Origin of the sequence: Vibrio cyclitrophicus, from assembly GCA_023206055.1 — a bacterium.
GTDB classification, from domain to species: domain Bacteria; phylum Pseudomonadota; class Gammaproteobacteria; order Enterobacterales; family Vibrionaceae; genus Vibrio; species Vibrio cyclitrophicus_A.
The window spans coordinates 57,672-173,014 of sequence record CP065367.1 but is presented as its reverse complement, the minus strand read 5'-3'; the positions used below and the strand labels follow the sequence as shown (position 1 = coordinate 173,014).

98 protein-coding genes, 1 pseudogene and 1 riboswitch (1 of these 100 only partly in view) are annotated in these 115,343 nt (G+C 44.4%); of the genes and pseudogenes, 44 read left to right on the top strand and 55 right to left on the bottom strand.

Annotated features, from left to right (window positions below):
* Window positions 1-585 precede the first annotated feature (585 nt).
* The 3 genes from ITG09_16660 to ITG09_16650 all read left to right on the top strand — a co-directional run bounded on the left by ITG09_16660 (window position 586) and on the right by ITG09_16650 (window position 6,110).
* Window positions 586-1,824, top strand: coding sequence for an OFA family MFS transporter (locus ITG09_16660; GenBank protein UPR54587.1), 1,239 nt, complete (start codon window positions 586-588; stop codon window positions 1,822-1,824).
* Between the two features lie 57 nt (window positions 1,825-1,881).
* On the top strand, window positions 1,882-3,546 hold the full coding sequence (locus tag ITG09_16655) for a VRR-NUC domain-containing protein (GenBank protein UPR54586.1): 1,665 nt from the start codon (window positions 1,882-1,884) through the stop codon (window positions 3,544-3,546).
* 209 nt (window positions 3,547-3,755) lie between these two features.
* The gene (locus tag ITG09_16650; GenBank protein UPR54585.1) at window positions 3,756-6,110 is read left to right on the top strand and encodes a fatty acid cis/trans isomerase; all 2,355 of its coding nucleotides are present in this window, start codon (window positions 3,756-3,758) and stop codon (window positions 6,108-6,110) included.
* A gap of 103 nt (window positions 6,111-6,213) precedes the next feature.
* Here the strand turns inward: ITG09_16650 and ITG09_16645 are convergent, their stop codons facing one another.
* Window positions 6,214-7,152 carry a LysR family transcriptional regulator gene (locus ITG09_16645; protein UPR54584.1) on the bottom strand — a complete coding sequence of 313 codons (939 nt, stop codon included), beginning with the start codon at window positions 7,150-7,152 and terminating at the stop codon, window positions 6,214-6,216.
* Between the two features lie 93 nt (window positions 7,153-7,245).
* Here ITG09_16645 and ITG09_16640 point away from each other — a divergent pair, with 93 nt between their 5' ends.
* The 3 genes from ITG09_16640 to ITG09_16630 are packed head-to-tail and all read left to right on the top strand — an operon-like array spanning window position 7,246 to window position 11,286.
* A complete protein-coding gene (locus ITG09_16640) occupies window positions 7,246-8,571 on the top strand; it encodes a cytosine permease (GenBank protein UPR54583.1) in 1,326 nt (441 codons plus the stop codon).
* A gap of 5 nt (window positions 8,572-8,576) precedes the next feature.
* Window positions 8,577-9,701 (top strand): DUF917 domain-containing protein, encoded by a 1,125-nt coding sequence (locus tag ITG09_16635; protein ID UPR54582.1) that lies wholly within the window; start codon window positions 8,577-8,579, stop codon window positions 9,699-9,701.
* A 4-nt stretch (window positions 9,702-9,705) separates the two neighbouring features.
* Window positions 9,706-11,286 carry a hydantoinase/oxoprolinase family protein gene (locus ITG09_16630; protein ID UPR54581.1) on the top strand — a complete coding sequence of 527 codons (1,581 nt, stop codon included), beginning with the start codon at window positions 9,706-9,708 and terminating at the stop codon, window positions 11,284-11,286.
* A gap of 145 nt (window positions 11,287-11,431) precedes the next feature.
* Here ITG09_16630 and torS read toward each other — a convergent pair whose 3' ends face one another.
* Window positions 11,432-14,437 (bottom strand): TMAO reductase system sensor histidine kinase/response regulator TorS, encoded by a 3,006-nt coding sequence (torS, locus tag ITG09_16625; GenBank protein ID UPR54580.1) that lies wholly within the window; start codon window positions 14,435-14,437, stop codon window positions 11,432-11,434.
* A gap of 92 nt (window positions 14,438-14,529) precedes the next feature.
* Here torS and torT point away from each other — a divergent pair, with 92 nt between their 5' ends.
* Window positions 14,530-15,558, top strand: coding sequence for a TMAO reductase system periplasmic protein TorT (gene torT, locus ITG09_16620; protein UPR54579.1), 1,029 nt, complete (start codon window positions 14,530-14,532; stop codon window positions 15,556-15,558).
* A 60-nt stretch (window positions 15,559-15,618) separates the two neighbouring features.
* Complete coding sequence (locus tag ITG09_16615) at window positions 15,619-16,074, top strand: methylglyoxal synthase (protein UPR54578.1); 456 nt, start codon at window positions 15,619-15,621, stop codon at window positions 16,072-16,074.
* Between the two features lie 121 nt (window positions 16,075-16,195).
* Here the strand turns inward: ITG09_16615 and ITG09_16610 are convergent, their stop codons facing one another.
* Both ITG09_16610 and helD read right to left on the bottom strand, forming a co-directional pair.
* Window positions 16,196-16,546, bottom strand: a complete 351-nt coding sequence (locus tag ITG09_16610; GenBank protein UPR54577.1) for a VOC family protein — start codon at window positions 16,544-16,546, stop codon at window positions 16,196-16,198.
* Window positions 16,547-16,633: 87 nt separating this feature from the next.
* Window positions 16,634-18,709, bottom strand: coding sequence for a DNA helicase IV (gene helD / locus ITG09_16605; GenBank protein UPR54576.1), 2,076 nt, complete (start codon window positions 18,707-18,709; stop codon window positions 16,634-16,636).
* A gap of 177 nt (window positions 18,710-18,886) precedes the next feature.
* Between helD and yccS the strand changes: the two genes are divergently transcribed.
* The 5 genes from yccS to ITG09_16580 all read left to right on the top strand — a co-directional run bounded on the left by yccS (window position 18,887) and on the right by ITG09_16580 (window position 24,415).
* Window positions 18,887-21,070 (top strand): TIGR01666 family membrane protein, encoded by a 2,184-nt coding sequence (gene yccS / locus ITG09_16600; GenBank protein UPR54575.1) that lies wholly within the window; start codon window positions 18,887-18,889, stop codon window positions 21,068-21,070.
* A gap of 355 nt (window positions 21,071-21,425) precedes the next feature.
* Window positions 21,426-21,587: a hypothetical protein gene (locus tag ITG09_16595; GenBank protein UPR54574.1), complete on the top strand. Its 162-nt coding sequence runs from the start codon at window positions 21,426-21,428 to the stop codon at window positions 21,585-21,587.
* Window positions 21,588-21,708: 121 nt separating this feature from the next.
* On the top strand, window positions 21,709-22,029 hold the full coding sequence (locus ITG09_16590; protein ID UPR54573.1) for a hypothetical protein: 321 nt from the start codon (window positions 21,709-21,711) through the stop codon (window positions 22,027-22,029).
* A 161-nt stretch (window positions 22,030-22,190) separates the two neighbouring features.
* Entirely contained in the window at window positions 22,191-23,450 is a 1,260-nt protein-coding gene (locus ITG09_16585; protein ID UPR54572.1) for a hydroxymethylglutaryl-CoA reductase, read from the top strand.
* Between the two features lie 53 nt (window positions 23,451-23,503).
* Entirely contained in the window at window positions 23,504-24,415 is a 912-nt protein-coding gene (locus tag ITG09_16580; GenBank protein UPR54571.1) for a LysR family transcriptional regulator, read from the top strand.
* An 85-nt stretch (window positions 24,416-24,500) separates the two neighbouring features.
* On the opposite strand, the gene yjjW is transcribed toward ITG09_16580, so the two are convergent.
* The 3 genes from yjjW to ITG09_16565 form a co-directional block, all read right to left on the bottom strand.
* Window positions 24,501-25,415 (bottom strand): YjjW family glycine radical enzyme activase, encoded by a 915-nt coding sequence (gene yjjW / locus ITG09_16575; GenBank protein UPR54570.1) that lies wholly within the window; start codon window positions 25,413-25,415, stop codon window positions 24,501-24,503.
* 41 nt (window positions 25,416-25,456) lie between these two features.
* On the bottom strand, window positions 25,457-27,022 hold the full coding sequence (locus ITG09_16570) for a YjjI family glycine radical enzyme (GenBank protein UPR54569.1): 1,566 nt from the start codon (window positions 27,020-27,022) through the stop codon (window positions 25,457-25,459).
* Window positions 27,023-27,255: 233 nt separating this feature from the next.
* Complete coding sequence (locus ITG09_16565) at window positions 27,256-27,855, bottom strand: methyltransferase (GenBank protein UPR54568.1); 600 nt, start codon at window positions 27,853-27,855, stop codon at window positions 27,256-27,258.
* 161 nt (window positions 27,856-28,016) lie between these two features.
* Here ITG09_16565 and ITG09_16560 point away from each other — a divergent pair, with 161 nt between their 5' ends.
* Window positions 28,017-28,895, top strand: coding sequence for a LysR family transcriptional regulator (locus ITG09_16560; protein UPR54567.1), 879 nt, complete (start codon window positions 28,017-28,019; stop codon window positions 28,893-28,895).
* A gap of 50 nt (window positions 28,896-28,945) precedes the next feature.
* Here ITG09_16560 and ITG09_16555 read toward each other — a convergent pair whose 3' ends face one another.
* Entirely contained in the window at window positions 28,946-29,296 is a 351-nt protein-coding gene (locus ITG09_16555; GenBank protein ID UPR54566.1) for a hypothetical protein, read from the bottom strand.
* Between the two features lie 281 nt (window positions 29,297-29,577).
* Here ITG09_16555 and ITG09_16550 point away from each other — a divergent pair, with 281 nt between their 5' ends.
* Window positions 29,578-30,474, top strand: coding sequence for a cation diffusion facilitator family transporter (locus tag ITG09_16550; GenBank protein UPR54565.1), 897 nt, complete (start codon window positions 29,578-29,580; stop codon window positions 30,472-30,474).
* A 49-nt stretch (window positions 30,475-30,523) separates the two neighbouring features.
* On the opposite strand, the gene yddG is transcribed toward ITG09_16550, so the two are convergent.
* Both yddG and yjjG read right to left on the bottom strand, forming a co-directional pair.
* Entirely contained in the window at window positions 30,524-31,456 is a 933-nt protein-coding gene (gene yddG / locus ITG09_16545) for an aromatic amino acid DMT transporter YddG (GenBank protein UPR54564.1), read from the bottom strand.
* Between the two features lie 206 nt (window positions 31,457-31,662).
* A complete protein-coding gene (yjjG, locus tag ITG09_16540) occupies window positions 31,663-32,337 on the bottom strand; it encodes a pyrimidine 5'-nucleotidase (protein UPR54563.1) in 675 nt (224 codons plus the stop codon).
* A gap of 619 nt (window positions 32,338-32,956) precedes the next feature.
* Here yjjG and yiaY point away from each other — a divergent pair.
* The 3 genes from yiaY (at window position 32,957) to ITG09_16525 (ending at window position 37,235) form a co-directional block, all read left to right on the top strand.
* A complete protein-coding gene (gene yiaY, locus ITG09_16535) occupies window positions 32,957-34,105 on the top strand; it encodes an L-threonine dehydrogenase (GenBank protein UPR54562.1) in 1,149 nt (382 codons plus the stop codon).
* A gap of 415 nt (window positions 34,106-34,520) precedes the next feature.
* The gene (locus ITG09_16530; protein UPR54561.1) at window positions 34,521-35,963 is read left to right on the top strand and encodes a hypothetical protein; all 1,443 of its coding nucleotides are present in this window, start codon (window positions 34,521-34,523) and stop codon (window positions 35,961-35,963) included.
* Between the two features lie 39 nt (window positions 35,964-36,002).
* Window positions 36,003-37,235: a hypothetical protein gene (locus tag ITG09_16525; GenBank protein ID UPR54560.1), complete on the top strand. Its 1,233-nt coding sequence runs from the start codon at window positions 36,003-36,005 to the stop codon at window positions 37,233-37,235.
* A 72-nt stretch (window positions 37,236-37,307) separates the two neighbouring features.
* Here ITG09_16525 and ITG09_16520 read toward each other — a convergent pair whose 3' ends face one another.
* The 4 genes from ITG09_16520 to ITG09_16505 all read right to left on the bottom strand — a co-directional run bounded on the left by ITG09_16520 (window position 37,308) and on the right by ITG09_16505 (window position 40,226).
* The gene (locus ITG09_16520) at window positions 37,308-37,619 is read right to left on the bottom strand and encodes a hypothetical protein (protein UPR54559.1); all 312 of its coding nucleotides are present in this window, start codon (window positions 37,617-37,619) and stop codon (window positions 37,308-37,310) included.
* The gene (locus ITG09_16515) at window positions 37,609-37,968 is read right to left on the bottom strand and encodes a hypothetical protein (GenBank protein UPR54558.1); all 360 of its coding nucleotides are present in this window, start codon (window positions 37,966-37,968) and stop codon (window positions 37,609-37,611) included. Before ITG09_16515 ends, ITG09_16520 begins: the two co-directional genes overlap by 11 nt.
* Before the next feature lie 257 nt (window positions 37,969-38,225).
* A complete protein-coding gene (locus ITG09_16510) occupies window positions 38,226-38,660 on the bottom strand; it encodes a YccF domain-containing protein (protein UPR54557.1) in 435 nt (144 codons plus the stop codon).
* A gap of 489 nt (window positions 38,661-39,149) precedes the next feature.
* Window positions 39,150-40,226 (bottom strand): threonine aldolase, encoded by a 1,077-nt coding sequence (locus tag ITG09_16505; protein UPR54556.1) that lies wholly within the window; start codon window positions 40,224-40,226, stop codon window positions 39,150-39,152.
* A gap of 304 nt (window positions 40,227-40,530) precedes the next feature.
* Between ITG09_16505 and ITG09_16500 the strand changes: the two genes are divergently transcribed.
* The 3 genes from ITG09_16500 to ITG09_16490 all read left to right on the top strand — a co-directional run bounded on the left by ITG09_16500 (window position 40,531) and on the right by ITG09_16490 (window position 44,838).
* A complete protein-coding gene (locus tag ITG09_16500) occupies window positions 40,531-41,148 on the top strand; it encodes an NAD(P)H-dependent oxidoreductase (protein ID UPR54555.1) in 618 nt (205 codons plus the stop codon).
* Complete coding sequence (locus tag ITG09_16495; GenBank protein ID UPR54554.1) at window positions 41,148-43,073, top strand: cation:proton antiporter; 1,926 nt, start codon at window positions 41,148-41,150, stop codon at window positions 43,071-43,073. Before ITG09_16500 ends, ITG09_16495 begins: the two co-directional genes overlap by 1 nt.
* Before the next feature lie 541 nt (window positions 43,074-43,614).
* Entirely contained in the window at window positions 43,615-44,838 is a 1,224-nt protein-coding gene (locus ITG09_16490; GenBank protein UPR54553.1) for a DUF819 family protein, read from the top strand.
* 80 nt (window positions 44,839-44,918) lie between these two features.
* On the opposite strand, the gene ITG09_16485 is transcribed toward ITG09_16490, so the two are convergent.
* The 3 genes from ITG09_16485 to ITG09_16475 all read right to left on the bottom strand — a co-directional run bounded on the left by ITG09_16485 (window position 44,919) and on the right by ITG09_16475 (window position 48,307).
* On the bottom strand, window positions 44,919-45,779 hold the full coding sequence (locus ITG09_16485; GenBank protein ID UPR54552.1) for a hypothetical protein: 861 nt from the start codon (window positions 45,777-45,779) through the stop codon (window positions 44,919-44,921).
* Window positions 45,780-45,971: 192 nt separating this feature from the next.
* Window positions 45,972-47,003 carry an L-threonine 3-dehydrogenase gene (gene tdh / locus ITG09_16480; GenBank protein UPR54551.1) on the bottom strand — a complete coding sequence of 344 codons (1,032 nt, stop codon included), beginning with the start codon at window positions 47,001-47,003 and terminating at the stop codon, window positions 45,972-45,974.
* A 110-nt stretch (window positions 47,004-47,113) separates the two neighbouring features.
* Window positions 47,114-48,307 carry a glycine C-acetyltransferase gene (locus ITG09_16475; protein ID UPR54550.1) on the bottom strand — a complete coding sequence of 398 codons (1,194 nt, stop codon included), beginning with the start codon at window positions 48,305-48,307 and terminating at the stop codon, window positions 47,114-47,116.
* A gap of 368 nt (window positions 48,308-48,675) precedes the next feature.
* On the opposite strand from ITG09_16475, the gene ITG09_16470 reads away from it, so the two are divergent.
* Entirely contained in the window at window positions 48,676-49,428 is a 753-nt protein-coding gene (locus tag ITG09_16470; GenBank protein UPR54549.1) for an EAL domain-containing protein, read from the top strand.
* Between the two features lie 20 nt (window positions 49,429-49,448).
* On the opposite strand, the gene ITG09_16465 is transcribed toward ITG09_16470, so the two are convergent.
* The gene (locus ITG09_16465; protein UPR54548.1) at window positions 49,449-50,261 is read right to left on the bottom strand and encodes a helix-turn-helix transcriptional regulator; all 813 of its coding nucleotides are present in this window, start codon (window positions 50,259-50,261) and stop codon (window positions 49,449-49,451) included.
* A gap of 173 nt (window positions 50,262-50,434) precedes the next feature.
* Here ITG09_16465 and ITG09_16460 point away from each other — a divergent pair, with 173 nt between their 5' ends.
* A complete protein-coding gene (locus tag ITG09_16460; protein UPR54547.1) occupies window positions 50,435-51,367 on the top strand; it encodes a LysR family transcriptional regulator in 933 nt (310 codons plus the stop codon).
* Window positions 51,367-51,750: a VOC family protein gene (locus ITG09_16455; GenBank protein UPR54546.1), complete on the top strand. Its 384-nt coding sequence runs from the start codon at window positions 51,367-51,369 to the stop codon at window positions 51,748-51,750. The genes ITG09_16460 and ITG09_16455 overlap by 1 nt, the downstream gene beginning before the upstream one ends.
* Window positions 51,751-51,863: 113 nt before the next feature.
* On the opposite strand, the gene ITG09_16450 is transcribed toward ITG09_16455, so the two are convergent.
* From ITG09_16450 to ITG09_16435, 4 genes are all read right to left on the bottom strand, one after another.
* Window positions 51,864-53,375: a PepSY domain-containing protein gene (locus tag ITG09_16450; GenBank protein ID UPR54545.1), complete on the bottom strand. Its 1,512-nt coding sequence runs from the start codon at window positions 53,373-53,375 to the stop codon at window positions 51,864-51,866.
* Between the two features lie 106 nt (window positions 53,376-53,481).
* Complete coding sequence (locus ITG09_16445; GenBank protein ID UPR54544.1) at window positions 53,482-53,838, bottom strand: hypothetical protein; 357 nt, start codon at window positions 53,836-53,838, stop codon at window positions 53,482-53,484.
* A gap of 280 nt (window positions 53,839-54,118) precedes the next feature.
* Complete coding sequence (locus ITG09_16440; protein UPR54543.1) at window positions 54,119-54,514, bottom strand: cytochrome b562 family protein; 396 nt, start codon at window positions 54,512-54,514, stop codon at window positions 54,119-54,121.
* A gap of 144 nt (window positions 54,515-54,658) precedes the next feature.
* Complete coding sequence (locus ITG09_16435; GenBank protein UPR54542.1) at window positions 54,659-55,405, bottom strand: phosphatase; 747 nt, start codon at window positions 55,403-55,405, stop codon at window positions 54,659-54,661.
* 280 nt (window positions 55,406-55,685) lie between these two features.
* Here ITG09_16435 and ITG09_16430 point away from each other — a divergent pair.
* Window positions 55,686-58,699, top strand: a pseudogene (locus ITG09_16430) (HD domain-containing protein).
* A 47-nt stretch (window positions 58,700-58,746) separates the two neighbouring features.
* Here ITG09_16430 and ITG09_16425 read toward each other — a convergent pair.
* The gene (locus ITG09_16425) at window positions 58,747-59,757 is read right to left on the bottom strand and encodes a DMT family transporter (GenBank protein UPR54541.1); all 1,011 of its coding nucleotides are present in this window, start codon (window positions 59,755-59,757) and stop codon (window positions 58,747-58,749) included.
* Between the two features lie 91 nt (window positions 59,758-59,848).
* Between ITG09_16425 and ITG09_16420 the strand changes: the two genes are divergently transcribed.
* The gene (locus ITG09_16420) at window positions 59,849-60,796 is read left to right on the top strand and encodes a LysR family transcriptional regulator (GenBank protein ID UPR54540.1); all 948 of its coding nucleotides are present in this window, start codon (window positions 59,849-59,851) and stop codon (window positions 60,794-60,796) included.
* A 36-nt stretch (window positions 60,797-60,832) separates the two neighbouring features.
* Window positions 60,833-61,153, top strand: coding sequence for a heavy metal-binding domain-containing protein (locus tag ITG09_16415; GenBank protein UPR54539.1), 321 nt, complete (start codon window positions 60,833-60,835; stop codon window positions 61,151-61,153).
* 107 nt (window positions 61,154-61,260) lie between these two features.
* Here ITG09_16415 and ITG09_16410 read toward each other — a convergent pair whose 3' ends face one another.
* Window positions 61,261-62,517, bottom strand: coding sequence for a peptidoglycan DD-metalloendopeptidase family protein (locus ITG09_16410; GenBank protein UPR54538.1), 1,257 nt, complete (start codon window positions 62,515-62,517; stop codon window positions 61,261-61,263).
* A 163-nt stretch (window positions 62,518-62,680) separates the two neighbouring features.
* Window positions 62,681-63,520 carry a hypothetical protein gene (locus tag ITG09_16405; GenBank protein UPR54537.1) on the bottom strand — a complete coding sequence of 280 codons (840 nt, stop codon included), beginning with the start codon at window positions 63,518-63,520 and terminating at the stop codon, window positions 62,681-62,683.
* Window positions 63,521-63,795: 275 nt separating this feature from the next.
* On the opposite strand from ITG09_16405, the gene ITG09_16400 reads away from it, so the two are divergent.
* Complete coding sequence (locus ITG09_16400) at window positions 63,796-64,311, top strand: cytochrome b/b6 domain-containing protein (GenBank protein UPR54536.1); 516 nt, start codon at window positions 63,796-63,798, stop codon at window positions 64,309-64,311.
* Between the two features lie 81 nt (window positions 64,312-64,392).
* Here ITG09_16400 and ITG09_16395 read toward each other — a convergent pair whose 3' ends face one another.
* From ITG09_16395 to ITG09_16375, 5 genes are all read right to left on the bottom strand, one after another.
* Complete coding sequence (locus ITG09_16395) at window positions 64,393-64,827, bottom strand: hypothetical protein (protein UPR54535.1); 435 nt, start codon at window positions 64,825-64,827, stop codon at window positions 64,393-64,395.
* 56 nt (window positions 64,828-64,883) lie between these two features.
* Window positions 64,884-65,150: a hypothetical protein gene (locus ITG09_16390; GenBank protein ID UPR54534.1), complete on the bottom strand. Its 267-nt coding sequence runs from the start codon at window positions 65,148-65,150 to the stop codon at window positions 64,884-64,886.
* A gap of 232 nt (window positions 65,151-65,382) precedes the next feature.
* Window positions 65,383-67,167, bottom strand: coding sequence for an ABC transporter ATP-binding protein (locus ITG09_16385; GenBank protein UPR54533.1), 1,785 nt, complete (start codon window positions 67,165-67,167; stop codon window positions 65,383-65,385).
* On the bottom strand, window positions 67,161-68,924 hold the full coding sequence (locus tag ITG09_16380; GenBank protein UPR54532.1) for an ABC transporter ATP-binding protein: 1,764 nt from the start codon (window positions 68,922-68,924) through the stop codon (window positions 67,161-67,163). Before ITG09_16380 ends, ITG09_16385 begins: the two co-directional genes overlap by 7 nt.
* A 228-nt stretch (window positions 68,925-69,152) precedes the next feature.
* On the bottom strand, window positions 69,153-69,671 hold the full coding sequence (locus tag ITG09_16375; protein ID UPR54531.1) for an NUDIX domain-containing protein: 519 nt from the start codon (window positions 69,669-69,671) through the stop codon (window positions 69,153-69,155).
* A gap of 302 nt (window positions 69,672-69,973) precedes the next feature.
* Between ITG09_16375 and ITG09_16370 the strand changes: the two genes are divergently transcribed.
* Both ITG09_16370 and ITG09_16365 read left to right on the top strand, forming a co-directional pair.
* On the top strand, window positions 69,974-70,228 hold the full coding sequence (locus ITG09_16370; GenBank protein UPR54530.1) for a DUF333 domain-containing protein: 255 nt from the start codon (window positions 69,974-69,976) through the stop codon (window positions 70,226-70,228).
* Between the two features lie 211 nt (window positions 70,229-70,439).
* Entirely contained in the window at window positions 70,440-71,117 is a 678-nt protein-coding gene (locus ITG09_16365) for a hypothetical protein (protein UPR54529.1), read from the top strand.
* Window positions 71,118-71,121: 4 nt separating this feature from the next.
* On the opposite strand, the gene ITG09_16360 is transcribed toward ITG09_16365, so the two are convergent.
* Window positions 71,122-72,000, bottom strand: coding sequence for a YdcF family protein (locus tag ITG09_16360; GenBank protein ID UPR54528.1), 879 nt, complete (start codon window positions 71,998-72,000; stop codon window positions 71,122-71,124).
* A 356-nt stretch (window positions 72,001-72,356) separates the two neighbouring features.
* Between ITG09_16360 and ITG09_16355 the strand changes: the two genes are divergently transcribed.
* The 3 genes from ITG09_16355 (at window position 72,357) to ITG09_16345 (ending at window position 76,605) form a co-directional block, all read left to right on the top strand.
* Complete coding sequence (locus tag ITG09_16355; protein UPR54527.1) at window positions 72,357-73,727, top strand: L-serine ammonia-lyase; 1,371 nt, start codon at window positions 72,357-72,359, stop codon at window positions 73,725-73,727.
* 454 nt (window positions 73,728-74,181) lie between these two features.
* Window positions 74,182-75,621 carry an MFS transporter gene (locus tag ITG09_16350; GenBank protein ID UPR55195.1) on the top strand — a complete coding sequence of 480 codons (1,440 nt, stop codon included), beginning with the start codon at window positions 74,182-74,184 and terminating at the stop codon, window positions 75,619-75,621.
* Window positions 75,622-75,822: 201 nt separating this feature from the next.
* Complete coding sequence (locus ITG09_16345) at window positions 75,823-76,605, top strand: siderophore-interacting protein (protein ID UPR54526.1); 783 nt, start codon at window positions 75,823-75,825, stop codon at window positions 76,603-76,605.
* A gap of 133 nt (window positions 76,606-76,738) precedes the next feature.
* On the opposite strand, the gene ITG09_16340 is transcribed toward ITG09_16345, so the two are convergent.
* The 6 genes from ITG09_16340 to ITG09_16315 form a co-directional block, all read right to left on the bottom strand.
* Complete coding sequence (locus ITG09_16340; GenBank protein UPR54525.1) at window positions 76,739-77,641, bottom strand: multidrug transporter; 903 nt, start codon at window positions 77,639-77,641, stop codon at window positions 76,739-76,741.
* Window positions 77,642-77,832: 191 nt separating this feature from the next.
* Window positions 77,833-78,537: a phosphonate utilization transcriptional regulator PhnR gene (gene phnR / locus ITG09_16335; GenBank protein ID UPR54524.1), complete on the bottom strand. Its 705-nt coding sequence runs from the start codon at window positions 78,535-78,537 to the stop codon at window positions 77,833-77,835.
* A 73-nt stretch (window positions 78,538-78,610) separates the two neighbouring features.
* Window positions 78,611-80,335: a putative 2-aminoethylphosphonate ABC transporter permease subunit gene (locus tag ITG09_16330; protein ID UPR54523.1), complete on the bottom strand. Its 1,725-nt coding sequence runs from the start codon at window positions 80,333-80,335 to the stop codon at window positions 78,611-78,613.
* Between the two features lie 6 nt (window positions 80,336-80,341).
* A complete protein-coding gene (locus ITG09_16325) occupies window positions 80,342-81,451 on the bottom strand; it encodes a putative 2-aminoethylphosphonate ABC transporter ATP-binding protein (protein UPR54522.1) in 1,110 nt (369 codons plus the stop codon).
* Window positions 81,452-81,678: 227 nt separating this feature from the next.
* A complete protein-coding gene (locus tag ITG09_16320; GenBank protein UPR54521.1) occupies window positions 81,679-83,100 on the bottom strand; it encodes an FAD-dependent oxidoreductase in 1,422 nt (473 codons plus the stop codon).
* Between the two features lie 120 nt (window positions 83,101-83,220).
* Window positions 83,221-84,231 carry a putative 2-aminoethylphosphonate ABC transporter substrate-binding protein gene (locus tag ITG09_16315; protein UPR54520.1) on the bottom strand — a complete coding sequence of 337 codons (1,011 nt, stop codon included), beginning with the start codon at window positions 84,229-84,231 and terminating at the stop codon, window positions 83,221-83,223.
* A gap of 400 nt (window positions 84,232-84,631) precedes the next feature.
* On the opposite strand from ITG09_16315, the gene phnW reads away from it, so the two are divergent.
* The 4 genes from phnW to ITG09_16295 all read left to right on the top strand — a co-directional run bounded on the left by phnW (window position 84,632) and on the right by ITG09_16295 (window position 89,460).
* Window positions 84,632-85,735, top strand: coding sequence for a 2-aminoethylphosphonate--pyruvate transaminase (phnW, locus tag ITG09_16310; GenBank protein UPR54519.1), 1,104 nt, complete (start codon window positions 84,632-84,634; stop codon window positions 85,733-85,735).
* Window positions 85,735-87,156 (top strand): aspartate aminotransferase family protein, encoded by a 1,422-nt coding sequence (locus tag ITG09_16305; protein UPR54518.1) that lies wholly within the window; start codon window positions 85,735-85,737, stop codon window positions 87,154-87,156. The genes phnW and ITG09_16305 overlap by 1 nt, the downstream gene beginning before the upstream one ends.
* 84 nt (window positions 87,157-87,240) lie before the next feature.
* Window positions 87,241-88,059 (top strand): phosphonoacetaldehyde hydrolase, encoded by an 819-nt coding sequence (locus ITG09_16300; protein ID UPR54517.1) that lies wholly within the window; start codon window positions 87,241-87,243, stop codon window positions 88,057-88,059.
* Between the two features lie 333 nt (window positions 88,060-88,392).
* A complete protein-coding gene (locus ITG09_16295) occupies window positions 88,393-89,460 on the top strand; it encodes an OmpA family protein (protein UPR54516.1) in 1,068 nt (355 codons plus the stop codon).
* 129 nt (window positions 89,461-89,589) lie between these two features.
* Here the strand turns inward: ITG09_16295 and ITG09_16290 are convergent, their stop codons facing one another.
* Window positions 89,590-89,988, bottom strand: coding sequence for an OsmC family protein (locus ITG09_16290; protein ID UPR54515.1), 399 nt, complete (start codon window positions 89,986-89,988; stop codon window positions 89,590-89,592).
* A 199-nt stretch (window positions 89,989-90,187) separates the two neighbouring features.
* On the opposite strand from ITG09_16290, the gene msrB reads away from it, so the two are divergent.
* Complete coding sequence (gene msrB, locus ITG09_16285; GenBank protein ID UPR54514.1) at window positions 90,188-91,330, top strand: peptide-methionine (R)-S-oxide reductase MsrB; 1,143 nt, start codon at window positions 90,188-90,190, stop codon at window positions 91,328-91,330.
* A 97-nt stretch (window positions 91,331-91,427) separates the two neighbouring features.
* Here the strand turns inward: msrB and ITG09_16280 are convergent, their stop codons facing one another.
* Entirely contained in the window at window positions 91,428-92,801 is a 1,374-nt protein-coding gene (locus ITG09_16280) for a TrkH family potassium uptake protein (protein ID UPR54513.1), read from the bottom strand.
* A 19-nt stretch (window positions 92,802-92,820) separates the two neighbouring features.
* Window positions 92,821-93,477: a TrkA family potassium uptake protein gene (locus ITG09_16275; protein ID UPR54512.1), complete on the bottom strand. Its 657-nt coding sequence runs from the start codon at window positions 93,475-93,477 to the stop codon at window positions 92,821-92,823.
* A gap of 186 nt (window positions 93,478-93,663) precedes the next feature.
* Between ITG09_16275 and ITG09_16270 the strand changes: the two genes are divergently transcribed.
* From ITG09_16270 to ITG09_16260, 3 genes are all read left to right on the top strand, one after another.
* Window positions 93,664-94,779: a mechanosensitive ion channel family protein gene (locus ITG09_16270; protein UPR54511.1), complete on the top strand. Its 1,116-nt coding sequence runs from the start codon at window positions 93,664-93,666 to the stop codon at window positions 94,777-94,779.
* A gap of 80 nt (window positions 94,780-94,859) precedes the next feature.
* Window positions 94,860-96,353 (top strand): mannose-1-phosphate guanylyltransferase/mannose-6-phosphate isomerase, encoded by a 1,494-nt coding sequence (locus ITG09_16265; protein UPR55194.1) that lies wholly within the window; start codon window positions 94,860-94,862, stop codon window positions 96,351-96,353.
* 11 nt (window positions 96,354-96,364) lie between these two features.
* Window positions 96,365-97,789, top strand: coding sequence for a phosphomannomutase CpsG (locus ITG09_16260; protein UPR54510.1), 1,425 nt, complete (start codon window positions 96,365-96,367; stop codon window positions 97,787-97,789).
* Between the two features lie 109 nt (window positions 97,790-97,898).
* Here the strand turns inward: ITG09_16260 and aroG are convergent, their stop codons facing one another.
* From aroG to ITG09_16240, 4 genes are all read right to left on the bottom strand, one after another.
* Window positions 97,899-98,951, bottom strand: a complete 1,053-nt coding sequence (aroG, locus tag ITG09_16255) for a 3-deoxy-7-phosphoheptulonate synthase AroG (GenBank protein UPR54509.1) — start codon at window positions 98,949-98,951, stop codon at window positions 97,899-97,901.
* A 313-nt stretch (window positions 98,952-99,264) separates the two neighbouring features.
* The gene (locus ITG09_16250; GenBank protein ID UPR54508.1) at window positions 99,265-99,480 is read right to left on the bottom strand and encodes a DUF3820 family protein; all 216 of its coding nucleotides are present in this window, start codon (window positions 99,478-99,480) and stop codon (window positions 99,265-99,267) included.
* 12 nt (window positions 99,481-99,492) lie between these two features.
* Window positions 99,493-100,164, bottom strand: coding sequence for a DUF3313 domain-containing protein (locus ITG09_16245; GenBank protein UPR54507.1), 672 nt, complete (start codon window positions 100,162-100,164; stop codon window positions 99,493-99,495).
* 99 nt (window positions 100,165-100,263) lie between these two features.
* Window positions 100,264-100,617 (bottom strand): XRE family transcriptional regulator, encoded by a 354-nt coding sequence (locus ITG09_16240; GenBank protein UPR54506.1) that lies wholly within the window; start codon window positions 100,615-100,617, stop codon window positions 100,264-100,266.
* A gap of 322 nt (window positions 100,618-100,939) precedes the next feature.
* A riboswitch (cyclic di-GMP riboswitch) is annotated at window positions 100,940-101,029 on the top strand.
* Between the two features lie 72 nt (window positions 101,030-101,101).
* Here ITG09_16240 and gbpA point away from each other — a divergent pair.
* Complete coding sequence (gene gbpA / locus ITG09_16235) at window positions 101,102-102,568, top strand: N-acetylglucosamine-binding protein GbpA (GenBank protein UPR54505.1); 1,467 nt, start codon at window positions 101,102-101,104, stop codon at window positions 102,566-102,568.
* A gap of 110 nt (window positions 102,569-102,678) precedes the next feature.
* Here the strand turns inward: gbpA and ITG09_16230 are convergent, their stop codons facing one another.
* From ITG09_16230 to ITG09_16215, 4 genes are all read right to left on the bottom strand, one after another.
* Window positions 102,679-103,617 carry a protoheme IX farnesyltransferase gene (locus tag ITG09_16230; protein UPR54504.1) on the bottom strand — a complete coding sequence of 313 codons (939 nt, stop codon included), beginning with the start codon at window positions 103,615-103,617 and terminating at the stop codon, window positions 102,679-102,681.
* Window positions 103,607-104,662 carry a COX15/CtaA family protein gene (locus ITG09_16225; protein UPR54503.1) on the bottom strand — a complete coding sequence of 352 codons (1,056 nt, stop codon included), beginning with the start codon at window positions 104,660-104,662 and terminating at the stop codon, window positions 103,607-103,609. Before ITG09_16225 ends, ITG09_16230 begins: the two co-directional genes overlap by 11 nt.
* A gap of 74 nt (window positions 104,663-104,736) precedes the next feature.
* Window positions 104,737-105,345: a hypothetical protein gene (locus ITG09_16220; protein ID UPR54502.1), complete on the bottom strand. Its 609-nt coding sequence runs from the start codon at window positions 105,343-105,345 to the stop codon at window positions 104,737-104,739.
* A 54-nt stretch (window positions 105,346-105,399) separates the two neighbouring features.
* A complete protein-coding gene (locus tag ITG09_16215) occupies window positions 105,400-106,290 on the bottom strand; it encodes an SURF1 family protein (GenBank protein ID UPR54501.1) in 891 nt (296 codons plus the stop codon).
* Between ITG09_16215 and ITG09_16210 the strand changes: the two genes are divergently transcribed.
* Window positions 106,229-106,459, top strand: a complete 231-nt coding sequence (locus ITG09_16210; GenBank protein UPR54500.1) for a DUF2909 domain-containing protein — start codon at window positions 106,229-106,231, stop codon at window positions 106,457-106,459. The two genes, ITG09_16215 and ITG09_16210, sit on opposite strands and share 62 nt — an antisense overlap.
* Window positions 106,460-106,478: 19 nt before the next feature.
* Here ITG09_16210 and ITG09_16205 read toward each other — a convergent pair whose 3' ends face one another.
* The 4 genes from ITG09_16205 to coxB form a co-directional block, all read right to left on the bottom strand.
* Complete coding sequence (locus ITG09_16205) at window positions 106,479-107,363, bottom strand: cytochrome c oxidase subunit 3 (GenBank protein ID UPR54499.1); 885 nt, start codon at window positions 107,361-107,363, stop codon at window positions 106,479-106,481.
* Window positions 107,364-107,667: 304 nt separating this feature from the next.
* The gene (locus ITG09_16200) at window positions 107,668-108,276 is read right to left on the bottom strand and encodes a cytochrome c oxidase assembly protein (protein UPR54498.1); all 609 of its coding nucleotides are present in this window, start codon (window positions 108,274-108,276) and stop codon (window positions 107,668-107,670) included.
* Window positions 108,277-108,287: 11 nt separating this feature from the next.
* A complete protein-coding gene (gene ctaD / locus ITG09_16195) occupies window positions 108,288-109,949 on the bottom strand; it encodes a cytochrome c oxidase subunit I (protein UPR54497.1) in 1,662 nt (553 codons plus the stop codon).
* The gene (gene coxB / locus ITG09_16190; protein UPR54496.1) at window positions 109,946-111,163 is read right to left on the bottom strand and encodes a cytochrome c oxidase subunit II; all 1,218 of its coding nucleotides are present in this window, start codon (window positions 111,161-111,163) and stop codon (window positions 109,946-109,948) included. Before coxB ends, ctaD begins: the two co-directional genes overlap by 4 nt.
* Window positions 111,164-111,667: 504 nt before the next feature.
* Here coxB and ITG09_16185 point away from each other — a divergent pair.
* A complete protein-coding gene (locus ITG09_16185; protein ID UPR54495.1) occupies window positions 111,668-113,374 on the top strand; it encodes a phospho-sugar mutase in 1,707 nt (568 codons plus the stop codon).
* Between the two features lie 107 nt (window positions 113,375-113,481).
* On the opposite strand, the gene ITG09_16180 is transcribed toward ITG09_16185, so the two are convergent.
* The 3 genes from ITG09_16180 to ITG09_16170 form a co-directional block, all read right to left on the bottom strand.
* Entirely contained in the window at window positions 113,482-114,114 is a 633-nt protein-coding gene (locus ITG09_16180) for a LysE family translocator (protein UPR54494.1), read from the bottom strand.
* A 150-nt stretch (window positions 114,115-114,264) separates the two neighbouring features.
* Window positions 114,265-114,897 carry a fumarylacetoacetate hydrolase family protein gene (locus ITG09_16175; protein ID UPR54493.1) on the bottom strand — a complete coding sequence of 211 codons (633 nt, stop codon included), beginning with the start codon at window positions 114,895-114,897 and terminating at the stop codon, window positions 114,265-114,267.
* A gap of 344 nt (window positions 114,898-115,241) precedes the next feature.
* A protein-coding gene (locus tag ITG09_16170) for a porin (protein ID UPR54492.1) crosses the window boundary here: on the bottom strand, window positions 115,242-115,343 show its final stretch. The gene runs 957 nt beyond the window's last position; 102 of the gene's 1,059 nt are visible here — the last part of the coding sequence; its start codon lies off the right edge, out of view; its stop codon occupies window positions 115,242-115,244.

Genomic DNA, 115,343 nt, shown 5'->3' with positions numbered 1-115,343 from the left:
CTCACCATAAGTTGGAAACGCATCCTTTCAAATTTGGAATCTCAGTTTGCGTACTATTTTCCCACTTTTTACGGACAACACAACCCCTCCAATCGAACAAAATGTAAGCAAAGGTGCTAACAAAAAGCACCCTTAACAATTACTTAACATTCTGTTTTTAATAAAACTCCGTTACTCCTTGTCTCATATGGGTAAAGCTCCATTTTGATTTATTTTGTTACACAAAATTAACCTTAGAAAAAATTTAAAATAATTAGTAACTCTGTGATATCCGCACGGAATACGTGTCTATTCAAAAATCATCACCTCAAAATCCCTGAAATAATAAGAAAACAGAGAGAAATAGAACAAAATAGAGAAGTGTTAAAAACATTTCAAAAACCAATGAAAAACAACTTATTAACAAATTGAATTTAATTGACCAAAAATGGAAAAAGAGATTCCAATCACATTTTAATTGGTTATAATCCGCGCTCTTTTGCGCTATCTGTTGATAAACGCAAACTAATTTTGAAGAAACAATCACAATAACCCGTCTTTAGTTATGTGGCTCTCCACTAACCGATGACAAAACTGAGAATAAAAATGAGCAAGATTGATAAAGCAACACGTATCCTGCTAGCAGGCTTCTGTATCAACCTTTGTCTTGGCATCCTGTATGCTTGGAGTGTATTTAACAAAGCGCTAGTGACTGAAGCTGGTTGGAGTGCTGCTGAAGCATCTTCACCTTACGCTATTGCAACTATCACATTCTCTGTTTGTCTTCTTGTTGCGGGCATCCTACAAGACCGTATGGGTCCACGTAAGATCCTTATCCTAGGTACAGCACTTACAGGCCTAGGTATGATTGCTTCTGGTTTCGCTACAACGCCTATGATGCTGAACATCACGTTTGGTGTTATGACAGGTGCTGGTATCGGCTTCGGTTACGCATGTCTTTCTCCATCAGCAATGAAGTGGTTCCACTCTTCTAAGAAAGGTATGGTTAACGGTCTTATCGCAGCAGGCTTCGGTCTTGCAGCTATTTACCTAGCACCACTCACTTCTGCGCTAATCGACAGCATGGGTATCCAAACTAGCTTTATGATTCTTGGTGTTGGTGTACTTGCAATCGCAGTACCTCTAGCAGCAACAATCAACAACCCACCAGCGGATTACACGCCAGCTGAGCCTAAAGTAAAAGCAGGCCAAGCTCCTAAAGCGGCTAAGAAGATTGAAGACCTAACTTGGAAAGTAATGCTGAAGACTCCTCAGTTCTACTCTCTATGGATCATGTACGCATTCGCTGCATCTGTTGGTCTAATGATCATCGGTAACATCACTACGATTGCTAGCGTTCAAGCTAACCTGCCAAACGCAGTTTACCTAGCGTCTATCCTTGCAGTATTCAACTCAGGCGGCCGTGTTGCTGCGGGTATGCTTGCAGATAAAATCGGTGGTGTACGTACTCTGCTTCTAGCGTTCATCCTTCAAGGTGCGAACATGGCTCTATTCGCTACGTTCAACTCTGAATTCACGCTAATCATTGGTACGGCTATCGCAGCTGTTGGTTACGGTACGCTTCTAGCAGTATTCCCAACATTGACTGCTGAGTTCTACGGCCTGAAAAACTACGGTACTAACTACGGCGTGCTTTACACGGCATGGGGTATCGGCGGCGCTATCGGTGCAGCGGTTGTTGGCTTCTCAATGTCAAACGGCGAAGGTTACGGCCTAGCTTACACAATCTCTGCAGTTATGATGGCAGTGTGTATTGTTCTAGCAATCATCACTAAGCCAATCTCTGAAGCTAAAGTTGCTGAACTAAAAGCATCACAAGCTTAATCAACAGAAAAGATTGAATTTGTTACTGAAGAGCTTAACCTTAGGGTTAGGCTCTTTTTGTATCAAGCGACTTCTCCATTGACGACCGAAACCACTCTTCAGCTCTCCCCTACTTATTATCTCGACAACTTCAATCGACTGGTTGAACACGCTCAAACGCTCTACCCCGATCTTCTGAGTGACGATGAATGTCGTTGGTTGTCCGCATACAAACGTCTTACTATTTCAAGCCAATGCTTAATGGTTCGTTTGCTTTCTCGTAAGGGGCGGTGGTTTCGCAGCGATAAACTCAACTATGTTGAGATCCCAGAGCTAAAGACCGCACTGCGAGAGCTAAGCTACTCAGGCTTCATCGCGTTGAGTCACCCAACAGAACCCCATCACCTCCTCATTAATGAGGTCGAGCTAGGGTTGCACTTGCTCACCAAACCAGAACTGTTGAATGTATTCCCCGTCCTTAAGAGCCACAGAGCTGCCAAAAAAGATGAGCTATTGCTACTGCTTGATCAACAACCTTTCGATCAATTTCAAAGCCTAACCTTCGACTGTATTTACGTCATCGAATCTCAAGTGATTGATGTATTACTGTTGCTGTTCTTTGCCAACACTTATCAAGACTTAAGTCAGTTCGTCTTAAGTGACCTTGGGCTCAACACCTTTGAGAACTACCCATTAAGCAAGCAGCGCCGCTTCTTCACTTCCAGAGATCAACTCAATCAATTGATCCAGATGCGGGATATTCAACGCTTGTATTCAGAAGGTGACCGCAAAGATGGAGAATTTTTGGAACTGCTTTTAAACGTGATTCCTGAAGAATCAGAACACAGAAGCATTGCCAGAAAACGATCGCGTTTGATCAATGATATTGCTCGCGATCTTGAAAGACTTAACCTAAACGACCAAGCTATCTTTTGGTTCAGGCAATCTACACTTCCTCCGAGCAGAGAACGACTTGCACGCATCTACGACAAACAAGGTGAGCTAGACTTAATGTGTGACATTGTCACGCAAATGAAAACTACTCCATCGGATGTGTCAGAGTTGGAAGTCGCTATTAAGCTCGAAGACAGGCTACTACGCAAACAGGGGCACAAAGTTTTACGAACCATAAAACCGAGCTGCAAAGAGATAAAACTGGAATTAGACCTTAACAAAACGCGAGTCGAGCTTGCGGTAAAACAGCATTTTGAGAACCAAGGTTGGGATGTCTATTTTTCTGAGAACAGCTTTTTATGTGGCTTGTTTGGTTTGGCTTTCTGGGATGTCATTTTCGCAGACGTTGAAGGCGCCTTTATCAACCGGTACCAACATCGACCATTGGATCTGTACCATTCAGATTTCGTAGACAAGCGAACCCAACAGATTGAAGCCGCGTTTCAGACGATATCCAAACATGGGCTGAACCATTTGCTCGATACTTACGATGAAAAGCAAGGTATAGCGAACCCCTTTGTTCATTGGAATCATTTCCCTAAGGCACTTATCGGGCAAAGTATAAAAGCTATTCCCAACGCCTTAGTTGTCGATCTCTTCAAAGTGATATTGAGTGATTTAAAGCTATTTAGAACTGGGATGCCGGATTTGATTGCATTCAAGGGCGGTGAGTTTCATTGGATTGAAGTCAAAGGCCCTGGCGATAAACTGCAAGACAACCAGTGGCGCTGGATCAAAGAGTTTGAGCGATTGTCTGTCCCCTTCTCTGTTTGTTACGTTAATCAGTGAGTCTTAGTTCTTAGCATCTTAACTGCTAGCTTTTAGCTCTTGGTGCTTAAATCTAGCTAGGTCTAAAATCCAATTTCTGAGCACAAGCAAGTGACGCGCATCGACAAGTTACTCGTCCTATCAAGATCTTGTCTACAAAATTGTTAGAACATGAGCATTTTCAATCATTTTCGATATAATTAGAGAAAATGCCTTATATTTAAATACGTATGAATTTGAAAAAACTCTTCATTTTAGCTTTTGTTAGCGTCTTCTCGGGTTGTGCCGTCTACGCGGGTTTAAACTTCGACGAGTTGTTTGGTGAACAACAAGTACGCGATCGCCAAGCGCCTATTCTTTCGGCTCAAGCGCAGCACTTCATTGATGAAGTAAAACCCATCATTGATAACCGATGCGTGGTTTGTCACGCTTGTTATGACGCCCCTTGCCAACTCAAAATGTCTTCGGTGGAAGGCATAGACCGAGGGGCGAGCAAGGCACTCGTTTATCAAGGTACCCGCTTAACGGCATCAGCCCCTACTCGTTTGTTTGAAGATGCTCTAAACACACAAGAGTGGCGCGATGCGGGTTTTCATCCGGTCCTCAATGAGCGCATGCAAAACTCAACGGCTAACCTCGATGCTGGCCTTGTTTCACGTATGTTGATCCAGAAAGAGAATCATCCTCTGCCCGATCAAACCCAGCTTGAGGGTTTCGACTTTTCAATCGATCGCGACCAACAGTGCCCAACCATTGAAGAGTACGCCCAATACGAGAGAGATTACCCAACTTGGGGGATGCCTTATGGGATGCCGAATTTAGACAAAACAGAATACGCGACGTTAATGAGTTGGTTGGAAAATGGCGCGTTGATGAACGACCACATTCCGCTGGATGATGCAGAACAAGAGCTCGTTAATGTCTACGAAAGCTTTTTAAATAAGAATGACAATAAGAGCCAACTTTCAGCACGTTACATCTACGAGCACCTGTTTTTATCTCACGTCTACTTTTCTGATTTAGCTCAACCAACGCGTTTCTTCACTATTGTTCGTTCTGCAACACCTCCGGGTGAAGCGGTACAGCGCATCACGACTCGTCGCCCTTATGACGACCCAAAAGTAGACCGTGTTTACTACCGTCTGATTCCAGAGCAAGGCACCATCGTCGACAAAACGCACATGCCTTTCGCACTTAATAAAGAGCGTCTACAAAAGTGGAATACCTGGTTTGTCGATGCGAACTACGCAGTAAAACAACTTCCTAGTTACGACATCGATGTTTCTGCCAATCCAATGACATCATTTGAAGCGCTGCCAGTGAACTCGCGCTTCAACTTCATGTTGGATAACGCGCAAAACACCATCATGGCCTATATCAAAGGACCGGTGTGTCGTGGTCAACTTGCCTTGAACGTAATTAACGACCGTTTTTGGGTTTTCTTCATCGACCCAGAGAAAGCTGATGTTCCGGAAATTAACGCCTTCTATGCAAGCCAACAGAAAAACTTAAAGCTTCCTAGCGAACTAAAAAGTAACACCGTACCTGTAACCAACTGGGTAAGATACGCGAAGCAACAAGCGCGATACCTAAACGCGAAATCAGACTTCACTAATCAATGGTTCGAGAGTGGCGTACACCTAGACATTGGCATCATTTGGGATGGTGACGGCATCAACCCGAATGCTGCTCTCACCGTCTTTAGGCACTTCGATAGCGCCTCTGTTGTACAAGGTTTAGTGGGCACGCAACCTAAGACTGCATGGATTCTTGATTATGCTCTTCTAGAGCGTATTCATTATTTACTCGTTGCAGGCTTCGATGTTTACGGTAACTTTGGCCACCAGCTGATTACACGCATGTTCATGGACTTCTTGCGTCTTGAAGGTGAAAGTAACTTCTTAACCCTTCTTCCTAAAGACGTTCGCCACATTGAGCACTCTAGCTGGTACCAGAACCAAAGCGCACAACTGAGTGACTACTTGCAGCGAAACATTGCACCTTTTGATCAGCCGACCAGCGTCGTTTACAAAACGGCTGATCCGAAACGTGAACTGCTGAATATGATCAAAGATAAGCTCGCACCTGTTCTCGATAATCGCTTTGAGATTGTTGAAACAGGTTTTGGTAGAAAGAATGAAGCACTGCTTAACCAAGTGAATTTGATAAAGGGAGAAGGCCTGCGTCATGTGCCTCAATTAATAATGATCATGATTGAAGGCGAAAACGGCGAAGAACAACTGTTCACCATGATTCACAACAATGCGCATAGCAACATTTCTAGCTTGTTTAATGAAGAAGGTAACCGCAATTACGCCAAAGATGATCTAACCCTCGTACGAGGCGTTGTGGGAAGCTACCCTGCGGCTTACCTGTCATTAACCGAGAGCGAAATTCCCGCTCTGTTGAAAATGCTGCAAAACTTAAACACGGAAGAAGACTACGTGGCGCTGCTAGACAAGTTTGCGGTACGACGCAGTTCTAGCGAGTTCTGGCCATTCAGTGATCGCGTTCATCGTTGGTATCAACAAGACCAACCGATCGAGTTTGGCCTTTTGGACTACAACCGCTTTGAGAACCGTTAGTTCTCATTCATAGCGCATAACAACAAAAAATCCTCTGTGTTGGCAGAGGATTTTTTGTCTATGGGGAAAGTGTCTTAAGTACCATTGGAAAACGAGGAGTCCTCTAAATTGAACCCGATGTTTCCGGTTGGTGTAGCTCATCAAAAAACGCACGCGCGGCGGGAGAAAGAGAATCCACAGGCTGCTTTAGCACCACGTAAAACTGGCTCTTGAGGCTCCATTTCTCAGGCTGAAGTGGAATCAAAGCTTGGTCATAATGGCCACGGTCGATTAAATGAGACGGTAAAAAACTCAAGTGTGTGCCTGCCAAGGTTAAAATTACACCCGACTCGACATGCCAGCCATCAAAAGGCTTTACGGAATCGTACTGCTCAATATTCAGTAATCGGAACATCTCATCTTTGGCATAGCCGCCCATATTGATACGACAACCATCCAATGAGAAATTCTTGTCCATGATCTTCTCAGCCAGATCTTTACGCGCATACAGATAACTGTGCTCTTCAAACAGTGGGTATTTATGTTGAAACGCTGATTTTTGATGTGACCCTAGAACCACTATCATCATATCAATCTGGTTCTTTGCTAACTTCTCATTCAACTGGGTGAAATCGCCAACATCAACACTCACCTCAACGCTGTTACTGCGTTGGTAAAACGTCTCGATCGCTTTAGGAAGTGGGTTATAGGGCAAAGTGACGGTGTTATCCAAGCATCCAATTCGCACATGCCCAGAGAGTTCTGTCTGTACACCTCGTAACTTATAAGCGAAGTCGGTTAAGGTCGATTTCAATTGGTTCGCATATTTATACACTTGCTCACCTTCATAAGTCAGCTTAAAACCACGTCGACCACGTTGGCATAATGTTAATTCTAAGCTTTTTTCCAAAGCAATAAGCTGATTACTCAGCACAGGCTGGCTAATCCCGGTGCTTGCGACCGCCTGATTGATGCCTCCTTGCTCAACAATTTCACAAAAAAGCTCTAATCTTCGCAGGTCTCTTTTATCTAACTTATTGTTTGAATTCACTTTGCCACTCACATTTGTTTTTTGTTATGTTTACATCTGATTATATTCATTTATTAACAATAAATACATCAGTATGCTTTATTCACACTTATGGAATAACAATGCATGGATGGCACTATGGCGGCAGAAGCTTACGTGAATAAACCCGAAGCAACACACAGCCACAAAAAGATAGACGACTTCGAATTGGAACCCGTTCCCGAGAAAGCCAAACGATCTTGGTGGGTTATCAGCCTTATTTGGTTGGCTATCGGCATCGATATTTCGGGATTGTTTCTCGGCTCGATTCTAAGCAGCGGGATTGGTTTTGAAGACGCACTACTTGCCACGTTTATTGGTTCAGGCTTATTGGCGATCATCGCGATGCTGTGTGCCAACATTGGCTTTCAAGCTGGCGTGTCTACCCCGCTGGTGAGCAGCGCGGTGTTTGGTCGTAACGGCGGTAAAATTCTTGGCTTCATCAACGGCATCTCATTAGTCGGCTGGTTCGCATTCCAGGCTGATTTCTTCGCTTTCATCATGGTCGATGCACTGGCGAAATACGACATCATAATTTCACACCTCACCGCTCTTATTGGTGGCAGTGTATTAATGATGATGACGGCCATCTACGGTGTTCGTGCCCTAGGTAAACTCAGCACCTATTCAGTACCTTTAATGGTGACGCTGATTACCATCGGTTTGTTTATGGCCGCTGATTATCAAGGTGGCGCAGCGCCATCTATTGAAGATCCTTTGACGCTTGGCCAAGCTATCTCCTTTGTTATGTCTATCTGGATTCTAGCTGCGGTTGCTGCACCTGATATTGCTCGCTACGCCAAAACACGTCGTGATGCGATTCTAGGAGCGGGTATCGGTTTCCTCGTCGGCAACAGTGCCATTATTCTTATCGCGTTGATCCTGACCAAAATGACAGGCACCGACGACCTAGTAGAAGTCTTCTTCACACTTGGTTTAGGTATGGCGGCTATTATCGTACTGGTGTTCGCACAATGGACCACCAACAGTAGCAATCTGACCTCTGGCGGCTTATGCATGTCGATGGTTCTACCGAAGATTCCGCGCCCTGTTTTGGTTGTGATCATGACCATCGTCGGTATTGGCATTGCTCAACTCGGCATGGTGAACAAGTTTACTGACTTCTTAATGCTCCTCAGCGTAACCATTGCGCCTGCGGCAGGTGTCTACATCGTTCAATATTATGTTTTAGATTCGACAAAAATGAGCTTTGAGAACATCCAACAAGTTCCAGCTTGGATGTTTAAAGGCTTGGCTTCTTGGGCATTTGGTACTGCATTCAGCGCTTGTACCGCGCCAGAGTTTTTCAACCTGTTTTCGTTAACCAGCATCTCAGCGTTAGACGGCATTCTTGCCGCTGGTGTGATTTACCTCGCCCTAATGAAGCTTTCTCCTTCAAGTGATAAGGAATAGTAGTTGTGATTATTACTGAACAAATGATTGATGATATCGCGCTTGGTGCGACGGTATTAGGTACTGGCGGCGGCGGTGACCCATACAGCGGTGCATTGATGGCGAAAGTAGCCATTGCAACGGCAAAGCACCCTGTACGCATGATTCCTCTACAAGACGTACAAGACGATTGGATGACAGTGCCCTCTTCAATGATTGGCGCACCAACCGTCGCAGTAGAGAAACTCAATTCGAAAGATCAAATGTTGATTGCTTTCGAAGCGATGGAAAAAGCGCTTGGCACAGAAGTAGCGGCAACGTTTCCTATCGAAGTGGGCGGTTTTAATTCGCTGATTCCAATCCTTGTTGCAGCACAAAAGAACATCCCTGTAATTGACTGTGATGCAATGGGCCGTGCGTTCCCAGAAGCTCAGATGGTGACTTTCTTTCTTGATGGCCTCCCTTCGGCTCCGAACACATTGGCTGATGAGCGTGGTAATGTCGTCACACTTTATCCAATTGACGGTATTTGGTCTGAAAAGTTTGCGCGACCAATTACCGAGCAGATGGGCGGCTCTGCAGCAATGTGCGATTACCCAATGAACGGTAAGAACCTAAAACGCAGCGCACTGCCTGCGACACTGACCCAAGCAATGAAGATTGGTGAAGCGATTAGACTGGCGAACGACAACAATCAAAGTGGCACACAGGCCGTATTAGACATTGTTGGCGGCCATACCATCATCAGTGGCAAAATTGTTGATATACAGCGTGAAACCGATGGTGGCTTTGCAACAGGCGGTGTCGTGATTGAAAAGCTGGCTCAGTTTGAAGATACCGGCGTCGATAACGTGTTTGTGCAGTTCCAAAACGAATTGCTTCTCGCGCACAAAGGCACAAGCCGCGCAGACATGAATCAAGATAATCTTTTGGCTTCGACACCGGATCTTATTTCGATCTTGGATCATGAAACCGGTAAACCAATCACAACAGAACAACTTCGTTACGGGCAGCGCATTGACCTTATCGCCTACCCTTGCGACCCAAAATGGCGCACTGACAAAGGCATCGAAGTCGCCGGCCCGGGTTACTTTGGCTACACCGTCGAGTATCAAACCATTGAACAACTAAAGTCTGCATTGAAGAGGTAGTAGCATGACAAACATTACGCTTGATTACTGCCGCCTTGGCATTGACGTAGGTGGTACCAATACCGACGGTGTGCTGCTCGACGCAGACTTAAATGTGATTGCCAAAGTAAAAACCGCAACCACACATGATATTTCAACAGGGATCGACAACGCGATTTCTGCGCTATTAAACCAAGCAAACATTGATGGTCAGCAAGTGAAACACGCGATGCTTGGCACCACTCAATGCACCAACGCAATTGTTGAACGAAAAGGTTTAGACAGAGTCGGCATGATTCGCTTAGCGCTTCCAAGTGGTGATAGCGTCCCGCCACTTTGTGGTTGGAGTAAAGCGTGGCAAAACTTGCTTGGTGAACACTTCTACCAAGCGCACGGCGGCTATGAATACGACGGCCAGTTGATCGCCGACATTCAAGAGTCTGAGATCCGCGAGCTTTGTCAGAAAATGAAAGGCCATGTGGATTCCATTGCTATCTGCGGTGTGTTCTCTCCCGTCAACGGCGACCAAGAGCTTCGAGCAGCAGAGTGGATTCAGCAAGAACTTCCGGGCGTGAACCTATCGCTTTCCCATAAAGTAGGCAGCTTAGGGCTTCTAGAACGTGAGAACGCGACTATCCTCAACGCGGCTCTGCAAGGTACAGCAAAACGATTCGTTGACGGTTTTTGCAGTGCACTCATCAATCATGAAATCCACACCACGCCTTATTTCGGTCAGAACGATGGAACATTAATGTCGCAACAGTTCGCGTTGATGTACCCGATTCTCACCGTGGCTTGTGGCCCAACAAACTCGATTCGCGGAGCAAGCCATCTAACCAAGCTTAAAGATGCGATTGTGGTCGATGTGGGAGGCACTACATCTGATATTGGCGTGCTTACTCACGGCTACCCGAGAGAGTCGAGCCTCGCGGTAGAAATTGGTGAAGTCAGAACCAACTTCCGTATGCCTGATATTTTGGCATTAGCGATTGGTGGTGGTACCAAGGTTCGCTTTGAACAACAGCGTATAGAGCTTGGCCCAGAAAGTGTTGGCCATACCTTAACGCAGGCCGCTCGTAGCTTTGGCGGTGATGAACTTACGCTAACCGATATTGCACTCAAAACAGGTCAAATGCAGTGGCAGGCAGAGCATCAATTGAGTGATGAGATTGGTATATCGAACGAACAAGCCAGTCAGGCATATCAACAAATGGTCACGGATGTTGAAGAAGGCATCGATAAAATGAAGACGTCAGCTGCGAGCGTACCCGTGATCATGGTTGGCGGTGGCAGTGCCCTATTCCCAGATCATTTTGAAGGTGTAAGCCAAGTGGTTCGCCCAGAGCACTTTGAAGTAGCGAATGCCATTGGTGTTGCGCTGGGTGAAATATCTGGTCAGTTCGATAAGATCGTTCCGATTGATCCCGCTTCTCGAGAGGAAACCTTAAAAGGCTTGGAAGAACAATCAAAGCAACTGGCGATTGAAGCCGGCGCATGTAGCGATAATGTCGCGATCATTGAACGCAGCGAGATTCCATTAAGCTACCTACAAGGCAATATGGTTCACGTTAAGATCAAAGCAGCTGGGCATATCAAGATGGCTTAGAGCCGTTCCTAGAACGCCTTAGTTAGCGTCTTATTCGAGAATAAAAAAAGCAGGCTACTTCTTCATATTAAAACGGAGAAATAGCCTGCTTTTTTGCATTTTAGCTTTTTGTTTTTATTTTGGGGCTTTCAGTCCAATAGCCACTTTATAATTGTTCTCGTAGCGCCGCTAGCGAGTCTTTCACCAGTTTAGGTAGTGAGTCAGCATTGTCGCGATATTGAAGCAATGGATCCTCGCTAGCTTCAATGCTCTGGCATAAAGCAAACAGTGCAGATAATCCTAGGCTGCCGGCAGACCCTTTCAGTTTATGAGCTAAAGACTTAATTTCACGAGCGTTGTCAGCGGCACTTGCCACAACCAACTCATCGAGAGTGACTTGGCTGCTTTGGTCAAACAACCCGACAATCTGCACTATTTTTTCTCGACCGAGAATGGCCAAGTCGTCTTTTATAATCTTAGGGTTAATCATCTGCACCATCGGTTCTCCTTGATTATGTTCCGCGCCTTGGTTTGCTCGTTGTACCGAGCTTGCAAATGCCAATGCTGATAATTCTAGCTCGGTCTCCTGAGGTTTAGAGTTTAGCTCACAACAAACAACATCTGACGGATCCGGCTGAGGCAATAACAGCGTGTGACCGTCCAACTGTTCAACAATCAATTCCGACAAGGCTTCCTTCTCTAACGGCTTAGGTAAGAAACCATCGAAGCCAGACGACAAGTAACTTTCAACTTCTTCGTTAAACACATGAGCCGATACTGCGATCATTGGGGGTACTTTTCGAATTACGTCTTCATCATTTTCATGCTGGAGAGTATCGTCTTTGAGTTGTTGAATTAACTCTACGCCATCGCAGTCCGGTAAGTTAATGTCCACCAGCGCAATATCGAACTCTTGCTCACTGAATATAGCTCTCGCTTCTTTTCCGGTTGTCGCAATCACGACCTCGTGGCCTAGGTTATGTAAAAAGCCTTCAGCAACAATGCAGTTTACGGGGTTGTCTTCTATCAAAAGTACCTTAGCTCGAATACACGCTTCAATGACTGGTACTTTCGTTTCTATCTTCTCACCGGCTTCAAGTGGCAATGAGAACCAGAACTGGCTACCCTCGCCTTCTTCAGAATGAACGCCAATATCCCCATTCATTGCCAACATGATGCTTTTACTGATCGCTAATCCAAGCCCTGTGCCACCGGTTTTATTACGACCGCTATCGGTTTGGCTAAACGCATCGAACAGACACTTCTGTTCAGCTTCATGGATACCAACGCCGGTATCTGACACCTCAAACATGACGCGATTCTCATCTTCGATATCTAAGCTGATAAAGATATCGACCGATCCACTTTCCGTAAACTTAATCGCGTTACCGACCAAGTTATTCAATATTTGACTGATTCGAGTTACGTCACCACGCCAATAGCGTTGCACATCACTTTCAATGTGAAAATCAAAATTAAGCTTCTTCTCAGCGGCGCGCCCTTCCATTAACTGATAGGTATCTTGAACCATCTGATGGAGATCAAACGAAGCAATGCGGATTTCCAAATGCCCCGCTTCAATCTTTGAGTAATCCAACACGTCATTCAAAATCGCAAGTAGATTCTTACCGCTGCGGTTAATGATGTCTGCATAGCCTGATTGCAACGGGTCCAATCCGGTATCTTTGAGCAATCTTGCTGTACCTAATACACCGTTCATCGGCGTTCGTATTTCATGACTCATCGTCGCAAGAAAAGCGGATTTGGCACGGCTTGCTTGTTCTGCGGCGTTGCGAGCTTGAGCGTGGTTCCCCACCTCGATATTCAGCTTTTCATTGGTCTTTTGCAGTTGATAGGTTCGGTCTGTGACCAACTCTTCTAAGTGCTCTTTGTGCTCTTCAAGTTCACGTTTCGCCTTTGCTTCACCCACCGCGACCACTTGCAATGCCTGTGCGGTATTTCTGGCGGTAATGATCGCCTCGCCCATATGAGCCAACTCGTCATTACCCTTAACTGAGATATCAATATTCAGGCGACCTTGTGCGATAGACATCAAGGCCGATGAGTATTCAGTAAGACGTTTAACAACCGAGATATACACCACTCGCCACACGATAAATGCGACGATAACCAAACCAATAACCGAAATCACAGACAACGACCATTGCGCCAAATTCAACGTGCTGGTCAGCTCATCAACCGCTTTTTTGGTGCTTCGGTTTGAATCATCAACCAGTTGGTTAACTGTTGTATTCAATTGAGAGAACAGCTCCAACGTATTTTGCATCAGAAACTCTGACTTTTTGGTGTTCTCATATTGTTCTAATGAAATATCGAACACAACTTGTCGTTTTCTTAGCTCTTCAAGAAGCTGAGACATCTGCGCAGAACGAGTAGGATCTTCGACCGCTTTAACGCGGCGTGCCATGATTCTTAGGTTGGATTCAAATTCAGATTGGATTTGATGAATACGCTCTACGTTGGTAACGGTTTGCGTTTCTTCAATTTGGTTAAGCATCTTGAACGCCAGCAAATGCAATTCGTGTAGGCGCTCAGACAAATCAAGGTCAACCTCAACAAGCGCATCTAGGGCTTGGTAGACTTTATCCGTTTCTTTGGTTTCTAGCAGGTCGTAGATATGCGTGACGTTAGCAACCGCAATAGTAGCCGTGTTCAAAACTTGGGTTCGCGTCAACTGTTCTAGCTCTTCAGCCAATAGGCGCATCTCTTCGACACGAGACGACAACTCTTTGTTTAACCAAAGCTTACGCTCAACCGACACACCAAGCTCAGCCAGTGTGTTAATAACGCTTTGAACATTGTTTTCGAGTTTATCGAGGAGCTGGGAATCGAAACTGTCGACACCAAGATCTTTGATATGCTGAAGAAGCGACTCAAGTTGGTCAAACAGTACAGTGCCAGCCTCTTTTCGTTCGGCCTCGTTTCTCGCATTGGAAAGCGTTTGTACTGACGAAATAATACGGTTACTCAACTCAGAAACCTGACGAGCTTCGATCATGGCAGGAAGCGCCGAATCAACGACGTTTCTTTCCGTTTTTGCGACAAAGCTAAAACCAGAAACACCAATCAATGCAGACAATAGAACCAACAGTGCCATCACTAAGAATGAGGCCAGCAGCTTGCGTCCAATACTCGCTGAAGCTAACAACATAAACTCTAAACCTTAAAACGTTCTTCTTTACCCATGCAGAATACGCTATATTTTGCAGTGTTTCTTATCTAAAACCAATAAAACGGCAATTCATGCTATCTAGACCTTTCGCTTCAATAACTCTTCTCTCACTACTGGCCTCAGTGACCTCTGTCGCAAGTGCTAGCGAGCCTTTGAGCCCAATAAAACCAGCAGCTGCCACATCGCAAAAAGAGAAAATCTGTGCCATTTATCCGCACCTAAAAGACTCATACTGGTTGTCTGTGAACTACGGAATGGTCTCAGAAGCAGAAAAGCAGCAAGTTGAACTAAGAGTATTGGAAGCTGGCGGTTACCCCAACGTTGGCAAACAAGCCTCACAGCTGGTGCTTTGCACACAATGGGGAGCCGATGCCATTATTTTAGGCACCGTTTCACCCGATGCGTACCATGAAAATCTCAGTGACTGGGTTGGTTCTACCCCTGTATTTGCTACGGTGAATGAGTTAACCGTCAATGAAGAACAACAGAAGGTATTGAAAGGCACAGTCGGTGTCGACTGGTATCAAATGGGGTACCAAGTCGGAGAGTTTTTGTCGAAACGACACCCGAAAGGATCAGGCGAAACACCTATCGCCTTGTTACTTGGCCCACAAGCGAGTGGTGGCACTAAGCCTGTAGCACTTGGGTTTTATGATGCGATCAAGTCGAGTGATATCAAAATTGCGATCAGCTATTGGGCAGATAACGATAAAGAACTGCAAAGAAATCTAGTACAACAGGTGATAGAAGAACCTGATATCCAATATATAGTCGGAAGTGCCGTCGCGATTGAAGCAGCGATCAGTGAGCTACGAGCGGCCGGTAAAACCAAAGAAATAGGATTAATTTCAAGTTACCTAAGTCACGGGACCTACCGCGGCTTGCTTCGTAATAAGGTGCTTTTTGCACCAACAGATAAAATGGTTGAGCAAGGTCGTTTGTCGGTAAAACAAGCCACGAGTTACTTACGCGGTCAACCTTACGAGCAACACAGCGCACCAATTATCGAAGCGCTGACACCAGCAACTCTCAAAGATCAAATTATCGCCGACTCATTGTCACCTTCTGAGTTTCGTCCGGTATTCAGTGTGAATCCTTAGTGCTATATTGGCTGAAGAACTCAAAACAATAAAAACGAAACAACAATTTAGGGAACATTCATGCAAAAAACGACGCGCACTATGCCAACACACAAGCATATCGCTTTGGTCGCTCATGACCACTTCAAACCTGAGCTACTAAGATGGGTCAAAGAGAACAAAGAAAAACTACAAAAGCACTTCCTTTACGCAACGGGCACAACAGGTTCTCTACTGAGTAAAGAGACAGGCTTAGCAATCAAAAGCATGATCAGTGGCCCTATGGGCGGTGACCAACAACTTGGCGCGCTTATATCTGAAGGCAAAATCGATATGCTAATTTTCTTCTGGGACCCACTTAATGCCGTACCGCATGATCCAGATGTAAAAGCACTGCTTCGTATCGCAAGTGTATGGAACATTCCTGTAGCAACTAACCGCGCTACCGCGAATTTCCTGTTTAACTCTTCACTGCTTGAAGAAGAAGTGATCATCGAGATCCCTGACTACGAAGCGTACCTAGCTGAGCGCACGTAATCGCACATTAAATGTGCTATCTACTGAACAGACTAAAAAGCCTGCATTTTATCGCAGGCTTTTTCATATCTCGTTTTCAGACATTAAACAGTTCAATCATAAAACAGAGCAGCGAGTCTCTCTACTTGTCACTCCACACCGCCATTTCGTTGCCACTTGGCTCTCTAAAATGGAAACGTCGACCGCCGGGAAAGCTAAAGATCTTACGATTTACCTGTCCACCAGCTTCAATCACATCGCGCTCTGTTTGCTCAAGATCTTGGCTATAGAAAACCATCAGTGCTGCACCCTTGTCCGCATTGGAGGCCAGATCCGCCAGGTAGAACCCGCCCATTAAGCCTTTACCTTCAAAAGCAGAATACTCAGGCCCGTAATCTTCAAATTTCCAAGCAAACACTTGGCTGAAAAACGCCTTGGTTGCGGCGATGTCTTTCGCAGCAAACTCAATATAGTTAATAGAGCCATGTTCCATAGCGGATTCCTTCTACTTTATGATTCTGCCTTATGGTGTTACGGCAGGGATTGAAGATCTAATCTTAGACAATCACGTCAAGTAACATCACTTTTTACGAACTACGGGGTAATCAGAACCATGCAGCTCCTGCACAAAGCCAGAGCCGTCGCCACTGTGCGTAATCCATACTTTCTCTTTTGCTCGCGTCATTGCTACATAGAACAAACGACGCTCTTCTGCATAAGGGAACGCGTCTGATGATTCGGTCAATGCGCCATCAATATGCAGCTGTTTCTTCTTAGTCGGGAACTGTCCTTCGTCAACACAAAGAATAATGACAAAGTCCGCCTCTTTACCTTTACTGCCGTGGCATGTCATGAACTTGATATCAATGGAGGTGAAGATCTTCTTCCAGTCTTCCAACAACTCTGGCTTGTGGTAATGATTACGTCCAAGTAGCAGCACCGATTTATTGGTTTTGCCTTTAGATTGGCGGTTCAATTGGTCGAGGATCTTCTCAACTTCTTTGCTTGGCGCACTGTACACCGCCTTCTGTTTCTGTTGCTTGAAGCTGTTCAGTTCTTTCGGAATCTGAATTGGGTTTTCTTGTACAAAGCGATTAGCGACCGCACCTAACTGATTGTTAAAGCGATAAGTGGTATCGAGGTGATGAATCGTCGAGCTTTCAAAACGATCCTTAAAGCCCGTAGTCAAATCCACATCCGCACCGGCAAACTGGTAAATCGACTGCCAGTCATCGCCTACTGCAAAAATAGAGGCTTGGTGCTCGGCTTTCGACTGATTACAAAGTGCTTCTACTAAGGCAAGACGATCTGGCGAGATGTCTTGATACTCATCGATCATGATGAACTTCCAAGGCGAGATAAACTTACCCTTCTCGACATACTGGGTCGCACGACTGATCATGGTCGAGAAGTCGATATGGTTCTCTTCTTTCAGTGCTTTCTGCCATGCCGTCACACATGGCCAACACAGGGATAATTCACTGTTAAGGCGCGTGTAATCTCGGTGATCAATCAGCTGTTGCTGTACTTCTTTTTTCGTTAAACCCGATGCATTCAACTGTTCAAGCTGCTTTTCAAGCCAGCCAATCAATTTGAGGTTTGAAACATGGCTACCAAGCTCATCATCACCTGTTAAATAAGCGATTGGCCATTTAGACAAGTGCTTTTGCCAGCGTTTGAAGTTGGTTGGCGTCATCCAATGTTTTTTCAGCCAATCAATGCACCACGCTTGGCGTTGATTGTCATCTAAGGCCATTGGAGAAATAACAACACGTTCGGTTTCAACTTGATTTAAGATCTTCAAGCCTAACTGGTGGAAAGTATTAACTTGCACCTTCTCTGCTGACAAACCAATTTTACTGTCGAGACGCTGTTTCATCTCTTGTGCCGCTTCACGACCAAAGGCGAGCAACAATAACTCTTCAGCTTGTGCTTGATGGCTTTGCAGTAAATACGCGACGCGAGCCGTCAAAACACTGGTTTTACCCGAGCCTGCACCCGCAAGAATCAAGTTGTGATCATCGTTCATCAAAACCGCATATTGCTGCGACAAGTTCAACGGAGACGACTCACATTGAGCAAACAGCACTTCCCAATTCTTTCTTTCAGTCTCTAACCATTGTTGGTTTCTGTCGGCTTGCTTAATCTCGGTTTCAGATAACCATGGCTGCATTCTCGCGATGCGATTTGGCATGCGTTGTGCAGCCTCTTCTAGCGTCATCGTCATACTCTCTAGGCCAGAGTTGACCATATCAACCCAAGTATTGACCTTAGAATGCGGTAGAAAAGCAGGGAGTTGCTCTAAACGAGTTAATTCAGCCTCCCATTGAGGAACGTGTTCAGCTAATTGCTCACATTGGGTGTCATGCCACTTCTGATAAGCAGCAACTGACGCGCGTGCAAATTGACGGCATTGATCCCAAGGTAAGCCTTGTACTAACCAACTGCGCTGTGTTCCATCTTGTTGATTAGCAAAAAATTGTAGCGATCCCCAGAACAATCCGCGCTTTATCGCGATCTTGCCACTCCAAATAGTAAACGGGATACGCTCTTCACTGCCTACTGAAGATAACAGCAAGCGTGGACCATCAAGTTCAACCTGATGATATTCATTTTGAATAAAAAACTGTGCAGTCTTGTTAGCGCTTAGCTGCATTGGAGTGTGCTCTTAATTGGGAATATTGAATTTATATCATGATGCAATGAGAATTAATAATATCTCATATCTTATCGACGCTTTCATGACCACCTACGGGCAATTATGGATAAGTATCAAATTCTTGTGCTTGATTTCTGTTAGGATTATGGTTTTTAGTGTGTCAAGTGAGCGACTGTGGACTTCTCAGCCAAATTGCGCCTCTATTGGGCGAATAAAACCATAAATTACAGCGTATTAATTCTCATCACTCTGCTCGGTGTGGTGGTGCCTGCTTGGTATTATGGACAAAACACACTGATCACGCCTTTGATCTTAGGCGTTATTGCTGCGGCTCTTGCGGAAAGCGATGACAGCTTTACCGGGCGCTTGAAAGCACTCACGCTGACCTTTATCTGTTTCGCCGTTGCGGCTTTCTCTATTGAGATTCTCTTCGATACGCCTTGGCTGTTCGCGATAGGGCTTTTTGTTTCAACTTTCTCATTTATTATTCTCGGCGCAATTGGTCCTAAATACGCGAGTATCGCGTTTGGTTCTCTCTTAGTTGCCATCTATACCATGCTTGGTGCCCACGAGAGCACCAACCTTTGGTTTCAACCGCTTCTACTGTTAACTGGCGCCGCTTGGTACTACTTCATGTCGATGATTTGGCAGATAGTGTGGCCAATGCAACCTGTGCAACAAAACCTAGCCACGGTATTCGATCAAATCGGTAATTACATCGATTCAAAAGCGGAGCTCTTCTACCCAGTTTCAGACTTAATTCCTCAACCACACCGAATCATTGAAGCCAAACTTAATGCGAGTACCGTTAACGCGCTCAACATGTGCAAAGCGACCCTACTCAACCGCTCTAAGCGCGGACACATTGACGGGCCAAGTGACCGATTTCTTAACACCTACTTCATCGCACAAGATATTCATGAACGCGTCAGCTCTAGCCATTATCGTTATCAAGAGCTAGCAAAACACTTTGAACGCTCTGACGTGTTGTTCCGTTTTAAATACCTGCTCGAAGCCCAAGCCACTGCGTGTAAAGAAGTGGCAAGCTCATTGAAGGTTGGAGCTGAATACCAGCATGGTGATAAATCTATACTGGCACTCGATGAGCTAATGTCTTCACTCAACCATCTACACCAACAGAACAACCCTGAGTGGAAATCACTGCTGAACCAGTTGGATTACTTATTCAATAACCTAGCAACCGTTGAAAAGCAGCTCTCAAATATCAGCAACCCAGATGCAGAGAAGATCGAAGAAGGCGTATTAGACGATACCAATCCTCATACTTTGACGGCAATGTGGCACAAGATCAAAGCCAACCTGCACACCGATTCAATGCTATTCCGCCACGCGATTCGTATGGCGATCACGTTGACGCTTGGTTATGGAATTATCCAAGGCTTTAATATTGAAAGAGGTTACTGGATCTTGCTAACAACACTGTTTGTTTGCCAGCCAAACTACAGTGCAACCCGTCAAAAACTGACAGCACGTGTTATTGGCACGGTCGCGGGCTTGTTAATTGGAGTGCCGTTATTGACCTTCTTCCCGTCTCAAGAGAGCCAACTGGTGTTCATTGTTATCAGTGGCGTGATGTTCTTTGCGTTTCGAATCAATAACTACGGATTTGCGACCAGCTTTATCACTCTGCTTGTGCTCTTCTGCTTTAACCAGTTAGGTGAAGGCTACGCAGTGGTTTTGCCAAGACTAGCGGATACCTTTATTGGTTGTGCTCTCGCCGTACTTGCTGTCATTTATGTTTTGCCTGATTGGCAATCGAAACGGTTGCACAAAGTAATGGCGGATGCGCTCGATTCCAATAAGAACTATCTTGCTCAGATCATAGGCCAATACCGTGTTGGTAAAAAAGACACCCTTAACTATCGTATCGCTCGTCGTAGTGCGCATAATAATGATGCAAACCTGACAGCCGCTATCAGTAGCATGTTGGTTGAACCGGGTAAGTACCGCACCTCTGAAGATGAGAGCTTCCGATTCCTAACACTTAATCATGCTCTACTCAGCTACATCTCGGCTTTAGGTGCACACAGAACGCGTATCGATGATGAGGCGACACACAAACTGGTGTTAGATGCGCACAGAGTAATCCACGAGCATCTCGACGCTCTAAATGATCAACTCTATTCTCATCAAGAAGAGTGTGAAGTGAAAAACGCTTATGACCCAGAATTAGATAAGCGATTGAGTGAATGGCGAGAAGAAGATGAGAGTTCTGTCAGAATGGTCCTACAGCAGCTCCATTTGATCTATCGAATGCTTCCAGAACTGCATACCTTAGCGACCAAGTTTGCAGTTAAGGTTAAGATCGACAAGCCGTTTGAAACAGAAGCTTCTTGAGCAACAAACAAAATACTGTAAAAACAAAAAGATAACGCAAATTGATCATCTTTTGATCACCATGAGTATTTATACATTGCTTTACCCATACCCCAAATTGGGTAGAGCAATTACTTTCCTACCCTTGTTCCACAAGGGTTTGAGGATTTTTACATTGTAGGAATTTTCTGACTTTGATTGACCAAGCCTTAACTTTGCCTAACATTTCTCGGACAAAAAACGACCACAGGAATTTATAGTTGTCTTAGTTTTAGGAAACTTCAAACATCATTTAATATTCACTTAATCTTGTTTGATTTCCTGCGTCAGTAGACTATGCTCTATAGAGCATATGGATTTGGACTAAGGTCACACTATGAATACACAGCAATTTGAAGCATTTAAGCAGCAAATACAGCTTCTTAACCCCCAACAATTAAAAGCACTTCAGGGTGAAATAGACGGCAACCTTGAAAATGAGAAGTCTTCTTTGCTTACTGATGAAGAGTTAAACGCGCTAAATGACCTGTTCAGTTAATAGACAGACTTCACTATTTTAACTTAAGTTCACATTTTCACCGTAAATTTCATCTGTTCACCATTGCGCTCCAAATATCGTCCGCCTAGACTCACTCCATACGTCAATATAAGGTTCTGTTATGTCGATATCTGGTATTCAATCTGGTTACGCCATTATTCAGCAGTCCACTAACATGGCTGAAGAAGCCGCAATCGAGCTCAACCAAGCCTCCAAACACGCTCTAGAATCCGACGACACTTTCCAAACTAGCGATCTCAGCTTTAATCAAATAGAGCCTGAACAATCCATTTCCTTTAAAGACAAAGAACCTGAACCCGCTTCATCCTCAACCGATTCCTTGATTAAACTGACACAAAGCGCAAGTTATAACCGTGTTGGTGCGAGTGTGGTTGATCGTCAAAACGAAGCCATTGGTAGTCTTCTCGACATTCATATCTAAATTTTGCTCAAGTACCGCCTATATTTCGCGAAACTTCGCTGCTTTTTGCTTCAACAACCACACAAACTGTAACTCATTATATCAGGCGCTTGTTTCTGGTTTATTACTCGGTAGAATCAGCGCAAACCAATTTGCTGCACAAACTTTACTTCATACTATTTATGCCAAAACTAAATCTGCATCGCCGTGACTATGTTTCTATTTTAGGAGGCGACATCTCCGCAGACGAATTAGAAAAAAAGCTTCAGCCTCATTTTGAAAAGCCAGTAAATAAGCTGACCCCTAGCCCCTACCTGACAGAAAAGAATCTTACACGTCGTTGGACAGCCCTCGATAACGCAGATTCACAGCAAGAGCTGCTCGACCCTCATACACAAAGCCAGATCCAAGCGTATGAGAAAAATATCGAACACTTTGTTGGCACAGTTAAAGTCCCTGTCGGTGTGTCAGGCCCACTAAGAGTTAATGGCCTATTTGCTACGGGCGATTACCTCGTGCCACTGGCAACCACAGAAGCTGCGCTTGTCGCCTCTTACAATCGTGGTTCTAAGCTGATTACGGCTTGTGGTGGCGCAAGTGCTATGTTGCTCAATGAAGGTGTAACACGTACGCCTGGTTTTGCCTTCCAAGGATTAGTTGAAGCCGGACAGTTTGTGGCTTGGGCTGTGACTCAGTATGACCAGTTCAAGATCTTGGCAGAATCAACAACATCACACGGCAAGCTGACCGACATCAATATCAACATCGAAGGTAACCATGTTTACTTGGTGTTTGAATTTCTAACCGGAGACGCTTCTGGTCAGAATATGGTGACCATCGCGACCAACGCCGTGTTTGAGTACATTATTGAGAATACGCCAGTTAAGCCTGACCACGCTTTCCTTGATGGCAACTTGTCAGGCGACAAGAAAGCCAATACCCAAACCTTACGCAGTGTTCGTGGTAAAAAGGTCACTGCCGAAGTAAACATTCCTGCTGAGCTTGTTGCTAAGTACTTGCACACCACTCCAGAGAAGATGGTTCAGTTTGGTCAAATGACCACGGTAGGTGGCGCGTTAAGTGGTACTATCGGTATCAATGCCCATTATGCGAATGCACTGGCGGCGCTTTACATTGCTTGCGGACAAGACGCAGCGTGTGTCGCTGAGTCTGCGATTGGTATGACTCGCATGGAACTGAACAAAGAAGGCGGTTTATACGCGAGCGTGACACTACCTAACTTAATGATAGGGACTGTCGGCGGCGGTACCGGCTTACCAAGTCAGAAAGCCTGTTTAGATTTACTTGGACTGCATGGTAACGGTAAATCACAAGCCTTAGCCGAAGTATGTGCTGCACTGTGTTTGGCTGGCGAGCTATCGATTGTCGGTGCATTTTGTGCAGGTCACTTTTCGCGAGCTCATCACAAGTTAGCGCGCTAGTTTCTGTTTTAAAACCTTAAATCGACCGTTGTCACGCATTGAGTGAGTTGTGTATGGATTACTTACATTTATCGCGAGTGAGCCTTAAACACCTCACTGCGCTTCATATTATGCTGAACACCCACAGCGTCACTCAGACCTCAGAGCAACTCTTTGTCAGCCCTTCGAGTGTGAGTAAGACATTATCTCAGCTGCGTGACATCCTTAACGATGAGCTGTTCTATCGAGACGGTACTAAGCTAATCCCAACACCTTTTGCCCTAAAGATAGCTCCAACCGTCCATGCCATTCTTTCTAGTATGAACGGATTGCTTCATCAGAAGAGTTTTACTCCAGAGGAGTACCAAGGCAGCTTTTCGCTCTCGATGCGTGAAAGCACCTTTGAAGTGTTCGCCTCTAAGATCAGCAAAATCACCACAGAACTTGCGCCTAAAGCTAAACTCAATATCTATTCGAAGCAGCAACTTGGCTTCGATGCTTTGCTTAGCGGCAAGGTAAATTTAATCTTATTGCCTCACGATATATCCCAACCACCGACAGATAATAAAGAGTTAGTGTGGGAAACGATTCTGCCCGATGAGATGGTTTGTTTGATGGGTGCCCACCACCCTCTTGCTCAGCAAGAACTGACGGTGGAAGGCTACTTAGATTATAAGCACATTGGGATTTTAGATAACGAACTGTCTCAGCCTTATTTTGAACAAAACTTGGTTCAATGCCACCAGCCGAGAGATATGGCGATATCGGTAGCAGACTTTGGTGCTGCGGCTGTGTTGTGTCACCACACGCCTTTCCTGTTCACTTGCTCTAAACAGTGGGTTGAGCGTGCTAAGCAAGCTCAGGGCTTAGTGAGCAAGCCCTTGCCTTTTGATTACGGTAAGGTGGCATATAGCTTAGTGTGGAACAAACCCAACATGAATGATCAAGCCATCAAATGGCTGTGTGACTTGTTCTTAGAAGCTTAGGTTTTACAAGAAAGTGGCTCTTTATAGACTGCCAGATTTTTTAGAAGCCTAAATTCTTTTAAAAAGGCTCGATTTTGATAATAGACTAAGTATAAACCTCTGGCGTTTGCATTGGTCTTCGAACTATCGCGTAGAGCTTATCGTAAAAGCTCTGCATCTGTTGTTCGGTGCATTTCGGCCAATCTAACGCCTCGCCAATCACGCCATGATGTTGAAACGCATTAAGTCGAATCCGAACATCACTTGGCAATCCATTTAAGTAATAGCCAACTTGCTTTATCTCGTCCTCAAGATCACTTTTGTTCGGAATATGCAGTAACCGAACTTCATGTAACTTACCCTTTTCTGATAAATAATTGATGGTTTCAAACACACGATGGTTTCCTCTGCCGACCAACCATTGGTGTGTTTCTGATTGCCAGGATTTTAGGTCAATCATCGCGCCATCAAGATAAGGCAATACTCGCTCCCAGCCTTGTTTAGACAACGAACCATTGCTGTCAATAAAACAGGTTAAGTGTGCCAACTGCGCGTCGCTTTTTATCGCTTTAAACAGATCAATGATAAACGGCAGTTGCATGGTTGCTTCACCACCCGAAATGGTAATACCGCTCAGAAAGAATTGGTTATGCCTAACGAGTTCAAGTACCTCCGAAACCGTCATCGATGTTATTTTCGGGCTTGATTTATGGTTACAGATGTCAATGCACTGATCGCAATTAGTGCAAGCCACCGGATCCCACTTCACTTTGCCATCATCGGTGCTCAACGCACCGCTTGGACATCCGCTGACGCAGTCGCCGCAATGGTTACAGTGATTGATGGTGTGTGGGTTATGGCAGGTTACACAATCGAAATTACACCCCTGTAGGAACAACACTAGGCGATTTCCCGGTCCATCAACACAAGAAAAGGTCAGCACACGGCTGACCTTCGCTTGTTTTTCTGTCTTATTGTTATTAACCCTAGCCATTTGAGTTGTTAGATCAGAAACTTTCATAATTTGTATTGTTTGGTAATGGGTATAGTTAGATTAAGGCGCTATTCGTACGTCGGCGACATCTCTAAACTCGCCACGCGTGGTTTACGCTCTAATATGCCCGTGTTCTTCGCAGCTTCAGCACCTAAGAAGGTGGTATTGGTGCGTGAGCCTTGTTCGTCATATTTGGCAATATCAGACAACTTAACCATGTAACCCGTCACACGAACCAAATCGTTTGATGCCACGTTAGCCGTAAACTCACGGTAACCCGCTTGAATCGCGCCTTTACACAGGTTAAACATCGCTTCAGGGTTAGATTTCACTGTTTCGTCGATGGTCAGAATGTCACTGATACCCGAGGTATAGAACTTATGGTGACCCGCAGTTGCACGAACGTATGAGACAGGATCTGGTTCTGTTCCGTAAGGAATACGAACACCTGGTGTCACATCTTCATCTAGGCTAATACCGCCTTGAGCATGCAGCAGAGCCTTACCTTCTAATCCATATTTCACTTCTGATTTTTCAACGATCTCAGCCAGCTTTTCAGAGATACGATGACCAAGTTGATTAGCCTGTTCATCGTGACCATAACGCCCTGCTTGACCTTCTTTCTCCATCAAAATGTTGACTGTTTCCGCCATGCCATAAATACCAAACATTGGCGCAAAGCGATCTTCTTCGATAAGGCCTTCTTTGGTCAGGAAGCCTTCGAAGAAGTTAGACTCTTCATGCAAGAAGCGGCTGCGTGCGTTCATCAATTCAACCATGATGCCACTGTAGTTCGGCAATACTTGTTGTAAGAAATCAGCACTGTCCTCAGACTTCAACGCCACTTGCTTCAGGTTCATACGTACTAGCGTATTTGAGCCACCCGCTAACGGCAGAGAGTTGTAGCAGCTCACAATACCAAAACGCTTGTCGCCGTATGCCTCGGCATGCGCGGGATAGTTAGCAATATGTGGTTTACTGCATTCGCAGATGTTGCTCGCCGCATGACGAAGTAGATCATCAGGTGTCACGGTTGGGTCGTACATAAAGGTTAAGTTTGGCGCGATCTGCTTCAATTCAGCGTCTACACGTAAAATCGTACGGCAGATAATGTTGTCTGTCGGGCCGATATTCACATGCATAAACGCATCTGGCAGTGTGCGATCCAACATGATCCAGAACAGCTTAAGCTTTTGGTATACCTGATATTCCGTTAAGTCGCCAACGAAAGGCATCAACACATCGTCCAACTGCCCTAGGTAAACCGGGATTGAAGTGACAGAAGGAACATGGTGGTAAAGGATGGTGAGCATGTTTAATGCTTCATCGAAATTAGTTGCCGCGCTAAGCTCTAAATACTCTGATCCTTGATGTAAGTATTTAGAATAATCTGGAAGTACATAGCGCGGCTTAAATGGGGCGTGCCCTTCAAACATGTCACACAGCACACCTTGTTGTAAGGCTTGCTCTACTTCTTTGCTTACCGGCATATACGGTAAGCTGGCTTCAGCTTCTAAGGCAAGATAGCTCGACTTCTGTTTTGGCGACAGGTTGGTATCTGAAATGATATTGCTAAAGCGTTGTTGTTGCTCTGAAAGTGGTGAAGAAGTAGATGACGCAGATTGGTGGCTCATGATTAAACCCTTAATGTTATTATGGGCTTATTTTATATCTCACGATTACATTTCCACTAATGAAATGTATGCAAGACTATATTTCCAAAATGGAAATAAGAAAGCGCTAACTCGTTCTGTTTAAAACGATGTCGCCAAAAAGAGAAAACCCACATAACTGACGTTTGAGTCGTTAATGTGGGTTTAGTATTTTAAATGAGCATTCTGAATGCTAGCTCAAGGCATACACACGATTACAGATCAGGGAGGGCTTGTTTACGTCCAACACCCATCAATACCTTTAACTCTCCTTGTGGAGTGTCAATCGAGAACGGTGTGGAGACTTCAACCACTGCAAAGCCCGCTGCACTCAATACGTTTTCTGAGCGCTGTTGGCTTACACCGTAATCTTCACTGTCGCTTTCCAAGTACCAATCCCAGTGTACAAACGTGCCGTCGTTTTCAAGCAGCGTGTAAATCAGACTGACTGTGTCTTGTAGGTTTGGGATAAAACCACACACCGAAGAGGCTACCACTAGGTCAAACTGGTTTCTGAATGCTGGATGCTGCGCTGCAAGTCCGCGCGATAAAATATCAACTACCGGTTCAACGTTAGGTAACTCTTTCTTATCTAACTCTTCAATCATCCCTTCAGAGATATCAAGTGCGATGATCTCTTTTGCTAAAGGAGATATTTTCTGGCTGAGTAGTCCTGTACCACAACCAAAATCAAGGACACGGGTTCCGTTTAAATCAACGAGCTGTGTTAACTGGTCAAATACGGACTGTGCGAATACTGCGGTCGCGGGATCTTTATCCCAATCAACGGCGTATTCGTCCCATTGTTTCGCCATCATGGCCTCCATCTTTACTTCTTGTAGGTTCGGAACTTCCCCAGAGTAAACCAAATTAGTCAATTCGTCATAGAGTTATCATGCAAAGATGGACTATTTCTAAGATAGTCAGCACAATATTCAGATAATATGCACCGACCCCCGCTCAATATGGAAATGAAATGAACCTTTCTCAAGTCCAAGCCTTTTGTTCCGTTGCTGATTTAGGATCAGTTTCTGAAGCCGCACGCCAGTTAGAATGCAACCGAACCAAACTCAGCATGTCGATTAAAGCCTTGGAAAAAGAGTTAGATGTCGAACTGTTCGTCCGCAGCGGAAACCACGTTGAGCTTTCAGAAGCGGGTAAAGCGATTTACAAGGATTGCGAAGGCATGTTGGTGACAGCCGCGCGTATTAAACAAACCTGCTTACATGTCTCGGGCGAATTCAACGCAGAGATTTGGATAGCCCGAGATGATTCCCTACCCGATGAAATGTGGCAGGACTTATCCCACGCCTTAAATAACAAGTACCCTTCTACCTCATTTAACTTCGTTCTCGCGTCGAGCGGTGACTTAGCTAACCTAGTTGAAACTCAGCAAGTCGACTTCGCATTTGGTGTCGATTACGAACGCGTCGATGACCCAAGAATTATCTACAACCCGCTTGGTAAAATTCGAATGATGTCTGTATGTAAGAAAGGGCATGATTTGAGTGCGATGCGACGAGTGTCTGATGAGGTACTAAGGAATTCGATGCAAGCGACCATGGTTTATCTTAATGAAAAGGATAATCCTGAGCTTGAGCCCTTCTCGCGTCGTTACATTGGTTTCTCTAGCTTTGACTTTATGTTGGATACGATTTTACGTGAAGAGGCATGGGGTGTAATGCCAGAGCCATTGATTCGCCATTTACTGCGTGAACAAGAGCTCGCAGTGATCAAGCACACCTACGGCTTAACGCAAGAAGACTACTGTATGTTTACCGCAGCTGGTATGGCAGAGCACCCAGGAATGAATTGGTTAGCCGACCAGCTTAGTGATTACTTGTTTGATTTCTAGCTCACGCTTATCGTCCATAGCAAAGGGCAAAATCACAAACAACACAGCTCCTAAAAAACCATCACGTGATCCACTAAGTAGCGTCCTTCTTCTTCAACCAATACCATTTCGGCGACAAACTCACCTTTGGCGATGGTATACGCTTGTTTCCACACAAAGGCGATGGAGTCTGAACGTCTAAACAGCGCAACTTGCTCACGCTCAGCAAAAAAGCCATTACTGTGCTGATAATGGTGGCATACCTTTTCTAAATATTCTGGCGTAACAATGTCTTTCATCCTTTGAGTGAAGTCTCGACAGTGCTGTTCATGATCAACCTTGGTTGAACCATCCATCAGATTATCCATGATAGGGTTAGCAATCACCCACAACTCGTTATCACTGATATCGTCAAACTTCATATTGATTCACTCCTTGTCCATCGCAGTTAAATCTAGAAACCAATAAGACCTTAGCGACTGATGTGTTTTATTAATCATAAACGATCCCATTTCAGTTGCACACCATCCCCAAAAAACACTCATCGCCAACTTTATTGACACCAGGGATTAATCTTAAGATACTGAATTTTATTGATTTATATGTATTACTTAAATAAGACATATAAACGTCATCAGATAAAGTTTGTAAAGTTAGCTCAATATTAGAACAATGAAGTTATCAAAAACATCTGGAAAATATTATGTGTGACAGGAAAAGCCAAAACGAAAATCGAGTACTATTGTTCTCAGCCCTTTTAGCATCAGGCTTCGCAATTGGCGGGTTGGTGTTGGGTCTTCTCGTTGGCTCTCTAGTCATAGTATTTGACGGTGTCTATTCTCTTATCAGCTTACTGTTAACTTTATTGTCACTAGCTGCTTCAAAATACATTAATCGCCCTTCAGATAGAGAGTTCCCGTTTGGTCGAGCTATCATCGAACCGATTGTGATTGCGATTAAAGCCGTTGTGATTCTACTTGTGGTTGGTTATTCGCTTTACTCTGCGATCGGTGCCTTGATGACAGGCGGCCGTGAGGTCGATGCTTCTATCGCAACTCTGTTTGGTATTTTCAACGTGTTGGGCTGTGGTTATGCTTGGTGGTACATCGCGAACAAGAGCAAACGTATCTCTTCAGGTCTGATTCAAGCGGAATCTAAACAGTGGCAGATGGATACGCTACTGAGTGTAGCGGTAACAGCGGGTTTCGTCGTAGCGTGGGCAATGACATTCTCACCTCTTGCGTCATACGCTGTATATGCCGACCCAATGATGATGTTACTAATGTCTTTCTACTTCATCAAAGTACCTTTCGACATGTTACGTGAAGCCATGCGCGAACTGCTGATGATGTCGGCAACCAAAGACATTTGTGATGCGGTAGATAAAAACGTGGTCGCTGTAGACAAAGAAGCGGATCAAGATTTGGAGCTAATGGGTGTGACTAAGGTTGGTCCAGAGCTAAGAATCAACGTTGATATTCATACCAATGACCAAGATGCGATTGCGGTTGATGATATTGAACGTACGCGCAGCCAGCTTAAGCGACGCTTATCGAAGATGCCTTATGAGCTTCAATTGAATCTCAATATCGCGAGTTAAGAATTGAGAGTAAAAAAACCAAGAGTTAACCCATCAATCTCCCGCTAACTTAAGACTCTGATTGAACCTTTTTAGAAGCCGACGCCGTAACCGTCGGCTTTCTGTCTCTGGTTACCCACCAGCAAGCTAAAGAGCCAATCGTTACCATACAAACACCCTGCCAAAACGTCATGCTCAATGACAAGCCCAAAATCATAGAAGACAATAAGGTCGCAAAAATAGGCGTGAAATACGACATGGTCGCCAGGAAGACCATATTGCCACCTAGAATCGCTGTATTCCAAAGCGCGTAGCCTGCGCCCATACACACACCAGCCAGCACTAAGTCAATTGCTGCACTGGTTGTCATTACCATACTGGTTTCGTTGCTCAATGCGTATTTGATCCACAGAGTGATCGCCGTAGCGATAAAGAAAAGCACAATCGCATTCTGCCCTTTTGCCACTTTCTGAGTGTAACTACAGTAAACCGCCCAAATAATCGCGCCGAAAAACGCCATTGAATAGGTTTTAGGATTCGTCGCAATATTAGCCGCGATTTGATCGACAGAAAGCCCCTGCTCGCCGCTGATACTCCAAGCCACCCCGAAGAATGCCAAAAAGATACTTGGATAAACCAACCAATTAATCTTCTTGTCGCTCAGCAGCACCGCAAACAACACCGTCAGTGCTGGCCATAGATAGTTAATCACAGCCATCTCTATCGCTTGATGTCGGCTGTTCGCCATTCCCAACGCCAGCGCCAAGAAGATCTCATAACAAACGAACAAAGCGCCGCCAATCAATAGATACGACTTAGAAAAGCGCGACAGCTTAGGTAACCCCATAACACAGACCAACAACAGTGAGCTCACCGTATAAAGACTGGCGGCGCCACCAATTGGACCTAGCTGTTCTGAGACACTACGAGAGAGAGCAATCAAGCAGCTCCATAGTAAAATGGCGATAATACCGTAGCAGCTATAACGATGAGATTTCAGCACGCCTCTTCCTTTATCTGTTTTTGATGGTCACCCTATGGTTAAACCAAGTTCAAAATAATTGGCGAGTACATTTTTGTACTCGCCATAAGTATTTGATTTACCAGTATCAATCGATTTACGAATCATAAATCAATTTGCAAAGAACTGGTCAATTAACGAAATCAACCGATTGTGATTGCGTATTCGCTAGTGGCAGTCGTTATTGCCTAAGCCAGTAGAAGCGCTTGCAAATCAGCCAGTGACTTAACTTGATAATGAGGGTTGATACCCGCTGGCGTTGCTTTTTCTTGACTGTTTAACCAACAAGTTTCGATACCAAAATCGAGTCCGCCTAAAATATCGGAATGTGGGTTATCGCCAACCATCAATACTCTTTGCTTCGATGGGAATCCAACCAACTTATGTGCATATTCAAAAATCTGGGCATCCGGTTTAGCTACCCCAACCTCTTCAGAAATAATGACGTGATCAAAGTAATCCGTCATTCCTGTGCGCTCTAAACGGATAGACTGCAGCTCTGTAAAACCATTCGTGATGATGCCCATGTTCACTTTGCCTTTTAAAGACTTCACCAACTCTTGTGCGCCCGGTAATAAAGAACAGATATCCGCCATCGCCGTTAAAAATGCACTGTTTAAAGCAGCCGTTGTTGTCTCTAGTTTCTCAGCCCAACTTTCGAAGCGCGTGTGTTTCAGTTGGTCTGCGGTAATACGACCATCTTGGTAATCGACCCAAAGTGGCAAATTAACCTTTTGGTAAGCCGAATAATCTTGCTCGCTGAAATCTACCCCAAAACGGGAAAACATCAGCTTCATTCCTTGGTAAGCATCAAAATGGAATAAGGTTTCGTCTGCATCAAAGAATATCCAATCGTACTTCATTATCTGTCCTATTATTCACGCTATCTAGCCGTGTTATTTTTGTTTTTTCTTAACCTCAAAAGCTAAGTGTGCATTCTACTACCATTTTTGTGAGCCTGAATATAGTTCTAATAATTTATAGAAAACAAGCAACAAGTCATGATGTATCGCAAATTTTGCCACATATTAAACCAATACCATACAAGAAACACACGTACTGTACCGGGAGGTACTATGAAGCACTTCTTACCCTCATCCGTCATGCTTACTCCGTTTCTTGTCAAATATTATGATGAAGAGCCACAAGCTTCTTCTGACGAATGCGAAATGGAGGAATTATCTACGGACAACCCAGAAAGCAAGTCGAAAGAACTAACAAATGAACCAACAATCAGTGAGTAGCCCCATTAAATCATCATGATGGAGTGGCATACAGGTTTATAATTAATCAGTCCCTTAAGATCTATAAATGACAACGATCACATCAAAAAACTATAAAAACGATTGCTATCTGCGCCCTGTCACACCCCATAACCACAAAGTGGTACCTTGGAGCCAACGTTGACTCAGATCAATGGTCGACCAGTTGTTTGCCGACACCATATAGGAAATTAAAAATCATAATTAATGGAGTTTTCCAATGTCTAGTGCTTTTTACATCCCTACAATCAACTTCATGGGAACAGGCTGCTTAAAGGATGCTGTTGATAGCATTCAGTCTCAAGGCTTTAAAAAAGGTCTTATCGTTACCGACAAAATCCTAAACCAAATAGGTATGGTTAAGCAGGTTCAAGACCTTCTAAATCAACGTGATGTTGATGCTGTTGTATTCGATGGTACTCAACCAAACCCAACCATCACCAACGTGAACGACGGCCTTGAGCTTCTGACTGACAACGACTGTGACTTTGTTATCTCTCTTGGTGGTGGTTCTCCGCACGATTGTGCAAAAGGTATTGCTCTGGTTGCTTCTAACGGCGGCAAGATTGCAGATTACGAAGGCGTCGATCAGTCTGAGAAGCCAATGATGCCTCTTATTGCTATTAATACCACGGCCGGCACGGCATCTGAAATCACCCGTTTCTGCATCATTACTGACGAAGCTCGTCACATTAAGATGGCTATCGTTGATAAACACACAACACCACTTATTTCAGTAAACGATCCTGAGTTAATGCTTGCTAAACCGGCATCATTAACTGCTGCAACAGGCATGGACGCGTTAACGCACGCAATCGAAGCTTACGTTTCTATCGCAGCAACGCCAATTACAGACGCTGTAGCAATTAAAGCAATCGAGCTTGTGCAAGCACACCTAAGAACAGCGGTAGCGCACGGCGAAGACATTGAAGCGCGTGAGCAAATGGCTTACGCGCAGTTCATGGCGGGTATGGCTTTCAACAACGCTTCTCTTGGCTATGTTCACGCAATGGCGCATCAACTGGGTGGTTTCTACGACCTTCCACACGGCGTATGTAACGCTATCTTGCTTCCGCACGTTCAACGCTACAACGCGCAAGTTTGCCCAGAACGCCTACGTGATGTAGCAAAAGCAATGGGTGTGAATATTGGAGGCATGACAGCAGAACAAGGCGCAGAAGCGGCGATCAACGCGATTGTCCAACTTGCAAACGACGTGAACATCCCAACAGGTATCGCTCAACTTGGTGCTAAACTAGAGGACATCCCAACCTTGTCTGACAACGCGCTGAAAGATGCTTGTGGTTTCACTAACCCTAAACAAGCAACTCATGAAGAGATCTCGGCAATCTTTGAAGCGGCAATGTAACTCTCAGTCGTGACATCCTCTTGAGGAGCTTCTGTATAGAAGCGTTATAAGAGAGCAACTTTATATTCTAGTTTTAGGGCGGGCTTACCATTGGTGAGCCCGCTTTTTTATCGAGTGACATCATACTTAAAGAGTGAAACAGATCACATATCCAAACAATAGTACTCGTTATTTTAGAAGACCCTACTAGTCCCCGCACAATCAACATCTTTCTTGTTGCTAAAAACACGCTGATCAATTGATCTTATTTATCTTGGTGTTATATAACCAACAAAGCATCACCCAGACAAATACATACCAAGCGTTAATATTCTTCTAAAAAAAATGGCCACTTTGCGCACCTTGCACAACTGAAATTCGTTTCCTAGCTTTCTTATGCAACAAACTCCAAACAACGTCAGTTTAGGATGAACTAATGAAAAAGAACCCACTCACTATTGTGCTAGGGCTAAGCGCTAGTGTGAGTCTGGTCGGGTGTTTTGACGACCCCGATTCAGACTCATCTAGTAATACCAGTTCTTATAGTGTGACAGCCATTGACGGTTATTTGCGTGACGCCAGCGTGTGGCTTGATCTAAATAGTAACTACGTTTTAGATAACGGAGAGCCTACCGCAACATCGGGAGAAGGTGGTGTCGCTGAATTAAATGTCAGCGGAATCGATAACCCTTCCCAATACCCTGTTGTAGTTCAAGCTATCGCAGGACAAACCATTGATGAAGACCAAGGCCAAGTCACAAAGAGCTACGTGATGTCCGCGCCTGCAGGAGAAACAGCCGTCACACCACTGTCAACTCTTGTACATAACACCCTAGAGCAAAACCCAAACCTATCCAAGGAAGATGCAACCCAACAAGTCGCCACTCAATTGGCTATCGACGTCGATGATGTTCTTGGTGACTTTTTAGAAGGTAATGGTGCACCTAAAGCCGCGTATGCAGCCGAAAAAATCGTTGAGTTAGGGGCGCTGCCAGAAGATCCCGAAGATCTGCAAAAAGCGACAGAAGAAGGCTCCTCTGAAGCGGGCAAGTTCACCATTATTGTGGCTGGTGTAAACGAAGAAATTAAAGCCATTCTCGATACCATCGATGACGAGCAAACCCCAGAGCAAATCAAGAATGACTTGGACCAAGCCGCAGAGATCGTCATTGCCGATGAAGATGGAGACGGCGTAAAAGATAGCGTCGATGAGTTCTTGGGTAACCCTAATGAATGGATTGACGCCGACGAAGACGATCTAGGTGACAACTTAGCTGACCCCTACCCTAATGACAGCGATAACGACAGTTACAACAATGATGTCGACCTATTTCCTAACGACGCTACCAAAGCTGGGGATCTAGACTCTGATGGCACCGATGAAATCGACGATCCGTACCCCAACGATACTGACAACGATGGTTATAGCAACAACGTCGATGAATTCCCGGATGATGACACACGTTCTGGCGATGACGACAACGATAGCTATGACAACCTCGATGATGAATACCCAACAGATCCAACACGAGCTGGAGATTCTGACGGAGACGACATCGACAACATAGATGATCAGTACCCTAATGACACCGACAACGACGGCTACGACAATGACGTCGACATGTATCCAGGTGACAACACCCGCGCTGGTGATGACGACGACGATGGTTACGACAACTTAGATGATGACTATCCAAACGATGATACACGCTCAGGTGACTTAGATAACGATGGCATCGACAACCTTAATGATAACTGCATAAACACAGCGAATGCTGACCAAGCCGACTCGGACAACGATGGCATTGGCGACACGTGTGCAACCAGCACTGCGTTAACTTGGGATAGCACCAATTGGGATGATAGCAACTGGCAGTAAGCGCCTGTTCACAGAATACGGATATATAAGGAATTTAACATGAACACCACCATGAAACTTGTGTTGGCAACAGCAGTAAGCAGCGCGTTTACGTCGAGTGCACTCGCTGAGGTGCCAAATACCTTTACCGCCAATACTCCGGCTAAAGCGAGCGAAGTAAATGCAAATTTCACAGCACTTGACCAAGATATTTCATCCTTAGGCACTGAGGTTGATGATTTGACGGATGAGGTTGACTCTATCGAGGCGAGAGTGAGCAGCTTGGAAGACTCTGGCGTTTCGACAGATGCCTATTCGACCGTCGATCTTAACTGTAATGACGACGCTGATTCTCTGAAGGATGCACTTGAAGACTCTCGTAATACCACCACCAGAACGACTTATAACGTTACAGGTGCGTGCAATTCGGTATTTATTGTTCGCAATGACGTAAAAATTGTTGGCGTAGACAGTGCCAGTATCCTTGCAGGTGCCAGTCAAGACGAACCCGAAGCCGTTTTCATTGATGGTCAATCCAGTGTGAGGCTTCAAGATATCACCCTTGGCGGCATGCTTTTCGCCAGAAACAGTTCATCTGTGCGCTTTGACAACGTTACCCTACCTACTGCGGTAGAAGATGGCGACGCATATCAAACCAACGTAACAATTCGAACCGCTTATCTACGAGTCAATTCTGGTTCAGTCAACAATCTTGCGCTGCACCTTAATCGCAACGCCAGTGTCGATATTCGCAGCAGTATTACCGGTAGTGCTCCTCAAGCTATCGCCGATGCAAACTCTAGCCTTGTTGTCGACAGCGGTGACGTCTCCTTCACCAACCTAGAGGCTATCGGTAGTTCGTTTGTTTACGTTTCGAACCTCGTCGCAGAGAATGTCGTTGTTGAGTCTGGCTCGACGTTAGAAGCTGATGAACTCACCGTGAGTAATGAATTGGAGGCGTGGGGTAACTCGCGAATCTCGGTTTGGGGCGATGCCACCATCACAAACGACACTTACATCTCTCAAGCTAGCTCTTTTGTGTCAGATGGTGATGTTTCAAGTGGCGTTTTCGAATGTGAATCCAACTCGATGTTCCAGATTCTCGGTAATCTAACCGTGACCGACACCTTTGAATGGGATGACTCCAATACCAGTGGCTTGAGCCTACAGCGTGGTTGCCACGGGCAATACGGGGTCGATGAAGAGGATGGCGGTACTTTTAATGGCTCATTAATCAAAGATAACTACTCAGCATTAGTAGACGGCCAATATATGGAGGTAATTCCAGATTAATTAACGCTAAAGGCGTAAACGATATTCTCTATATTAAGCCGGGAAAGCAACGTTCTTCCCGGCTTAACTGTTCTATTTACTCAATTTGGACAACAACTCTTCACCAAAATACGAATTACCTGTTACTTCAGTCAACCAATCATTCACCGACAGCAAAGAAACAAACACGGCAGGTTGGTGGTGTTCATAATTATCCCATTTAACGGTCTCTGGAATGTAACCATGATTAATACCCACCAACTCCCCATGTTGGTTATACACGCCGCCTCCCGACATGCCGATACGAACTAAACCAGTAGATGCAGACATTGTGCACCCTTGCCAAGTTGCGACATTAATTTCACCAATGTAATAACCACCGTTAACCGTTGGCTCACGCGTCATTGGATAGCCAACATGAGCGACAAACTCGCCACGAAATACTACCCCCAGTTTGGATGACTGTTTGCCTGGGACGTTTGATTAATGCCACATCGCATTCAGGATGATAAATCACCTCCAGATCTAAACTTTCGAGCAAATGCTTATTATGTTTTGCCGTTAACACCCAATCTTCATCTAGTCTAACGGTACTTGCTTCAATGGTTTGAATAAGCGGGACGCCATAAGTAATCTTCTGATTTTGTACCATAAAACCCTCTTTATGGGGTTTTGTTGCAGAAGAGAAACCATTGCTACAGCCAACCGACGTACTGCACAATAACAGCATGAGTACGTTCGATTTTGTAGACATAACACCCTCCGATTTTTAATTTATCGAGTTTCAAGGATGCTGCACCACTAAGGCTAGCAAAATAGATGAAAGGTAACTAAACAACCGCATGCACTTAACAACTGCGCATAAGGGTACTAGGTTGGAGAGTTTCACTATATTGCGAGGGTGTCTCTTTCCGTGGAGTGGGAGTGCACATACTAATGCGGCAAGAAAAAGAGCATGCTCAGTAGCATGCTCTTTTATTATTTGCAGACCTGTGTAATACAGATAGAAAATTAACCTTTGTAATTTCTTACTCGCGCTGCTTCGGCTTCACGTTTATCGACAACCGTCTTACCGATTGGCGCCAGCGAGATAACCGCGAGCTTAAGGTGTTGAATCGCGAACGGAATACCGATGATGGTAATGAAACACGCCACTGCTGACATGATGTGACCAATCGCAAGCCAGATTCCCGCAAACAAGAACCAAATAACGTTACCAATCACACCTAGCGGACTCGTGCCAATGTCCATTTCATTGGTCAGTTCATCACGCGAAATCGCTTCCTGACCAAATGGGAAGAATGAGAAGTTACCCATAACAAAACACGCTCTACCCCATGGAATACCAACGATGGTTAGGAATGCGAGCAGTCCGAAGAACCACCACGCCAGCCCCATAAATACACCACCGAACAGAAACCAAATGATGTTTCCTATTGTTTTCATTCTGTATTCTCCAAATCTTTGAATGCTGTTTATTTTATATGCCGAGTGAGGCAATACTTTTTCTAATAGGTTCATTATTGTTGAACCTTTATGAACCATTTATGAATCACTTACATTTTATGTGATTGATATACTCCACGGTTCTCTAAATCTACATAGGGCTAAACCCATTTATTTGATACCATGCACTTAGATTTTTAGTACCAAAAAGCTAAACAGACACGACAACTACTTTAAGGCCGAATTTATGAATAACACTGAGCAACCTAAAAAGAAAATCAAAAACTGGGTGCCAATCGTCTTCTTCGGACTTCTCAGTACGGTTCCAGTGTTCATGTTCTTAGTCGACGTGTACATCAACCAGTATATGTAACAGAGCCTGCCGTCCTAGCTGCATAAATGGATACCGGACCAATTTCCTGTATCCATTTCCATTAGATCCGTTGTTCTGCAGTCAGTTCTATTGTAATCAACTCAACTCTTCCGCAATCAAATCAGCTCTTCGTTAATAAAATCAAGAATGTCGATCAGCTCATGATCAGGCAGATTTAATAAGTTATCCCCTACATACCATTCAATTTTACATTGGTTTGGCAATTCGCTGATCGCTGGGTTTCCTATCCAAACCTTGTGTTTCTTAGCTATGTTATCTCTCACGATAATGCCGTCTTCGTAACTCACAGGTAAATAGAGGTGAAGCATGTTGACCTGCGGTTGCTGTGGGTTAACCGTAAACTGAGGGTAATCTTGTAGGATTTGATAAACCTGTTTGGTGCGTTCGTATAAAGCAGGCATCAGTTCTAATCGCTCATCAAACTGCATCGCAGCTGAAACCACATAAGGCGTTCTGTGATAAACATTACCACCTTGACGTTTCATCCAGGCCGATGCTTTCGCTACAAAAGCTTTATCGCCCAACAATAACGAACCACCAAGGCCATTGAGACCTTTATACAGAGAAACATAGGCGCTATCGAACCCCTTAGCAATTTCGCTGTATGGCTTTTGGTAATAGGCGCCACATTCCCACAAGCGTGCACCATCCATATGAAAGTGAATCGATTGTTCTTTGCAGTACTGCTTTATAGCTTCAAGCTCTTCCCACTCAGGCAACTGACCACCAATCTCTCGCATCGGTAGTTCATACAATGCCGCGGCAATCTCATCAGGCCAAGTCTTTAAGTCGTCGACATTCCAAGTGCGAAATACATTACCAACCGGAAGTACATTGAAACGGTTCTGGAGCTGATACCCTTGGCGTTCATGGCGCATAATATGACTGGATTCGTGCATCGCCACTAGTGGGTTTCTTTTCTCTTGGCAGGCAATTTCTAATGCTGTGGGTTGATTCATGGTGCCAGTGATAACAAACACGGCGGCTTCATAACCAAGCAGATCTGCGACCTTGTTTTCGAAGCTCTCGATAAACTCGCCATCACCGTAGCTATCATGGCTCACATTGTGTGTTTCACACCATTCAGCCATCTGAGCGAATGTTTGTGCTGGTGTCGGTTCTAGATGACCAGAAAGCAACAAATCACATTGTTGACGCAAGTCCATGCTCATAGTTTTTTCCTTTATTCATTATCGTTCTATGTAGGGTTATTGGATTATTTACGTTACCCACCAACGGTGACATAAAATGCCCATATTCGCTTTTACTATTCGTGAATAATTAGTTTTACTCAGTCATCGGCTACTTGCGCCTGAAAGACACAAAATAACTGGTGTCTTATAGAATTAAGCGCAGAAAAGCACCCGTATCTAAACAAAGAACTATGGGCTAATTCGTTGTTGTTCAACCATTCTTCTATTATTGTATAACTATAATTCCAATAAATATTATTCGTTAATGGACAAAGAGGGCTATATGTCGAAAAATCGAGTCTTGGTGCTATTCGCCCACCCTTCTCAACATCGTTCTGAAGCAAACAAACCCTTATTTGAACAAGCCAAACGCGTTGACGGTGTTACCTGTGTCGATCTCTATGCTGAGTATCCGACATTTAAAATCAACATCGACCGTGAACAGAAACGCCTGTTAGACCATGACATCATCATTTTTCAGTTCCCTTTGTATTGGTACTCAACACCGGCAATTCTTAAAGAGTGGCAAGATCTTGTTCTTGAATACGGCTTCGCCTATGGCGCTGATGGTAATGAACTGCAGGGTAAGAACTTGTTATGTAGCATTACTGCAGGTGGCAAGAAAGACGCCTACCAAAGTGATGGTTACAACCATTTCACTATTCGAGAGCTGCTTCACCCAATAGAACAAACCGCTTCTCTGTGTGGGATGACCTACCTCGCACCATTTGCTCTATTTGGTTCACGTACCGCATTGGAAGAAAACCGCATTCAAGAGCATGTCGATAGCTATAAAGTGCTGTTGGAGGCACTGGTTGCCGGCAAGATCAATATCAAGAAAGCCAGCAAGGCAGAAAAACTCAACCACTACGTAGAAGAACTAATGGCAGAGGTTAAATAATGACGGGATATTTTCTACAAGCATTTATCTACTTAGTCGCAGCAGTTATTGCGGTGCCTATTGCCAAAAGACTTGGCCTTGGTTCTGTCTTGGGTTACCTCATTGCTGGTGTTGTTATTGGCCCAATCATCGGCCTAGTGGGTGAAGAGACCACAACTATTCAACACTTTGCCGAGTTCGGTGTAGTTATGATGCTGTTCTTAGTCGGACTGGAACTTGAACCTAAGATGCTTTGGGCAATGAGAAACCGACTTATGGGTCTTGGTGGCCTGCAAGTTGGTGGCACGACCGCGATTGTAATGGGTATCGCCCTTTTCTTCGGACAGCCTTGGACCATTGCACTGACTATCGGTTTGATCTTCGCACTATCATCTACTGCGATTGTACTTCAAACCTTTAATGAGAAAGGGCTCTCCAAGACAGAAGGCGGCAAGAATGCTTTCTCGGTCTTACTGTTCCAAGATATCGCAGTCATTCCGATGCTGGCATTTATCCCTCTATTAGCGTTGCCAGAATTAATCGAAGCTGCACAAAGCGCTGTCGCTTCGGCTTCTGATCACCATGAAGAGTTGAGTCTTGTTGCTGGCCTACCCGGCTGGGCTTATGGCCTAGTGATCACAGCATCTATTGCGATTGTTGTGGTCGGCGGGCACTTCTTGAGTCGTCCACTGTTCCGCTTTGTGGCGAGCTCAGGCCTACGTGAAATCTTTACTGCAACCGCACTGATGTTGGTGATTGGTATTGCTGCATTAATGAGCCTAGTCGGCCTATCACCGGCTTTGGGCACTTTCCTTGCCGGTGTGGTATTGGCCAACAGTGAATTCCGCCACGAACTTGAGTCTAACATCGACCCGTTTAAAGGGCTGCTACTTGGCTTGTTCTTCATCACCGTAGGTGCAGGCATCAACTTTGATGTTCTATTCAACGACTTTGGTTTGATCATTGGCCTCACCCTTGGCGTTATGCTTCTAAAAGCCTTGGTGCTATTTACGCTAGCGTTAATCTTCAAAATCAAAAACAGTGACCGTTGGCTATTTACATTGAGCTTGGCGCAAGCCGGTGAATTCGGTTTTGTACTACTTAGCTTCTCGGCTCAAAACCACGTATTGCCTGCTGATATAGTCCAAACTCTATCGCTGGTTGTGGCACTTTCAATGTTCCTAACGCCAGGATTATTCATTCTATTTGATAAAGTGATTCTGCCTCGTTACGAACAAAAATCTAACGACCGCGAAGAAGATACTATTGAAGAGAAAGGCACCGTTATCATTGCGGGCATTGGTCGATTCGGTCAAATCGTTAACCGCTTGTTGGTGTCGAATGATGTTAAAACCGTCGTTCTAGACCATCAAGCTAACCAAGTAGACGTGCTGCGCTCTATTAACATCAAATCTTATTTTGGTGATGCGACTCGTCACGACTTATTGCATACCGCAGGAATCGAAGAAGCCGCAATGCTTGTCGTCGCTATCGATAACCAAGACTCAAGCGTGGAATTGGTGAAGTATGTAAAACACACCTACCCTAATGTGAAGATCTTGGCTCGCGCATTCGACCGTGGTCATAGTTATCGCTTACGAGAAGCAGGAGCAGACTTTGTGGAATCAGAAACCTACCATTCTGCTCTTGAAATGGGCGCAGAAGCCCTGCGTTCTTTGGGTCATCACCCATTCTTCGTCGAACAGCAAAAATCGACGTATCAACGCGTTGAGAGCCGTAAGTCTGAAAAACTATACCAAGCTTGGTCTGAAGCGGAAGAGAATCCACGCTACGACAACAACTACCGACAAATCTTCATTCACCTTGAAGAAGCAATGAAAGAAGATATGAAGAAAGACCGTTCAGACAAGCATTCACGCTCCGAACGAGGTTGGACACCACCGCCAAAAGGTTATGCCGATGGCTTTGAGGAAGAAGAGTCTTAAGCAGAACTCTAGGCTACAGATCTAGATGACCATGCAATGTAACCATCAAAAGCGGCTATTTAAGCCGCTTTTTCTTTCATTTACCCCCTGCAAAACGTCAAATCAGCATAAGTATCAGGTGCTGAAACTCGTAATCCGAGAGATTTATGTGATCTAGCTAAAATTTTTAATTTCTGACCACATAGCATAAGTGGATTCTTTTTTTACATTATTGAAACATTCCAACCCCGCATAAACCACACCATAAACATAGCTATATATGCACTCATTCCTGCCATTCAAGCATCCACCCAATTCATAGCGACCACTCTCTAAGGCTTGAATTACATTGCATATATCTAAATGCGCCGTAAAACCCCCAACAAATCCATTCACCAGTCAAATAAACAACGCACGACATTCACAAATCCAAACCATCAAAATTAACATAAATATTTCAAAGTATGTCTATCGTTACAATTTGTAACGAATGACGGTTGTCGGTATAGTCCTGCAATTCAAAAAGTGAGACCTTTGCGCTCACCTTAAAGGAGATATAATAATGATTACTAATGATGCTGTAATAATGGGCATGTTAGCTGTTATTCTTGGCGGTGTATTTATCACGGAAAGTAGCCAAAATAGCGCACTGAAAAAATTCTACTCGTTCGTTCCGGGTCTATTGCTCTGTTACTTTGTTCCTTCATTGTTGAACAGCTTCGGCATCATTGATGCGTCAAACTCAAAGCTATACTTCGTTGCAAGTCGCTACCTATTACCAAGCGCACTCGTTCTACTTATCATCTCAGCTGACCTACGCAAGATTTTTGGACTAGGTTCAAAAGCCGTCATCATGTTCCTAACCGGTACTGTCGGCATCATCGTTGGTGGTCCTCTGGCTATCTTGATCATAGACCAAATCAACCCTGACCTTGTATCTGGTGACGTATGGCGAGGCCTAACAACCGTTGCAGGTTCTTGGATTGGCGGTGGTGCAAACCAAGCAGCAATGAAAGAAGTGTTCGAGGTTGATGACCAACTCTTCTCTGCAATGATTACAGTAGACGTTATCTGTGCAAACATTTGGATGGCTGTATTGCTTGTCATGGCAGGCCGTCAGAAGAAGATTGATGCATGGTTAAAAGCAGATACTTCATCTATTGAAGAGCTAAAAGAGACCGTTTCTAAATACCAAGAAGAGAACGCTCGCCCAACAACGACAACTGATCTCATGAAGATCACGGGGATTGCGTTCGGTCTTACCGGCCTAGCTCACTTATTCAGTGACCTAATCGCACCTTGGATCTCGACCAACGCACCAGAACTCGCAAAATACAGCCTTACATCAGGTTTCTTCTGGTTAATCGTAATGGTAACAACGTTCGCGCTCATCGCTTCGTGCTTTAAATCAACACGCAGCCTTGAGCACAGCGGCGCGTCTAAAGTGGGCTCGGCATTCATCTACATCCTAGTTGCAACCATCGGTATGCAAATGGATGTAACGGCTATCTTAGACAATCCAGGTTACTTCTTCATTGGTATCACATGGCTAACTATCCATGCCATTCTAATGATTGTGATGGCGAAGCTTATCCGTGCACCACTGTTCTTCATGGCAGTTGGTAGCCAAGCTAACGTAGGCGGTGCAGCATCGGCACCTATCGTAGCAGCTGCATTCCACCCAGCACTAGCTCCAGTAGGTATCCTAATGGCGGTATTGGGTTACGCACTAGGTACATACGGCGCTTACATCTGTGGCCTCATCATGCAGGCTGCTGCGGGTTAATCTAAGCTCACTAACCGAATAACAAAAAGGCAGAACGATGATCGTTCTGCCTTTTTCATTTCTACTCTTTCACACTTAAATTAATCGAATAAATACGCCAATTTATTTTCCATTACAGGACTGATATTAAAGCTCAACATAAAGTCCGGACACGTCTTTTCATCTTTCTCGATATAGTAATTAGCTTCAATGCCAAACTTCCAAGGACGACCATTCAAAACGGTTGTTTTACTCACGCTAATATTCAACGGAATCTCAGCCTGATCTTTATTCCAATCGTAGGACAGTGTCGGCGCTGACCCTACCGTCCACCCTCCTTCCAATAATTCCACCCAAAATAGCTGCGTAGAGGTCTTGTTGATACGAGTATCAGAGTGATCAGCCCCTTTTCCAGACACGCCATAAAGGTGGCTTGGGAACACACCTACAACTCGTTCAGCGCTCACTTTTCCGTACATAAACTCAGGGCCGACAGCAAATTGATCTGCCGTGAGCTCGCTGCTGCCCGTTGGTAAAGAAGCAAACAGACCAAAAGCAGCAATAGTCCCACCTTCCATTTTGGGCGCATAAGCTAGATCGAAGGAAATGTCGCTCACTCCTGACTGATCCATAGGTTGGGAACTTATCGGCGTATTCACATCGAAATCATTCTGAACATAAGAGATTGCAGGACGGAAAATGACTTTGTCGCCATTATCCATAGGGAAAGGAAGAGTTGGTTGTAACACTGTGGCGAAGCTGTCTCCTCCACCATCGTAACCACCTGAATACTGGAGCTTTAGATTGAGGCTAGCGTAAGCTGTATTTGGGTTTGCAAGTTCCTTTGCTGCTTTTTCTGCCGCTTGATCGCTTTCAGATTTTGAAATGTCGACCTTAGCGCTAGCAAAATTCGACGTTAATAATAGTCCAGTTATTATCAGTGCAAGTGGTTTACAAGCCATGAGCCCTCTCTTCAATAGTAAAACAATAAGATGTAACTACTTATTGAGTATTTTAGAGATTACCGGGCAGTAAAATGGCCATTAAGTGACAGAGAGATAAGTTAGCCCTAGGTAGAATTTGGATACAAAAATGCCCCAAATCTCTTTGGGGCATTTTCATTGTAGAACTAGCTAAGGGTTTCCCCTATCTGCTTATTCCCAATCAAGGATTACTTTACCAGACATACCAGAGCGCATCATGTCGAAGCCTTTCTGGAAGTCGTCCACTTTGTAGTGGTGAGTAATGATTGGTGTTAGATCTAGGCCAGATTGAATCAAAGAAGCCATCTTGTACCAAGTTTCGAACATCTCACGACCGTAGATACCTTTGATAACCAAGCCTTTAAAGATTACTTGGTTCCAGTCTACCGCCATGTCTGATGGTGGAATACCTAGTAGAGAGATCTTACCGCCGTGGTTCATGTTAGTCAGCATGCTGTTGAACGCAGATGGGTTACCAGACATTTCTAGGCCTACATCGAAGCCTTCTGTCATACCAAGATCAGACATTACGTCTTCAAGCTTCTCTTCCATCACGTTTACTGCGCGAGTTACACCCATTTTCTTAGCAAGATCTAGGCGGTATTCGTTTACATCAGTAATTACAACGTGACGAGCACCAACGTGCTTAGCAACAGCAGCAGCCATGATACCGATTGGGCCAGCACCTGTGATTAGCACGTCTTCGCCTACTAGGTCGAAAGAAAGCGCTGTGTGTACTGCGTTACCGAACGGGTCAAAGATTGATGCTAGATCGTCAGAGATTTCTGCAGGGATCTTAAAAGCGTTAAACGCTGGGATCACAAGGAACTCAGAGAACGCACCAGTGCGGTTAACACCAACGCCTGTTGTGTTACGACAAAGGTGAGTACGGCCGCCACGACAGTTACGACAGTGACCACATGTGATGTGACCCTCGCCAGATACACGGTCGCCGATTTCAAAACCACGAACTTCTTGGCCGATGCCAACAACTTCACCCACGTATTCGTGACCTACTACCATAGGTACTGGAATTGTGTTTTGTGACCACTCATCCCAGTTGTAGATATGTACGTCAGTACCACAAATTGCGGTTTTCTTAATACGGATAAGAAGATCATTATGACCCATTTCAGGTTTTTCAACCTCGGTCATCCAGATGCCTTCTTCAGGCTTAATCTTAGAAAGTGCTTTAATTTTCATAATGTTACCTAGTTCATCTCGCCTAACTGTAAGGCGAGAATCAAAAATCTATATGTTCTATTGGGTGTTGCTCTATCTAATTAAAAGATGCTCGTGGCACCCCTTTAAAATTAGATGATACCCATGTCTTTACCAACTTGGATGAACGCATCGATTGCGCGGTCTAGTTGCTCACGAGAGTGTGCAGCAGACATTTGCGTACGGATACGAGCTTGGCCTTTTGGTACTACTGGGAATGAGAAGCCTACTACGTAGATGCCTTTCTCTAATGCGCGCTCTGCGAATTCAGCCGCTACTTTTGCATCACCAAGCATGATTGGGATGATTGCGTGGTCGGCACCACCCATAGTGAAGCCAGCTTCTTCCATGCGAGTACGGAAGTGAGCAGAGTTTTCCCATAGTTGAGTACGTAGGTCGCCAGATTCCGCTAGAAGATCTAGAACACGGATAGACGCAGATACGATTGCTGGTGCAACAGAGTTCGAGAATAGGTATGGACGAGAACGCTGACGTAACCAGTCGATTACTTCTTTCTTACCAGAAGTGTAACCGCCTGAAGCGCCACCCATTGCTTTACCAAGCGTACCTGTGATGATGTCGATACGGTCAACAACGTTATGGAACTCGTGAGTACCTGCGCCGTTTTCGCCCATGAAACCTACTGCGTGGGAATCATCAACCATCACTAGCGCGCCGTACTTGTCAGCAAGGTCACAAATAGCAGGAAGGTTAGCAACCACACCGTCCATAGAGAATACGCCGTCAGTTACGATAAGCGTGTGACGAGCGCCAGCTTCTTTAGCAGCGATAAGTTGCTGCTCTAGCTCTTCCATGTTGTTGTTCGAGTAACGGAAGCGCATTGCTTTACATAGACGAACACCATCAATGATAGATGCGTGGTTTAGAGCATCAGAAATGATTGCGTCTTCTTTGCCTAGAATCGTTTCGAATAGGCCAGCGTTTGCATCAAAGCAAGATGTGTAAAGGATAGTGTCTTCTTTACCAAGGAACGTAGATAGCTTTTGCTCTAGTTCTTTGTGAGAGTCTTGAGTACCACAGATGAAACGTACTGAAGCCATGCCAAAACCGTGCTGATCCATACCATCTTTAGCTGCTTCGATAAGAGCTGGGTGGTTAGCAAGACCTAAGTAGTTGTTTGCACAGAAGTTTAGCACTTCTTCACCCGTCGAGATAGAAACCGCTGCTTTTTGTGCAGAAGTAATAATGCGCTCTGACTTGTAAAGACCTTCTTCTTTAACTTCTTCGATTTGAGTTTGAATCTGTTGGTAAAATGCAGAAGACATTGTCTCATTCCTTCCTAGTTATTATTTAGCAGCATCGCGCGCCGCTTTATGTAAGGATATAAACGATCTCAACACGATCATTTACACTGTAAAACTTATGCCTATATTCTAGTTGAACATCCCTGTTCCGATTATCCCTTTAGTTGGAAAAACATTAATGAATCACAGGCATGAATAATAGTTCATCCCAGTGACACAGGGCACATTAACGCCCTTCACTTGCTCTTTTAAACGCCAAATCACCTTTAATTTCCGTCTAATTTCGCTTTCATATCAAATCTCAATTTTTCATCTCAAAACGATATAGTGATGAATGCCCGCTTCTCTCAGAATGCGCACTAGCAACGCCGCTATACAAATGAAACACGATGAGAAGAGAAATCAAACACATGAACCTATCAGACCACATCATTCAAGAAGCCTTCGAAAACGACTGGCACACCTGCTTTTATCAACCAAAGGTTGAACCTAGTATCGAGAAAGTGACTGGTGTTGAAGCGCTGTTTCGTTTAGATATTCCAGAAGAAGGGATTTTCTCTCCAGGTGTGTTTATTGATCGTGCGTTTGCATTGGGTTACGAGGAAGAGATCTTCTTTAGTGTTCTTGAGCAATCACTGACAGAGGTAAAATCTCTCTCACCTCACTTGAACTTGGCGGTTAATATCAGCAAGAAGGTGTTGGCTAACCCTGATAACGTAGGAAAGGTTCGTGAATTACTTTGGAATACATCGTTCAAAGCAACGCAGCTTACTTTTGAACTCAGCGAAAATGATCAGTTAGATGACCAACTTTGTGAACAGATAAAGCGCTTTCAATCTCTTGGTATAAAAATCTCTATCGACGACTTTGGTATTGGCCATTCAGATATGAATAAGGTGATGAGACTTAATGTCGATGAAGTGAAGTTTGATAAATCAATTGTGAATAGCGTAGAACCAGCACTTTCGGACTTGGTGAAACGCACATTGGCATACTGCAAAGAGTCTGGAATTGAAACCGTGGCAGAAGGTGTTGAAGATACAGATACACATCAGCTCGTCCACCAGCTCGGTTTTGACAGCTATCAGGGGTTTCTATATTCAAAGCCACTGCCTTTGACTGATCTTAGACTCGTCATGTAAGAGTGAGTACTCAAGCAAGGTTAGCTTATGACAAACTCGACGCTTTTCTTTTTCTGTTTAAGGTCGTGATATCGAATGCACTTAAAGTAAATATCGTGTTTATTTTGGATGTTCTGAGAAAAGGGATTTTTCACTACTTTTTTAATATCAGCCTTGAAAAATGGCATGCCGAGTTTGCTCATGTACGGCTCTAAGTAGAGGTCATAGAGGAACTGAGACATTGCGGGGTCAAGAGTCGGAAAGCGAAATTCAGTGCCTGCCAAATTATCCGCCATGTAATCGAAGATTTTACGTCGGATCTCGACGCTGACCGCACCAACACTGCAAAGCATCTTACTCACGCCATCGTAAACCACATGCCCGATAATCACTCCCTCGAACAAGAAGCAAAGCACCTGCATATCTTCTTTTCTTACTCCGAGATACTGAGCAACCTCGATAAAGTCTTTGCCATAGGTTTTGAGGTGCATCCCTTGAATCGATTTAAGCCTTTTTGCAGGAAGCGAACCCATGTTGTATGACTCTACGCTGGTGACCTCATAGTCGTAACCAATCTCGGCACTAAACGGACGCTCCATATTCTTGGTTGCGGCTTTCACTTGAACCATCTCTTCCACTGAAAAGTCATAGTCGACCTGAAAGAAGCTCGCGATACCAAGGCGACGAACAAAACTAGGCTGTGTCTTTGCTCTTTCCCACTGGCTCACCATCACCTGATTAACACCGGAAAATGCTCGATGAGAATGGGAAAGTAACTCTGCAAACTCCTCTTGAGAAATTGAGGTTGCTTCGCGGAGTCTTTTTAACTCGTCTGAAAAATTCTCTTTATTCATCGGTTACTTACCTAGCTTTTTTAACAGTGTAGTTCACTTAAGCTCGTTAATAAATGGCGCTTCCAACATCGCCTTAATAAGTCAGTTAATTAATGAAACTGATTCACAAATTAGAAGAGATCACTCACAATCAAGGTTATGGTCACCGTTGAAATCAGTCTAACTGGATACTTATGATTAACCCAAAACTCATCGCCCTGCTTCCGGATCTCGCCTCGTTTATCTTAGTTGTGAATGAAGGTAGCTTTACCGCCGCAGCAAAGCAGCTAGGCGTGACACCTTCAGCGTTGAGTAAATTGATCACACGTTTAGAAAAAGCGCTGTCGGTGAAACTGTTTGAACGAACCACTCGTACCCTAATCATCACGCAAGCGGGTCAATTGGTTTACGATCAGAGCGTAGTTATGATCAACGCGGCGCAACAAGCCGTTGAACTGTCTACCTCTGACCATACCGAACCTGCAGGCTCGATAACGGTAGCTGCACCTGAAGCATTCTTGAACTCGGTACTGCAGCCTTTCGTTGTCCCATTCTTAAATCAGTATCCAGAGATCCAACTTAAATTGAGAGCTGCTGATGGTGACATCGATATTTTGCGTCAAGGCATCGACATAGCTTTCCGCCTGACTGATAGGCCCGACGAAAGCTTAGTATTGAAAGAGTTAGGGAAAACAAACCTCGTGTTGTGTGCAAGCCCAGACTATTTATATGCCAAAGGGATTCCTCACCACCCTACCGAGTTATCGGAACACGACTGTTTGTACCTTGCAGAGACAGATAAAGACCATATTTGGGACTTTCTTAAAGATGATGAATTTCACACGGTGTCCGTCAGTGGGCGTTACGCAGTTAACCACTCACAGATGCGACTGAAAGGTGTGAAAGAAGGGCTTGGTGTGGGTATTTTTCATGACTTCGTGATTCAAGATGCATTAGCTGAAGGTTCTGTAGTTCAAGTATTGGAAGATTGGACCATCAAGAGTAACTACCATGGCGCTATCGCGATGCAGTTTGCTCAAACCAAGTACATGCCCGCTCGACTGCGTGTATTCATTGATTACGCGATGGAGCACTTAGGTGACAAGTTGGCAGGAGAAATAAACTGATGCTGAAAGGAATACACCACGCCGCCATTATTTGCTCAGACTACGAATTCTCTAAACGCTTTTATACGGAAGTTTTAAAGCTTGAGGTGATTGCAGAGAATTATCGTGAAGCACGTCAGTCGTATAAGCTTGACTTAGCACTGCCTGATGGCGCTCAAATAGAATTATTCAGCTTTCATGACGCACCTGAAAGACCAAGCTTTCCGGAAGCTCAAGGGCTGAGACATTTGGCTTTTTGTGTTGATGACGTTCAACAAGTTAAAAGCTATTTGGAAGGACAAAGAATCGAAGTCGAACCGATTCGAGTGGATGAGTTTACGGGGAAATCCTTTACGTTTTTCGCCGATCCAGACGGCCTGCCGCTCGAGCTTTATCAGATCTAAAGCTTTATCAAATCTAGAGCTGTTTCAAGTCTAAAGTCTTCCTCACAGAAGAAGTGCTCACCTCACTAATAAAACGGACCTTCTCAAGTCGAGAAAGTCCGTTTGTGTATCAATTAACTCAACGCGGTCTTGAACCTTTCAACGCGTGAAAACAGCAGCCAATCCAATAGCATTGCAGCCACTATCGTGGCTCCCGCGAGAGGGAAGAACACTGAAATAGCAACGACAGTTACTAAGCCTAATTTCCACAAGCCCGCGTCACCAAACTTAGGTGGCGCTCCAAGCTTGCGTTGGCCAGAAGGTCTACGCATCCACCACATCACGCCGCCAGTCACCGACACCACAATAAATGCAAAGCAGAACAGAGCGTTTAGAAGTTTGTTGATGATACTGATGTCACCTTGGTGCAGAGAAATACCCACCGCTAACGTCTTGGCGATAACGTTGTAATCCTGCCAGGTCACCTCACCGAGGATACGGCCTGAGTATTGGTCTAGGTGCGTGGTGCGATCCTGAGTTGGATCGATGATGTCACCACCCATAGTATTCGCGGCCACGGTGTAAACACCCGACTCTGAACGTGGGAAATTGACTTTATACTGCGTAAAACCAAGAGATTGAGCTTTCACTATCACATCATCAATAGAGAAATTACTCGCAGATAATACATGCTGAGAATGATCCTCACCCATCTTAGAATGATCATGAGGTTCAGTCGCCTCTTCTGTGTGATGTACATGTTCGGCTGGCTTATCTTGAGACAAAGGCAGTGGTGTTTGCTCTAGATTCCATGGCATTTCCTCTTCAGAGCCGTGATTTAAAGAAGCATGCGTTTCGTTAGACAAGGGAATGTCGTCCCACATCTGAGCAGGAAAAGTACTCCATGCTTGCACTAGCTTACCGCCCCAAAAGCCTGTCCATGATAACCCCGATAGAATAAACAACAGAAGAATGAATGACAGTGTTCCACCGATGTTCGCATGCAAATCACGCATTAAAACACGCGTTCCTGAACCAAATCTAAGCTTCAGAAAACCAGCGCGGCTCGCGTTGTCTCGAGGAAGCCATAAATAGATTCCACTCACTAACAGTAGAATCGACAAGCTGATTGCAACCTCAATCAGGTAATCACCCCAATCGCCAATCAGTAATGTTCCGTGAATATCATTCGCGAGCTGGTAAAGGCTATCGCTGCGCGGGATTTCTCCTACCACTTCGCCCGTGTATTGATTCACCATGGCGAAAACGGACGTCCCATCTTCAAGTGCTACCGAAAAACGGTTGGCCAGATCAGGCGCTTTACTCGGTACAAATTGTGTCACCGAACCTTGTGGGTATTGATTTTGTACGGCAGCTAATTGTTGCGACACCTTAATCGGTTCGCCCGATGCAACAATCTCAATCGCATCGTGATGGAAAGCGAGTTCGATTTCATCATCAAACAGCATCACCAAGCCTGTAATGCTCAACATCAACATAAACGGGATAACGAATAGCCCAGCATAGAAGTGCCAGCGCCAAGTGAGGAAGTAGAGAGTTTTATTGCGGTCTTTCGTTTTTACACTGCTTTTAGACTGCGAATTAGCTTGTGCTTTCGCAGTATCTTGAGATTCATTTCTCAACATTATTATTTCCTTTGACACACGCAAACATACCTTCTGAAAAAACCAGAAAGTAATCTGAGCATGGTTAACTTTACTTAATACTTTATTTTTTAATTATTTTAGTGGGTTAGATGTAAGCAAGATCAAAGGGAGGGCCACGTGGGGCTTGCCTCGTGTAGCGTTCGCTTAGAGCCAAAAAAGCGTAGCTGTCTGAGACAATAGAACTCAGTCGAGTTGTCAGTAGTGTAGTTGGAAGTTCGTCTTGGTGAAACGTGGAAAAATGGCTAAAGGGACACGGCTTACCTTTGTGGGTATTGGGTTCGCCTTCTTCAATTTGAACCAGTTCAAAGCCGTTGACCGTACATAACGACGCCCATACTCCCGCACTATTACCATGAGCATTGATAACAGGCATTAATGTCACTAGCACCCAGCTTAATGCTGTAGCAAGTAACATGGAGAAATTGAACGAGGTTCGGCGCATTATTCCTAATCTTTATAAATTTCCCTTATTATGAGGCACTTGCTATATAGGTAAACGTAAAGATTAACATCAGGTTAAAAAATTGAAGCTAACGCACACTCTATTTGGTTAAAAACTGGTTACAACAGAAGCGCTAATAAAATATTACGCACCTCAGTGCAACAAACTGATTAGAAAAAAGACAATAAAAAACGCCGCTTATATTTTCCTAAAAAAGGAAATATAAACAGCGCTTTAAAAATGAAACTTTGTTATCTGGTCACTCTAGTGAACAAGCAAATTAGCCGAAGATCTTGCTCCAAATGCTTGGATTACGCTTCTCATGATACTCTTCACGAAGGCCATCGATAGTACGAAGCTCTTGCTGTGCTGATTCAAATTCACCTTGGTCTAGTTTCTTTTCAATGCTATCAATCGATGCACTGATCTTTTTAAAACCTTCCATGAAGTGTTCTTCTTTCTCAATTGGGTAAACACCCGTTTTGAGCTCAGCAACCAGCGTATCGATACGTACGATAGGCTTTTGCATCTCTTCAATGTTTTGAGCTTCTGCCGCTTGTTTAAACGCAAGCTTCATTTCTTGCATGTTTTTCTTAAGGTCAACATTAGCAAATGCGTTGCCAGACATTACTGCAGCAGCGATTAAGCCAGATAAAAGGATTGAGCGAGTTTTCATTGTTTCTCCAAGTGAAACTGTGACTTTGAAGATAGCGCCATCATGATTGTAGCACTTCGACTTTATTATTTTCGGCTAGTGTATACAAAAATCTGACAGGCACAAAAATTGATTGTGTCGAAATGCAAACTCACCGACATTCTCTTAAGCAAGAGCCGAATATTCTGGGATTTCATTACGACCGCGCAACGCCAAAAATGACAGGAATTGCTTTGGTGAATGGGTAATAACCTTGCTCGAATCTACTCCCACCTCATCAAGTAATGAAGACACGAGATCCAACCCGCCCACATCTACGCAGAAATGTGCGTCACTTCCTGTGGTAATAAATGCCCCTTTCGCTTTAGCAATTCTTGCGATCTCGTAACAACGATCAACACTGCCAACGCGGCTATTGCCTTTAAGCGTGGTGTTATTAATTTCGATCGCAACGTTATGTTCCGCCGCACATTGAATCACAGCTTCAAAATCGAAATCAAAATTTGGATTTCCTAAATGACCAAGTGCATCAATTCGGCCGCCTTTAATCACATTCAGGAGTGCTTCTGTATGGGTAGCAACATCCGATGGGCGAAATACTGGCTCATGAAAACTCGCGATCACCCAATCCAAGTTCTTATCCACACTCGGATGAATATCAATTTCACCTTGAGTGTTCATAATGTTTGACTCGACACCTCGAATAATAGCGACATCTTCAATAAAACGAGGGAGCACACGTTGGTTACTGAAGAACCAATAGTGTGGAGCGCCCGGCATTGATTCTGAATGGTCGGTGGTACAAAACATGGCTAAACCATTTTGCTTTGCCGACTTGGCGTTTTCGATCAATGTGCTGTAAGCATGACCACTTGCGTATGTGTGGGTGTGAGTATCTACTTTGAGTTCCATGAATCAATGCCCTCTTCGCTCGGTCAAAAAACGTGCTTCAGAAAATGAGTGCTTAATAGCAACAATTCGACCAGTTTATCAGCTGAAAGTGACAATTAGCACCTAAACATAAAGGTTTATTAGGTGTTCATTTACACGACACGGGAATACGTGGCTAACCAGAAGACGCTAACGCTTTTCTTATCTAAGTAACATCGAACATACTCGGTAATTACGCCAATTTTTTGCAACCTACCCAAGTTCGTCAATACTTAAACCAGTCTACAAACTGGAGTGTTAGATGAGAAGAAGACGATATCCGCTGAGTATCCACATCACTAGCCTTTTCTTAATTTTGACAACCTTTGTCGGTGCGGTATTGATATCAATAAGCTATCGGCATTCTCAAGAGTTGTTGTTAGGCACAGTGCGCGAGGTCAGTAATGAACATCGTGATAAGTTGGAATCGGTATTTAAACAAGCCATTGCTCCTGTCATCACCACCTTAAACGTAATGGCAGTTAGCCCGTTTGTGGCTCAACAAACCTCTTCGGTTGAAAAGGAGTCTTGGTTGGCTTCGGTCGATATCATCTTCAAACAAAATACTAACTTAGTCGCTCTGTTCTACGGCTCCGAGGATGGCGAATTTAGAATTTTTCGCCCATTAAGCACCAACAAACAAAGAGCCGACAACAATGCACCCGCCAAAGCGACCATGATGGTCAGCAGTACCAATCTAGACGGCGAAAACTTCATTACCTTTTTAGACGGTGCGCACCAAGTGATCAGCACCATGCAAGCCGAGAGTAAGTTCAACCCAACCACTCGACCTTGGTTTCGTAACGCCAAACCAGACGGCTCAATACAACTCTCTGAACCCTATCTGTTCTATTTCCTGCAAACCAACGGTATTACACTTTCTAGGCGCTCGGCAGATGGCAAGCATGTGGTAGGCGCTGACTTCACGCTCAGTTCACTCTCTTCTCAGATCAGTGAGCTGGCTTATTCTCCACAAACCAGACTCGCTCTATTTGACCAACACTTTAACCTTCTTGGTCAACATCAACTTAATTTAACCACCTCGAACCTCACACTCGAAGCTAGAAATGCCAACATTAGTAATGGGCAAAGCACAGGTAAACTCTCTGGTAGTGAGCAAGAACAAAGCTTCTTCAACATCCCTAAACGAGACCAAATGGATGCGTTAAAAGCATCTGTTTTGGGCCCACTAATCTCAGATGAGCAGAAATTTAGTCTCGACCTAAAAAACGTAGAGTACAACCTGAACACATGGGCACTGACCTTAACTCCGGTTGAGCTCACTCAAAACGTAACCCTCTATTTGGCAGAAGCAACACCACACAATGAACTGCTCGCTGATCTTATCTCGATGCGAGACAAACAAGTTGCGGTCGTGATTGGGATGTTGTTCATCTGTTTCGCTATCGTATGGTTTGTCGCCAATCGTTTGTCTCAGCCGCTTACTACGCTGATGCAACTCACCGACAACATTGCACGATTTGACTTCAGGCGAACTCATTATCCCAAAAGCTGATTCAAGAAGTGGCTAACCTCGCCCACTCAATTGAGCTGATGGAACACACACTTCATGATTTAATAGCTCGGCTTCGAGACACCGCGGGGAATCAGGAGTTTTCGATTTTAGCCAAGAACATTGCGCATCAAAGCTACTTGATCACCAAAGCAGAAACCATCGTGTTGTTTACACAATCCGAAGAAAAGGATGTGTTTGATACGGCAGCCAACCTAGCGATTTTACCTTTCAAAGCCGACATCAATGACTTCATCAAGCACACACCATGGTTGTTGTGTCAGCTCAAATCTGGAGAGACGATCCACCTTAATCGAGAAGATAACGTACTCAACTATTATCAAGATTCGATCTTCAATTCAGATCTGTACCTGTTTCCACTATTAAACCGAGAGAAACTGTTAGTAGGTATTGTAGCAATTGGTTATGAAAGACCGATCACCAAGATGCAGGCAGACAAACACGCCTTTTTACGAGAACTGCTCAGCTTTGCGGAAATAGCCAAAGACAACATCGACCAAATGCAGCAACAAAAAGACATGCTTAATGCCTTTATTGAGTTGATTGCATCGGCGATTGATACCAAGTCTCCATACACTGGCGGGCATTGCCAACGAGTGCCTGAACTCACCAAGTGGCTGACCCAAGCAACCATTGATGATGACCGTTATTACCCACAGTTCTCATTGGACAGTAAACAGTGGGAAGAGTTGATGCTCGCCGCTTGGCTTCATGACTGCGGTAAGGTGACTACGCCTGAATATGTGGTAGACAAGGCAACAAAACTGGAAACGATTTACGACCGAATTCACGAAGTTCGCATGCGATTTGAGTTGTTGAAACAGCAAGCAGAAACCGACTACTGGAAAGCAATAGCGAACGGTGCGCTACAAGAAGAACAACTCAAAATACTCGAGCAAAGCCTGTCCGAACTGGATGAGGAGTTTACCTTTGTTGCGGAGTGTAACCTTGGTGGCGAATCGATGACGGAAGAGCAGCTAGAACGCTTAGATCAAATAGCCAAACGCCAATGGAAGCGCACACTGAACGACCAACTCGGTTTATCTTGGTCTGAAAAAGAGAGATTCCGTACACAACAAAACACAACAGAGAAAGGTCAAACTGAGCCAACAAATACAGAACAGTCTCTACCGGTTATGGAGCCGCTACTTGCCGACAAACCGGAGCATAAAATACCTTGGGACAATGGCTTTAACCCTGCCGATGTATGGCAAGAAGAGTTTGTACTTAAACCCGGAGAAGTAAAATACAACCAAGGTGAACTGCACAATTTGAAAGTACGTCGTGGTACATTAAACGATGAAGAACGCTTTATGATCAACGACCATATTATTCAAACCTTCACCATGCTCAACAAGCTCCCTTACCCTTCTTACCTCAAGAACATCCCAGATATCGCGAGCGGTCATCACGAACGCATTGATGGCAAGGGCTACCCAAGAGGCTTGAACGAAGACCAACTTCCTTTACCGTCCAGAGCGATGGCGATTGCTGATGTCTTTGAAGCGCTCACGTCTAGTGACCGCCCGTACAAGAAAGGCAAATTGCTCAGTGAATCACTCAACATCATGACTGACATGGCCACCAGCGGTCATATCGATCCAAAACTGTATTTACTGTTCTTAGAAAACAAAATCTATGACAAATACGCTGAGCGATTTCTTGAAGCTAACCAACGCTGCGAGATCGACCAGAACCAACACATTGATCGAGTAAAAGAGTACATACGCTCATTGTTTTAGGCTAACCATTCAGAGGATAAGCTTGATAAGTTTCATAAGCTCAGTGGTTAGCTTTTAGCTGCAGAGTCCAACACCGCTTTATTCGCTACCACCATTGTGGTGTGCGGTCTCTGGTTGGCTTTCGCCTTGCTGTGTCTTTTTGCCAGCAATGTATTGGTGATGCTCGCCACGACAATTAGGTTAATGCCAATCATCTGCTGAGTAGAAAATACATCATCAAAGAACAAGCCCTGCCATAACGCACTAAACAGCATGTTAGTAAAAATCAGAGGTGCTAATTGGGAGCCACTGTCTGCCAACTTGTACGCTTTCGAACGGAAGATCTGCGTATTGATGGTGAACAACGCTAATCCAAGTGCGCCCAGCCCTATCCAACGTAAGTCATCAAAAGACAACAACGCCGACAAGCTGCCTGTGCTTTCAATTACCTCTGGATCCGCAGACACTGAAGTAAACACAACCATAGGAATCACAATGATTGCCGCAACTAGAAACGTCCACGCGTTAAGCTCTGCTGGCGAAAGGCTCGTCTTGGATGCTCGATATAAGCTGACTTGTGAGCCTGAATTAAACATGCCCGCCAATAAACCCAGCAACAGCGCCGGTCTAAAAAACTCCGAACCCAACTCAAACTGCGACCAATCCCCTGCCATCAGCACTACGCCAACAAAGGTTATCGCCAAACAAACGATGGTCGTTGTATGAATCTTAGTTCCGAATATTAATTTTTCTAACAATGGGATAAACAAAGGACCCGTACTGAATAACACTACACCTTCAACCAAGGTTAAGGTTTGCAGTGATGTGAGGAAGCACCACTGACACGCCACCATAAAGATTGCACGCATCACCAAAGGCTTCCACATCTCTCGTGTCGGCTTGCTGATTTTGTAAAAGGTAAGAAAAAGAAATAAGAACAGACTGGGTAAGAAAAAGCGCACAAAGCTCAACAACGAAATGGGCATCGCTTCAGATAGATACTTGGCCATTAAGCCACTTAAAGACAAACTGAACGTCGACAACAACATGAAAGTCGTTGCCTTGGTAATATCAGACATAATTATCACCTCCTATGACATCTATTTTAGAGGCGTGACGTAATGAAAAATAGCGAGTAATATTAACCATAACTGTAAGGAAAACTTACCAATGAAGAAACTCGTTCCGCTTAAATCCGTTTATGCTTTCATTGCTGTCGCTGAAACTGGCAGCATGACTGACGCCGCTCGGGTGTTGTATGTCAGTCACTCTGCGGTAAGTCAAGCTATCAAGTCATTGGAGCAACTGGTCAACAAACCGCTGTTTCAACGAGTCGGTCGCCGTGTTGTTCTTAATGCCGCCGGTAAGCGATATTATCGAAAAGTCGCGCCCGCGCTCGAACAAGTAATCGAAGCCACAGAAGAATTGGCAAAAACGCCTAACGATCATCGCATCACTCTCAACATGGTGAACTCACTCGCAATGCACTGGTGGATTCCCCGCGTCCCCGACTTCCAAGCTTTTGCTCCCTCACTCGATATCCGTATTTCCACTTTAACTGGCCCTTTTGATATCGAGCAGGAAGGCGTCGATATTGCCCTTGTGCACGGCAAACCGAATGAATGGGATCAGTATTACAGCGAAAAGCTCGGCGATGATGATCTGGTTTTAGTCTGCAGCCCCGCACTATTGAAAAACCAAACGGGATTAAGCGTTGAACAACTCGTGAAACAAAACCCGACCATTGGTGTCTTTAACCCTAGGCGAAAGCATGACTGGCAAGTGTGGTGCGATCATTACCAAATCCCTATGCCCACCTTCCACAGTAACTTGACGTTCGATGTTTCGATTCAAGCTGTGCAAGGAGCAATTCGGTCACTTGGTGTATTGGTCACTCACCGCTTGTTTGTGAAAGATGACATTAGCCACGGGATGCTGGTAGAGCTTGGTGAGCCAGTGGCTAACCCACACCAAGATTTCTATTTTGTTTGCCCAAAAAACAAATTAAAACAAGAAAGTGTGCTAAAACTGAGAACATGGTTAAGACATGAATTCACACGCTCAGAGACAGCACTGAACGATGACATTCAGGAACAAGACCAAACTATCAATCAATAAGCGAGTGACAGCTCAGCAAGCTTACAAGAGGCCATTATGATTATTACCACCACACAATCAGTCGAAGGCAAGCGCATTGTCGATTACAAAGGGGTTATTGCCGGAGAAGCGATTCTAGGGGTGAACGTTTTCAAAGATATGTTTTCAGGAATTCGTGACTTTGTGGGTGGTCGCTCTGGTACCTACGAGAAAGAATTAGAGAAAGCACGTAACTACGCATTCAAAGAACTAGAGCAGAAAGCCATTGAAGCAGGTGCAAACGCGGTGGTTGGTGTTGATATCGATTACGAAGTACTAGGTACAGGCAATGGTATGCTGATGGTTTCAGCAAGCGGCACAGCGGTGGTGGTTGCTTAACTGAATCACTCGCTAAATCGTGTGATTACCTAGAAAAACGCCCCTTAGCTAAATCGCTAACTAAGGGGCGTGATTATATTCGTTGGCCAACTTAGGCTTGAATATCTCTAACTCGCACGATCTGCTGGCTCAGAAATCATGGCATCAAAAGAGGCAATTCGAGCCAAAAACTCTTTTCTATCTTTAGGCATAATTGAGCTTGCCATTGGTAAGTTCGCCTTCATTGCATCGACGGCGCGACCACGTACCAATACCTCAAAGTGCAAGTGCGGGCCAGTAATACGACCAGTAGCACCCGATAGCGCAATTTTCTGACCTCGCTTAATTTGCTGACCTTTCTTAACTAAGAAGCGGCTCAAGTGAAGATAACGCGTCGTATATACGCTGTTGTGTTCAATAACCAAATATTTACCAGCATACGGGTGGTCACGAAGTGCCACCACACGACCATCACCAGTTGAGTAGATAGGTGAACCTACAGGTGTAGCAAAGTCGGTACCATTGTGCGGTGAGATTCGTCCAGTTACTGGGTGTCTTCGTGTCGGATTGAACGAAGAAGTGATTCTTCGGAATTTTCTGTCGACTGGGTATCTATCAAAGGCTTGCTCTAAACTATTTCCTTCTCTGTCATAAAAAAGACCATCTGGTGCTAGAAAAGCTGCCACTTCTCGGTTTCTTAATTGAATTGAGATACCTTGAATTTCTGTTTTGCCCGTTAAGTGATCATCCGTGTACTGCTCTTTGACCAATACATTAAAGCTGTCACCTGCTCTCAGCTCACGAGCGAAGTTGACTTTGTCTTTTAGTGTGCGGGTGATATTGGCTATCTGGTTAGTAGTTAACCCCGCTTTATATGCTGACGTTGAAAAACTGCCATGAACGGTGCCCGTATAGAGCTTTTCCTTCCATTCGCCAGGAATTTCATTGAATTGGTAGTCAAAACTTCCATCGTCATTTCGAGTAAAGGCAGCTTGCTCTACCAAACTTTCATGGAAAATCAGCTCGACGAGTTGTTTAGAGTCACTATCCAAAAGCAACTCTAGGTGGTCACCAGGTTTTATTGTGTCGAGCTTCAAAGACTCCAGATCCGCTTCCATCACCTTTTGAACGGTTCCATAAGGCAGTTGCCATGACGAAAAGATGTTGCTTAGCGTATCGCCAACTTTCACAAAATAATGGACTTTGACCAAAGAGCTGGGAGTCGGTTGAGAGTCGACACCCCCCTCATCATTCGGTTGATAACCTTGATAAGGTGTTATTTTTATAGAGATTTCTGGTGCTGGCTCGGAGTGAAAAGAAAGCAAAGCAGCAAGGGAAAATGCACTGATAGCAATAACGATCAGGCCAATACGGAGGAACTTCATAAAATACTTAGCGGTTATAACGAGGAACTTAAAAAGTGTTATAACATAACAATTCAATCAAAAAAATAAATGAAATGTAAGAAACCATAGCGCGATAGGTGTGAAAGTATGGTGAGCATACAAAGCTCACCACCTTAGTTAACAAGGATCTTTACCTCACACATTACTCTTCACGAAGTGCTTCGAAGCGTTCTAAGCCGCGTAGCATCTCAAAGTCAGGTTCATCAGCCAATAACTCTCGCATTGAACCACTGGCTTCGATAGAGCGCTCTAAGTCATCGATCGCTTGTCCTTCAGCACCTAACCTTGCGTAAGCACAAGCACGTTGATACAAGGCGTGAGCGTTTTGATCGTCCACTTCCAACACGCGATTACATAAGCTCATCGCCCAGTGGTATTCTTGCATGTCCATTGCTGCATCGGCTTTGTAAGTTAGTGCTTCTAAATCACCCGGGCGGACTTTTAAGATCTCATCGTAGATTTCCATTTTCTGCTCAGCGGTTTGAGCATTCTGAGCCCTCAACCATAAATTATGAATTTCGTTGATGATTTCGATTTCACGGTTGTTCTCTGAGATAATTCGAGTCTTACGCTTAAGATCCCTTTCAAGAACGTTAAACTTCTTCTCATAGTCTTGAGCAATCGAGTTGAGTCGCTGATCAGCCATCTCTTTAGTGGTGTGTTTCAACTCTTTGAGCGATTGCCAACCTACCAATGCAATCAAGGAAGCAACACCAGCAATAATATAGAAGAAATAGGTTACGGTTACATTAGCGTAATTCAACGACTTATCTGCGACAGAGAGTTCACGATCGGTCATTTGGATCGTTAAACGCCTTTCGAGATCTTGTTGCTCCATGCGCAATTGCTTCAACTCATCCAAGATGTAACGTTCCATCAATGGTCTATCCAAATACTCTTGATCTGAGTACTTAACCTCTTCGTTTGCAAAACTCATCGTGCTGAACACCGAGATAACCGCAATCAATAAGATTCGAAGCATTATACATTCCTTATATATTTAGCTTTAAACTAACTGTATCTCGTTATAGGCATACAAGCTAGGAAGTCGGCAAGTTTGCCTTGTTTGTATTGGAATTAACACTTTAAAACATCATTGATAATTATAAAACACTTGAAGCAACATCATTAATTTATAATTAAGGAGAATACGGCGTATTACTGTTCGATATAATTAATTCGCGATGAAAATATACTAAAAGCTAGTTTTTGCATCTATTTGAAAATTGTTGTTATAACGTTCAGAACGAGGTTAATTTGAATAATCCACGATACGATTTGCTAAGCCGTGTGCTGCACTGGGTGATGGCTTCTGTGATCATCTATGCAACTACCGCAGGGTATGTAATGCACTTTGTCACCGATAATCCAGAGCTATTTTCTTTCTTGTCAGTGCTCAACATGTCGCTGGCTACTGTCGCTACTCCTTTGTTGGCGATACGATATGTATGGAGTCATTTTAGAACCTCACCGCCCATGCCTTCATCTGTGGCTGCTGGTCAAATATGCATTGCCAAGCTCGCCCATTCACTCATGTATCTCGTTATGTTCATGGTTTTCAGCACCGGTTATTTAATGCTTAAAGAACCGTACTCATTATTTTGGCTGACGACGGTCGATAATCTAATAACCGCCCCCGCAATCAACAGCTTCTTTTTCTATTTACATCGTGCCAGTTGTATTGCCCTTGCTTGTTTGATCCTTTTGCATATTAGTGCAGCGCTCAAACATCACTTCATTTCTAAGAATTACGTGTTGAAGATGATGATCTAGATTTAAATAATACAGACTTTTTAGCACAAACAAAAAAGCCATAACGTGTAAGCTATGGCTTTATTCAATCTATTTAAGTGCTCAGTTCTTTTGAGTATCGAGCATCACTTGCCAATATTCACATTTGGCTAAGAACTCTTTTAAGTAGAGCTCTGGATTTTCAAGTTTTTCGCCGCCTTTTACATCAGCGCCAGTCACTCGCCAAAAGCTACGGGTAACGAGATTTCGATGATAAATAAAATCGCTGATTTCATTTTTTTGCAAAGGAAGTTGCTCACCAAATTTTTGCGCGTACAAACTCAACGTTGAGTCTTGCTCACATGGCTTCTCTCTTAGAAAAGTATCCAAGTCCAAGCCTAGTTGATGTTGCGCTTCCTTTGGTAGTGCTTTAGCTAACTTAGAGATAACACTGAACAGAGCCAACTCAACTTTTTGAGACGCTAATAACGATGCACCTAAAAGCGCATATTCATTGGAAATGTGTTGCTCTGTTGATGAAACGGTTGCTGTTGTCACTGTGTTAACCTCAAATAATCATAACGGGTGTTACTGAACTGGATAGAGTCTTTTTACTAAGCTGAGACTTTTAACAAAACGCGGTCAGCATCAATAATGGTGAATCCCGATGCATCTTCATTCTTTTCGACTTGCACTAAACCTTTAAAGCCAATCTGTGACAGCTTCTTTGCAAGTTGATCTGGAGCTGTTTCAAAAACAACATTCATAAAAGGTAAAGACTCAGCATCAACAAAACCATGCTCATTAAACAGTTCCATTGCTTGAGATAAATGGTCTGAGTCGGTTAATTCGATAATTTCTACAACTTCTTCCAACAACATTTTCGATTCCATATTCGCCAGAAAGTGACTGACACAAGCACTTACGTTTGCTCGCATACATCCCGATGCCCGAAGACACCCCTTTAGTAGTAGGGAAATCATAACATATTAATAATCGAAAAATATGTTTAATTTTTCCTAAGTTACTGGGAATATTAGAAAAGAATAGAAATTGGTGAAACATAAGCAACACCAATCCATATTATTGAAACGGCGACCTGACTTGAGGGGGTCAGACGACCGTTGCTTGAGAGTCGCTTGTTTTCACAATCGATTCCTTCAACAAGCCGGCATAAATGCCATTGTGCGCCACCAGGTGTTGATGATTACCTTGTTCAACAATTTCACCCTTTTCCAACACGAGAATCGTGTCCGAGTGACGAACGGTACTCAAACGGTGTGCAATCGCAATCACGGTTTTATCTTTGAAAAGGCGCTGCATTGCTTTTTGAATCAGGTCTTCAGTGATTGAATCTACCGAACTGGTCGCCTCATCAAGCATCATCAATTGCCCACCCTGTGCAACCGCTCGTGCAAAGGAGATAAGCTGCGTTTGCCCCACAGACAAATTGGAACCGTTCTTTTCCAAATGGAAGTCATAACCTTGAGGGAGTTGTCCAATAAACTTATCGGCATAAACATAGCGTGCAGCCTGTTCAACCTCAGTTCTAGATAGATGCGTTTTACCCAAAGCGATATTGAATTGGATTGTCTCTTCAAACAAATGCACGTCTTGCATCATCATTGAGAACAAATGAGCAGAGTCTTCGCTTGAAATCTGCGACAGCTCTATTCCATTCAATAAAATGCTGCCTTCATAGTCTTGGTAGGTTTTAGAGATCAGACGCAGAATCGTCGACTTGCCCGAACCCGTCGAGCCCACAAGCGCGATTTGATGTCCTTTCTCCAATACAAACGAGACATTCTTTAGAACGTAGGGAGAGTCGTCTTTGTAACGAAAGCTCACGTTCTTAAACTCAAGGCTCACAAACTGTTCGAGTTGTTTCTCAACCTTGTTAGATGGCAGCAGGTTGCGTCCTTCCTCTTCAGTCGGCTCAACAAACAGCTCCTCAATATGGTCAAACGCTGCAAATGAACTCTGAATCGAAGCGATCTGCGAAGTAAAGTCACGAATCGGAACAAACACCTTCTCTAAGGTGTTGATGAACGCAATCAGCACACCCAAGGTGAGTGCCCCTTCTAACACTTGCTCAGAGCCATACCAAATCATGATCGCGATGGTGATAGAGGTGATACCAGAGATAAACGAGAACAAAATTGCATCGTACTTATTTATCTTCTTCTGTGCTCTTAGAAACTCATCGGTATAGCCTTGATAACGACGCTCGACTTGATCTTCCGCTCGGTACATCTGAACGGTTTTCATGCCAAGTAAGACTTCTTGTAAAAAGCCAATACCGCGAGCAAGCGAAGAACGAGTCACCTTATATAAGGCTCGAAGTCGGTTTCTCACATAGACCGTCAAATACATCACTGGCGGCATAATGATCAATACAATCACCGTTAACTGCCAGTCAATGAAGAACATCATCACCAACAGAGCAATGGTATTGATGCTGTCTTTAACTAGCCCTACAACCGACTGAACAAACGTTTCGCCAATGGTTTCCAAGTCACTGGTTAATCGTGAAAGCGTTACCCCAATCGGTGTGTTATCAAAATAGCTGCGCGGCAGTTTGAGCACGCGAGCAAACAATACTGAGCGCATATCAGTTATCGTGTATTGACCAGTTTTACGCAGGTTGTACGAATAGGTGGTATCCACCACGTAGCTCGCCACCAGCACGGCAACGAGATAGAAGACGTATTCGAGCAGTCCATCCATATCCCCTTGGCTCAGGTGAACATCGATCACTTGGATGATCAACCAAGGGAACAACAAACTCGTGATGACCGACAGCGGAAGCATCGCAATACCCAGAATGGCAGAGCCTTTGTATTTCTTAGCAAACTTAAAAAAGTGCTTGAGGTACTTGAGATCAACACCTTTTAACATGCTGCTGCCTCCGTTTCATTCTGCTGTAGTTGCCATGTATCGTAATAGTAATCACAGGTTTTCAATAATGTGGCGTGGTCGCCCTTCGCGATCACTTTGCCTTCGTTCAACACGATGACTTCATCCATATATTCAAGGGCATTAACGCGGTGTGAAACCACAAGAACCGATTGATTTTCCAAACGCTTAAACAAACCTTCTAAGATCTTACGTTCTGTTTCATAATCGACCGCAGACAGAACATTATCCATGATGATTAAGTCGGTTGGCTGCAATAAAGCACGCGCAATACTTAAGCGCTGCTTTTGACCACCAGACAACATGATCCCTTTCTCACCGACTAAGGTTTGATCGCCGTGTTCAAAACGTGTCACATCACTGGCCAACTGGCTGAGCTCTAGCACTTCATCAACCTGACTCTTTGCCAAATCGGTATCTAGGCTACCAAAGCGGATATTGTCTTCGACGGTTGCTGAAAACAAGTAAGGGTCCTGAGTCACGGTTTTAACATAACGGCGTAAGTCACTGCGCGAGAAACTAGTGACATCTTTTTCACCAAGGAAAACGGAACCTTCAGGAACATCTAAATGATGATTCAAACAGTTCACCAATGTCGTTTTGCCCGCTCCGATTCCGCCCAGCACACCCACTTTCTTACCTGCAGGGATATCAAAGCTGATGTCATCAAGGATCAAGCGTTCTTCACCTGCGTAACTGAAGTTGAGGTTGCGAACGGAAAACGTTTTTCCCTTGAGCGACTCAACGTCTAATTCAGTCAGCTTATCTTCATCAAGCTCGGGCACTTTGGCATTAAGAATGGTCTGTGCACTCTGAATACCGACCATGCCTCGCTGGTAAATGGTCGCGATTCTGCCAAGCTGCATCAATGGCATTGCCAACAAAACCGAGTAAGTCAGAAAGGCGGTAATCTCACCTAGGGTCAGCTCTTGTCTCATTAACATGTAGCCACCTAGCCCAAGAATGATGATTTTCATCAGGTCATTGGCGTAGTCGAGTACAGGCATAAAGAAGACTTGAATACGTGTGATTTTAAGGCGGCATGCAAGTAATAACTGATTAAGCTTTTCAGTTTCAGCTTTCACCCAAGGTGACATCTGCTGGCTCTTAATTAGATCAATCCCAGAGAGGTAGCTCATTAGCTGAGCAGACAAGTTTTGTAGACGTTTCATGTGCTCTAAATGCAACGTTTTCATACGCTTGAAGCCCACACGGAAAATAACAAAAGCGATTGAGATAGGAATAATCGAATACAGTGTGAGTTCTGGGGATATACGCCACATGTAAAGAGGCGTCAGCGACAACGCAAGCAACGCATTGAAAAACTGCAAGAAGCCGACACCAAATAGCAGTCGAATACCACTAAGGTCATTGTTGATAATCGAGATCAGTCGACCCGAAGCAAAGCGTTCGTGAAAGCTGCTCGGTAAGCGATTCAACTTTTGTAAAAGGGTACTTTTGAGTGCGGCCTCTGTAATTCGTCCCGGGTTAAGCGCATAAATACGAGATAAAATTCTCACCACCACCATGGCAACCGACATCCCGACCACAATCCAAACATAGGTTTGAAGCTGTTGATGGCCAGTGGAAGAGGCATCATCAATCAAATCTATCGCCAATTGGATATAGCGAGGGATCTCTACTTGTAACCAATTGACGAGAAAGATGAACACAATCGCCAATAAGTACGAAGTGCGATTCATGCGCAGATAGTGGGCAATAAACTGTCTTTTATTCATAGTATTCTTTGTTTAGGGCAGGCTCACAGCGAGATTTAACGATATAACCGAGCAGTTAAGCTAGATAGGTTCATCGCTGAGGTAAAGATACATCAAAAACACTTAGTTGACAATATCAACCATATTCAATAATTAGTTTCCGTTATTAAATTTTAGCACTGCTAGAAACAATTTTGCCGCCAAAAGTGGCGGCAAATAAATAGCTTAGCAGGCTAATATTGATAACGGCTAAAGCATCTCTTTGGCAATCAAATGCAGCAAAAAGGTTTCACGTTCAATACTCATGCCTTTCTTAGGGCTCTCTGACATCGTCTTTTCGTTATGAGCGATCGCTTCATGGATATTCATCCACACAGGTTTCATCCCATTTTTCACTTCATAATCTTCGTAAGCCGTTTCACCAAGCTCACGATCAATCTTGCATGAGTAGCAGTAAGAAATCATGTGCATCATATCCGCATCGTCTTTGTACCAAGGACGAAACTCTTCAAAAATACCGAACGGCTTGATGCTATGGATATTCTTCGCGCCAGTCTCTTCTTCGAGTTCACGAACCATACCTGCGATCACATCTTCCCCTTCATCCAAACCACCACCAGGAATGGTGTAATCGTGATAACGCTCTGTATACAGCATCAGAATGTCTTCACCATCCAATACAATGGCACGGGCAGCGTTGCGCTTATAGACCGTTTTATTGTCTAGATGGTCGATATCAGGGTGGATGGTTGTTTTTAGGTGTCTCATGATTCTGACTGCTCTACTGAATTTGGCGGCATCATATCATAATCATCAATAGATTCGAGGTTCACAACCGCCAACCAGAACTGATCGGACGGGGATATTCCAACGGTAACTTGAATCCACTTAGCTTGATCTAACACTCAAAAAGTCGTTAAACATGAAGAAATATCAGCCTATTTCAATATCTTGACCAAATTAGGACAACCTTTTCTGAAATCTAAAATATACTAATTTCATAGAGCTTCTAATTGGGTTCTGTAGAACTTAACGCATTCGATTATAGAGTTATCACGTAGGAGATAGACATGAAGAAAATTGGTTTGATGGCTGTATGTGCCGTTGTATTAGGCGGTTGTGCAAACGACTATGCAGAATATAGCGAAGGCCAACGTGTTTCAGTCGCTAACCCAGCAGCGGTTTATTGTGTTCAACAGGACGGCGAATTAGACACGGTGACTGAAAACAATCAGCGTACAACTTACTGTGTATTCGATGACGGCGAGCGCATTGAACAGTGGGAGTACTACCGTAATAACCATGAGCAAGAAACTGAAAAGTAATCACTTCTATTACAAGCTTCCCATCTCAAAGCTTTAAAACCCTCCCCCTAAAAATTCAATTATGTTACGTAAACCGCTGCCATAAGGCATCGGTTTACCGTACACACACACCAATTGAACACTGTTTTATTTCTGACATAACTCTGACATTAGCCTAATCTAGGCCGATAGAATGCCTGCTTGTTACAAACATTTACAAGTAGCGTTGATTATGAAAATACAAACTAAATCGAAAGAACAAACTCAAATGTCACTTGAGATACCAGAGTTCAACCTATCTCAGTCGACCTCTGCGGTAATCTACAAACGCTGTCAAACAGCACTGGTAGTTTTAGCGATTGGTTTTATAGTCAACCTTGCAATCCGCATTGATTTCGTTTTCTTGAGTGGAAGAATCGGTGAAAATTCAGTCACTGAAATGCTACAGCAATTTCTTTTAATCGTCTCTTCTGGCGCATTTGCTTACCTCGCTAAAAAACGTCCTGAGGTAAAACATGCCGCTATGTTAATCAGCGCATTTTTCGCCGTAATGTTCATCCGAGAATTAGATTATTGGTTTGACATGATCGTGCATGGCGCTTGGGTTGTCCCTGCCCTACTTATTGCTGGTAGCGCAATCTTCTATGCAATTAAAAATGGTAAACGAACCATTGATCAGCTTGCGCTTATTCTTGCATCCCCACACATGAACATGCTGGTTACTGGTGTTATGCTTTTACTTGTTTTCTCTCGGTTATTTGGCATGGGTAGTTTTTGGCATGGCGTAATGGGAGAACATTATATAAGTAATGTTAAGACCATCGCAGAAGAAGGTACAGAGCTTCTAGCTTACTGTCTGATTTCTTTTGCGAGTTTAAAGACCGTTATTGGCATCACGAGAAAGAAATAAGCATCTATCGCCACCAGCGATGTGTGTGATCCGATTCCGGATCTAAATAACGATTCAATAAAGTCAGGTTTGTGTCTAACAGCGCTAGATGTTCCCTGACTTTCTTTATGTCTGTACCCACTGGAGTTTGAAGAATACAACGCTCCAATACCGGAATGAGTGTATCCACAATATCAAAACGAGGAGATGATTCTATCCAACCTCTCGCTTTCACTAACGCTTCAATAGATAACCTTTCTGGTTCTTGCCTTACGGATTCTAGACCTCGCTCAAAGGATCCTGCCACGACACCTTCTAGATAAACTCGATAAGTGGTCAGTACATCCATGAGCAAAAACAATTGCCCTTGAGGGCTTTGGTGAGGATATGGCACCGCAACATGAGCATCCAACCTGCGATCTATTTGCAGCTCTACCCCAAGAGCGGAACACTTCTCGATGAGAACTTTAAGCAAACCTTGCTCGTCCATAAGCGATTGAATCTCGAATATACGTTGTAAGTGGTAGTCATTCGACACGAATGTCACCTGCACACTCTGCCCGCAAGTAAACAGCCCGCTTTTAATCATCTCTGAAGCCAAGTTCTGTATGTTCTCGACAGTATTGGTCGAGTGCTGCTCGAGCAAAATCGCCCCTAAGGAAAACGGATGTTCACGCTGCTTTTCAAGCATTCTAAAATACTGATGCATCGCATCGGCTTCAGACAGTGTTTGCCCTTTTGTTACTCCACCACAAAACGCAACGGCGGTTTGCTGGTTCGACTCTTCTACCAAAGGCTCCGCCAGATACCTCACCAAGGCATCAACTCGACTGATTCCTTCATCAGTCAATTTATTCTCATTAAGTCGCTTACCCAGCACAATAAGGAGGTGATTAATGCTCATTTTATGTTCAAGTCTCGTTTTGGGGATTAGATGGAGTGAATTATGTATACAATACTTGTTAACAAAAGTATTTTGAAATTCTTATATGTTGCTCGCAATAATGCTCACTATTGATAGCGACATCTTAGGTAATACAAGAATAGACGTGTCACTTTACAGCAAACATAGCACGCTCTTGTATTTCATCGTTCTATGCTTGTTAGCACTGGTCGATAAAAGAGCCCTTTCTATCAATGAATACGCTCAATCACATAACTGTTTCACCCTAAAAACAGGTTCACTCAAAGAAGTGAAACTAACTAAATACAAATTTTACACAGAGTTCGTTCATCGAACCGTCTTCACAGGAAGTTACTATGCTGTCTATTTTTGATATCTACAAAATTGGGGTTGGGCCATCCAGCTCCCACACAAATGGACCAATGATCGCTGGGTTTAACTTTACCCAAAAAATTGATGCTCAGCTTAAGCAAGTGAAGCGTATTCAAATCGACTTATACGGCTCGTTATCATTGACGGGTATTGGTCACCATACAGACAGAGCGACCTTGTTAGGTTTGCTAGGTAACCGCCCCGACACCATTAAAATTACCAGTGCTAACCAAGCTATGCGCAAGGCGATTGAAGATAAATCTCTATTGGTTAGCGGTAACCATGAAATTCATTTCGATGTAGAAAGCGACCTGCTCTTCCACAAAACTAACCTTCCGTTACATGAAAATGGCATGACTATCTCCGCCTTTGACGCAAGCGGTAGCCTTCTGGATATGGAAACCTACTACTCGATTGGTGGCGGCTTTATCGCAACCGCTGATGAGCTACAAAACGGCAAACAGGAAGCTGAAACACAAGTTGAGTTCCCTTTCTCTTCTGCTGATCAGTTGCTCGAGCTATCAGAACAACAAGGACTTAGCCTTGGCGGCTTAATTCTACGCAACGAAGTTTCTTTCCAAGGTATGGATGTGATTGACCAGAAAGCCGACCAAATTTGGAAAGTGATGTCTCTGTGTATGCAGCGTGGCTTTGACACGGAAGGTATTCTTGATGGCGGCCTAGAAGTCACTCGTCGAGCGCCTGCTCTTTTGAAAAAGCTTGAAGCGAATGCCTCGATTGAAAACGATCCAATGGAGATCATGGATTGGATTAACCTATTTGCCTTTGCCGTAAGTGAAGAAAACGCAGCAGGCGGCCAGGTCGTGACATCACCGACTAATGGTGCTGCTGGCGTTATTCCTGCGGTATTAATGTACTACCATCGCTTTATCAAAGAGCTAGACACTAAGCAGCTTAAAGACTTCTTGGCAGTCTCTGGCGCAATCGGCATCTTATACAAAACCAACGCTTCGATTTCTGGCGCAGAGGTAGGTTGTCAGGGTGAGGTTGGCGTATCTTCATCAATGGCTGCTGCTGGCCTAACTGCCCTACGTGGTGGTAGCAACGAACAAGTTTGTATTGCGGCTGAGATCGCGATGGAACACTCACTGGGCATGACGTGCGATCCGATCGGTGGCCTTGTACAAGTACCATGTATTGAACGTAATGCTATGGGTGCCATGAAAGCCATCAATGCATCACGGATGGCGTTGAAGCGCACCAGCAAGTGTCTTATCTCGTTAGACAAGGTTATCGCAACCATGTACCAAACAGGTAAAGACATGAACAAGAAATACCGCGAAACGTCTTTAGGCGGCCTAGCCGTGATCCACATGGCACCACCGTGTGAATAGCAGACAAGAACACGGGTGGAGAAAGCCTCTATAGAGATGGCATTCTTGTAAACTTAGTTTTCAATATCTCAACAAAGCCAGCCACCACGCTGGCTTTTTTATTGGCTAAAGCCCAGCAGCCAATTGAAAGTGATACTCACTCAAAATAACTTACAGAATGACTACCTCTAACTTTCCCTTTATTAGTTCATTACTTAGCCACAAATGATGGTGGCTAAATTTCATACTGCCATGCATCCATTAGCAAAATCTAACGTTGCAAATTTCATTCATGAGAAATATGAATGTACTCATAAGAAAAGATATATCGAGTAAAGTTCTGTTTGGGATAGATGTTTCAGTTTATGTATTGCTACTAATGATATTATAATCGGGTAATTACACTACATATCAATACAAACGTGAGAATAAAATAATGTGGAATAGATTAAACAAATCAATGATGTTCTGCCAAATGATGTTCGGACTTTCGTTCTATGGCGTCATGGTGATCTTGACTCGTTTCTTCCTTGAAGATCTGAACTACAATGAAGCCGACACCATGATGGTTGTTGGTGCTTTCTCTGCAATCGGACCGCTATTTGCTATTGCAGGTGGCTTTATCGCCGATAAGTTTTTAGGCGCTTACCGCTCTTTAACCATTGCCTTCTTAGGGTTCGCAAGTGGTTACGTTCTACTGGTACTTGGTGCAGCAGCAACCAATGTGCCGATGGCATTATGTGGTATCGCTTTAGCAAGTTATGCACGTGGTTTGATGTCCCCTTCTTACCCAAGCCTTTACAAACGCACGTTCAAAACTCAAGAAGATTTTGAAAACTGCTACCCAATCAACTACTCAGTAAACAATATTGGTGCTCTGCTAGGTCAATACTTATTCCCAATGCTAGTGCTTGTTGTTGGTTTCCACGGTGGTTTCCTTCTTTCAGCGGCTCTAGCAGGTGCCGCGCTTCTAATGATGATCTTTGTTCGCAAAGGCCTTGTTGAAGCAAGTGCTGAAATCGACCAAAAACCAGTAAGCACGAAAAACTGGGTAGCCTTCCTTGTTCTTTCTGCTGCGATGATTGGCTTAGTATTCTTCATGTTCTCTAACATGGATATTGGCCAAAACATCGTATACGCGATTGGTGGTGCAGCGATTATCTACTTTGTCTCTTTGATGATGAAATCGAAAAAGTCAGACATGCTGAAAATGGGCACTATCTTAATCATCACATTTCTAACCACCTGTTTCTTCGTTTACTACGGTCAGATGATGACATCGATGACAATGGTAGCGATCAACACAATGCGTGGTGACCTATTTGGCTTCATCCCTGTTGCACCTGAAGCTTCAATGGCAATGAACCCACTATGGTGTATGGTTGCTGGCCCTATCATCGCGGGTATCTTCTCTAACCTAGAAAAGAAAAACATTAACTTCTCTACGGCAACCAAAGTAGGTTTTTCATTTATTCTAACGGCTATCGCTTTCGGTATCCTGACAATGGCAGTGACTACAGTTGGTGATGACGTCCTGATTCGCCCAGAAGTGTTCCTAGCGATTCACTTCTTCCTAGCATTTGGTGAAGTAATTGTAGGTTCAATGGTTGTAGCCTTCATCCTGTCTGTTGCACCTAAGCACATCGAGAACTTCTCAGTAAGCTTGTTCTCTGTTGCAATCGCTCTTTCAGGTATTGTTGGCGCGGTATTCTCAACGTCTATTGCATTAGAGAAAGGTCAAGAAATCACGCAAGAAATCGTACAAACAGTTTACGGTGATTACTTCCAAATGCTTACCGTTTTAGCCGTAGTAATGGTGGGTATCGCAATGGCTGCATCGTTCATTATTCGTAAGATGCTAGAAGCAGCGAGAGCCGCTGAAGAAACGATTGAACTAGAGCAAGCAAACAGCTAATTCTGCTCACGTTAACCCGCTCTAATACATCAAGCCCTTTAGTTTTCTAAAGGGCTTTTTTTGTCGGTTCTGTTTCTTAATAGAATCTGTCGCATTAGTTTGGTTGTGCATGTGTAAATCAAAGTAAATGATAACTATTAGTATTGAGTGTTTTCTGGTTCAGGATTATGATGTCGGAATCAAAATCTAAGAGAGCCCTATATGAGCAAGCCTAGCCCTATCACATTAACCGTTACTCAAACCTCAACCATTACTCCAAACATGCAGCGTATAACGCTTAGCGGTGAGGGATTAAGTAAGTATCCAACAGAATGTGCTGGCGGCTACATCAAGCTTTTATTCTCGCCATTAGGCACAACCAATTTAAGCCAACTGAACGAAGGTGAACGCCCAACCATGCGCACCTACACCATTCGACAATACAACCCTGTAGAAAAGTGGATTGAGGTAGATTTCGTTCGTCACATCACCACAGACTTACAATGTGGCTTTGCCGCACGCTGGGCAATGAACGCAGAAGTGGGTGACACCATTTCAGTTGCTGGTCCAGGTTTGATTCAAGGGCTAAATCTAGAGTCTGACTGGTTCTTCTTAGTCGCAGACATGACGTCACTCCCTGCGCTTTCTGCAAAAGTAAAAACACTTCCAGAAAGAGCAACGGGTCACGCTGTCATTCAGATCAATTCAGCAGCAGATAAGCAAACACTTGAAGTACCTCAAGGGATCAAGGTCACTTGGTTAATTGAAGATGAAACTGAAGAAACACTTCCACAGACGGTTCGCAATTCAGAATGGTTAGACGGTCAGGTTTCGATTTGGACAGCATGTGAATTTGAAAGCATGCGTGAACTGAGACAGTACTTCCGAAACGAAAAGGAAGTAGCCAAAGAGAACATCTACATCAGCAGTTACTGGAAACGTGGCGTGACTGAAGATGGTCACAAAGTGTTGAAACAGCAAGATGCTCAAGCTTTAGCAGGTTAAGTCTTTTACTACATAGACCTCCATACTAGATAAATAGAAAACGCCCTTAACGAAGTTTGTATCGCTAAGGGCGTTTTTGATTTAGCTTAAGATAGATGCCTCTGCACAAATATCCAATCGCTCCGACGAGCTTTTAAGTCAATGAGATAACTAAGCCAGCAATAATCAAAGAGACGCCTAAACCGCGAGTCGCGTGCCACTTTTCCTTTAAAAAGTAGATCCCCATCAGTACTCCAAAGATGATGCTTACTTGCCTCAGTGCAACAACCAAGCTGACGTTCTCCGTGATGGTCATCGCAAACAACACTAAGCCATAAGTCGATGCCATCATAATGCCTGCAACTGTAGCTTTCTTACGTAGTATCCATGCGTTGGTAAATTCGATTCTTTGATTCGACACAAGCAGCCACAGGCTCAGTGGAAGCACAATTGCCCAGAACTGGATCCCCAAGTAGAAAATCGCGGTGTGTTTATTGGTAATACTAGGTGTGCTTAAGGGTTCCAATAATAGAAGCGCCTCTTTATCAATAATGGAGTAACCCGTGGTACCGATGGCGGCGATTAACGCCCAAAGAACGCCAAGGTTCAAGTAGGCCTTGAGCCGAAGTTCAGAAAACTGCTTAAGCGGGACAAACAGACAACCCAGTGTGATCAGTGCAAAACCAAGCCATTGATTGAGCGATAATTCATACCCTATTAACACCGTGCCTAAGCCAACCATCAACACAGGCAGTGCTCGTGCCATTGGGTAGATAACACCAATATCAGCTTCTTTATAGGCAGCACCCAACCCAATCAAATAAACGATTTGGCAAATCCCACTCAAGAAAACCAATTGCCAAAATGGAAGTGAGATATTTGATAACCCAACACTGTAAACATACCAAATCAAATAGGGCGTCAATATCGCTGCGGCAGCAACCCCAGAGGCTAAGAAGAAAGACGAGCCCGAGCCTTGATTAGATTTACCTAGAACATTCCAACCCGCATGCAGCAGAGCCGAAATAATCACGATGATGATGGCAGAGAATTCCATTTCATTCCTAAATTGATAACTGATAAGAACAGTCACTGAAAACAAGGGATAAAAAAGGCCTCGAATAAGAGACCTTTGAGCGTTTCATTTTAGCACCCTACAGAATTGCAGGAGCCAACCAATACGATGCGCGTTCTAACTGTATGACTAGTGTTCTAATTGGCAGGTTAGCTTTCTAACTCGCTGAGAGATTAACGTTCTAGCTGCGCTATCGACTCAATACTGATCGCGTCATGACGCCAATACTCAATATCGCAGTCAATCAAGTCGCCGTTTTGGTTATAGTTCACACGTTCTACAACCATTGCAGGAGAGCCAGAAGTCGCACGCAAAGCTTGTGCTGTTTCGCCAAGCAAAGACGTTGTGCTCACTCGGTAGCGGATCTTCTGATATACCACGCCAAAGTGCTCACGGTAGATGTCCGTCAGTGATTTAGACAAGTCATAATCGAGCAAATTAGGAAACAACTCTGGTCGAATGTAGTTCGTTACGTACACAACAGGTCTGTCTTCAAGGTAACGAACTCTGTCTACTCGATAAACATCTGAAAAAGGTTGTAGCTCAAGAAGCTTAGTTGCTTCCTTAGTTGCTAACATGCCTTTCGCTGCCACTAATTCTGTTTTCGGCTTACGACTCTGCGACAAAGCCATATTGGTGAAGTTCAGCGTTTGTGTTGGATCATAACGAAGCGGATCCGGTGAGATAAACCAACCACGTCGATCTTCTCGGTAAATGCGCCCTTCCGCTTCAAGTGAAGACAAAGCTTCGCGCAACGTAACACGTGTGGTATCGAACGATTCAGCCAGTTTACGTTCTGCTGGCAGCTTCTGTCGTGGCGTTAACATCCCCGACTCTATCTGCTCTACGATGACATCTTTGATTTTTACGTACTGCACTTCATTTCCTTTCATTCTTGTTCTTGTTCTTGTCGTCAGCCACTCCTTGGCCAACTGCAATATAAATGGTTCGCTAGCGTTTACGCCAAGCTTGGGTGCGTTTCTCGAATAGCTTGTTGATTAGCATATGAATCAACTTCGCGCTCGCTGCCGATATCATGATCATCACCGCCATAGCCGCTGCTGCTCCGGTTTGTCCCGCATCGTCCATATTCAGTACTGAAACTGACGCAGGTATCGTATCGGTAGAATACAAGAATACTACCGCAGATGTTGTGGTAAGTGCATTAATAAACAGGTATGTCGCAATATCTAAAATCGCAGGCAGACAAACAGGCACCGTCACCTTAAAGAACAGCTTATATTGCGGTAGGTTAACAGAGGCCGCCGTTGCTTCAATCTCCTCAGGCAGCTGTTTTAATGCGGTTAATGCCGTCATGTGCCCCACCGTGTAATAGTGAACCACTGTGTTGATCACCAAGAACGCCATCGTGCCATACAAAAAGTTGAGTGGGTTGCTCAAGTCATTAAAGTAGAAGATGTACCCCAAACCTAACACCATACCCGGAACGGCCATCGGCACCACACTGAGCATCTGCATTGCTTGACGAATGGGGCCAAATGCGCGGCCTTTCTCAATGCAGTATGCCCCTAGGAAAATCAGAACAGTACCAATAATAGCAGTCCAAGCGCCAAGCGTTAAAGAGTTGAAGAATGGCGCCCAACCATAGGTACTCATTTCTGCGAAGTTATAGTTGTTTAACGTCAGCGCTTTATTCCAAGGCCAGAAGGTGACCATAGATCCATATATCGCCATGCCCAGCACGATAACCACGGCAGCAGAGATGATGGTGCAATAAAGGAAACATAAGCCATCACGTAGAGAGCTAGGTTCAGGTTGGTACGCAACAGAACGAGTATCAAACAAGCTCTTTTGTTTCTTTTGAACCCAGCGGTCAACGGTAAACGCAAGCAACGCAGGCAATAGCAGCAAAATACTGGTTACCGCTCCCATAGAGAAGTTCTGTTGACCAACCACCTGCTTAAAGATGTCAGTCGATAGAACGTTATAACTGCCACCAATCACCTTTGGCACACCAAAGTCACAAACCACCAGCGTAAATACAACGATCAGAGTGCTGATCAAACCATACTTTGCCGCGGGTAACGTCACCATAAAGAAGGTTTTGAACGATGAAGTATTGAGTGCACGTGCCGCCTCATACAGGCGAGCGTCAGAGGTTCTCAATGAGGTGGTCAGAATCATCAAGGCGTGTGGAAACGTCCAGAATATCAAGCCCAGTGAGATACCAATCAAGCCATAAACCGAGTTGCCACCCAAGACTTCTTTAGCGATACCTTGGTTGCCAAACAAGAAGATCAAACTGATCGCAGGTAACAACGACGGAGCTAGAATCGGCGCTGATCCCAACACCTGGAAAAGTCCCTTAAAAGGCATGCATGAACGAGTTAACGCATAGGCATAACCAAACGCCAAGACGCCCACGACAACCGTTACTAGCAACCCAAGCGTAAACGTATTGCCTACAGACTGCCACAGACTCTGCGAAGCAAAATATGTTGCGAAATTCTGTAATCCTACAAATTCACCGTCTGCGTTCTGAACACTCTTTTTCAACATCGCCCATAATGGCATCAGGATAAACAACGTCATGACCACAGACAAAAAGGCCAGCAGACCAAATAGAATTACGTTGTCTTTGCTTAACCGAGCCAGAAAAGGCTGTACTCGTCGTTGAACTAGCAGCTTAGATTGCATCATTTGAGTCGATTCCATGATTGTTTACGCCGCCTTGTCTTTCATCACTTGCAAGCTTTTCGATGAGTAAGCTCTAAGGCCTTCTTGATCAAACGCCACGTAACGAATATCACTGCGACGCAGTTTCAATCGATTAAACTCTTTAACGGGTACATCAACGATGATCTCTTTCGCCGTTGAGTCATGTTGCAATTGACACTCAACACGATAAAACGCCCCTAAGAATTCGCTTGATACAATTCTCACTGGCAAGGATTCACTAAAACGATCGACAAACTGGATTTGCTCTGGACGAACGGCAATATCGAAAACATCACCTAGATTTGGCGTGAGATTATCTAAGTGAGGTAATGGTAGCATTGACTCAGCAATACGTATCTTGCCTTGAGCCGCGACAGAAGCTTGAATGAAGTTCATGCTGCCAACAAACTCAGCAACAAAACGGCTGACTGGTTTTTGGTAAATCTCTTGTGGAGCACCTACTTGTTCGATAACACCATGATTCATCACCACAATGCGGTCAGCCATCGTTAAGGCTTCATCTTGGTCGTGCGTCACCATAATAGTGGTGATACCCAACTTGCGTTGCAGTTGGCAGATCTCATCACGCAGGTGTGTTCTTACCTTCGCATCCAATGCAGACAGCGGCTCATCCAGTAACAACAAGCCTGGAGAAAGAGCCAATGCGCGAGCGAGCGCCACACGTTGCTGTTGTCCACCTGACAATTGATTCGGGTATTTCTGGCCAGATGTTGGTAAACCAATGGTTTCTAACCAAGACTCTACCGCTTCCAGAGCTTCTTTGGTCGACATACCTTGGTTCTTCAACCCAATCGCGATGTTCTCTTCAACGGTGAGATTTGGAAACAAAGCATAAGACTGGAACACGATGCCAAAGTCACGCTTTTCTGGTGGCAAAAAGGTCGTATCATTACCGTTCTGCTCAATAGAGCCTGAGGTTGGTAAATCTAGGCCAGCAATCGCACGTAATAAGGTGGTTTTTCCACAACCAGATGGGCCAAGGAAGCAGACGAACTCGCCTTTATCTATCGATAGGGAGATGTCTTTTAACGCTGTAAATTGGCCAAATTGCTTTACAACGTTTTCAATATTCAAATAAGTTTGGTTGCTCATACTACAGCACTCTCTATATGGTATATACCAAATTTAAACTGAGAATATTGCAGTTGAGTGACAAATTTATAGTAGCTAAATGACAGTTATATTGCAGATATAATAAGCATTAAAGATTGCTATTTGTTCTGCATTAACAGTTCGTTCAACGTTAAAAACCCTCAGTGACTTGCCCATAAACCACTGAGAGCCTCAATGCAAACTTCTAATTTAAACGCTAGATTAATCTATGATTCAACCTTGTCGGCTTTGCCCGCCGCACCTGCGAGTTTGGATAACTGTTTATCTAGCCACAATGGCGTGCTACCCGAATCTTCCGCGTTCTCTTTTCTTCGTACCGCATCACGCACCATCATGGCACCTACCCAGCGGAATGGCTCAGGTGGGAAATGCCCAAGCGGTCCTTTGGTTAACCCACAACACGTCCAAGCATTATCGGTTCCGAGTACCATTGCTGACAAAATCTTCCCGCCTATACGGGTTTGAGCAACACCATTGCCAGAGTAACCAAGCCCATAATAGATATTACTTTGGCCTTTTAGATTACCGAAAAATGGCAACCCGGTGACCGAACGATCTGAGCCGCCTGACCAGTTGTAATCGAATTCACTTTGCTCCAGTTTAGGGAACAGCTTTTGGAATGATTGATTGAGAATCGGCAGGTAGTTGGTCGTTTGGTTAAACATGCTTTCTACTTGATTTGCAAACGAGAACTTATTGCCACCTTTACCCAACATGAGTCGCCCGTCTTGGGTATCTCGGTAGTAGTGAACAAAGATACGTGAGTCCACCACTGCGGCTCCTTTCTCTGGGCCAAACTGCTTGAGCTTTTCAGGGATAGGCTTAGTCACCACCATATCGGAAGAGACAACCACTATGCTGCGTTTGAACTCTTTAAAGTGATCGAGCATCCACGCATTGAGTGCCAAAATCACTTTATCCGCAAATACGGAACCGCCTTTGGTTTGAATTCGAGCTGGGGAGCCATAATCGAGTGATGTCATCTCTGTGTTTTCGTGAATTTCGACACCCAGTTCGAGCGCGACTCGGCGTAAACCTCTAGCCAATAACGCTGGTTGAATACTGCCCGCAGCTTCTGAGTAGTAACCCTCAATGTGGCGATCAGATCCCGCTTTATCAGCCAAAGAATTATCGCACTTCTTCCAGCTATTGATCCCCTGCTTAACCAGCTCATTAACAACAGGTTCCATTCCCCCCTTTTGAGCTTCATTGGTCGCCGTGTAGTAAGTTCCGCTGCGATATAGATGCGCGTCAATCTTGTGTTCGTTACAGAAGGCTTCGATCTCGTAAATGACCTTTTCCGATTCCTTAACCAACCATTTCGCTTGTTCTTTTCCGTAGAGCTTTTTCAGCGTCGGATACTTAGTTGACCACGTCAGCATGCAACCGCCGTTCGCTCCAGAAGCACCGCTACCACATAGGCCTTTTTCAATCACCACAACATGTTTTTCGGGTTGCTGTTGTTTGATTAAAATCGCCGTCCATAAACCCGTATAGCCACCGCCAACAATAGCGATATCACAGTTGACGTCTTTTTGAAGTGGCTTAGCCGAATCTAACCCCGCATTGATGTTGCCAAACTCTTGTTCCAACGCTTGCTTGAACCAATATGAGTAGTGCTTTGTCATTTGTTGTACCTTACTTAAAATCTAAAGGCGTAAAACTAAAAAAGGAAGACCGAAGCCTCCCTTTACTGATTTCTAACTTCTAATGAACTCAATAGTTAATTAACTGAATAGGTCATCAGATTAAGATTTAGGCTCTGATTTAGCGTCAAACTTCTCAGACCATGTTTTCAATACGTCTGCACGCTCGCTGCCCATGCGTGCAAAGTCCATTTTTGCCATGTTCTTTTCGACGTTAGGGAAGTTTTCAATTGTTGCTGTCACATCTTGGTGACCAACAACTGGGTACATTTCGATGTAAAGCTCGTTTGCGGCTTTAGAGATAGACCAATCAACAACGCGCTGCGCCGCATCAGAAGCCTTAACAAGACCTACCGCTTCAGATTCCCAGCCGATACCTTCAGGCGTAATCACTGAAAGTGGAGCGCCTTGAGTTTTCAGCTTAGCGCCACGGCTCGCCATAGAAATACCGATAGCAACTTCACCCATGCCCGCTTGAACACATGGCTTAGATCCAGAGTGCGTGTAGTGAGCGATGTTTTGATCGAGTTTCTGCATGTAGTTCCAACCTTGGTCTTCACCCATGTTTTGTAGCCAAGCCGAAACCTGCATGTAACCCGTACCAGAAGAGGCTGGGTTTGGCATAGCAATGTGGCCTTTGTAGATAGGCTTAGTTAGGTCATCCCAAGACTTAGGTGCCGGTAGGTTCAATTGCTTAGCAACTATTTCGTTAAAGCAAACTGCATTGAAGAATGCGTCATTACCATACCAAGCTTGAGTGGACTGTGGGTCGTTAAGGTTAGCGCGTAATGCTTCTACACCTTGAGGTGTGTACGGTTTCAGAATGCCTTCTTCTTTAAGCAGAGCCATTGAAGAACCTGCAAGTCCCCAAACGACCTCTGCACGAGGGTTGTTTTTCTCAGCCAATAATTTTGCCGTCATGATCCCTGTTGAATCACGAACCCATTTGATGTTGATGTCTGGGTTTTCACTTTCAAATGCGTTTTTGTATTTCGCTAAAATGTCAGTTTCAAAAGCAGTGTAAACCGTCACTTCCTGTGCTGCATAAGCATTACCAGCGAGTAGAGTTACTAACGCTGCAAGTGATCCTTTCATAAAACGGTTTTTCATCATTTTCTCCAGTCAGGCTCAACTCTAAAGTGAGAAGTTGCCAAAATTAAAAGTTATCGAGGTTTAAAGCTGCCTAGTTTTGGAAGCAACCAAGGTTTAACGTTTCTTAAATTAGAAGCCTCATTAAGAGGCGCCTATATCCATAAATTCATTTAGGTTGTTAGTACACGCCTTTGCATTGGTATGTACCAGATTGCGAGTATTAACCTAATCGACTTTTATGACGGTTAAATGAACAAAAAATGGCAATTTAAAGATCGGAAAATTTCTCAACACAAGTGACAAATTTGAATATTAAGCTTTTGTTAAAATAACGTTTGGGCTATTTACGACTACTTAAATTGGTTGTTAAAGTAACTAAAAATACTGGTATAGTCCAAAATACAAATCACGAGAATTGAACATGAGAAACGAATACCTACTACTGACACCGGGTCCTCTATCTACTTCTGAAACCGTTCGCCAAGCGATGCTAAAAGACTGGTGTACTTGGGATGATGAATACAACAAAGACGTTGTTGAAGTGATTCGTAGCAAGCTTGTGACTTTGGCGACTAAGCAGGCGGGATATACAAGTGTATTAATGCAAGGCAGCGGCACTGCTTCAGTTGAAGCAACAATCGGTAGCGTTATCTCTAACAGCGGTAAGCTTCTTGTTGTCGATAACGGTGCGTATGGTGCTCGCATTGCTCAAATCGCAGAATATTTAAACATTCCGTGCCATGTCGTTTCCCCAGGTGAAACATCACAGCCTGACTTGAACGAAATGGAAACGGTATTGGCCATGGATTCAGACATTACTCACGTTGCGATTGTGCACTGTGAAACCACGACTGGCATGCTTAATCCAATTGAAGAGATTGCCAAATTGGCAAAACAACACAACAAAACAGTCATTCTTGACGCGATGTCGAGCTTTGGCGGTATTCCTATGGATATTGCTGACTTGGGTATCGATTACATGATCAGCTCAGCAAATAAGTGTATTCAAGGTGTACCCGGGTTCGGCTTTGTTATTGCAAAGCAATCAGAACTGGAGAAGTGCAAAGGCCAAGCTCGCTCATTAAGCCTTGATCTGTTTGACCAATGGCACTGTATGGAAAGCAACCACGGTAAATGGCGCTTCACCTCTCCGACTCATACAGTGCGCGCTTTCTACCAAGCTCTACTTGAATTGGAACAAGAAGGCGGCATTGAAGCTCGTCATAACCGCTACCAAACCAACCAGACCACATTGGTTACAGGTATGCGCTCTCTTGGCTTTGAACCTCTGTTAAATGATGACCTTCATTCACCGATCATCACCTCTTTCTATTCTCCCACTCATAGCGATTACCAATTCAAGGAATTCTATGACCGTTTGAAAGAACAAGGGTTTGTGATTTATCCGGGCAAGGTTTCAAACGCAGACTGTTTCCGCATCGGTAACATCGGTGAGGTTTACCCTTCTGACATTGAAGTCCTCATTGGCGCAGTGAAAAACGCTATGTACTGGGACATCAAATAATGACGATGACCAATCAAGAGCCAGTTCTAAAGGCGACACACTTTAGAAGCGAAGGCGATGTGAACACCACACCAGCACGTGAGAAATGGAACGAATCGCTAAACGATGATGCAACTCAAGCGATGTTAAAACGTGACTCTGACGTATTTCTTCATCAGGCGATGTCAACGCCTTGTCTAGACACACTTGAAGCCGCTGAGGGCATCTATATTCAAGATGCGACGGGCAAGAAGTACATGGACTTTCATGGTAACAATGTTCATCAGCTGGGCTATGGCCACCCACACATCATTAATAAAGTGACTCAACAAATGGCGTCATTGCCGTTTTCACCGCGTCGCTTTACCAATGAAACTGCCGTTCAGTGCGCTGAAAAGCTCACGCAGATCTGTGGTGGCGACTTAAACCGTGTTTTGTTTGCGCCAGGTGGTACTTCTGTTATCGGCATGGCACTCAAACTGGCTAGACATGTCACCAACAACTTCAAAGTCGTTTCATTGTGGGATTCCTTCCATGGCGCGTCACTCGATGCAATTTCAGTGGGTGGTGAAGCCTGTTTCCGTGAAGGTATGGGGCCGTTAATGGCTGGCGTAGAACGTATTCCACCAGCGGCTTCCTATCGTGGTGCTTTTTCGCTTCGCGGGCAAAACTCAGGCGATGCGAACGAGACCGCATGTGATGTGCACTACGCCGATTACCTTGAGTATGTGATTGAAAAAGAAGGCGGTATTGGAGCCTTCATCGCAGAAGCTGTTCGTAACACCGATGTTCAAGTGCCAAGTAAGGCTTATTGGAAACGCATCCGTGAGATCTGTGACAAACACAACGTCATGTTGATCATTGATGACATCCCAAATGGCATGGGTCGTAGCGGTGAATGGTTCACACACCAAGCGTTTGATATCGAACCTGACATCCTATGTATTGGTAAAGGTTTTGGCGGCGGCTTGGTTCCAATTGCAGCCATGGTCACCAAAGATAAATACAACACGGCAGCGCAAGTCTCACTTGGTCACTACACCCATGAGAAAAGCCCTATTGGTTGCGCGGCAGCACTCGCAACCATGGAAGTAATTGAACAAGAAAACCTACTTGAAAAAGTACAAGCGGACAGCGCATTCGTGCGTGAACAGCTGCTTCAAATGAAAGAGAAGTACCCAGTCATTGGTGACGTTCGCGGCATCGGCCTGCTCTGGGGGGTGGAATTGGTCACAGATCATATCACCAAAACCCGAGCTTTCGATGAAGCGGAAGCAGTACTTTACCAATGTCTAAACGATGGTCTGAGTTTCAAGGTATCACAAGGTAACGTGATTCAATTGAGCCCACCATTGGTCATCAGCCGCAGCGAACTAGAAGTCGCTCTGTCTGTATTCGAAAAAGCGATCGCAAAAGTCTGCAAAGACTTTGAATACCTTTAAACCATCATCTAACCAATAACTTAAAACAATCACTCATCTCCCAGAACAACCTTAGCTGGGAGAGAACAGAAATAGGACACGACTATGAACACAACATCACCTATCCAAGCGGTTATCTTTGACTGGGCTGGTACTATCGTTGATTTTGGATCATTTGCTCCAACCAGTATTTTCGTTGAAGCATTCAGACAAGGTTTCGACTTTGATATCGACTTAGCTGAAGCTCGTGAACCTATGGGTATCGGTAAGTGGGATCACATTCAAGCAGTAGGTCGAATTCCTGCTGTTGACGTTCGTTGGAAGGCTCAGTTCGGACGCTCGATGACAAGTGAAGACGTTGACGCGATATACGCGGCATTCATGCCTCTTCAAAAAGCGAAAGTAGCCGATCACGCAGCACCTATTTTGAATGCGATAGAAGTGGTCAATAACCTAAAAGAGAAGAACGTGAAGATCGGCTCTTGTTCAGGTTACCCACGTGAGGTGATGAATGTTTTAATTCCTGCGGCTGCAGATTACGGTTACCGACCAGATAACGTAGTAGCGACCGATGACTTACCTCAAGGTGGTCGCCCAGCTCCATTTATGGCACTGAAAAACGTAATCGACCTAGGTGTAACCAGCGTTGCTGCGTGTGTAAAAGTAGACGATGCAGCACCGGGGATCGATGAAGGTCACAATGCAGGCATGTGGACAGTTGGACTCGTATTATCGGGGAACGAAGCAGGCTTAACTTATCAAGAATATTTAGATGCAGACGAGACAACACTTGCAGCTGCACGTGAAAAAGCAAGCGTTAAGCTAAACAAATCAAACCCACACTACCTAATCGATACCATTGCAGACCTACCAGGTGTCATTGCAGATATTGAAAAACGTTTGTTAGCTGGCGAACGCCCATAACGGTAATTGTTCAGGTTACCCAACCAAACATTCGATACACATAAAAAGAAACCTCGTATTACCTAGAAATAATACGAGGTTTCTTTGTTTCCAACATTTGAGACAACATATTGTTGACAAATAACACAGTAAATAACACCTTAAACATATAATTTTTAACAATTTCATTGACTGCGATACGCAATCAGACTAACAATATAAGTACTGAGTAAAAAATAGGTCAACCTGAATCAACGCCTTGATTTACTTATTACAAGCAGTGTCATTAACTAATAAGTGATCGTTTTACTGGCAAGTTCAGATAACAACAATAGTTAATCCAAGGATAAGATTATGAAAAGACTGTCAAAAATCATGTGTGCTGTCGTTGCCGCTTCAGGCTTAGCTGCCGCTCCTTCAATTGCTGCAACCACTTACGTTGGTGCAAAAGTTGGCATGGGCTGGTTAGACAGCGCATGTGTAGCTGGTGCCAAATGTGATGATGATGCAATCGGCGCCGGTATCTACTCTGGCTACAATTTTAATGAGAAGTTTGGCATTGAGCTAAGCTCAGACTTCCTTGGTGACTACAAGACAAGTTTTACAAAAAACGGTACAACAGCTGCGTTCAGCGATCCACTAATCGCAATCTCACTAACGCCAATGTACCGCTTACCAGTACAGCAAGAATTTGACGTATTCTTCAAAGCAGGTCCTGCATACATTTCACACGGCGGCGAAGATGACGTTGTTCTTACAGCCGGTATCGGTGTTGAAAAGCAACTATCTTCTGACTGGGCACTGCGTGTTGAATACCAATACTTTGATGATTTCGACGACAACTACGTTCAAGATCTCAACTCGAACCTGTTGTCGGTCGGTGTTAGTTACAACTTCGGTACTGGTAATACAACCGCATCAGCAGCGGCTGCTGCAGCTTCGGCAGTAGCAGTGACTCAAGCACCATCTGAGCAAATCACAGAGCCTGCTGTTATTGAAGAGAAAACGACAGTAATTGTTACTCAAGCCCAAACAGAGAGTCATTCTCAAGAGATGTTTGCAACGAATAGTACGGAATTGTCTACCGACGGAAAAATTGCATTGATGCCATTAGTCGAAGTACTAAAAGAGCACCCTCAATCAACAATTGAAGTTGTTGGCCATACGGACTCGACAGGTGCGGCAGAGTACAACATGATGATCTCTAAGAAACGTGCTGCTGCTGTAGCTGCATACATCGAAGAGCAAGGTATTGAAGCAGACCGCATCACTGCAACAGGTGAAGGCGAAGAAAACCCAGTTGCATCGAATGATACAGCTGAAGGTCGTGCTCAAAACCGTCGTGTTGACACAACGATCCCTGCTTTTGAATACCAGCAAGAAGTGAAAGTTGAAGAAGTTATCGTAGAAACGGCTGAATAACAGCACTCTATCTTAGCTAAAGTAACAAGGGCGGAACACTTTCAAGTGCTCCGCCCTTTTCTTTATCTGTCTTTGTCCCAAACCTTAAGCTGCAAAAGTCAACCTAACACCAGAGGTACAATCAGAAGACTAGACGATTTCCCAGCTGTGAGTCATTTCTACGCCAGCACCTAGCATCAGACATACTGAACAGTATTTCTCTAATGAATCCGCACAAACTTTAGCAACAAGCTCAGGATCAAGGTTGTCACCCGATACTTCAAAATGAATATTAATAACGGTAAAGATTTTTGGTGCGGTTTCACGACGTGTTGTTTCAAGTTTTGCATTACAGCCTGTAATGTTCTGGCCTGCAGATTTCAAACCATCAACCACATCAACAGAGCTACACCCACCAGCCGCCATTAACACCATTTCCATCGGGCTTGGCGCAGTAGCACCACCACTTCCATCCATCACGACAGAGTGACCTGATTGAGATTGACCTAGGAATTTAAAGCCTTCGACCCATTTAACTTCTGCTTGCATGCTGTTCCTTAGATGTACGAAAACGTCATCATTAGCTAGTATTTTATATCAATGCCTACACCCTACTACTGGCGGCATTTATGAGCAAGATTTTCTCAATAACATATTTTTTCGTGAATGATGCAATTTTTTCCATCTAAAACCTGTCTCTATTCGTACATTCAAAATCGAATGAGAAGAACGTCAAGATGAGGTATCTATGAATAAATTATCTAAAATATTGGTATCACTCGTGGTTGCGCTACCACTGATTTCGCTGTTTGTAAGCCAGACTGGCACTGCCAATACAATGGATAAAACAGCTAATTCAGGTAAAAGTGAAATCGCGACACTGGCTGGTGGTTGTTTTTGGTGTACAGAATCCGACCTAGAAAAGCTGACAGGCGTCACCGACGTTATCTCTGGGTACTCTGGTGGTGAACTAGAAAACCCAACCTACAAACAAGTATCCTCAGGCAAGTCTGGTCACATCGAAGTGATCAACGTGACTTACAACCCTGATGTTGTTAGCTATGAACAAGTTCTTGACCAATTCTTCAGACACATCGACCCAACCGATGACAAAGGCTCTTTTGTAGACAGAGGCCGTCATTATCGACCGGCTATTTTCTATCATAACCAAGTACAAAAAGATGTTGCTCAGAACTTCATGATGGAGATCGACAAAGCTAATATCTTTGGTGAACCACTAAAAACAGAACTGATTGAATTTAAAAAATTCTGGCCAGCGGAAGACTATCACCAAGACTATTACAAGAAGAGTAAAGTTCGTTACAACTACTACCGCTATGCTTCTGGTCGCGATCAGTACCTAGATAAAATCTTCGGTGACGATAGAAAAGAGAACACGCAAACACTCCGCCAGATCATCGACAGCAAAAATGCGACAGCCAACGCTAAGACCTACGTTAAACCGTCTGATGCTGAGATTAAAGCGAAGCTAACCTCACTTCAGTACGATGTAACACAAGACGATGCAACAGAGCGCCCGTTTGACAACCAATACTGGGATAACAAACAAGAAGGTATTTACGTTGATATCGTAACTGGTGAGCCACTGTTCTCTTCAAAAGACAAATACAAATCAGGTACAGGTTGGCCGAGCTTTACACAGCCAATCAGCGAGGCTTATGTGGTAACAACTACTGACTACAAACTGCTTTACCCAAGAACAGAGGTTCGCAGTAAGTTTGGTGATTCTCATCTAGGTCATGTATTTAAAGATGGCCCTAAACCGACAGGTTTGCGTTACTGCATGAACTCAGCTGCGATGCGCTTTATCCCTGCGGATAAATTAGCAGAAGAAGGTTATGAGGAATACGTTGAGATGTTTGAGGGATAAACATTCAGCAATTAACGATAAGCCTATAACAATAAAGCCAGCATATCGCTGGCTTTCTATCATTTGCAGAGCTTTATTTATTAACCTGTTAATCTTATTAACCCGTTAACACCGTGTCTTCTGGGTATTTCAACAAGGAAGGTTCTGGGCGAGCTAACATATAAGCCAAGGTCAAGGGACCAATACGTCCGATGACCATCACAACAATCATGATGTATTTCCCTGTCTCAGTCAGGTTTGCGGTTAAGCCTGCTGTTAAGCCAACCGTAGCAAAGGCTGAAATCACCTCAAACATAACTCGGTCAAACGCGGCTTTTTCAGTAAGCATTAACAAAAACATAGCAGTGGTTAATAACGCCCCACTGACCACAATAATGGCCAATGACTTTGTTACCGCTTGCCAAGTAACCGTGCGTTTAAACATCACTACATGCTTCTTTTGACGTAAGAACGTCCAAGTCGCGACAAATGCAACCGCAAAGGTCGATACCTTAATACCACCACCAGTAGAAGTCGAACCAGCACCAATCAGCATCAGTACTATCATCACCAATAATGCCGGTTGCGTATACTGCGACAAATCAACACTATTAAATCCAGCAGTACGAGCACTCGCCGATTGGAAGAATGCCGCTAACCACTGCCCTTGAGTCGATAAACCTTCCATAGTTGCAGAGTTATTCCTCTCCAACAGCCAAAACATCACCGTGCCGACCAACAATAGAGTTGGTGTTGCAGTTAGCATAATCTTGGTATGTAAATGTAGATGTAGATGTTGAAAGCCTTTACGCCAGTTACTCGATAGGTCCCCAACGACTGTGAAGCCTAGCCCACCGAAAATAAACAAGCCAGCTAAGGTAAAGATCACCAATGGATCATCAACAAAACTCATCATACTGTCTGAAAACAGCGCAAAACCTGCGTTATTGAATGCGGATATCGCGTGAAATAGCGCATAAAAGCTGCCTGTTGCCCATCCCATCTCAGGCACCCAACGGAAACAAAGCAATACAAAACCGATAAATTCAGCCACTAATGCAAAGATGATGATTTTCTTAACTAATTTACGAAGGTTAATCTTACGATCTTGGCCAAGCGCTTCTTTCGCCAGTGCTTGTTGTTTGAGGCTTAGCCTAACTCCGAACATGTAAAGTAACACTGCAGACAGGGTCATTTGCCCTAACCCACCGACTTGCATCAAGAACATCAGTAAGATTTTGCCCGCCAAAGTGAAATGCTCACCGGTATCGACAACACCTAAGCCTGTCACACTGATCGCCGAGGTTGCTGTAAACAATGCATCCGTAAAGCTTAGGCCTGTCACAGAGAATACCGGCAGCGTCAACAATATTGCAGAGGGGATAAGTACACCTAAGAAGCTCGTAAGGATAATCTTAGGTTCAGAGCCTTTACGTGGCTTTTTATCACTCTTAAGCGTGTAGAAAGTACCTTTTCGTTTTAACGAATTCATACTGTTACCTTATTGCCAATTACCAATTGCGTAGCTTTCTAGATAAAGTCTCTTTCGGCCCAGCGATAATCACCACATCCCCAATTTCTAAACTCACATCCAGTTCTGGTGCTTTAGTGAGGTTCGGTCCTCGCTTGAAGCCAAGTACCTCTACACCATTTTCTTTACACAGCTTAAGGTCGCCAAGTTTCTTGCCCAGCAATTTGGCACCGATAACAATCTCCGTCATCGCTAAGCCGCTGCCAAGGTCGATAAACTCAAGAACGCGTCTATCTAACATTTTACGTGCAACGCGAATACCCATATCTCGCTCGGGCATAATGATGTGGTCAGCACCAATCTTGGAGAGGATCTTGCCGTGGAACTTATCATTCGCCTTCACCCAGACTGCTTTTGCTCCAGATTCTTTCACCACCAAAGTCGTTAGAATGCTTGAGTTAACATCAGAGCCAATCGACACCATCACCATGTCGTAATCGTCGAGTCTTAACTCTTTCACTGTCTCTTCGCTCGTGCAGTTCGCAACAATCGCTTGCGAAACAAAAGCCGCAGCTTCCTTCACCCGCTCTTCATCAATATCGACGGCAAGTACCTGTGCACCTGAACTTTGCAACTCTTTGCAAACAGATAAACCAAATCGCCCTAAACCGATAACTGCATATTGTTTGTCGCTCATTTGAAATCCTGTTGAGAAATTTTAATTACACGGGATAGCCAAACCTACATTAGTTTCTATCTCAAAAAAAGTTAGTTTTTCAATAATAAGGTTATACTAGTGTCATAATCGCTTGATTTATAAAGGTAGAGAACAACTCGAGTTTCTGCTAATTTCCAATTCATAATTTCTGCGGCAGCACACACAATGAATGAATTCTTAACCCAAGTACAAACCTACATTAACCAGAGTCATAGTGATTGGGCGAACAGTGTCCTGTTCATCACTATTGCAAGTTTTCTTGCTTGGGTAGCTTGGCGAATTATCCACAATCGCTTAGAAATTCTGGTTCAGAAAACCCCTTTCCACTGGGATGACCTGCTACTAGAAGCACTCAAAACCCCAGTCAGTACGTTACTTTGGTGTTGGCCAGCTACGGTCTCTATCGGGCTGATCCTCCAAGACCAGTTTGGCAACGAAATCAATTGGTTAAAAACTCTAAAACACATATTGATCATATGTACCTTCGTTTGGTTCACCTTACGAATGATCACCAACACTGAAGCGTACGTCTTAGAGCAAAAAACCAGAGACGAAACCACAGTACAAGCTATCGCAAAAGTCGCTCGCCTGTTCTTTATGGTGATGGGTGGTCTAACGATCATGCAGGCATTTGGGCTCAGCCTATCCGGCTTGCTCACCTTTGGTGGTGTCGGTGGTTTAATTGTTGGTTTGGCAGCAAAAGACCTGCTATCGAACTTCTTTGGCGGGATGATGATTTACTTCGATCGTCCTTTTAAAGTCGGAGATTGGATACGCTCTCCCGACCGTCAAATTGAAGGTACCGTCGAACGTATTGGCTGGCGTATGACGATTATTCGCACCTTCGATAAACGTCCATTATACGTGCCAAACTCGGTATTCAGTAACATTGTGGTAGAGAACCCATCAAGAATGCTGAACCGCCGAATCAATGAAACCTTCGGGCTTCGTTATCAAGACGCGAATAAGCTCGCTCTTATTGTGGATGACGTAAAAGCCATGCTTGAAACGCACCCAGATATCGATGCTAAGCAAACGCTCATCGTGAACTTCGATAAGTTTGGCCCATCAACGCTGAACTTCTTTATCTACACCTTTACCAAAACCGTCAACTGGGTGAGATACCATGAAGTTAAGCAAGATGTGTTGCTGCAGGTGCTAGCCATTATTCACAAGCACAATGCGGATATCGCCTTCCCAACACAAACACTCAAAATCGACCCGCAAGGTTTTAGCGAAGCTCAGGGCATGGTCACTTCCAATCAAGAGGGTCATCGATAAGTAAATTTCTTATCGATCAATAATAACGGTGAAGCGTGGTAACATGGCGCCAGTATTTTAAAGCACTCAATTACCACGATATGATTTTACCTGTCATTCTAGCTGGCGGCTCTGGTAGCCGCCTCTGGCCACTATCTCGCGAGCTTTACCCTAAGCAATTCCTCAACATCGCAGGTGAGCAATCTATGCTTCAGCAAACCCTTTTGCGTTTGCAAGGCCTTGAAGCTCACTTAAGTGATACCGAGTGTGCCGCTCCCTTCATTATCTGTAACGAAGAACACCGCTTTATTGCTGCGGAGCAAGCTCGATCGGCTAACATACAACACAGTGGTATTCTGCTAGAGCCTATCGGTCGAAACACAGCGCCCGCCATCGCACTCGCAGCTTTACAGGCCTTAAGTCACTCGAACAACAACCAACAGAACGAGTCAGATCCAATACTATTGGTACTGGCAGCCGATCATCACATCGCCCAAACGACCGACTTTCAGCAAACGGTAGCGAGAGGTATCGAATACGCGAAACAAGGCAAGCTCGTCACATTTGGTATTACTCCGAACGCACCCGAAACGGGTTATGGTTATATCAAGCAAGGAGAGTCGCTCTCTCAAAATGCTTATGCGATTGAGCGTTTCGTTGAAAAGCCCGACCTAGCAACTGCAGAGCGGTACATTGATTCGGGACAATACTTATGGAACAGCGGTATGTTCATGTTTAGAGCATCGCGCTACCTTGAAGAACTTGCTGAATATAGCCCAGAGATCTTAGAGGCCTGTAAACTCGCTCTCGCAAAGCAAAACACCGACCTCGACTTTATCCGTATTGACGCCGAAGCATTCAAAAGCAGCCCTAGCGACTCTATCGACTATGCCGTGATGGAAAAAACTTCACACGCTACAGTAATTCCTATGGATGTCGGTTGGAATGATATTGGTTCATGGTCTGCAATCTGGGATGTGAGTGATAAGGACGAGCACAACAACGTCATTGAAGGCGATGTGTTGACTGTCGATTCTCAGCACAACTACATCCATGCTGAAAATAAACTGGTTGCAACTGTGGGTGTCGAAAACCTGATTATTGTCGAAACCAAAGACGCTATATTGGTTGCGAATAAAGATAAAGTTCAAGGTGTAAAATCGATTGTTACTAAACTGAACCAAGCTGGTCGCACAGAACATGTTCATCACCGTGAGGTGTTTAGACCTTGGGGTAAATACGATGTAATCGACCTAGGTAAACGCGACAAAGTAAAACGTATTACGGTAAAACCCGGTCATAAGTTATCGCTACAGATGCATCATCATAGAGCGGAACACTGGGTTGTCGTAGCAGGGACTGCAAAGGTAACCAATGATGAGAAAACCTATCTGGTTGAAGAAGATCAATCCACTTACATTCCTTTAGGCCATATTCACAGCCTAGAGAACCCCGGGGATCTCCCACTCGAGATGATTGAAGTACAAACAGGCAGTCATTTAAGTGAAGACGACATCATTCGATATCAAGATAGCTATGGCCGAGATGTGCGAGACGAACAACCTGACTCACCTCCAATCAATAAATCGAACTAGAGCAGCAACAAATGAAATCAACATTAGACCTTAGCTGCTTCAAGAACAACGATATCCGCGGCATCATTGGTGGACAAATCAATGAACACCTTGCCTACCTGCTTGGAAAGGCATTTGGCGAACACGTACTTTTTGCTTCAGCTGAAACCTCATTCGATGGTTTGGCACAGGTAGTGATTGGCCGTGATAACCGCGAAACGTCCCTTTCACTACAAGAAGCCATAACCAAAGGTTTGAACGGATCTGGAATAAGCGTAATAGATCTCGGTATGACCGGTACTGAAGAGATTTACTTTGCAACTCGCCACCTACAAGCGATTGGCGGAATTCAAATTACGGCAAGCCATAACCCAATCAATTACAACGGAATGAAATTAGTCGGTGCAGGTGCGAGTCCGATTAGTAAAAACAATGGTTTAGATGACATCAAACAGCGTATTGAGGTTCTGGATCAAGAGCTGAATAGCGGTTTACCTATCAACCATGTACAACCCTCTTATTCTTGTAGAACGGCCAGTATTCTTGCTCCGTACGTAGAGCACCTACTCTCGTATATAACCCCATCAAAGCTGTCACCGATGAAGATTGTGGTTAACGCAGGAAACGGCGTTGCAGGACATGTCATTGATGCTTTAGAGAATAAATTTAATGAATTCAGTGTCCCTATAACTTTCGTCAAGGTTCATCACACGCCCGATGGAAACTTCCCCAATGGTATTCCAAATCCTTTGATTAGAGAGAACCAAGCAGCCACTCGAGATGCCGTTTTAAAACACTCTGCCGACCTTGGAATTGCTTGGGATGGAGACTTCGACCGCTGCTTTTTCTTTGATGAAAAAGGCAATTACATCGAGGGTTATTACATTGTTGGCTTGCTAGCAGAGGCATTCTTGGTCAAACAGCCTAACGCGACTGTATTGCACGATATGCGCATGATATGGAACACGATTGAAGTCGCCAACACGCATGGTGGAAAAGCGATTGGAATTAAAGCGGGACACGCACTTATCAAAGAGAAGATGCGTGAAACGAATGCCGTCTATGGTGGCGAAATGAGCGCACATCATTATTTTCGTGATTTTGGATACTGCGATTCAGGCATGATTCCATGGCTATTGGTTATCGAACTGATGTCGAAAACTCAACAATCGTTTCACCAATTGACGAGTAACAGTATGCAGAAATTCCCCTCTTCCGGGGAGATCAATCGAAGAGTTTCAAACCCAGAGCAGGTCATGGCTTGTGTGTTATCGCACTACCGAGATAATGCCGTTGAGATCGATCACACAGACGGGATCAGCATCAATATGGACACATGGCGCTTCAACTTAAGAAAGTCTAATACCGAGCCATTAATACGCCTTAATGTAGAAACCAGACAAGATAGAGCTTTGCTATCCCTTAAAATCAACGAGCTACTGTCTTTTCTCGTTTAAGAATACAGATACTTCCAGTTTTCAACTAAGATCCACAAAAAAGCCCTTACTAGCAATTGCTAATAAGGGCTTTGAATTTTCAGTCGCTTAGTCGCTGACTGTAATTAGTCTATTTGTTGCGGCGAGCTTCAACAGCGCCTGCCAGTTGGCGAAGTACTGTTTCAGTGTCTTCCCAACCAATACATGCATCAGTAACAGATTGACCGTAAGTTGCAGCTTTGCCATCAACCAAGTCTTGGCGACCTTCAACAAGGTGAGATTCAATCATCACACCAAAGATAGCTTTGTCGCCACCAGAAATTTGTGCGCTTACGTCATCAGATACATTCATTTGACGCTTAAACTGCTTAGAGCTGTTTGCGTGACTGAAATCGATCATCACTTTTTGTGGAAGACCTGAAGCTGCTAACTCTTCTTTAATCTTACCAACGTGTTCTGCGCTGTAGTTTGGCTCTTTACCGCCACGTAAAATGATATGACAATCAGGGTTACCTGCCGTTTCAACGATAGCTGAGTGACCGTACTTAGTTACCGATAAAAAGTGGTGAGAAGCGCTAGCAGAGCGAATTGCATCTGTTGCGATCTTGATGTTGCCATCAGTGCCATTCTTAAACCCAACTGGGCAAGATAGACCAGAAGCCAGTTCGCGGTGAACTTGAGATTCTGTAGTACGTGCGCCGATTGCACCCCAGCTGATTAGGTCAGCAACATATTGAGGCGTGATCATATCAAGGAATTCACTTGCCGTAGGCATTCCCATATCAGTTAGGTCAAGCAATAGCTTACGTCCAAGACGAAGACCATCATTTAGCTTGAACGTATCGTTCATGTACGGGTCGTTGATTAGGCCTTTCCAACCAACAGTTGTACGTGGCTTTTCAAAGTAAACACGCATTACGATTTCAAGGTTATCACCAAGTTCGTCGCGTAACACTTTCAAACGCTTACCGTACTCAAGAGCAGCTTCTGTGTCATGAATAGAACATGGACCTACAATAACAAGCAAGCGGTCATCGCTCTCTTCTAGAATATTGTGGATCGCTTTGCGGCTTTCAAAGGTTGTAGAAGAAGCAACTTCTGTCGCTGGAAACTTTTCTAAAACAGCAACAGGGGGTAATAACTCTTTTACTTTGTTAATTCTTACATCATCAGTCTGGAACATTGCTTACTTCTTCCTTTTTTCTATCCTTGAGCTGAATGTACGTTGTCTCACGTAACTTTCTATCAGCACTAATCTTCTTGTTCCCTGTAACTTAACTAGTAAAAACTCTAGTTTCAATCACTAATTAAAAATAAACGCAATTTTTTTTGTGTTTTATATTTAAAACACCATGTATAAAATTATTTACACACTATCGGTTGCGTAATTTATGTCAGATTAAGAACGGTTATTCTTCAAGCTTCACCATACATGTAAAATTATGCAGAAATTGAAAATAAAAAAGCTCACGTGATTAACGCGAGCTTCTAACTAATTACATTCTTTTCAATGGCTTGACAACGCTATCAAGCCCTTCAATTTTCAGAGCAAGACACAGTTTTAATAAATCGCCTAGTTCACCAGACGGGAATCCCTTTTTATCAAACCACAGCAAATATTCTTCAGGCAAGTCAATCAGTGTACGACCCGCGTACTTTCCAAATGGCATCTGCATTCGAGCCAACTTAATCAGGTTCTCTTTCTCTAGCATTATTCGCTCTTTCTATGCGTCATCTATGTTGTGTAGAGTATCACCTAAACGCTCGACCCAATAGTTGATCGCGTCTTTCGCATCATCTAACGAGTCAATCATGGTTGAAAAGTCTTTATTACCCGCTTCACGGTCGATGGCAGCAAACAATGGCGTGCCCTCTTGAGCATCACTGACCAATAACTCTACACTCGCACTACCAACATTCGTGTGTTCGCCAGTTGTCACTTTAGATATGGTTGACATCGCAAGGCCAAACGGCAGTACACTACTGGTCACGGCTAGGATAGGGTTTGGAGTTTCAACGTTACTCAGGGCGATACTCAAGCGAAGCGTCTTACCCGTGGGTTCATCGACAATTGTTTTATGCGGCGATATTTTCTCTTCCAAGCGTGTAACCATGTGATCAGTCAGCTCTTGAATCTCCTCCTGATCGAGCGAACCTTCCTCTGCCAGTACAAAAATTTGGTCGATCACCACCGAGTCATACTCATCGAGTTTGGCTTTCAGGCGTTGTGAATCACGTAACCCTATCCTTGCCCATACTAGATCGACGCCTCCATCAGGACCGGCGCTAAAATCTTCATAACTAGTGAATTTGGTTGCGGTTTTAATTGGACCGCCTGCACAACCAAACAAAAAAATGCTGGTTGCAACAAGCAAGAGAAGTTTTAAAGGTTTCATAGCGCACTTACATTAAATAGAAGAATCCAACTAAGTATGCCATACCCTATGTGGAAAGATTGTAGAAAAAGGGGTTAAAACTCAGAGCTAGCTCTAAAATTAGTTATGCTGCACGGTGTGAGCATACTCTACAATCACCTGATTTCCTTCGATATAAGCGTTTTGAATCTCGCCATCAACACTCATTCTACTTTTCAAATAAACCACTTTAGGTCCAGATTCATTGCCTTCTTTTAGTGAAGGGAATACATTCCTTGGTTCCAAATGAAGTAAACGGCAAAAATGACTGACGAAAGACATAGTCAATGGCGTCTCCCCTCTTAACACTCGTGAGAAATCAAGCTGGTTCATTCCTAGCTTTTTTGAAAACTCCATCTGCGTAATTCGCATTCGCGATTTTTGTGACATCCACGTTTGATACAACGCATCTCTGTCTTGTTCTGTGAATTCCATACCGACTCCTTTATATAATTCATACCAATCAATTGTCCGTTTTTTCATACACGACATGTCAGGGCTCGGTTAGTGGAAACCAAAGGTTTGGTTTGATATGAGTGCAATTGTTGTACAGAGCAGAACACAAAAACCCAAAAGCATTCACAAAAACAATTAGATCAAATACTTTCTTTATTTATATCAATAATTTATACGTTAACTAACGAAACATATAGCAAGTTAATTTGTATCAAGAATTAAAAGTTCGAGATTAGCATTCCACATTTCAATCTATTGATTCGCATTTATAAAACTGGTTGGCTACATTCCGTTTGCTTAAACGCACTTCTGGCAAACTATTTGAAAGAATAGGACGCAAAGCCACCGATCTGTCGACAAATATTCTGTCTATGATAGCGGGGTCGCCACTTAATAGGATTTAAGTGCATATGCATGCCGGGGTGTTCTCTTTTTTGTCGGCCAAATACAGTAAGGACAAATAATGAAACAACTCCCAAAAAAGTCACTCATCGCGCTGTCGCTACTTAGCGTAAGCGGTGCAAGCTTCGGTCACGGTTATGTTTCGGCATACGATAATGGCGTTGCTGAGAGCCGTGTCGCTCTATGTAAGTTCCCTGCGAGTGACACACAACAGAAAAACACTGATTGTGGTGGTATCCAATACGAACCACAAAGTGTGGAAGGCCCAGAAGGCTTCCCTGAAGTCGGCCCTGCAGATGGAAAAATAGCCAGTGCGCAATCGTCTTTAGCGGCAGCATTAGACGAACAAACTGCAGATCGCTGGGTTAAACGTCCTATCAAGTCGGGCTCTCAATATTTTGAGTGGACGTTCACTGCCAACCACGTGACTAACGACTGGAAATACTACATTACTCAACCAGACTGGAACCCAAACCAGCCTTTGGCGCGCAACTCTTTTGACTTAACGCCATTTTGTGTTGTTGAAGGCAATGGGCAACAACCACCTATGCAAGTAAGCCACTTGTGTAATGTTCCAGAGCGCGAAGGTTATCAAGTGATCCTTGCTGTATGGGACGTGGGTGATACTGCGATGGCTTTCTACAACGTTATCGATGTGAAATTTGATGGCGACGGCCCTATCATTCCTGATTGGGATCAAGGCGGTCAAATCAACCCAACTCAAGATCTAAACATTGGTGATGCTGTTTACACTCGTGTCTTCGATCAATCGGGTGAGAACGCTTCATACAGCACTGAGCTCGTCATTGAGAGCAACGATCAAGGCAAAGCAAATAACTGGTCTTACGCGCTTGCGGCTAAGATCAACAAAGAACAAACGCAAATCAAAGCAGGTCAGCTGAACGACCAAGGCGATTTCGCTCCTGTATACGGTTCGAACCCTATTTACTTAAAGGCAGGTTCAGGCTTTAACAGCGTAGAGATCGGTTACAAAATTGATACTCCAGAACCAGACCATGAGCTAGAAGTAACAGGCTTAGAGTCTGAGTACATTATTGATGAAAACCAGCCGACACAGCTTGATCTTACTCTTGCAGCAACAGGCGATATTCAAGCTGAATTGACTGTGTACAACCATCATCGTGAAGCGCTTGCCTCTCAAAAATCTGAATTAGCAGACGGACAAGTGGAAGATGTTCAACTGACTTTGTCTAAATCTGAAGCTGGCCACCACATGCTTGTGGTCGTGACGAAAGATGACCAAGGTAACTTAGTGGATCAGAACACGCTTGATTTCCATCTGATGGATGAGCAAACACCTCCACCAGCGGGCGATTACGATTTCGTATTCCCTGAAAGCATTGAGTCTTACACAGCCGGTACAACAGTACTAAGCAGCGATGGTAGCGTTTATCAGTGTAAAGAGTTCCCATACTCTGGCTACTGTGTTCAATGGGCACCAACAGCAACTCAGTACGAACCAGGTGTAGGTTCACACTGGCAAGATGCTTGGAACAAAGTGGACTAATTGATCACTAGATACTTACTTTCCATAGGTGAGTGTTAGCAATCAGCCAAACAAAAGCGGATGCCCAGCGCATCCGTTTTCTTATTCAATAACATCTGAAACGTCAGTTATCAAAGTAGATAGTGATCTGCCAACAAGGCTACAAACAAGAGCATCAAATGATAAATGGAGAACTTGAATGTCTTCATCGCCATGTTGGGCTCATCACGATATTTAAGTACCCAAGCGTGATAAACAAACCCGCCGTTGAGCACCAATGACGCGCTCAGATATATCCAGCTGCTCATGCCAACTAATACTGGTAGTACACACACGACGCTTAACAACAGTGTATACAGCAAAATTGAAGTCTTGGTGTAAGCTATCCCATGAGTCACGGGCAACATCGGGATATCCACTTTGGCGTACTCGTCACGACGATGAATCGCAAGCGCCCAAAAGTGTGGAGGCGTCCAAATAAAGATGATCATCACCAGCAACCATGCGCTTGAATGTAGCTCATTAGTAACAGCCGTCCAGCCCAATAACGGAGGCATTGCTCCAGCTATTCCGGCTATCACGATGTTCTGCGGCGTCGCTCGCTTCAAGTACATGGTATAGATAACGGCATATCCCAATAAGCTCGCAAAGGTTAGCCAAGCGGTCAGTGGGTTTACCAACATCACTAAGGTGACGAAGCCAAGCAAGCCAATGCCCGCGGCAAAACTGAACACTCGTACGCTACTGAGCTCCCCTGATGGTAACGGACGTCGGTTGGTTCGAGACATTTGCCCGTCGATCTTCTTGTCGATCAAATGGTTAAACGCAGCAGCCGACCCTGCCATTAACCCTATCCCTATCATGCCGAATAAAGCTTGCTGTAGTGGCAGTCCATTAGGCACAGCTAAGCACATTCCGACTAATGCCGTTAGCAACATCAAAGCAACCACTTTAGGCTTGGTCAGTGTTAAATAAACCTTCCAAGCAGCTTTGTTTTTTGCAGCCATTTCATTACTTGAAGCTGGGACTTGAACCACCACTTCATGCTGTGTTGAAACTCTACTGACCATGATTACCTCCTTGTAATACACTGTTCTTTACCAAGCTCTCACTTGGTTTTCGCTGCCAAACAACAAAGTTGGTCACAACCATGCTAATAAGCAGTATCGCCGCAACTAGAATATGCAAAACCGCGACTGAGATTGGCAGGTGAAACCACACGTTGCTGATTCCAAGGCTGATTTGAGTAACCAACACTATGGCAACAATCACGCTCAGCTTTTGATGCGCTGTTTGACCAAACTTCCACAACTGATACACGACCATTAGCACCGTCAACGTTGCCACAATAGCGCCAAACCTGTGCATGACATGTATTGTGAGCCTTGCGGGATACTCCAATACACCGAACTCATAGTTATCATGGCCGTGCTGTGCAAAATCGAACGCGTTCTTAAAGTCTAGATAGCTTGTCCAATTCCCCTCACAAATTGGTAGCTGGGTGCACACCAACGCGGCATAGTTTGATGAGGTCCACCCGCCAAGCAATATCTGCCCCACCACAACCACTAACCCCAACGATGCCCAGAACTTAATCTGAGGCGCGTAAGAGGGTTCGCCAAATCGGGTTTGGAAATTAGAGAGACGACAGTAGAGCAGACACAACAGTGACAGCAACGTGAAGCCCCCCATCAAGTGCGCCATAACCACGACAGGCATCAGCTTGAGTGTCACCGTCCACATGCCTAATAAAGCCTGAAAAATCACGGTTGCCGAGATCAATAACGGCAGTCCAGCAGCAGTGATGTTCTTCTTAATACACCAAGCCACCACAACAAAGATAAGAAGTCCTAATGAACCCGCAAAGTAGCGATGTATCATCTCAATCCAAGCTTTATCTGCTTCGAGAGCACGTTCGGGAAATTGGAGGTTTGCTTGATTCACTGCTTGTGCGTCAGAAGGAACGGTGATTTTCCCATAACACCCAGGCCAATCGGGGCAACCAAGGCCGGCATCAGACAAACGGGTATAAGCACCGAGCACGATCACAGCAAGCGTAAGTAAGATCGTCACTCGCATCACGAGCATGAGTAAATCAGGGGCTTTATTCTGCATCGTTTACCTCCCTATATTTATTCCCTTTTCGCTAACAACACTCAGCATTAACGCCATCTGCCAAAGCTTATCAACTACCCAACTCGTGATAGCTTAAGTAGCTTTCTTAAATCATGAATCATGCCTTTGGATTGCCCGACTAGCTGCGACGGTTCCAAAACGCTTTTGTATTCCATAACCAATTGCCCGAGTGGGTCAATAATGACAATGGAAGCCGGCGCAAACTCGGTACTTAACTGATCACCACCAGCTAACAAAGATAGATCAGGCTTATCAAGAGAACCCGATAACGAATTACCTTCTGATACGAAAATAACGGCGGTCACGCGCTCTTTGTTTTTCCCTAACGCTAAGTAACTTTGATTCAAATAATGAAGCTGTTGTTCGCACAAGCTTTCGCACTCCATCGGTGCGATATAACCCACTAACCACCCCTCTCCTGCCATTGGTACCGTTACACCGAAATCCGCTAGTGTGGTTCTTGGTTCTACCAATTCGCCCGAGTTAGTGACACCTGAGGTGTACCAATTCTGGTCCAACACGGTTTTAGCGATAATGGCAGGCAAAGCGAAAATCAAAACTAATCCAATTAATACCAGACGTCCCTTAGTTCGGCGGCTTTTAAGCTCAGCCATGTTTGCATCGGTACTTTCGCTATTCATTTGTACTTGAGATTTATCCATCTTTCTTCCTTGTTGTAGGCGCTACCTTTAAGTCGCTATTTCAATTTTGAGTACCTACTTCTTATTCATTTGGCTATTTTTCTTAAAATATCGGAACCCAATTAACAACATCAAAAACAGAAGTACAGCAGCCATTACAAACCATTGAAACGAGTAACCAAAGTGCTTCTCAGATTTCATCGCCGTCGGCCGCCATAACAACTCATAAGGCCAGGAACCTAAGCTCTGAGGTTGGAAGACAAAGGGCAGCACTTCTTGCCCGGTATATTGTGATAACGCTGCTATGTTTAGGTTTTGGATTCTATTCGGTGTCGTATTTTCTAAACCCAATTCATGACTCAAAGGATTCACTGAGCGTGTGTACAAGCGCCCTGACATTTTGGTTGGTACAGTAATGTTTCCTAATTGCGGTAGTTCTCTTCTGTCATTACTTGCCGCAACAAACCCAAGATCGATCAACAACTGTTTTTCAGCCACTAATGAGTTATTTTCATCTTCAAGACGAACCTTTCCCAACATGTAAATCACATACCCTACCGTTCCTTGGTTTATCTGGTTGTCTAACAAGAACATCAAGCCACTCGTATTTACCAATTCAACATCAGCCTTTAACCCGCTTAGGGTTTGAGGATTTAGTGACTCTTGGCCAGATAAATCCTGCTCTCGCAACTCAGAAATAACGACATCTAAAGGTTGTGGCGATAGCTGTGCTCTCTCTGTCAATTGTTGTTCATAACGTAATTTATCGTTACCACGATCGAGTTGCCATAAACCTAACTTGATTAAAGCGCCGACTGAAACCACAGTTAAAACAACCGCTATCCAAAAACCTTTACTGCGGAACTTATGTTCATCATCAATCAATCGGTTTGGAGTTATCACTATGGCGTCATCTACCTTTGTGTTGTTATTTAAAGTTGTATTGGTCGCTTTGCTGTTTTTCATCGCTTTCAACTTGATGAAAGGTCTAATCCAAATCGCCTCAGGTAAACACAATGGAAAAAGGCTCAGTCACTTCTTGGGGCGTCGTGTGATGTGGTCAGCCGTTGTCGTGCTACTTTTATTACTTGCTTTGGGATCAGGAGTGATAACTCCCAACCCTCGCCCCTATTAATCCCCTATAGGCTCAACCGTTAAAGCACATAAACAAACACAAACAGCCCTAACCAAACCACATCAACAAAGTGCCAATACCAACTGCCCGCTTGGAACGCAAAGTGGTCTTTCGGAGTGAAGTGGTCTTTCGCAACCCTTGCCAGCAGCACAATCAAAAAGATCGTCCCTAAACAGACATGTAAGCCATGAAACCCGGTCAACAAGAAGAAGGTGTTGCCATAGATGCCAGACTGAAGTGTCAGCCCCATCTCTTGATAAGCGTGAAGGTACTCTTCAACTTGGAAGAACAGGAAGAAGCCAGCCAGAACAATGGTTATCTCCAACCAGACGATCAAAGCCATACGCTTATTTTGCTCAAGACTGATATGTGCCATGTGCAGCGTCACAGAGGAAAGCAGCAGAATAATAGTGTTCTTAAGAGGGATACCTTGCCAAGGCATCGCCTGTGTCGTTACACCATCAGGGGTAGTCGTTAATGGCCATATCGATTGGAACATCGGCCACAATACTTCATGGGTCATTTCATTATTGCCCGCACCACCAATCCAAGGCACAGAAATCATTCGAGCATAGAAAAGCGCGCCAAAAAAAGCGCCGAAGAACATGATTTCGGAGAAAATAAACCAGCTCATTCCTTGCCTAAAAGAACGAGAAATCTGCTCAGAATAGAGACCACTCAATGATTCTGTGATCACATTGCTAAACCAACCTGCGAGCATGTAAAGCAGCACTGCAAACCCGACTAACAACACCGCTTTGCCAAATACTCCACCTGCGGCGTCGGTGCCCATGTTTTGCACCGTCAAGCCAGCGCCAACTGCGACCAAAAACAGTGCTACGGCACCCACCAATGGCCAGTGGCTTTGGTGTGGAACGAAATAAACTTCCTTTTTAGAACTCATCGCTCAACTCCTTATGTTGATACTGGTTCTGTAATTTCCTAGGGCGCGTTGACCTTTCGCGGTTAAATTTTGTTCGAGATAAAAGTGTTTTAATCGCGGCGAGGGGGAAGTAGCCTAGTCATTCTAAGCAAATCTCCCTCAACAAAGAGTAAAACACTTTTAGCCGAACCCTTCGGGCAGCGTTTGCTGGTCATTTCTACTACGTTATCGGCTTCTCATGTAGGCTAGCTACACATCGACGCCTCTGCCTTGTATAAACACCCAGCAACTCGCTGCAAAAATCAGCTCGAAAGATAAACACGCCCTAATTACTTGCGAGTACGTTAGGCTCAGATTTATTGGCCGCTGCACCCATCTCATTCGTGATATTAAATAACGTATAAGAGAGCGTAAGCGTATGTATCGATTCTGGAATATCTGGCTCAATGTAAAATATCAAACCCATTTCTGCGCTCTTGTGCCCGTCCAATGGCTGCTGATTAAAGCAAAAGCACTCCATCTTATTGAAGTAGGTTGCCCCCATTCCTGGAGAAACCGACGGTACAGCTTGGCCAATCAATGAGGTTTCAGAAAGGTTTTTGGCAATGTAGTTAGTTTGAACCACCTCACCAGGGTGAACCTCTAACACTCGAACCTCAGGCGAGAACTGCCACGGCATATCAGGCTTAATGTGCGACATAAATTCAACACGAACAGTACGAGAGTAGTCAGGCTGCATTCCCTGAGGTTGAACGGCAGAAACGGTATTAGTTTTGCCATTAATACCTAAGGCCTCACACATCACATCGTAGAGCGGCACCAAAGCGAAACCGAAGCCAAACATCGCAACCACGCTCAACACCAAGTAACCCGTCAGCTTTTTGGATGAACGTTTAGGTTGGTTTTTATCTTGATCGCTTTGCTTATCACTCATGGCTCTGCCCTCTAATCCACTTTAGGCGGATGAATAAAGGTGTGGTGAGGCGCAGGGCTTGGTACTGTCCATTCAAGACCTTCTGCTCTATCCCAAGGCTTGCTTGGCGCAGGCTCCCCCCCTCTTACGCACTTAATAGCTAGCCATAAGAAAATCAGCTGAGACAACCCAAAGGCAAAACCACCAATCGAAACGACTTGGTTAACGTCAGCAAACTGAATGGCATAGTCTGGAATACGACGCGGCATTCCAGCTAACCCTAAAAAGTGCATAGGGAAGAACAGCACATTGACTGAAATCACCGATGTCCAGAAATGCCACAGACTGAGCTTGTGGTCGTACATATGCCCGGTCCACTTAGGCAGCCAATAATAGGCGGCAGCCATAATCGAGAACACGGCACCTGTTACCAGAACATAATGGAAGTGAGCCACAACAAAGTAGGTATCGTGGTATTGGAAATCAGCAGGCACTATCGCCAACATCAGCCCAGATAACCCACCAATCGTAAACAAAACAATAAAGGCAATCGCAAACAGCATTGGGGTTTCAAAGGTCAAAGCCCCGCGCCACATGGTCGCCACCCAGTTGAAGACTTTCACACCGGTCGGCACCGCTATCAACATGGTGCAATACATGAAGAACAGTTCGGCAAATACTGGCATACCCGTTGTGAACATGTGGTGTGCCCACACTAAAAAAGACAAAATGGCGATACTACAGGTCGCGTACACCATCGAATGGTAACCAAACAAGCGCTTGCCACTAAAGGCTGGGATGATGGCCGAGACGATACCAAACGACGGCAAGATCATGATGTACACTTCGGGGTGCCCAAAGAACCAGAATATGTGCTGGAACATCACCGGATCCCCACCACCAGCGGCATCAAAGAAGCTGGTTCCAAAGTATTTGTCAGTCAGTACCATAGTCACCGCACCCGCGAGAACGGGCATCACGGCTATCAGCAAGAAAGCGGTAATTAACCATGTCCATACGAACATTGGTAACTTGAACCAAGTCATACCCGGTGCGCGCATGTTCACTATGGTTACGATCACGTTAATCGCCCCCATGATAGAACTGATCCCCATAATATGGACTGAAAATACGAATAGCGCGGTACTGTCTGGGCCATAAGTTGTCGAGAGTGGCGCGTAGAAGGTCCAACCAAAGCTCGGACCGCCCCCTTCTGTAAATAAAGACCCGATTAAGATTAGAAACGCAAAAGGCAAGATCCAGAAACTGAGGTTGTTCATTCTCGGCAACGCCATATCTGGTGCACCGATCATCATTGGGATCATCCAGTTAGCCAAACCCGTAAAAGCGGGCATCACTGCGCCAAACACCATGATCAAGCCATGGACAGTCGTCATCTGATTGAAGAAATCTGGCTCAACGAGTTGCAACCCCGGTTGGAACAGCTCCGCACGGATCACCATCGCCATGGCACCACCCGTTAAGAACATTGCAAAGCTGAACCACAAATAAAGTGTACCAATGTCTTTATGATTGGTTGAATACAGCCAACGAGCCCAGCCTTTAGGTGCCGCATGTGAATCGTGATCATCAACAGGCAAATCATTATTGCCCAAGGTGCCTTCCGCAGAATGGCTCAGTACTTGATCTTCTACTGGAGCCGATTTCACCGGCTTATTGATTGGTGAACTCATAACTGCTCCTTAGCATCATTTTGTGCTTCATCCGTTGAGCCTTGTTCTACACCTGTTTGTCCACCGCCTTCTTGCTTGGTCTTGTAAGCATTAACATCTGAAGCCTGAACAATATCACCGGTGTCATTACCCCAAGCGTTTCGTTGATAAGTTACTACCGCTGCGATCTCTTTCTCAGTTAACTGATTATCGAATGTTTGCATCGCCGTTCCGCCACGACCATAAACAATAGTGTCGATATGAACATCCACATCTCCAAGGGCAATAGGGCTTCCTTTGATGGCAGGGAATGCTCCGGGAATGCCCTCACCGTTAGCTTGGTGGCAAACCGCACATCGAGTTTTGTAAACCTCTGCACCGATGGTATTCAACTCTTCCAAAGAAAGTGACGCATCTAATGCATCTTTCGCGGCTTGTTGTTCGGCTATCGCCAACTCTTTCTGTTCTGCTAGCCATGCGTCAAACTCATCTTCTTCCATAGCATGTACCACTATCGGCATGAAACCATGAGCGCGGCCACACAACTCTGCACACTGCCCTCGGTAGACACCAGGCTCATCTATCTTTGTCCAAGCCTCATTGATAAAGCCCGGAATGGTGTCTTTCTTAACGGCAAACGCTGGCACCCACCATGAGTGAATAACATCATCGGAAGTCATCAAGAAACGGACTTTACGGTCAATAGGCAGTACAAGCGGCTTATCAACTTCTAGCAGATAATGTGCGCCTTTCACTTCGAGACCTTCAATCTCTTTGTCACTGGTCGCTAGAAGGCTGAAAAACTCGACGTCTTCACCAAAATAGCTGTAATGCCATTTCCATTGTGAACCAGTGATTTTAACGGTCAGATCTGATTGGGAGGTATCTTCCATCGCTATCAAGGTTTTAGTAGCGGGTATCGCCATAGCGATGAGGATGACAATAGGGATGATGGTCCAAAGAATTTCCACTTTCGTGCTTTCGTGAAAATGGGCAGCAACTGCGCCCTTTGATTTCCTGTGCCTCAAAATCGAATAAAACATCACACCAAAAACAACGAAGGCAATCGCGCAGCAGATGTAGAAGATCAGCATATGAAGTTCATACACTTTACCGCTAATCTCAGTAACACCTTGAGTCATGTTGTAATCACTGCTTGCGTTCACTAAAGGCGATACTAAAAGCACAACAAAACTCTTCAAAAGCCACACTAGCCTAACCAGTAATCTTTTCAAAAGATCTCTCCTTATCCTTCCTAATTGGATACTTGCGACCTAAATGTCGTTGCGAGCTCTATTTCGTTGCGAGCTGTGTTTCATTGCGAGCTACATGTGATTGCGAACAGGACAACATTCATAGTTATTCCAACTACACATGAAAAGGCTGAATCTCAACCTACAACTCACATGAAAATATCCTGTAAGCGGGCTGCTGACCTCATATAACCTAAGAACTAATACGATTCAAAAGCGTTGGAGGTTTCTATGAAAGATTCAAAAACGGCGAAATTGTTAAATTTTGTTATATTTATGTAAAAGGCTAGTTAGTGATATCCAATTGTTCAAGGTAAGTTTACTTACTAAACAGTCAATTATTTGAAGTGGCTTAATCTACGTGCCCTCTTGCCGTTGGAATTTATTTTATATCGAGTTTTACGATTGCCTTCATGGAAATGATAATCAATATCACTTAAATTAAATCAACAGTAAGTCATACCGACATTAAAAGGTTTAGTGATTATGCAAGATGCAATGAATTGGTTAGCGAGAGACCCAGACCCAAGAACTCGTGAAGAACTTCAACACCTCATCGATGAGGGAATGCACGACGAACTTGAAGACCGCTTTACGCAACGATTAGAGTTCGGAACGGCAGGACTTAGAGGAAAAGTGGGATGCGGCCCAAATCGAATGAACCGTTTAGTCATACAGGAAACAGCAACCGGACTTGGCCACTACTTAATCGAACATGTCGCTAATGCCACCATCCGCGGTGTGGTCGTCGGTTATGACGGACGTTTAGATTCAAAGCAGTTCGCGATTGATACCGCTTCCGTACTCACGGCTTTAGGCATTAAGGTTTACCTAACCTCTAATGTCGCAGCGACCCCTATCGTTGCCTTTGGCATTGAACACTTCAACGCCGCAGCGGCAGTTGTTGTGACGGCCAGCCACAATCCACCAGAATACAATGGTTTCAAAGTGTACTGGGAGAATGGCGCTCAAATCATTCCTCCTCACGACGCGGGCATTGCCGCTGAAATCGATATCGCATCAACTAAGCCGCTCCCTTTAATGAGCCTAAGTGACGCTGAAACACAAGGTAAGTTAGTGTGGTTAACTGAAGGTTATTACCAAACGTACCGCGCTGCGATCAACCAGAGCCCATACGTGAGTAAAGAGATCGAATCGGCGAACACCACTATCACCTATACAGCAATGCATGGTGTCGGTGCACAAATGGCTGAAGATCTTCTCCATGATTCTGGTTTCCATAAGGTGTTCAGCGTAGCCGAGCAAAGAGAGCCTGATGGCAACTTCCCAACCGTCAACTTCCCTAATCCGGAAGAAAAAGGTGCGATGGATTTGGTGGTTAATCTAGCGAAAAGTGTCGACGCCGACATTGCTTGTGCCAACGATCCAGATGCAGACCGATTCGCCGTTGCGGTCAGAACTGAAGATGACTCGTACAAAATGCTCACGGGTGACCAAGTAGGTGTGTTATTCGCACACTACTTGCTGTCAAAGCCACGCACTAAAAATCAGTTAGTTGGAAATAGTATCGTGTCATCAACGCTACTTGAAAAAGTGGCGAATGCTCATGGTGCGACTTATTTCCAAACACTGACAGGCTTTAAATGGTTGGCCAACATTGGCATGCAATTAGAAGACGAAAACAATGAGTTCTTATTCGCTTATGAAGAAGCGCTAGGCTATACAATTGGTACTCAGGTTCGAGATAAGGATGGGCTGTCTGCCATCGTTGTTTTTGCTCAATTGGTTGAGGAGTTAAAATCTCAAGGTCGAACGGTTTGGGATCTTCTCGCTCAAATTTCATTTGAGCATGGGGTTCATACCAACGCACAACGCAGTATCGCGCTTGACCCAGATTCACCATCTATTGGCTCCCAACTTAGGTCAGCACAACCCAAAGCGATAAATGGAGTGGCTATCTCTGTGATTGAAGATCTGCAATCATCTTTGCGCTTTTTTATTGGTGGTAATACTGAGGCGATTAATCTGCCCGCGAGTGACGTACTCATCTATCACCTCGAGGATGGTTCACGCATCATCGTAAGACCTTCAGGCACAGAACCAAAAGTGAAAGTCTATTATGAGACGGTGACAAAGTTTGAAGGGACAGAAACCTACGATGACACTCGCCTGCGCGGTGAGAAGTACATGGAGGAACTGATTGAACAACATCAACAAGAGTTGAACTCATAGAGATTTAGTGTGTTCAACATGTAACGGTTAAATGTAAAAAATGGACGCTCGAAGCGTCCATTTTTGTCTCAGCGGCTAACCTCGAGAAAATATCTGGGTTGATCCGTCTACGAAGTAAAGAAAGACGACAACATCCAGATAGCCAACACGATGAATACGCCCCCCATCAGTTTCTGCTGATAAGTACGGAACTTAGCATTTTCTACCAGAGACTTACCAATAGTACCCACCAACGCCACCAGCAAGAAATTGAACGTTAAACCTAAGACATTCAGTAACAAGCCAAGCACTAACATCTGCTCGCCCGAAGTCGCTTCGATATTCGTCGATACAAACTGAGGCAAGAACATCACAAAGAACACTAAGGCTTTGGGGTTCAGCAGGTTACTGATCAGTGCTCGTTGATAATAGGCTTTTGCAGCGAAATTATCGTTTAACTCCGGCGCGTTGCCCTGCTCTGTTCGCAAGCAATCCCACCCCATCTTCAACAAGTACGCGCCGCCTAACAGATGGAGAGCTTTAAGCGCTATTGGGCTCATCGCAATCAATGCTGATACACCCATAGCCGCTAATACTGTCAGAATAATTCCAGAAGTTGCATTACCTAAACTTGCGAACACACCGACCTTACGGCCATAGCTCATGCTTGAGCTCGCGATCAGTAACATATCAGGGCCAGGTAAAAGAAGAAGTGCAACAACGGCAGTCAGGTAGACAGGTAAAATGGTTAAGTCGATCATGAGGTTCAGCATTGATAAAAACGGAGGCGGATTTTATATCAATTACCAACACCCTTCTAGATGCAATTAGTTGTTCCATGTCTATTTGTTCGAATTAAAAACCATAATCAAACAACAAGGCCAATTTTTTAACTAAATAGAAAAGACTAATTAACTTGCTACCCACTCAATCTCAATCAATGTCGTATCGCCACACTTTAGGCGACCAAGGAAAATATCGCCTCTGTGCACAGCACCAACACCTTTTGGAGTACCCGTCATCACAACATCGCCATCAAGCAAAGTCGTGTAAGAAGATAACTCTTCGAGGATAGTTTGTGGAGAATAAAGCATCTGCTCTACGTGCCCTTTTTGAACGCGAACACAGTTAATAAACAGCTCTAGATTTAAGTCAGAGAGATCGAAGTTATCAAGGGGGACAAAGCGGCTCAAAACAGCAGAACCATCAAACGCTTTAGCGCGCTCCCAAGGCAAGCCTTTCGCTTTTAAGCTACTTTGCAATTCACGTTTGGTGAGATCTAGCCCTAAACCCACAGCGGAGTACTGACCATTTTCAACGATAAAACAGATTTCTGATTCGTAGTGCAGCGCTTCTTGATGAAAAGAAGACAGAGATGACGTAACACTGGTGCTCGGTTTATTGAAAACCACCATTGAGTCTGGAATTGCGTTATTGAGTTCTTCGATGTGATCGACATAGTTGCGCCCAACACACAGCACCTTAGTTGGAGTTGCTGTTCGTTTCGAATTCATCAGCTGTTCCTGATCGACAACACTGCTCATAGTTTATCCCTGAACTATTTTTGGAGTGGAGAGTTTAACGCATCATAAAATGAGAGTCTTCGACAAGATGGTTACCAATATCTAAATTCTGATCTTTAGCTCAATTAAATGATTTAAATACTTTTATCCGAAGATCGCGACATATAAGAACTGATTGAAAGAGCCATAGCTACGTAGATCAAATGAATAGCTGAGGAACATGAAGGAAAAGCTAAAACAGATACGTATAGAACGAAAAAAGCCCTCTCAAACCAAAAGGCTGGAGAGGGCTTAGCATGGTGTCTAGGACAGTATCCTAAAAGGTAAACTTAAGGAGTAAACACTATGCTAAATAAGTCTGCGACTTATAGGTAGTAACGAGCACCAAGTAGCCATTGGTCGTCAGCTTTTTCTTTGTACACGCCAGAACCTTGTAGGTCGAACTGGTAACCAGCAAAGCCTACGAA

What these genes read in the sequence shown, in the direction of transcription:
- ITG09_16660 (UPR54587.1), top strand. Translation starts at nt 586, where the DNA reads ATGAGCAAGATTGATAAAGCAACACGTATCCTGCTAGCAGGCTTCTGT.
- ITG09_16650 (UPR54585.1), top strand. Translation starts at nt 3,756, where the DNA reads ATGAATTTGAAAAAACTCTTCATTTTAGCTTTTGTTAGCGTCTTCTCG.
- ITG09_16640 (UPR54583.1), top strand. Translation starts at nt 7,246, where the DNA reads ATGGATGGCACTATGGCGGCAGAAGCTTACGTGAATAAACCCGAAGCA.
- ITG09_16630 (UPR54581.1), top strand. Translation starts at nt 9,706, where the DNA reads ATGACAAACATTACGCTTGATTACTGCCGCCTTGGCATTGACGTAGGT.
- torS (UPR54580.1), bottom strand. Translation starts at nt 14,437, where the DNA reads ATGTTGTTAGCTTCAGCGAGTATTGGACGCAAGCTGCTGGCCTCATTC.
- torT (UPR54579.1), top strand. Translation starts at nt 14,530, where the DNA reads ATGCTATCTAGACCTTTCGCTTCAATAACTCTTCTCTCACTACTGGCC.
- ITG09_16615 (UPR54578.1), top strand. Translation starts at nt 15,619, where the DNA reads ATGCAAAAAACGACGCGCACTATGCCAACACACAAGCATATCGCTTTG.
- ITG09_16610 (UPR54577.1), bottom strand. Translation starts at nt 16,546, where the DNA reads ATGGAACATGGCTCTATTAACTATATTGAGTTTGCTGCGAAAGACATC.
- helD (UPR54576.1), bottom strand. Translation starts at nt 18,709, where the DNA reads ATGCAGCTAAGCGCTAACAAGACTGCACAGTTTTTTATTCAAAATGAA.
- ITG09_16595 (UPR54574.1), top strand. Translation starts at nt 21,426, where the DNA reads ATGAATACACAGCAATTTGAAGCATTTAAGCAGCAAATACAGCTTCTT.
- ITG09_16590 (UPR54573.1), top strand. Translation starts at nt 21,709, where the DNA reads ATGTCGATATCTGGTATTCAATCTGGTTACGCCATTATTCAGCAGTCC.
- ITG09_16585 (UPR54572.1), top strand. Translation starts at nt 22,191, where the DNA reads ATGCCAAAACTAAATCTGCATCGCCGTGACTATGTTTCTATTTTAGGA.
- ITG09_16580 (UPR54571.1), top strand. Translation starts at nt 23,504, where the DNA reads ATGGATTACTTACATTTATCGCGAGTGAGCCTTAAACACCTCACTGCG.
- yjjW (UPR54570.1), bottom strand. Translation starts at nt 25,415, where the DNA reads ATGAAAGTTTCTGATCTAACAACTCAAATGGCTAGGGTTAATAACAAT.
- ITG09_16570 (UPR54569.1), bottom strand. Translation starts at nt 27,022, where the DNA reads ATGAGCCACCAATCTGCGTCATCTACTTCTTCACCACTTTCAGAGCAA.
- ITG09_16565 (UPR54568.1), bottom strand. Translation starts at nt 27,855, where the DNA reads ATGGCGAAACAATGGGACGAATACGCCGTTGATTGGGATAAAGATCCC.
- ITG09_16560 (UPR54567.1), top strand. Translation starts at nt 28,017, where the DNA reads ATGAACCTTTCTCAAGTCCAAGCCTTTTGTTCCGTTGCTGATTTAGGA.
- ITG09_16555 (UPR54566.1), bottom strand. Translation starts at nt 29,296, where the DNA reads ATGAAGTTTGACGATATCAGTGATAACGAGTTGTGGGTGATTGCTAAC.
- ITG09_16550 (UPR54565.1), top strand. Translation starts at nt 29,578, where the DNA reads ATGTGTGACAGGAAAAGCCAAAACGAAAATCGAGTACTATTGTTCTCA.
- yjjG (UPR54563.1), bottom strand. Translation starts at nt 32,337, where the DNA reads ATGAAGTACGATTGGATATTCTTTGATGCAGACGAAACCTTATTCCAT.
- yiaY (UPR54562.1), top strand. Translation starts at nt 32,957, where the DNA reads ATGTCTAGTGCTTTTTACATCCCTACAATCAACTTCATGGGAACAGGC.
- ITG09_16530 (UPR54561.1), top strand. Translation starts at nt 34,521, where the DNA reads ATGAAAAAGAACCCACTCACTATTGTGCTAGGGCTAAGCGCTAGTGTG.
- ITG09_16525 (UPR54560.1), top strand. Translation starts at nt 36,003, where the DNA reads ATGAACACCACCATGAAACTTGTGTTGGCAACAGCAGTAAGCAGCGCG.
- ITG09_16520 (UPR54559.1), bottom strand. Translation starts at nt 37,619, where the DNA reads ATGACGCGTGAGCCAACGGTTAACGGTGGTTATTACATTGGTGAAATT.
- ITG09_16515 (UPR54558.1), bottom strand. Translation starts at nt 37,968, where the DNA reads ATGTCTACAAAATCGAACGTACTCATGCTGTTATTGTGCAGTACGTCG.
- ITG09_16510 (UPR54557.1), bottom strand. Translation starts at nt 38,660, where the DNA reads ATGAAAACAATAGGAAACATCATTTGGTTTCTGTTCGGTGGTGTATTT.
- ITG09_16505 (UPR54556.1), bottom strand. Translation starts at nt 40,226, where the DNA reads ATGAGCATGGACTTGCGTCAACAATGTGATTTGTTGCTTTCTGGTCAT.
- ITG09_16500 (UPR54555.1), top strand. Translation starts at nt 40,531, where the DNA reads ATGTCGAAAAATCGAGTCTTGGTGCTATTCGCCCACCCTTCTCAACAT.
- ITG09_16495 (UPR54554.1), top strand. Translation starts at nt 41,148, where the DNA reads ATGACGGGATATTTTCTACAAGCATTTATCTACTTAGTCGCAGCAGTT.
- ITG09_16490 (UPR54553.1), top strand. Translation starts at nt 43,615, where the DNA reads ATGATTACTAATGATGCTGTAATAATGGGCATGTTAGCTGTTATTCTT.
- ITG09_16485 (UPR54552.1), bottom strand. Translation starts at nt 45,779, where the DNA reads ATGGCTTGTAAACCACTTGCACTGATAATAACTGGACTATTATTAACG.
- tdh (UPR54551.1), bottom strand. Translation starts at nt 47,003, where the DNA reads ATGAAAATTAAAGCACTTTCTAAGATTAAGCCTGAAGAAGGCATCTGG.
- ITG09_16475 (UPR54550.1), bottom strand. Translation starts at nt 48,307, where the DNA reads ATGTCTTCTGCATTTTACCAACAGATTCAAACTCAAATCGAAGAAGTT.
- ITG09_16470 (UPR54549.1), top strand. Translation starts at nt 48,676, where the DNA reads ATGAGAAGAGAAATCAAACACATGAACCTATCAGACCACATCATTCAA.
- ITG09_16465 (UPR54548.1), bottom strand. Translation starts at nt 50,261, where the DNA reads ATGAATAAAGAGAATTTTTCAGACGAGTTAAAAAGACTCCGCGAAGCA.
- ITG09_16460 (UPR54547.1), top strand. Translation starts at nt 50,435, where the DNA reads ATGATTAACCCAAAACTCATCGCCCTGCTTCCGGATCTCGCCTCGTTT.
- ITG09_16455 (UPR54546.1), top strand. Translation starts at nt 51,367, where the DNA reads ATGCTGAAAGGAATACACCACGCCGCCATTATTTGCTCAGACTACGAA.
- ITG09_16450 (UPR54545.1), bottom strand. Translation starts at nt 53,375, where the DNA reads ATGTTGAGAAATGAATCTCAAGATACTGCGAAAGCACAAGCTAATTCG.
- ITG09_16445 (UPR54544.1), bottom strand. Translation starts at nt 53,838, where the DNA reads ATGCGCCGAACCTCGTTCAATTTCTCCATGTTACTTGCTACAGCATTA.
- ITG09_16440 (UPR54543.1), bottom strand. Translation starts at nt 54,514, where the DNA reads ATGAAAACTCGCTCAATCCTTTTATCTGGCTTAATCGCTGCTGCAGTA.
- ITG09_16435 (UPR54542.1), bottom strand. Translation starts at nt 55,405, where the DNA reads ATGGAACTCAAAGTAGATACTCACACCCACACATACGCAAGTGGTCAT.
- ITG09_16425 (UPR54541.1), bottom strand. Translation starts at nt 59,757, where the DNA reads ATGTCTGATATTACCAAGGCAACGACTTTCATGTTGTTGTCGACGTTC.
- ITG09_16420 (UPR54540.1), top strand. Translation starts at nt 59,849, where the DNA reads ATGAAGAAACTCGTTCCGCTTAAATCCGTTTATGCTTTCATTGCTGTC.
- ITG09_16415 (UPR54539.1), top strand. Translation starts at nt 60,833, where the DNA reads ATGATTATTACCACCACACAATCAGTCGAAGGCAAGCGCATTGTCGAT.
- ITG09_16410 (UPR54538.1), bottom strand. Translation starts at nt 62,517, where the DNA reads ATGAAGTTCCTCCGTATTGGCCTGATCGTTATTGCTATCAGTGCATTT.
- ITG09_16405 (UPR54537.1), bottom strand. Translation starts at nt 63,520, where the DNA reads ATGCTTCGAATCTTATTGATTGCGGTTATCTCGGTGTTCAGCACGATG.
- ITG09_16390 (UPR54534.1), bottom strand. Translation starts at nt 65,150, where the DNA reads ATGTTGTTGGAAGAAGTTGTAGAAATTATCGAATTAACCGACTCAGAC.
- ITG09_16385 (UPR54533.1), bottom strand. Translation starts at nt 67,167, where the DNA reads ATGTTAAAAGGTGTTGATCTCAAGTACCTCAAGCACTTTTTTAAGTTT.
- ITG09_16380 (UPR54532.1), bottom strand. Translation starts at nt 68,924, where the DNA reads ATGAATAAAAGACAGTTTATTGCCCACTATCTGCGCATGAATCGCACT.
- ITG09_16375 (UPR54531.1), bottom strand. Translation starts at nt 69,671, where the DNA reads ATGAGACACCTAAAAACAACCATCCACCCTGATATCGACCATCTAGAC.
- ITG09_16370 (UPR54530.1), top strand. Translation starts at nt 69,974, where the DNA reads ATGAAGAAAATTGGTTTGATGGCTGTATGTGCCGTTGTATTAGGCGGT.
- ITG09_16365 (UPR54529.1), top strand. Translation starts at nt 70,440, where the DNA reads ATGAAAATACAAACTAAATCGAAAGAACAAACTCAAATGTCACTTGAG.
- ITG09_16360 (UPR54528.1), bottom strand. Translation starts at nt 72,000, where the DNA reads ATGAGCATTAATCACCTCCTTATTGTGCTGGGTAAGCGACTTAATGAG.
- ITG09_16355 (UPR54527.1), top strand. Translation starts at nt 72,357, where the DNA reads ATGCTGTCTATTTTTGATATCTACAAAATTGGGGTTGGGCCATCCAGC.
- ITG09_16350 (UPR55195.1), top strand. Translation starts at nt 74,182, where the DNA reads ATGATGTTCGGACTTTCGTTCTATGGCGTCATGGTGATCTTGACTCGT.
- ITG09_16345 (UPR54526.1), top strand. Translation starts at nt 75,823, where the DNA reads ATGAGCAAGCCTAGCCCTATCACATTAACCGTTACTCAAACCTCAACC.
- ITG09_16340 (UPR54525.1), bottom strand. Translation starts at nt 77,641, where the DNA reads ATGGAATTCTCTGCCATCATCATCGTGATTATTTCGGCTCTGCTGCAT.
- ITG09_16330 (UPR54523.1), bottom strand. Translation starts at nt 80,335, where the DNA reads ATGGAATCGACTCAAATGATGCAATCTAAGCTGCTAGTTCAACGACGA.
- ITG09_16325 (UPR54522.1), bottom strand. Translation starts at nt 81,451, where the DNA reads ATGAGCAACCAAACTTATTTGAATATTGAAAACGTTGTAAAGCAATTT.
- ITG09_16320 (UPR54521.1), bottom strand. Translation starts at nt 83,100, where the DNA reads ATGACAAAGCACTACTCATATTGGTTCAAGCAAGCGTTGGAACAAGAG.
- ITG09_16315 (UPR54520.1), bottom strand. Translation starts at nt 84,231, where the DNA reads ATGATGAAAAACCGTTTTATGAAAGGATCACTTGCAGCGTTAGTAACT.
- phnW (UPR54519.1), top strand. Translation starts at nt 84,632, where the DNA reads ATGAGAAACGAATACCTACTACTGACACCGGGTCCTCTATCTACTTCT.
- ITG09_16305 (UPR54518.1), top strand. Translation starts at nt 85,735, where the DNA reads ATGACGATGACCAATCAAGAGCCAGTTCTAAAGGCGACACACTTTAGA.
- ITG09_16300 (UPR54517.1), top strand. Translation starts at nt 87,241, where the DNA reads ATGAACACAACATCACCTATCCAAGCGGTTATCTTTGACTGGGCTGGT.
- ITG09_16295 (UPR54516.1), top strand. Translation starts at nt 88,393, where the DNA reads ATGAAAAGACTGTCAAAAATCATGTGTGCTGTCGTTGCCGCTTCAGGC.
- ITG09_16290 (UPR54515.1), bottom strand. Translation starts at nt 89,988, where the DNA reads ATGCAAGCAGAAGTTAAATGGGTCGAAGGCTTTAAATTCCTAGGTCAA.
- msrB (UPR54514.1), top strand. Translation starts at nt 90,188, where the DNA reads ATGAATAAATTATCTAAAATATTGGTATCACTCGTGGTTGCGCTACCA.
- ITG09_16280 (UPR54513.1), bottom strand. Translation starts at nt 92,801, where the DNA reads ATGAATTCGTTAAAACGAAAAGGTACTTTCTACACGCTTAAGAGTGAT.
- ITG09_16275 (UPR54512.1), bottom strand. Translation starts at nt 93,477, where the DNA reads ATGAGCGACAAACAATATGCAGTTATCGGTTTAGGGCGATTTGGTTTA.
- ITG09_16270 (UPR54511.1), top strand. Translation starts at nt 93,664, where the DNA reads ATGAATGAATTCTTAACCCAAGTACAAACCTACATTAACCAGAGTCAT.
- ITG09_16265 (UPR55194.1), top strand. Translation starts at nt 94,860, where the DNA reads ATGATTTTACCTGTCATTCTAGCTGGCGGCTCTGGTAGCCGCCTCTGG.
- ITG09_16260 (UPR54510.1), top strand. Translation starts at nt 96,365, where the DNA reads ATGAAATCAACATTAGACCTTAGCTGCTTCAAGAACAACGATATCCGC.
- aroG (UPR54509.1), bottom strand. Translation starts at nt 98,951, where the DNA reads ATGTTCCAGACTGATGATGTAAGAATTAACAAAGTAAAAGAGTTATTA.
- ITG09_16250 (UPR54508.1), bottom strand. Translation starts at nt 99,480, where the DNA reads ATGCTAGAGAAAGAGAACCTGATTAAGTTGGCTCGAATGCAGATGCCA.
- ITG09_16245 (UPR54507.1), bottom strand. Translation starts at nt 100,164, where the DNA reads ATGAAACCTTTAAAACTTCTCTTGCTTGTTGCAACCAGCATTTTTTTG.
- ITG09_16240 (UPR54506.1), bottom strand. Translation starts at nt 100,617, where the DNA reads ATGGAATTCACAGAACAAGACAGAGATGCGTTGTATCAAACGTGGATG.
- gbpA (UPR54505.1), top strand. Translation starts at nt 101,102, where the DNA reads ATGAAACAACTCCCAAAAAAGTCACTCATCGCGCTGTCGCTACTTAGC.
- ITG09_16230 (UPR54504.1), bottom strand. Translation starts at nt 103,617, where the DNA reads ATGGTCAGTAGAGTTTCAACACAGCATGAAGTGGTGGTTCAAGTCCCA.
- ITG09_16225 (UPR54503.1), bottom strand. Translation starts at nt 104,662, where the DNA reads ATGCAGAATAAAGCCCCTGATTTACTCATGCTCGTGATGCGAGTGACG.
- ITG09_16220 (UPR54502.1), bottom strand. Translation starts at nt 105,345, where the DNA reads ATGGATAAATCTCAAGTACAAATGAATAGCGAAAGTACCGATGCAAAC.
- ITG09_16210 (UPR54500.1), top strand. Translation starts at nt 106,229, where the DNA reads ATGGCGTCATCTACCTTTGTGTTGTTATTTAAAGTTGTATTGGTCGCT.
- ITG09_16215 (UPR54501.1), bottom strand. Translation starts at nt 106,290, where the DNA reads ATGAAAAACAGCAAAGCGACCAATACAACTTTAAATAACAACACAAAG.
- ITG09_16205 (UPR54499.1), bottom strand. Translation starts at nt 107,363, where the DNA reads ATGAGTTCTAAAAAGGAAGTTTATTTCGTTCCACACCAAAGCCACTGG.
- ITG09_16200 (UPR54498.1), bottom strand. Translation starts at nt 108,276, where the DNA reads ATGAGTGATAAGCAAAGCGATCAAGATAAAAACCAACCTAAACGTTCA.
- ctaD (UPR54497.1), bottom strand. Translation starts at nt 109,949, where the DNA reads ATGAGTTCACCAATCAATAAGCCGGTGAAATCGGCTCCAGTAGAAGAT.
- ITG09_16185 (UPR54495.1), top strand. Translation starts at nt 111,668, where the DNA reads ATGCAAGATGCAATGAATTGGTTAGCGAGAGACCCAGACCCAAGAACT.
- ITG09_16180 (UPR54494.1), bottom strand. Translation starts at nt 114,114, where the DNA reads ATGATCGACTTAACCATTTTACCTGTCTACCTGACTGCCGTTGTTGCA.
- ITG09_16175 (UPR54493.1), bottom strand. Translation starts at nt 114,897, where the DNA reads ATGAGCAGTGTTGTCGATCAGGAACAGCTGATGAATTCGAAACGAACA.